The organism is Desulfovibrio faecalis, assembly GCF_053570625.1.
The window spans coordinates 3,154,537-3,269,879 of the sequence record NZ_JBRBQR010000001.1 but is presented as its reverse complement, the minus strand read 5'-3'; the positions used below and the strand labels follow the sequence as shown (position 1 = coordinate 3,269,879).

Here is a 115,343-nt window from a genome sequence, read left to right as displayed (position 1 = left end):
GGTTGATCTTCCCGGTGGCGAGCGGCTGGGCATCGTGGATGTGCCGGGGCACGAACGCTTTGTCAAAAACATGGTGGCTGGCGCGGCAGGCGTGGACTTTGTCATGCTGGTCATTGCCGCAGACGAAGGCATCATGCCCCAGACGCGGGAACATCTTGAAATCTGCTCCCTGCTGGGCATACGCACCGGCCTTGTGGCCCTCACCAAGACAGACATGGTGGACGCCGACTGGCTCGAAATGGTGCAGGAAGAAGTACACGGATTCCTGCAAGGCACTTTTCTTGAGAGTGCGCCGATCTTCCCCGTCTCTGCAACCACTGGCGAGGGCGTGGACACGCTGCGCGACCACCTTGCGCGCATGGCTGCCGAGCTGCCCGCCCAACGGCGCAGTGATATTTTTCGCCTGCCGGTGGATCGCGTATTCAGCATGAAGGGGCATGGCACCGTTGTGACAGGCACTGTCATTTCCGGCGCGTGCAACCTTGGCGATGAACTGCGCTTCATGCCGCCCGATCTGCCCACCCGCGCGCGGGGGCTGCAACGTCATGGCAAGGCCGCCGAGTCGGTGCAGCCGGGCCAGCGCTGCGCCGTCAATGTGCAGGGGCTGGATGTGGAAGAAATCGAGCGCGGCTTTGTGCTGGCCCGCCCCGGTGAACTATTCCCCTCCAACCGCTGGCTGGTCCGGCTCACCTGCCTTTCTTCCGCCCCAAGGGCCATGCGCCAAAGGGTGGAAATCCACTTCCACCACGGTACGCGCGAATGTGCAGCGCGGGTGGTCTTTCGCGACAGGGACAAGCTGGCCCCCGGCGAAACTGCTCTGGCGGAACTGCGTTTCAAGGAACCCATGGTGGGCGTATTTGGCGACCACTGTGTGTTGCGGGCCTACTCCCCCCTGCGCACGGTTGCTGGCGGCCTGCTGGTCAGCCCGCTGCCGCCCGAACTGCGGGCCAAAGACCCTGAACTGGCCGATAAAATGCGGCTGTTGCAGGAGCTGCCTGAACTGCGGGATGCGGCAGAAACCATTGGCGGGGGCAAGGCTGAAGCCAGAGCTCGCGATGAGGCCAGGGCCGCGCTTGTACGCGGAGCACTGACCCTGCGCGGCATTGAAGGTGCTGACGAAGCGCGCCTGCGCGCCCTGACGGGCCTTGCCCGATCCGCTGTGGAGGCAGCGCTGCAACTGCTTTCCACCCGTGGTGATGCCATCTGCTGGGACAAGGAAAACCGCTGCTGGATCGGCAGAATTCCCTTTGAAAAGCTGCTGGCCGCCAGCCTTGAGCGCGGTGCTGACCTGCACCGCCGCGAGCCGCTCAAACCCGGATTCACCCGTGGAGCCCTTTGCACGGGCTGGAGCCGCAACCTGCCCCCCAAGCTGGTGCAAAAAGTGCTGGATCAGGCCCTCAAGCAGGGCGATCTGGTCATCGAGGGCGAGGGGCTGCGTCTGCAATCGCATACGGTAAGCCTGGCCGCCGATCAGGCAGGCCTGCGCCAGAAGCTGCTGGACGCGCATGCCAGCGCAGGGCTGACCCCGCCCAACGCCAAGGACGTGCTTGAGGAGCTTGGCGTTTCCCCCAAGGAGGCCGCGCCGGTGCTGCGCCTGCTCTGCGAGGCTGGCGAACTGGTCAAGATCAAGGACGGCCTGTATTACCACGGACCGGCCCTGGCCGATATTCTTGAACGTGTGCGCGGCTGGTTCACGACCCATGACAATCTTGATGTGGGCGGCCTGAAAGAACTTCTGGGGCTTTCGCGCAAATATCTGATCGCCCTGCTGGAATATATGGATAATGAACGTATAACCGTGCGCGTGGGCGATCAGCGCCGTTTTCGCGGGCGTTAGGGGCTGTTTCTAAAAACAAGAATTGTCCTTGCATTCTTGCCTTGAATGCTCATATATCTCAGTAATGCTCATTTGCTCATAACTCTTCACTAAGGAGCCCAGATATGTCTGAAAAAATTCTGGTAGTTGGTGGTGTTGCCCTGGGGCCCAAGGCGGCTTGCCGCTGCAAGCGCCTCATGCCCGATGCGGAAGTGATGCTTGTGGACGAAAACGTCTTCATTTCCTACGGCGGTTGCGGCATCCCCTACTACGTGTCCGGTGAAATACAGAATCTCGACGATCTGCGCTCCACACCCTATCATACTGTGCGCGACACCGAATTTTTCCGCGATATGAAGGGCATCACCGTACGCACCCAGACGCGCGCCCTGGCCATTGACCGCGCAGCCAAAACCCTGCTCGTCAAGGACGTTGTTTCCGGCAAGGAAGAAAAACTGCCTTATGACAAGCTGGTGCTCGCTACCGGCGCAAGCCCGCGCGTTCCCCCCATTGACGGCAAGGATCTGAAAAACGTGCTTTCCCTGACCCGCCTTGAAGCCGCCGGTGCCATCCGTGCTGCTTGCCAGGAGGGCAAGGTGAGCGAGGCGGTCATTGTGGGCGGCGGCTTCATCGGCCTTGAGGCTGCCGTGGCCCTGGCCGACATGTGGGGCGTGAAAGTCAGCGTTGTGGAAATGATGGATCAGATTTTGCCCGGCGTGCTTTCCCAGCCTCTTTCGCTCATGGCCGCCAACGACTGCCTGACCCACAAGGTTGACGTGTTCACTTCTGAAAAAGTGCTGCGCCTTGAAGGCGAAAACGGCACCGTCACCAAGGTGGTCACGGACAAGCGCGAAATCCCCGCGCAACTGGTGATCTTTGCTGCGGGCTTTATCCCCAACGGGCAACTTGCCAAGGATGCCGGGCTGGAAGTGGCCCCCTTTGGCGCGGTGGTGGTGGACGAGCACATGCGCACCACCGACCCCTCCATCTATGCGGGCGGCGACTGCGTGGCCATCAAGAACATTATCACCGGCAAGGTCGGCTACCTGCCCCTGGGCAGCATGGCCAACCGTCAGGGCCGTATCATCGGCACCAACCTTGCTGGTGGCAATGCCAGATTCCCCGGCTTCGTGGGTTCCTGGGCCGTCAAACTCTTTGGTCTTTCCTTCTGCGGCGTGGGCCTAACGGTTGAACGTGCCCGCAAGGAAGGCTTTGACGCCATGAGCGTCAGCGTAGAGCAGCTCGACCACGCCCACTTCTACCCCGAAAAATCCATGATGAGCCTTGAGCTGGTTGTGGACAAGGCCACCAGCCGGGTGCTGGGCATTCAGGGCGCCTGCGCCGACCCGGATTCGCTCAAGGCCCGCATTGATGCGGTGGCTGCGGCCCTGCAATACTCCAAGCCCACGGTGGAAGACATCTCCAACCTTGAAATCGCTTACGCCCCGCCCTTTGCCTCGGCAATGGACGTGGTCAACGTGGTTGCCAACGTTGCCGACAACGCCCTCTCCGGGCGCTTCACCCCCGTGACCGCCGACCAGTTCATGGACTTGTGGAAGAAACGCAACGAAAATCATGTGTTCTTTATTGATTCCCGCCCTGCGGCGGCAGGTAAGGCCGTGCAGGAAAAGCATCCCGACTGGCACGCCATGCCGCTGGAAGAGATCGCCGCCAGAATCAGCGAAGTGCCCAAGGACCGCCCTGTTGCCATTATCTGCAATACGGGTCTGCGCGCCTATGACAGCCTGCTGGTGCTGGCCCGCAACGGCGTGACCAACGTGGTCAACTCCACAGGCGGCATGCAGGCGGTCATCAAGATGGGCCTCTCGCTGTAACATGCCCGCCAGGAAAAAACGCTTCTGAACACTTTGAGGGGGAGGAACCTTGCAAAAGGGTTTCTCCCCCGCTTCCAGCGGGCACCGGCCTTCTCCACCCTGCGGACTCTGTCAAAACCAGTTCCGGCACTGCCCGCAGGCCGATTTTCGCTGGCGGATTAACGCTGGAGGCGCAGCTAGGGGTCAGACCGCAATCACCCAAAATCTGTAACATTGAATCAGGGACAAGCCGCAGGTTTTCTGCCCTGAAACATTTGTAACATTTTTTCATTTGCTCTGCACATTCCAACGTGTTGTCATCATAGGTTTTCCCATCGGGCATGCCCCAAACCACCTTGCCAGATTTTACAATTCATCACTATTTTCCATATGTTGCGCCTGTCACATTTTTTTTTGTTGCGCCCACGATTAAACTGTTCAAACAAACAATTTTATGGTAAGCGCAAAAACGCGCATTCCGTCGGGGCAGACGAGGGTGTGCAGCAAGGCTCCAAAACAAGTGATACCAAGCTTTTTTGGTGGACGCGAAAAGGCGGATTGGGTAGGGTTTTTCTACCACGATTCCACTCCCAGCCTCAATTTTGTGTTCACTTCACGGCACTAGCCGTTGCCCGTCCCTGCCAAGTGCGGGGCCTTATCTCAGGGGCCGATCCGACCCACGCTGATTTTGTAAAAACATTGCGCGCCCGTGGGCGCCAAGGAGGAACAGATGGCTCATATGAAAACTATGGACGGCAACAACGCCACCGCGCACATTGCCTACGCTCTGTCGGAAACGGCAGCCATTTACCCCATCACCCCCTCGTCCGTCATGGGCGAAGTCATGGACCAGTTGGCGGCCAAGGGCACAAAAAACCTGCTCGGCCAGATCGTGAATGTGCGCGAAATGCAGTCCGAAGCCGGCGCCGCTGGCGCTGTGCACGGCATGCTTTCCGCCGGCGCCCTCACCTCCACCTACACGGCTTCCCAGGGCCTGCTGCTCATGATCCCCAACATGTACAAAATCGCCGGTGAACTGCTTCCCGGCGTTTTCCATGTTTCGGCTCGCGCCCTGGCCTCCCATGCCCTGTCCATCTTTGGCGACCACCAGGACGTGATGGCCGCCCGTCAGACGGGCTTCTGCTTCCTGGCTTCCTCCTCCGTGCAGGAATGCATGGACCTGGCCCTCGTTGCGCATCTTTCCGCCATCGATTCCAGCCTGCCCTTCTGCCACTTCTTTGACGGTTTCCGTACCTCCCACGAAGTGCAGAAGATCGAAACCATTGACTACGAAGACATCCGCCCCCTGGTGAACTGGGAAAAGGTGGCCGAATTCCGCGCCACCGCCATGAACCCCGAGCATCCGCACATTCGCGGCACCGCCCAGAACCCCGATATTTACTTCCAGAACCGCGAAGCTTCCAATCTCTACTACGACGCCGTGCCCGGCATCGTGCTTGAGAACATGAAGAAGGTCGAGTCCATCACTGGCCGCAAATACCGCCTCTTTGACTACGTGGGCCACCCCGAAGCCGACCGCGTGATCGTTTCCATGGGTTCTTCCTGTGAAGTCATTGAAGAAACCGTGAAGTACCTCAACGCACAGGGCCAGCGCGTGGGCCTCGTGAAGGTGCACCTGTTCCGCCCCTTCTCCACCGAGCATCTGCTGCGCGCCCTGCCTTCCAGCGTTACCTGCATCACCGTGCTTGACCGCACCAAGGAAAGCGGCGCTCTTGGCGATCCGCTGTATCAGGACGTGTGCACCGCCTTCCTCGAAAAGGGCGAAGCTCCCACCCTGGTGGGCGGCCGCTACGGTCTGGGTTCCAAGGACTTCACCCCCGGCATGGCCAAGGCCGTGTACGACAACATGTTGGCCCTTCAGCCCAAGAACCACTTCACCGTGGGCATCAACGACGACGTCACCTACACGTCGCTTGACGTGGAAGAAGAAATCGACACCGTGCCCGCTGGCACTGTGCAGTGCAAGTTCTTCGGCCTCGGCGCTGACGGCACCGTGGGCGCCAACAAGCAGGCCATCAAGATCATCGGCGACAACACCGATCTCTACGCTCAGGCCTACTTTGCTTACGACTCCAAGAAGTCCGGCGGCTTCACCGTGTCGCACCTGCGCTTCGGCAAGGAACAGATCACCTCTTCCTACCTGATCACCAAGGCCGACTACGTTGCCTGTCACAAGGCCGCCTACGTGACCCAGTACGACATTCTTGAAGGCATCAAGGAAGGCGGCACCTTCGTACTGAACTCCAACTGGTCGCTTGCCGACATGGAAAAGCACCTGCCCGCCTCCATGAAGCGCGTCATCGCCCGCAAGAAGCTGAAGTTCTACAACGTGGACGCCGTCAAGGTTGCCCAGGAAGTGGGCCTCGGCGGCCGCATCAACATGATCATGCAGACCGCCTTCTTCAAGCTTGCCAACGTGCTTGACTTTGAAAAGGCCGTGGGCCTGCTCAAGGAATCCATCAAGAAAACCTACGGCAGCAAGGGCGACAAGATCGTCAACATGAACATTGCCGCCGTGGACAAGGGCATGGACGCTCTGGAAGAAGTGAAATACCCCGCTTCCTGGGCCACTGCCACCGAAGGCGCCGCTGCCTGCCACTGCGATGACGACGAATACATCAGCGCCGTTGTGCGTCCCATTCTGGCCCAGCAGGGCGACAAGCTGCCCGTGTCCGCCATGGATCCGGCTGGCTTCATGCCCCTCGGCACCGCCGCTTGCGAAAAGCGCGGCTGCGCCATCGACGTGCCCGAATGGCAGGTTGAAAACTGCATCCAGTGCTGCCAGTGCTCCTTTGTGTGCCCCCACGCCGCCATCCGCCCGGTGCTCGCCACCGAGGAAGAACTGGCCGGCGCGCCCGCGTCCTTTGTGACCAAGGACGCCATCGGCAAAGAACTGAAGGGCATGAAGTTCCGCATCCAGGTGTACACCGAAGACTGCCTGGGCTGCGGCTCCTGCGCCGAAGTGTGCCCCGCCAAGGTCAAGGCCCTCGTCATGAAGCCCCTTGACACCCAGATGCCCACCCAGAAGGAAAATCTGGCCTTCGCCGAAGCCAACATCACGCTCAAGGACGAGCTCATGGCTCGCGACACCGTCAAGGGTTCGCAGCTCCAGCAGCCCCTGCATGAGTTCTCCGGCGCCTGCGCCGGTTGCGGCGAAACGCCTTACGTCAAGGTGCTCACCCAGATGTTCGGCGAACGCATGATCGTGGCCAACGCCACGGGCTGCTCGTCCATCTGGGGCGCTTCTTCGCCCACCACGCCTTACTGCACCAATAAGGACGGCTTCGGCCCGGCCTGGGGCAACTCCCTGTTTGAAGACGCCGCCGAATACGGCTGCGGCATGGGTATTGCCTACGAACAGCGCCGTGGTCTGCTGGCCATGAAGGTTCAGGAAGCCCTGAAGGAAGAATCCGCTTCTCCCGAACTGAAGGCCGCCCTCCAGGGCTGGCTGGACAACAAGGACGATGCCGAAGGCTCCCGCAAGTACGGCGAAATGATCATGGCCAACCTGGAAGGCTTTGACAGCCCCCTGGCCCATGAACTGTGGCACATGGACGACCTCTTCACCAAGAAGAGCGTGTGGATCTTCGGCGGCGACGGCTGGGGCTACGACATCGGTTACGGCGGCCTTGACCACGTCCTCGCCAGCGGCGACGACATCAACGTGCTGCTGATGGATACCGAAGTGTACTCCAACACCGGCGGCCAGTCCTCCAAGGCCACCCCGCTTGGCGCCGTGGCCCAGTTTGCCGCCGCAGGCAAGCGCACCGGCAAGAAAGACCTTGGCCGCATGGCCATGACCTACGGCTATGTGTACGTTGCCTCCGTGTCCATGGGCGCGGACAAGCAGCAGGTGCTCAAGGCCTTCCGCGAAGCCGAAGCCTACAAGGGACCTTCGCTCATCATCGCTTACGCTCCCTGCATCAACCAGGGCCTGCGCAAGGGCATGGGCAAGAGCCAGGAAGAAGCCAAGATGGCCGTTCTTTCCGGCTACTGGCCCCTGTACCGCTACAACCCCGAACTGGCCAAGGAAAAGAAAAATCCCTTCCAGCTCGACAGCAAGGCTCCTTCTGCTGACATTCAGGAATTCCTGGGCGGCGAAACCCGTTTTGCCTCTCTGGAAAAGATGGCTCCCGAAGTCTCCAAGAAGCTGCGCGCCGAACTGGCCGAAGCCTATACTGAACGCTACGCCATGCTCAAGCAGCTGGCTGATCTGCCCTACCCCGGCACCAGCGCCGAGTAGAGAGGTCTGACGTTATGACTACCCGCGCCCGCCAGCATCTGGCTCCTCTCCGGGGGGCAGCCTTCTGCTGCGGGCGCGGGCTACGTCACACGCTTGGGATCAAAGGTTAAAGGCCTGGGCGCGAGGAAAGCCCTCGCGCCCTTTTCGCGTTAATACCGCCAGCCTGCCGGCACAGCAGGGGAGGCACTATGCACAACGGTCTATACATCACCGCCACCGGGCCCATGACGGGCAAGAGCGCCATTGCCCTTGGGGCCATGCAGCTGCTCACCCGCAGCATGCGCAAGGTGGCTTTTTTCCGTCCCATCATCAACGAACCTCTGTGGGACGACCGCGACCCCGACATCCATTTGATGCTTGAATACTTCAAGCTCAAGATGGACTACGCCGACACTTTCGCCTACACCCAGCGCGAAGCTCGCCAGATCATCAATCAGGGTTCGCGCAACCTGCTCATCGAAAACATCATCCAGAAGTACAAAAAGCTGCTGGAAACCTATGATTTCGTTGTGTGCGTGGGCACCGACTTTCTTGCCAAAGACCCGGTTTTCGAGTTTGAACTCAATGCCGAAATCGCGGCCAACCTTGGCTGCCCGGTTCTCTTGGTCACCAGCGGCTATAATGTGAGCGCCGAAGATATTCGTGATTCGCTCCAGATCACCATGGACAGCCTTGAACCCTATGCGCTGGACGTGGTTGCCACCATTGTGAACCGCCGCAATCTCACGCAGACAGAACTGGACGAACTGCGCGCCCATTTCAGCACGCAGGAAAGCCCAGCCCTGATTTTCTCCGTTCCCAACGACCCCACCATCGGTCAGCCCACCATGGCTGATGTGAAAAAGGGCCTGGACGCGGAAGTGCTGTTTGGCGAAAAGCGCCTGGACGCGCTGGTGGGCGACTACCTTATCGCCGCCATGCATGTGGACAATGTGCTCAACTACATTGCCAAGGACCAGCTCATCGTCACCCCTGGCGACCGCGCCGACGTGCTCCTGGCAGCCATTGCCTCGCGCCTGTCGTCTTCTACTCCCGACATTGCGGGCGTGCTGCTGACCGGGGGCATCCGTCCCTCCGAAAACGTCTGCAAATTCATTGAAGGCTGGACAGGCTCGCCCCTGCCCATCCTGCTGACGCCGCACCACACCTACAAGGCCTTTATGGCCCTGCAAAGCATCATCGCCCCCATTGAACCGGGCGATCTGCGCAAGATCAACAGCGTGCTGGGCCTGTTTGAACAGTACGTCAACGGCAAGGAAATCGAAAACCGCATCGGCGGCGAGCGCAGCAGCCGCATCACGCCCATGATGTTTGAATTCGAGCTGATCCAGCGCGCCAAGGCCAACAAGATGCGCATCGTGCTGGCCGAAGGCACCGAGGAGCGCATCCTGCGCGCCACGGATATCCTTCTGCGCCGCGATGTGGCCGAAATCATCCTGCTGGGCGATGTGGAAGAAATCCGCTCCAAGGCCAGCGCCTTTGGTCTGGACATTGCCAAGGCCCGCCTCATCGACCCGGTGAAATCCGAGCTGTTTGACGACTACGCCAATACCTACTACGAACTGCGCAAAAAGAAGGGCATCACCCCTGAACAGGCGCGCGACACCATGACCGACGCCACCTACTTTGCCACCATGATGGTCAAGAAGGACGATGCCGACGGCATGGTTTCCGGTTCGGTCAACACCACTGCCCACACCATCCGCCCGGCCTTTGAATTTGTGAAGACCAAGCCCGGATTCACTGTGGTTTCCTCGGTCTTCCTCATGTGCCTCAAGGATCGCGTGCTGGCCTTTGGCGACTGCGCCGTGAACCCCAATCCCTCCGCGCAGCAACTGGCAGAAATCGCCATTGCCTCGGCCCACACGGCCAAGGTATTTGGCATTGAGCCGCGTGTTGCCATGCTTTCCTACTCCACCGGTACTTCCGGCAAGGGTGCGGACGTGGACGTTGTGGTGGAAGCCACCAAAATCGCGCAGGAAATGGCCCCCGAGCTCGCACTGGAAGGCCCCTTGCAGTACGACGCGGCCATCGACCCCTCGGTTGCCAAAACCAAGATGCCCGACAGCAAGGTTGCCGGTAAGGCCACGGTGTTCATCTTCCCTGACCTCAACACCGGCAACAATACCTACAAGGCCGTGCAGCGCGCTGCTGGCGCGGTGGCCATCGGCCCCGTGCTCCAGGGCCTGAACAAGCCTGTCAACGATCTCTCGCGCGGTTGCACCGTGCCCGACATCGTCAACACCGTGGCCATCACTGCGGTGCAGGCCGCTGCCGAAAAGGCCGCGCAGAAGTAGTCACAGAAAATCAGCCCCGGCTGACATGAGCTTTCGGCGGTTTGCCTGAGAGGGCAAGCCGCCGTGCAAAGCCTGCCGCCGCAAAAAAATTACTGACGCAAGGCATGCGCCACAGACTGCCGGCCCGCGATCAGAATAAACAAGTTCAAGAAAGGAAGAGTTATGAAAATTCTGGTGATTAACGCGGGTTCTTCGTCCTGCAAGTATCAGTTGCTGGAAATGGACACGCGCAGCGTGCTCTGCTCCGGTCTTGCCGAACGTATCGGCCAGGAAGGCGGACGCCTCACCCACAAAATCGCCCCCGATACGGACAAGGAAGAAAAGCTTGTTCGCGAGGCCTTCTTCCCCACCCATGTGGAAGCCATGGAACTGGTCATCGCTCTGCTGACCGACGCCGACAAGGGCGTTATCAAGGACAAGAGCGAAATCTACGCCATCGGCCACCGCGTGCTGCACGGCGGCGAAGCCGTGAGCGATCCTGTGCTGGTGAACGAGCGCGTGAAGCAGATTGTGGAAGAATGCGCCGTGCTTGGCCCCTTGCACAACCCCGCCAACCTCATGGGCATTGAAGTGGCTGAAAAGCTCTTCCCCGGCGTTCCCAACGTGGCCGTATTCGATACCGAATTCGGCATGGGCATGCCCAAGGAAGCCTTCATGTACGCTCTGCCCTATGAGCTGTACGAAGAACTGCGCATCCGCCGCTACGGCTTCCACGGCACCTCGCACAAGTACATTGCCAACGCCACTGCCGAGTTCCTTGGCAAGCCCCTTTCCGAGCTGCGCTCCATCACCATGCACCTCGGCAACGGCTCTTCCATGAGCTGCGTGAAAAACGGCAAGTGCTTTGACACCAGCATGGGCCTCACCCCGCTGGAAGGCCTTGTGATGGGCACCCGCTGCGGCACCATTGACCCGGCCATTGTGCCCTTTGTCATGGAAAAGAAGGGCCTCAGCCCCTCCGAAGCCGACACCCTGATGAACAAAAAGTCCGGCCTGCTTGGCCTTTGCGGCTACACCGACATGCGCGATGTGCATGCCCAGGTGGACAAAGGCAACGAACGCGCAGAGCTGGCCCTCAAGCTGCTTGTGCGCAGCATCAAAAAGACCCTTGGTTCCTACTTCTTCCTGCTTGAAGGTAACGTGGACGCCCTGGTGTTCACCGCCGGCATTGGCGAAAACGACGACATCGTCCGCGCCATGGTCTGCGAAGGCCTTGAAGCCTTCGGCATCAAGCTGAACAAGGAAGAAAACAGCACCCGCAAGCCCGGCGCGCGCATCATTACCACGCCGGACAGCAAGATCCCCGTGATCATCATCCCCACCAACGAAGAACTCCAGATCGCTCTTGCTACGGTGGAAGTGCTGAAAAAGTAAGCTCCCTTACTTTTGCCTTATTGCAAGTCAAAGGCCGCCTCCGAAAGGAGGCGGCCTTTTGTACCATTGCAAGGTTGAACAGGTGAAAAAAACGTTAGCTGTCTGTATCGACCGCATGCCGCATGGCTTGCTCAAACTGCTGAATATAGCTGTCCTGTTTCTTTTTCCGGTTGTAGTCGTTGGAGCTTTTCATGTACAGGCCGCCGCCAGCGGCTACCACCAGAGCGGCAATACCGCCGAACTTGGCGCTCATATACAGGGCCTCGGGCAGACGGCGCACAAGCTCATCCATGCTTTCCGTAAACAGGTGCATGAGAAAGCTGAAACAGACCAGCCCCACCAGAAAGACAATGACGCTGACCTTGCAGACCTTTTTCAGAGGGTAGGATTCCAGGTCATATTCGGTAACGCGGTTCACGCCGCAACGTTTCATCAAGGCTGCTGCGTCCACAAAATCATGCTTCCAGCCCGATGTTTGGTTGCTCACCGCATAGACTTCCAGAGCCGTGCCATCGCCGCCCTCTGCGACGCAGGCCGGGCCAAGGCAACCGAGCTTCAGGCAGTCGCCGGGCGCAACAGGGCAGGAATCCGGAAGGGGCAACTGCACCTCGCAGCCATTTTCAAGCCGAACCACAGCGCACTGCCACTGCTTCCGTCCACTGGGCATACGCAGAGTTGCGCCTCCGCCCAAAGCTATGTCCTGATCCGGGGCAGATGCCTGCCAGGAGGCAACTGCCAGCACATGGGCATCAATGGCGCGTGCCCGAAAAACTTTGCCTTCAACTGTAAAATCCATGAAAACCTCTCTCCCTAATGCGCCCGTGGGGCTTGCTTCCCTTTACCGGGGCAGCAGCGTTTCCTCAAGGGCAAGATCTACGGGAACCTCGCGCGAGGGCAGCGACTTGTCGATGCGCACCGTGCCCGCAGGGGCGTTGCGCATGGGTTTGACGTGACGCACCTCTGCATACTGTATGCGTGCCCGGGCGGCGTCGCGCTGCCAGCTTTTGCAGGCGGCCAGCGCCCCGGCCTCGTCAAGGGTGCGCGGCGGCACTTCCTGCCCGCCGTGGGCGCGGCGGATAATCACGTGCGAACCGGGGCCGTTTTCCGCATGCAGCCAGATATCGTGCGGGGCAGCAAGCTTGCGCGCGGCCAGATTGCCCTTGGAATCGCGCCCGCGCAGCAGCACAAACCCATCTGAACTTATGAACATCTGCACATTCTTGGGCAGGGTGGCGGCCATGCCGGCACCAGCCGCGCGCCCGGCGGAAGCCGCCTCATCGGCAGCGCCCGCAGTGGCGCCCAGCAGGCTGCCAGGCCAGCTGCCGGGTCGGGCCTGACGCAAGGAGGCCATCTCGTCTTCCAGCGCCGCACGCCGCACAGCCAGATGCTCCATGCCACGTTGCCCGCGCCGGGCCGAATGGAAAAGGCGGGCCATCTGCTCGCGCACAGAGTAGCGCAGATCCAGCGGTATTTCCCGCGCCGGACCGTGCGGGCCTTCTTCCACAGTGACGGCAGCCGCACGAAAATCCGCAGGCCAACGCCACAATTCGGCCTGAAGCGCCAGAGCGTCTGCCTGACAAGCCATCATCCTGCCAAGGCGGTTTTCTTCCTCGCGCAGTTTTTCCAGCAGCTTTGCGAGCTTGCGCGCCCGCCTGTCCAGAGGCTGGGCCGCCTCCCGCGCCTGATCCAGAGCCAGACGGGCAAGCACCATGTCCTGCCCTGCCAGTTCGGTCAGATTCAGGACATCCGGCCCGCAAAATTCAGCAATGGATGATGCCTCCGCATTCTTGCCCTGCAAGGCCCTTTGCAGTTCCGGGGGCAGAGGCCAAGCGCTTATGGCGAGCACTGGACGCAGCATGGTCGTTGCAGAGGCATTGTCGGAGGCAGGCGCGCAGGGGCCGTAGCAGAACACATCACCGCCGCCAGTCCGCAGGTCCTCCAGCAAGGCCCACTGTTCCGGTTCTTCGAGGCAAGCAAGGGTGCGGCGCAGGGCGGGGGTAAGCACAGGCCACTGCCGCCAGTTGCTCAGGGCATCTGCCAGTTGCGCAGGCTCCGGCCAGACGGCCTGCTCGTCTTCCGGCGATTCATTCTCAGCCAGAAAGCGGAGCGAAGGCCCTTCGCGCAGATCAAGCAGCAGCCAGGTCAGACGCGGAGATTGCTCCGTGCCTGCCTCACCCTGCCCCTGTTGGGACAATGGCGGCAGTTGGAGAGCCTCTGCGCCGCCGCCAAGCAGCAGCCACAAGCAGCGCTCGCTCCAACGGGCCACGCAGGCAACAATACGCCGACCAGCGGCATACTTGCGCAGTCGCATGACGGGGGCTGAAGGCGCACGGCCAACGCTGATGCGCTGTGAGGTAATAAAGCAGAACGGTTCCTTGCGCCCAAAACGCAGACAAAGCTGCCGTTTGCGCCCACCGCTGTAAACCATGAGAGCCAGCAGACCATCAGCAGGTTCCTGAATTTTTTCCACCCTTGCGCCAATGAGCAAGGGGGCCAGGTCTTCACAAAAACGGCGGAAAAGATGGGCATCCATAGAAAAAACCGGCTTAGGGGCAAGGTGAATGGCTGGGGAGTAAACAGGTGCAAGGCGGCAAAGCGCGGCAGGGGCTCGGGAGGGAAGACCTTGCCCTGTTGAAGACAAGGCCGCACAACGTCCCCAGCGCATGCGCAGATGCAGCGGCAAACGCAGTTCCAGGCGCAACCGATGGCAGACCGCAGGCTGGCATAATTGCGCAGACGGTTTGAGTAACAGCCTCGCTGGCAATCCGGTGGGCATGATACGTCCGTTGCAACCGGGCCAGAAATCTCGTAGACCCAGTTCGCCAGCCCCCCGCTGCAAAGCGGAACCACCGGGAGCCTGCCCGAAGCATGCATGCCGTCAGGCGCAAGCGGGAGTGCGCGAGCGCAGCGCCCGCCTGGCCGAAAGCAACAAAAACAGTGCCTTTAAGGCAAAGAAATGACGTTAATCGCCGCGAAGGTGTTCGTCTTCTTCCTGTTTGGCTTTGCAGTTGATGCACAAACGCGTCACAGGCCGGGCCTTGAGACGGGGAACGCTGATGTCGTCGCCGCAGTCTTCGCAAATCCCGTAGGTGCCATCGTCAATGCGGGTAAGGGCTGCCTGGATCTTGCGGATCAGGCGGCGCTCACGGTCACGGATGCGCAGGGTAAAGGCCCTGTCGGATTCTGCAGTGGCGCGGTCAGCCGGGTCGGCAAACACTTCGTTGCTATCCGTCAGTTCTTCCAGGGTGCTGTCACCCTTCTGCTTCGCTTCTTCAAGCATGTCGGAAAGAAGCTTGCGAAAGTATTCCAAATCCTTGTGATCCATTTAAATCCTCCGGCGGACGCCGCTGGGGGGCGCATGAACGGTCTACTCATAGGCCTTGCAGGAACATGCATGGCGCAAGCAATTCGCACCGCATATCCTACATTGGCCAGCCATGCGGCGGCATGGCCCGCTCAGAGCACCTCTCAATGAAAATGCTCTTTTGATGCAATGGACTCATATAGCTACATGCGCAATCTTTGTAAAGCTGTGCCCTCAAGATTACGCAAAGCATGCACTTTGGCGACTGGCGCAAACAGAAATCCCGGTGAAACCGGGGCCTAAGGCGTCATAAAAGCACAACAATAAAAAGTTATGGTGAACGTTGCGTGGCAATCAGGCACCAGTTGGATTGTCTTCCCGTCCGGCTTCAAGTCGCTCGGCCTCGTAGCGGGCTTCGCGTGCTGCAGCCTTGGCGGCATCCTGTGCGGCCTGCCGTTCGCGCGCTTCAGCGCGGATAACGCCCTTTATCTCGTCCCAGGCGGGTTCGTTCCACAGATCCTCGCAACGCTGCGTGGGAACGGATATGTCTGTGAATTCCTCGCCACGGCGGGCGCGCACAAACACATCCCCCCCAGTGGCCACGGCCTTGGGCGCGTAGGAGGCTGTCATCTGGCAGGCGGTGCGCAGCACGTCCTCGGGCCACAAGGCCCCATTGCGGGCCAGTGCCAGTGGCCCCGGCATATCACGCATGCGCAGGATCAGGTCGTCCGGCCCTGCGGCGGCGGCCAGCAGGTCGTTGTCCGCGCTGTTGCGGCCAACGCACAGCCAGTAGTGGTTCTGTCCCTCGCTGTGCCAGAACTGACGCCCAAGATTGGCAAGGGTAAAATCACTGGCGCTTGGCTCCGGCAAGCGCGTAAGCACCAGCCAGTAGCGGCGGGCGTTCTCGCGCTCGGTCAGGCGGCAGCCTCCCCCCGGAGTGGGAATTTCCTTGATGCCGTATTCCTTGGCAAGATTCAGCTGCTCGGTGCGGCCCCTGCCCCAGATGCTCAGCAGACGCGAGCGGTCCACAAGCCCGCTTTCTTCCACAGGGGTCGGCGGCAAATGCTTGGCGCACAGTGGTCGCAGCAGGATATCTGCCACGGCGGCATCGCGCATGATGACATTCAGCGTGTCGCGCCGTTGCGACATGGGGCGCTGGCCCAGAACCTCGCCCGAGGCCAGAGCCTTGGCACCCACGCTTTCCATATATTTGCGGGCCTCGCGCAGCAGCAGTATCTTGCAGTCAACGCAGGGGTTGAGCACCTTGCCAAAGCCGTGTTCCGGCCTTTGGCGCAGCATGGCGGCAAACTGGGGGCCGACATCCTGAGTAACAATATCAAGATCGTAAGTCTTGCGCCAACGTGCCGCCAGAGCTTCGCCGCCAAAGAAGGGCGAGTAAAAATGCAGGCAACGCACGGCGAGGCCCTGACGTTCAAGCAGTTTGGCTGTGAGCAGGCTGTCGAGCCCGCCGGAAAATAGTACGATGATTTGGGGAGAATCGCTCATGCCCGCGCTTGTACGACAGCATACGCCCGCACGCAAGGGGGCGATGCAAGCCTTGCACGGCTTTTGCCGCTTGCAATTCCCATTATCAGTAATTATGCTCAATTAATGACGGCACGAGCGCAGGCCCGCCGCCGATCTGGCATTTGCCTTGCTCGCCTTGGTCTGCTACACTGACGCGCTTGAAGATATTTTTACCCGGAGCAATGAGCTATGGCGAAGAAACCGGCCATGAGTCAGGAAAACGCACGCGCAGAGGCCTTGGGCACCGCACTTGCCACCATCGAACGCAAGTACGGCAAGGGCGCTGTGATGAAGCTTTCCGACGATGCCCACGTCAATATTCCCGTGATCCCCACAGGTTCCATCGGCCTTGATCTGGCCCTTGGCGTGGGGGGCATTCCGCGCGGGCGCATCAGCGAAATTTTTGGCCCGGAATCTTCGGGCAAAACCACGCTGACCCTGCACATCATCGCAGAATGCCAAAAAATGGGCGGCACCTGCGCCTTTGTGGACGCAGAACATGCCCTTGACGTTTCTTACGCCAAGCGACTCGGCGTCAACACTGACGAACTGCTCATCTCGCAGCCCGACTACGGCGAACAGGCGCTGGACATTGCCGACATGCTCGTGCGTTCCGGCGCGGTTGACCTTGTGGTGGTCGACTCTGTGGCCGCGCTTATTCCGCAGGCCGAACTGGAAGGCGACATGGGCGAATCGCAGGTAGGCGGTCACGCCCGCCTCATGTCGCATGCCATGCGCCGCCTCACTGGCACCATCCACAAATCGCGCACGTCTGTCATCTTCATCAACCAGATCCGCATGAAGATCGGCGTCACCGGCTACGGCAGCCCCGAAACCACCACTGGCGGCAACGCGCTCAAGTTCTATTCTTCCGTGCGGCTGGACATCCGCCGCATCCAGACCCTCAAGGACAAGGAAGAATCCTTCGGCTCGCGCACCAGGGTCAAGGTGGTCAAAAACAAGGTTGCCCCGCCCTTCCGCAGCGCCATTTTTGATATCCTGTATGGTCAGGGCATTTCGCGCTCCGGCGAACTGCTTGACCTCGGCATTGAAGCCAAGATCATCGACCAGAGCGGCTCGTGGTTTGCATTTGGCAGCGAAAAGCTCGGCCAGGGGCGTGAAAAAGTACGCGCGCTGCTGGACGAAAACCTTGATCTGCGCAACCAGATTGAAGCCAAGGTTGTGGAATTCCTGGGATTGAACCCCAAGGAATTCACGCCCACAGTGGAAGACCTGGACGAAGGGGAAGCCCCCGCGCCCACTTACGAATAAAGGCCATTTTTTACCTGCGACCGCGCGCCTTGGTGATGCGCGGTCGTTGTTCGCGCAGACCCCATTACGGAGCCAGTAAATGCTCACCGCCAAAGAAATCCGCAGCCGCTACCTCGAATTTTTCAAACGCCACCAGCATGAAATTGTCGAATCCGGCCCCATCATTCCGCCCAACGACCCCACCCTGCTGTTCACCAATGCTGGCATGGTGCAATTCAAAAAGCTGTTTCTTGGCGAGGAAAAGCGCGCATACAGCCGCGCCACCACCTGCCAGAAATGTCTGCGCGTTTCGGGCAAGCACAACGACCTTGAAAACGTGGGCCGCACAGCGCGCCACCACACGTTTTTTGAAATGCTGGGCAACTTTTCTTTTGGCGACTATTTCAAGCGCGAAGCCATCACCTGGGCCTGGGAATTTGTAACCAAGGAGCTTGAACTGCCCAAGGAAAAGCTCTGGGTCACAGTGTTCCGCGAAGATGACGAAGCTGCGGCCATTTGGGCCGAAGTTGCCGGGCTGCCCGCCGACCGCATCGTGCGCATGGGCGAAAAAGACAACTTCTGGACCATGGGCGATACCGGCCCCTGCGGCCCCTGTTCCGAAATTTATGTGGATCAGGGCGAAGACATGTCTTGCGGGCCGGACTGCGGCATCGGCAAGTGCGACTGCGACCGGTTCCTTGAAATCTGGAACCTCGTGTTCACCCAGTTTGACCAGTCTGCCGACGGCACCCGCGTGGCTCTTGCCAATCCCAACATTGATACGGGCATGGGGCTTGAACGCATGGCCGCCGTTGCGCAGGGCAAGCGCTCCAACTTTGACTGCGACCTGTTTCAGGAAATCATCCAGTACGCCGCATCGCTTGCCAATGTGAGCTACAGCTTCAGCGCGCCCGACACCAACGATGTGGATACGGCCCTGCGCGTCATTGCCGACCACAGCCGCTCGGCGGCCTTCCTTGTGGCTGGGGGCGTGCTGCCCTCCAACGAGGGCCGTGGCTATGTACTGCGTCGTTTGATTCGCCGCGCCCTGCGCTTTGCCACGCTCATCGGCGTGAACGAACCCTTTATGTACAAGGTGGCCCGCAAGGTTACGGAAGTGATGGGCGACGCCTATCCCGAACTGACCGAACATGCCGACTTTATCGCCCGCGCCGTGCATGAGGAAGAACAGCGTTTCTCCCTCACCCTGCAAAAGGGTCTGGAGCTTCTGGATGAAGAACTGGCGACCCTCAAGGCCGCCGGGCAGATGCAGATTCCTGGTGAGTTCTGCTTCAAGCTGTACGACACCTATGGCTTCCCGCTCGATATCGTGACTGACGTTGCCGAAAAGCGCGGCTTCACCGCTGACGCCAAGGGCTTTGAAAAGCACATGGGCGAACAGCGCAAGCGCGCCCGAGAACATCAGAAAAAAGGCGGCCTACTGGGCCAGGCTGACGGCGCAAACGTGTTCAAGCCCTTGCTGGACGCTGGCGTAACCAGTACCTTTGTGGGTTATGAACGCCTGACCGAAACCAGCCCCCTGACCCTGCTGCTCAATGCCGCTGGTGAAGAAGTGGCCGACCTTGGCGAAGGCGACACCGGCTACGCCATTACCGCTGCCACGCCTTTTTACGGCGAGGGCGGCGGCCAGGCTGGCGACATGGGCACGCTGGCAAGCACCTCCGGCGAGGCGCGGGTGCTGACCACCCACAAGCCTGCCCCCACCCTGCTGGTGCATGAAATTGAAGTGACCAAGGGTGAGCTGCACAAGGGCGGCGAGGCCACCCTCAAGGTGGACGCCGACCAGCGCAAATCCACTGCCCGCAACCACACCTGCACCCACCTGCTCCACGCCGCCCTGCGCCGCGCGCTGGGCACCCATGTGAAGCAGGCCGGTTCTCTGGTTGACCCGCACCGCCTGCGTTTTGACTTTTCACACATTGCGGCCCTCACGCCCGAAGAACTGGCGGCGGTGGAGCGCGACGTGAACCGCGCCATTATGGCCGACCTGCCTGTGGCCGCCAGGGAAATGCCCGTGGCCGAAGCCATGGCAACCGGAGCAATGGCCCTGTTTGGCGAAAAATATGGCGATATTGTGCGCGTGCTCACAGTTTCCGGCGCGGAAAAGGGCGAACCTGAATCTGTGGAACTGTGCGGCGGCACACACCTTGAACGCACCGGCGAGGCCGGGGCCTTCATGATAGTTTCCGAGAGCGGCGTGGCCGCCGGCACGCGGCGCATTGAGGCCGTAACCGGCTGGAATGCCTATGCCCAGGCTGTTGAACAGCGCGCGGAACTTGCCGCGCTTTCGGGCATACTCAAGGCGCGCCCCGGCCAGTTGGCCGAGCGCGTGACCGCCCTGCAAGGCGATGTGAAAAAGCTGCGCAAGGCCTCGGAAAAGGCCGCCGCCGCTCCTGCCACCGGGGCCGATCTGGCCGCCCGCGCGCAGGACGTCAACGGAGTGCGCATGCTGGCCGCCAAACTTGACAATGTTCCTGTGAAAGCCCTGCGCGAAGTCATGGACGATGTGCGCTCGCGCCTTGCCGACAATGCCGTTGTCTGCCTGGCAACAGCCGAAGACGGCAAGGTGGGGCTTTTGCTTTACGTTTCCAAAGACCTGCACGGAAAATTCACTGCTCCCGCGCTTATCAAGGACGTAGCCGCTCCCTGCGGCGGCTCCGGCGGCGGCAGACCCGACCTGGCCCAGGCGGGCGGCACAAAGGCCGATGGCATTGACGAGGCCTTTGCCGTGCTGAAACAACGCATCGAACAATAAGGACAAGGCCATGATAGGCATCTCCAAGCTGTATTGCGGACAGGTCGAGCCTTCCGACGCCCTGCGTTACGGACGCGAATCGGGCAAGCTGCCCTCGCACCTGTTGCAGTTCTCCAAAGATAAGAAGCCCGTTGTGGTCTGGAACATGACCCAGCGTTGCAACCTCAAATGTGTGCATTGCTACGCCCACGCCATTGAAGTTGACGGCTCGGACGATATCAATACCGAGCAGGCCAAGACCATGATCAATGATCTGGCGGCCTACGGCGCGCCGGTCATGTTGTTCTCCGGCGGCGAACCGCTGGTGCGCAAGGATCTGGTGGAGCTTGCCAGCCATGCCACCTCCAAGGGCATGCGTGCGGTTATTTCCACCAACGGCACGCTTATCACCAAGGAAAAGGCCCGCGAACTCAAGGAAGTGGGGCTTTCCTACGTTGGTATTTCGCTGGACGGCATGGAAGCCGTGCACGATAAGTTTCGCGGCGTGCCCGGTGCTTTCAAAAAAGCGCTCGAAGGCATTGCCAACTGTCAGGCCGAAGGCCTCAAGGTGGGCCTGCGCTTTACCATCAACAAGCGCAACGTGTCTGAAATTCCCGGTATCTTCCGCCTGCTCAAGGATCTGGAAGTGCCCCGCGCCTGCTTCTACCACCTGGTGTACTCTGGCCGTGGTTCCGAACTGATCAAGGAAGATCTGGATCACGCCGAAACCCGCCACGTGCTTGATCTTATCATGGACGAAACCCGCGCCCTTTTCGACGCTGGCAAGCCCAAGGAAATCCTCACTGTCGATAACCACGCCGATGGCCCCTACGTGTGGATGCGCATGAAGCGCGAAGATCCCAAGCGTGCCGAAGAAGTTTTTGAGCTTTTGCAGTACAACGAGGGCAACAGCTCTGGTCGCGGTATCGGCTGTATTTCGTGGGACGGCAAGGTTCACGCCGACCAGTTCTGGCGCGACCACACTTTTGGCAACGTGCTGGAACGCCCCTTCTCGCAGATTTGGGATGACCCGCAGATCGAACTGCTGCACAAGCTCAAGGACAAGAAAGCCCACGTCAAGGGCCGTTGCGCCAAGTGCCAGTTCCTGAACATTTGCGGCGGCAACTTCCGCGCCCGCGCCGAAGCCTATTACGGCGACGAATGGGCTCAGGATCCTGCCTGCTATCTGACGGATGAGGAAATCGGCATCAAGTAGCGCTCCGGCGCAGCCCTTTTTCCGCTGAATGTGCAAGCATGGCGGCGCGCCCCGGTCGTAGCCCGCTACGTTCCGCCCAGGCGCGCCGCTTGTTTTTTATACGGACACAAGGGCATACTGATACTGCACAAAGCACCCGGCAGCCGCTGTGCAAACAACAGTCGCGCCAGCCGCGTACTTGCCATACAGAATAACGACTGCATCACCGGCAGCATTGCCGCACAGGCTGGCCAAGCACCGACCTGCAACACGCAGAATAAAGGACAACAGCCATGACCACATTCCATAGAGGCCGCCGCCTTCGCGCCACTCCGGAACTGCGCTCCCTAGTACGCGAAACCCCGCCCCTTCTGGTTGAAGACTGCATCATGCCCTACTTCGTTGTGGAAACTGACGACAAGGGCTTTCGCAAAGAAATAGGCTCCATGCCCGGTCAGTTCCAACTCAGCCTTGCCGAACTGGAAAAACAGGTGGAAAAGGCCGTGGATACAGGCCTGAAATCCGTCATTCTTTTCGGCATTCCCGAACTCAAGGACGAATACGCCTCCGGCGCTTACGCCGAGGACGGCATCGTGCAGGAGGCCGTGCGTCTGCTCAAGCACCGCTGGCCCAAGCTTTACGTCATCACTGACGTCTGCCTGTGCGAATACATGAGTCACGGGCATTGCGGCGTACTCATGCCCTCTGGCGAAGTGAACAACGACGCCACCCTGCCCCTGCTTGCCAAAACAGCGGTGAGCCATGCGGCGGCAGGCGCGGACATGGTCGCCCCCTCCGACATGATGGATGGTCGGGTAGCCGCCATCCGCGAGGCGCTGGACGAAGGCGACCTTACGGCAACGCCTATCATGTCTTATGCCGTCAAATATGCCTCGGCCTACTACGGCCCCTTCCGCGAAGCGGCGGAAAGCGCTCCGGCCTGCGGCGACCGTAAATCCTATCAGATGGACCCGGCCAACGCCCGCGAAGCCCTGCTTGAGGCCTTTGCCGACCTAGAAGAAGGCGCGGACGCCCTGATTGTGAAGCCCGCCGGGCCCTACAGCGACATCATTCGTACTGTGCGCGACAATACCAGCGTACCCCTGTGCGCCTATCAGGTGAGCGGCGAATACTCCATGATCCGCGCGGCTGGTCTCAACGGCTGGATTGACGAACGCGCCGTCATGCTGGAATCCCTCACGGGCCTGAAACGCGCCGGGGCGGACATGATCATCACCTACTTTACAGAAACCATCCTGCGCGAAGGACTGGCACGATAATGAGCAATCATCCTCACACCATGGGACACCCGGGCGGGCATCCCGCAGGTCATCCGGGCGGGCATCCGGGCGGGCACCCCGCAGGCGCTGCGGGCAATCCTTCCGCCGGGCATCCCGACGGCATATCAGCCCCCCTGCGCACCCTTGAAGACGGCAGCCCCGCCTGTCGCCTCATCGCCTGGGAAGTGACCCGCTCCTGCAACCTGGCCTGCAAGCACTGCCGCGCCGAGGCCCACACGGAACCGTACCCCGGCGAGCTTTCTACAGAGGAAGCCAAGGCGCTCATCGATACCTTTCCGCAGGTGGGCAAACCCATCATCATCTTTACAGGCGGCGACCCCATGATGCGGGCCGACGTGTACGAGCTGGTGGCCTATGCCCACAGCAAGGGGCTGCCCTGCGCCTTTTCGCCCAACGGCACCCTCATTACCCCAGAGAACGCGCAAAAAATCAAGGATGCCGGGGTCAACCGCTGCTCCATTTCCATTGACGGGCCGGACGCCGCCAGCCACGATAGCTTCCGGGGCGTACCCGGCGCGTTTGAAGCTTCGCTGCGCGGCATCGAATACCTCAAATCCGTGGGCGTGCCCTTTCAGATCAACACCACGGTCACGCGCAACAATCTGAGCAGCTTCAAAAAGATTTTTGAGCTGTGCGAGCGCATCGGCGCTGCCGCATGGCACATCTTTTTGCTGGTGCCCATGGGCCGCGCCTCCGGCCTGGCCGATCAGGTCATCACCGCGCAGGAATACGAAGACGTGCTGCACTGGCTGTATGATTTCCGCAAAAGCACCAGCATGCACCTCAAGGCCACCTGCGCGCCGCACTACTACCGCATCATGCGCCAGCGCGCCAAGGAAGAAGGCATCAGCGTTACGCCCGAAACCTTCGGAATGGACGCCCTCACACGCGGCTGCCTTGGCGGCACGGGCTTCTGCTTTATCAGCCACGTGGGGCAGGTACAGCCCTGCGGCTACCTCGAACTGAACTGCGGCAACGTGCGCGAAACGCCCTTCCCGCAGATTTGGCGCGAGAGCAAATACTTTTTGCAGTTCCGCGACCAGTCCTGCTACACGGGCAAGTGCGGCGTGTGCGAATACCACAAGGTCTGCGGCGGCTGCCGCGCCCGCGCCCACAGCATGGACGGCGACCACATGGGTGAAGAACCCCTGTGCACCTACATTCCGGCCAAACTGCGCCGCAAGGAAAACCCCTGAGCCACACGAGGAACGCCATGACGCAGCCCACGCCCCACGCGGCCACCTCCGCCACCACCGAAACGCTGATGGACAGCGTTGACCGCCAGCTGCTGGATATCATCCAGACAGGCTTTCCCCTCACGCCGCGTCCCTATGCGGATCTGGGCCAGATGCTTGGCATCGGTGAGGAAGAAGCGCTCGAACGTGTGCGCGGCCTCAAGGCCCGCAAGATCATCCGCCGTCTGGGGGCCAACTTCCAGTCGGCCAAGCTGGGCTTTGTATCCACCCTGTGCGCCGCCAAGGTACCAGACGAAAAGATGGACGACTTTGTGGCCCGGGTAAACGCCTGCCCCGGCGTGACGCATAACTATCTGCGCGAGCATGTCTACAATATCTGGTTCACGCTTATCAGCCCCTCGCGTGAAGAAAGCCAGGCCACGCTTGATGCCCTCACCGAGGCCACCGGCATTGCCATTCTTAACCTGCCTGCCACCAAACTGTATAAAATCCGTGTGGATTTTCGCATGGATAATTGAAACAGTTCGTGATCCACGCCTGATTGTCGGGCGCATCTGTCCACTACGGATTCTTTCAGCCTAACACAGCTCCACCCAGGGTTCGCTACATGAGCGCACCCTGGGTGGAAATCTCTTGTGACCCACTGTAATTAAAATTGAATATTGATTTCAATTTAACATCTAAACTATTATCCTGCCCGCTCCGATAAGTCTTCAAGACAAGAACCAGCATAGGGGGAAAAATGAATATTTCTGTTAAATTCAAGGCACTGCTGCTTGTCAGCACAATGCTGCTGGTATCGCTTGGCGGGTATATTCTGCTGCTGCTCAATATGACGGCTATGGAGCAGGAATATAACGAGCAGACCAAAACAGCGGTTGAACAGAGCATCCGCACCGAGGCAGAAAAAATTAACACATATATGGCGCTGGTGCAGGAAGGCGCAGCCGCCATTGCCATCGCCGGACAAAATCTGCGTCATGTCCAGCAGGGGCACGAAGCGGATCTCAGCGATGACGTAGCAGCCATGCTCAAGGCGAACCTCACCCGCTACCCCGAGGCTTCGGGATGCGGCCTCTGGTTTGAGCCGGGGGCATTCCGGGCAGGTCAGCGCTATTACGGCCCCTATGCCTACTGGGACAAAGGCAAGATTGAAATGACCATGGAATACAGCACGCCTGAGTACGATTACCCCAGGCAGCCATGGTATACCCAGGCCATTCCCGAGCAATGGGACAGAAGCAAAAAACGTCAGGACAGCGTCTACTGGTCTGCCCCGTATCTGGACGAAACCTCTCACAAGCTCATGATAACCGTGGCTGGCATCATGCATGACCGCCAAGAGCGTATTGTCGGCGTGTCCACTCTCGACGTGAGCCTGGAAAACCTCCGCAAGACTGTGGATGGTATAAAAATCACTCCCAATTCCCGCGCTTTTGCTGTTGATTGCAGAAGCGGACTCATCGCCGCATTCCCCGCTGACAACGCCCTGCTCCTGCAGCCAGTGGCAAAGCTGCCCTTCAACGGGGCAAAAAACGAGCTTACCGATACAGCGCCCGGCAGCCTTGCCCAATACCCCCTTATGGTCAACGGTCAGCCCACCACGGTTTTTTACAGCGTATCACCCACAGGTATGGGCCTTGGCATAGCTATCCCTGATGCCGAACTTTTTGCAGAGGCCCGACAACTGGCTGAGAACAACAGCTATACAGCTATTGGTGCTGTGGGCATACTTCTGGTGCTGGCATGCGTGGTCATTCTGGTGCTGAACAGAACCATCATCAGCCCCATTCTTTCACTGGCCTCATTCTCCCGCTCTGTTGCGGCGGGTAACCTTGAAACGCCCATATCATCCGCCTACCAGAGCGAATTTTCCGTCTTGCGCAACGCAATGGTATCCATGCTGGAATCACTGAAAGAAAAAATGCGCGAGGCAGATAACCACACCGCCGAGGCCCGCATAAGTGCAGAAAATGCCGAGCAGGCCCAGCATGCAGCAGAAGAAGCCACCCGCAAGGCCGAAAGCGCGAGAACAGAAGGCATGCGTGATGCCGCCCAGCGCCTGAGCCAGGTTGTGGCGGCCCTCACCGCAGCCCTTGGCAGTTTGGCTGCCCGCGTGGATGAAACATCGGAAGGCGTGGAAACGCAAACACACAGGATTACGGAAACGGCTTCTGCCGTGGAAGAACTGAGCGCATCCGTGCTCGAAATAGCCAAGAACGCGGAAACCACCGCAAATCTGTCAGAAGACTCCCGCCATGCCGCCGAGCAGGGCTCGCAGCAGTTTGCAACAGTGCTGCAGGACGTAAGCGCCATTCACAAGGATTTTCAGACCGCCTGCGACTCGGTGGACGACCTGAGCAACAAGGCCGATGCCATCGGGGCCATTGCCCAGACTATTGAAGATATTGCCGACCAGACAAACCTGCTGGCCCTCAATGCGGCCATTGAGGCCGCCCGGGCGGGCGAGGCAGGACGCGGCTTTGCCGTTGTGGCCGATGAAGTGCGCAAATTGGCGGAAAAAACCATGACCGCCACGCGCGAGGTGGGGCAGTCCATTGATTCCATCCAACAGGCCGTGCGCGGAACCCTCGGCAGCATGGGCAGCACCAAGGAAGTGCTTGAAAAATCCATGCAGGAGGTCAACAAGGCAGAAAGCCTGCTTGGAAGTATTGTCAGCCTCGCCATGGAATCTTCTGATCAGGTGCGCGCCATCGCCACGGCTTCCGAGCAGCAGTCCGCCGCCACAGGCGAGATCAATGCCTCCGTGTCTGCCGTGAGCAGCATTGCAGAGGGCACCGCAACTGCAATGCAGGAGGCCGCCAAGGCAGTTGAGGCCCTTAAGCGCCAGTCTTCTGCCCTGACCGAACTTATAGCAGAGCTGGAAAAAGCCTAGGCCCAAACAAAACTCAATCACGCATAACCGCCATGCCCCGTTCTTTCATGGATTCGAGGCATGGCGGTTTTTGCGCTTTTTCGGGAGCGATATCTTTGGGGATGCCTTTCGCGAAGGCAGCCTTGCCTACCGCGCCATGAGCGCAAAAACTCCCCAGCCAAGATACTCGCGCGTATACATGGTGTAACGCCTTGGCTCACTGGTCAACTGGCTGCGAATTTCTTGGGCAAAGTCGTCATCCGGATTGGCCTCAAGCCAGCGTCGCATGGTCAGCCACTTGGCCGCTTCGTACCTGTCCCAGCCGTCCTGATTTGCCAGAACCATTTCCACAGCATCATAGCCAAGGTTGCCAAAGGATTCGATGAGCTTCGGCAAGGTGAGGAAGTCGGCAATGGCGGTTGCGCCGCAGCCTCTGGCAACGTCTTCCGTGGGCGGCATGCACAGCCAGTACGGTTCGCCGATGAGGATTGTCCCGCCGGGTCGAAGGCTTTGCGTCAAAAGCTCAATGGTGCCCGCGAGGCCGCCGCCTATCCATGTGGCCCCAACGCAAGCGGCTAGATCAACCTTTTCAGCCGCAACGTAACCTGCCGCGTCGGCATGGACAAATTCTACCATGCCTGCAATGCCCAGCTCTTGCGCGCGGAGCCGTGCCTGCCCGCAAAACAGCGGGCTCATGTCTACGCCAATGCCTGTGATGCCGTAATCCCGCGCCCATGTGCAGAGCATTTCGCCGGAGCCGCTGCCAAGGTCGATCATGCGGGTTCCGGGTTTGAGCCGCAATGCAGCGCCGAGGGTAGCAAGCTTTTCTGACGTATACGGATTATGGATGCGGTGTTCGCTTTCCGTGATGGTGAAAATGCGGGGAATGTCCAACACTGTAGCCTCCTTGTCATATTTCATGTCATTGGGATATTACGTGCGATACGCCATTCAATAGACAATTTGCATGTTACAAAAAATCAAAGATACTTCATTCCATTTTTTACTGCCACGACAGGTGCATATTCATCCATTGCACACCCTCCATACACAGGCATATTATGCAATATCTATCATAAAATCATTCCACTTCTCATTTCAGAAATGAATAATCGCAAACCTGCAATTGTTCATCGATTAGTCAAAAATCACCAGACTAAATAATGAATCGCTTGCCCCTCGATATGGCCGGCAATGGAGTGGACGTAAGAGGTACCCTAACGGACCAACGCTACATCGCGCAAAAATCGCGCAAAGTAGCAAAGCACTGCCCGCTTGCCATAACTGCCCATCTTTAGTACACAAGCATTGCGTTGTTCCATTTAGCAAATCTCTAAACTTTTTCTCATGGCTTTCCTCAACACACACGCCCGCGACCCCACGGCCCAGCCGTTGCAGCCGCGTAGCGCAGCGCACTTGAGGCTTGACGTCCAGCCAACGCATAAGGACTGTGCATGACCAGCACCCGTCGTTTTTGCCTGCCGCTCCGCACGCTCTTTGCTATCGCCGCCCTGCTTTGTGCAGCTCTTCTGTCACACCCCGGCGCTGCTGTTTCGGCCCCGGCCGTTCCGCCGCAAAGTTCCCTTGGCGTATGCTCCGCCATTTTATACGACCTTGACCGCGACGCCATACTGTTTGAGCAAAATGCTGACCAGCGCATTCCTCCGGCCTCGCTGACCAAGATCATGTCCATGTTTCTTGCCATGGATCAGATTAATTCCGGCCTGGCCCGCAGCGACAATACCACTACGATCAGCCGCAATGCGGCCCGCACCGGCGGCTCGCGCATGGGCCTCAACGAGAATGAGCAAGTTACGATCGAGCAGCTCCTCACGGGCATGGCTGTTTCTTCTGGCAACGATGCCAGCACGGCCATGGCCGAGTATGTGGGCGGCTCCGTGCCCGCGTTCATTAACATGATGAATGCCAAGGCCCGCGATCTGGGCATGCGCGACAGTTACTTTGTTAATCCGCATGGCCTCCCGGCCAAGGGGCAGTACACCACCGCTCGCGATATGCTGACCCTTGCCCGCGCCTATCTGCATGCCTACCCCGATGCGCTGCGCTTCCACAACACCCATGTTCTGAACTACCGGGGCCGTGTCACCTGGAACAAAAACCCCCTTCTTGGGCAGTACCCTGGCGCGGACGGCCTTAAAACCGGCTGGATCAACGCCTCGGGCTACAATCTGGTTTTCACGGCGCTGAAGGGCGACAAACGCCTGCTGGCCGTCATCATGGGCGCGCCCGATTCGCAGATTCGCAGCATTGAGGCCTTCCGCCTGCTGGATGCCGGTTTTGAGGTATGCAACAACGAGGCCCCCACAGTGCTGGCCGCTCTGGACACTCTGCCGCGCGAAAAGTATCACCCCGACATCCGCAAGAATGCCCGAGAGGCATACCATCAGTTTGCCGGAAACGACCGGGGCGAGGGTACCCAGACCGTGCACCGCGCCAAGGCCACCAACCACAGCAAGCAGGCCAAGGCGACCAAGACGGCCAAGAACAAAAAGAAGAACGTGGAAAAAGTCGCCCGCCAGCGCAGCAATGACAATGACGGGCAGGCCGCCCGCCGCGTTGCCAACAACGCCAGCTAAAAGAAAGGCGCTCAGCTGGAAATTTTGAAGGCCCGTGAACTACAAAGGTTCACGGGCCTTTCTTATAAAACCGCAGGAAGGAGAGACGTTCCACACTATTGCGCGGTGTAGCCACCGTCTACAGTGTAACAACCGCCTGTAATGAACGATGCATCATCCGAAAGCAAAAAAGCCGCCAGTTTGCCCACCTCTTCCGGTTCAGCCATACGCTTCATGGGGTGAGATTCCGCCATCATCTGACGAATGCTTTCCGGCAACTCCTTCATTTTGGGTGTATCAACATAGCCTGGGGCCAAAGCATTTACACGTACACCTTTTTCTGCAAATTCCAGCGCAACAGACAACGTCAGCCCCACAACGCCATGTTTTGCGCAAGTGTACGGGGCAATCCCAGGAATCCCCACCATACCGTTGACGGCGGATAGATTGACCACCGCGCCGCCACCGTTCCTGAGCATGGCTGGAATGGCATACTTCATGCCGTAAAAAACGCCGCTCAGATCCGTCTGAATAACCTCCTGCCAATCCGCCACGTCATAATCACATATGGAGACGCCATGCGGCCCAGTTATGCCCGCATTGTTCACAAGATAGTCAATTCTTCCAGATTGTTCCATGACCGAACCAATCAAGTTTTTGACGGAAACGTGGTCTTTGACATCTGCAACCATAGGAAGAACGCGCTGGCCAGACGGATCCATGTTCCGAGCCGTGGCCTCAATAGCTGCACTGTCTCTGGCAGTTATGACCACTGTAAGCCCACGGTTATAAAGCTCTTGAGCGATGGCTTCGCCAACACCGGTGGAAGCGCCTGTAACTATGGCGATACTGCCGCTGAATTTCATTGCTTATGCCTTTCCCTTACCGGACGAAGCTACGATTTTACGGCAAAGAGCCGCAAAAATTTCGCGTTCCTGTTCCGACAAGGCGGTTTCGATGGTGTCCAACAGTTCTCTTCTAAATTTTTCCGCTCTATTAAGAAAATCCCTTCCGTCGGAAGTGATTAAAATGTCGTAACTGCGCCTGTCGGTTCCGCTTTTCTTTTGCACAATATAATTTTTATCCAAAAGCCTTTTGGTTAGCTTGGACGTACCAGATTGCGAAATTCCACGCAGGGCAGCCAGCTCTGTGGTGGTTTTGCTGCCGTTCTCCACAAGGGCATCAAGGATTTCGTATTGCGCGGTGGTGATGCCTTCAACATTAAGACGGTTAAGAGTGTTAATTACCAAACATTGAAAAGGGATATACGATTTTTCCAGCATGTCGTTTTCCATACATACCTCACTTACAGAACCGAGGAAATATATTCCTTGGTTGATATATGACTATGTCATATATTAGTCAAGAACACTCCGCGCCCTTGGTGTGGCCCTGGATTGGGGCTGGCCAAGGGAGTTAGCGTTCTTAAAATGCGTGGAATATTGCTGTGCTGAAAAGAGAATCAGCCCCTGTCCAGCACACGGAGCGACACGGCTTCGGCCAGATGCCGCGTGGCGATGCTGGCGGCATCATCCAGATCGGCAATGGTGCGGGCCATGCGCAGCACTCTGGCGCATGCCCGCGCGGAAAGGGAAAGACGGTTGACCGCAGCCTCCATCAAGGCATGCCCTTCGGCATCCAGCGCGCAATGCTGATCAAGCAACGCGCCGGAAAGTTCCGCATTGCAGCGCGGCCCGTTGGTGCCGTAGCGCGCCCTCTGGGTTGCCCGGGCCTTGAGCACCCGTTCGCGCATCTGGGCTGATGAAGCACCGCTGCCGGAACCGCGAAAATCCGCATAGGCCACGGCCGGGACTTCCACATGCACGTCAATACGGTCCAGCATTGGGCCGGAAAGGCGCGACTGATAGCGCACCCGTTGTTCCTCGCGGCAAGTGCACTGGTGCGTGGGGTCGCCGTAATAGCCGCAGGGGCAGGGATTCATGGCTGCCACCAGCATGCAGGCCGCAGGAAAGCTCACACTGTGCGCGGCGCGCGCAATGGCCGCCACGCCACCTTCCAGAGGCTGGCGCAAGGCTTCAAGGGCTGTCTTGCGAAATTCGGGCAGTTCGTCCAGAAACAACACCCCTCGGTGGGCAAGACTCACCTCGCCGGGGCGCGGATAGCCCCCGCCGCCCACCAGGGCCACGTCGGATATGGTATGGTGCGGTGCGCGAAAGGGGCGCACACGCATGAGCCCCGCCTCGGGCGGCAGCTTGCCTGAAACGCTGTAAATCTTGGTGACTTCCAGGGATTCTTCAAAGTCCAGCGGCGGCAGAATGGTGGGCAGGCGCTGGGCCAACATAGTTTTACCGCTGCCGGGCGGGCCGATGAGCAACACGTTATGGCCGCCAGCCGCAGCCACTTCCAGCGCGCGCTTGGCGGCCTCCTGCCCTTTGACCTCGGCATAATCCTGCCTGTAGGCCGGCGCCTCAAGCATATCGGCCACGGGTTCGCACAGCGGCTCCAGCAGTTCAGCGCCAGCCAGAAAGGATGCGCAGCGGCCAAGGCCCTCGGGCGCAAACACCTTGAGCCCACGCACCACCGCAGCTTCCGCGCCGTTGCCTGGGGGCACCACCAAGCCTGCGGCCCCCTGCTGGCGCGCCAGAAGAGCCAGAGGCAACACGCCGCTCACTGGCCGCAGCGCGCCATTGAGCGAAAGTTCGCCCGCAAGATACATACCCTGTAATGGTTCCGCAGGGATAATGCCCGCAGCGGCCAGCAGCCCAACGGCCAGCGGCAGGTCATAACTAGCCCCGCTCTTGCGCCGCCATGCAGGGGCAAGGTTTACTGTAATCCGCGCCGGGGGCAGCTTGAAGCCGCAGGCCCGCAAGGCTGCAAAGACCCTGTCCTTGGCCTCGCGCACCGCTGTTTCCGCCAGCCCCACCATGGTGAAGCCGGGCAGGCCCTGCCGCACGAAGTCCACTTCCAGTTCCACGGGGTAGGCATCCACACCCTCAACCCCGCCGCTGTTCAAACGGACAACCATGCGTTCTCCTTGACCCTGCAAATGATAAGCGGCGCGGATGGTTGCATCTATCCGCGCCGCAAAAGTCTTGCCGTCAGGCGCACCGGGCAACCCCTGCCCGCACCCGCAAGCAGAATGTACCGCCAGATGCTATTGCACGGCCTTGCCGATGCGGTCCCAGCGGATATCGCCCAAACCGCCCCAAGACCAATAGATGCGCCAGGCTTTGGCACGTATGGCGCTGCGGTCCACAAGGCCCCAGAAGCGCGAATCCATAGAGTTGTCGCGGTTGTCGCCCATAACAAAATACTTGCCTTCAGGCACGGTAATCGGACCGAAATTGTCGCGCACCGGCTGGATGCGGTCAGGCTCGGTAAAACGGATGTAGGATTCCTTTACCGGCTCGCCGTTGCGGAACAGCTGCTTGTTGCGCACCTCAATGGTGTCGCCGGGCGTCCCGATGATGCGCTTGATGTAGTCCACGCTGGGATCATTGGGGTATTCAAAAATGATGATGTCGCCCTTGACCGGATCGCTCCCCTTGTAAATATAGGAGTGGGTAAAGGGAATCTTGATGCCGTAGGAAAACTTGCTTGCCAGCAGGTGATCGCCCACAAGCAGGGTTTTGACCATGGATTCCGAAGGAATCTTGAATGCCTGCACCACGAAGGTGCGGATGACCAGAGCCAAAATAAGCGCGACGAACAGAGCTTCGCCGTATTCCCGCCACAGGGGTTTGGGGGGGCGCTGTGATTGCAGAAGCATTGCCATGTGCGAATATTCCTCATGTGCCCTTAGGGCTGGTGAGCGTTACATTTTCGGTCGCAAAGTATGCCCTGATGCGAAAGTAAAGGCAAGGAGCAGTGCTTCTTCTCCCTGCGGTTCAGCAAAAAAACAGGCCCCAGTCCGGCATCAGCCGGAACAGGAGCCTGTTCAGCAATCACACTGCGTTGCCGCTACCTGGCCTGGAGCAGGCTACCTTGCAAGGTTCGGCTGCTCCGTAAAAGACTCTAGTGGAGGCGCAGGGCAAAGTTGACCACAAAGCACAGGGCAATGACCACCATCACCACGTTAAGATCCTTGAAACGCCCAGAAAGTACCTTGATGCCGACCCAGCTCACAAAGCCAAAGCCAAAACCCGTGGCGATGTTGAAGGTAAGCGGCATGCTGATGATGGTCAAAAAGGCGGGCAAGGCAACGGTAAAGTCCTTGAACTTGATGCGCCCCACTTCCTGCATCATCATGGCGCCCACGATGATCAGCACCGGGGCCGTGGCATAGGCCGGAGCCATGCCAATCACAGGCGCAAAAAACAGGGTGAGGAAAAAGAGCACCGCAATGGTCACAGCGGTCAGCCCGGTACGCCCGCCCTCGACCACGCCCGCCGCGCTTTCAAGATAGCTGGTAGATGTGGTCGCGCCCATGACGGCGCTGGCCATAGTGGCGATTGAGTCGGAAATCAGAGCCTTGTCCAGATTTTCAATGTGCCCGTCTTCACGAATGAACCCGGCTTTCTGCGAAAGACCGATGAGCACGCCCATGTTGTCGAACAGATCAACCATGGTCAGTGTGAAAATGATGGAGATCAGGCCGTGGTGCAGCGCGCCCTTGAGGTCCATCGCCATGAAGGTCTCAGTGGGCAGGAGCAGGGATGTGTTGATGATGCTGCCCTGCGGCATATGCGGGCCGTTCAGCACCATGTCCGCCGCCGCAATGGCCACGATGCCGATGATCATGGCTCCCGGCACGCGCAGTGCAAGCAGCGCGCTGATGAGGAAGATGCCCACCACCGAAAGCAGGGTCTTGGGGTCGCCCAGGTTGCCGAGGGTCACAAAGGTGGCAGGGCTGGCCACCACGAGGCCGCAGCTCTTCATGCCGATAAAGGCGATGAACGCGCCAATACCCACCACGATGGCGTACTTGAGATCCATGGGAACGGCGTTGATGATAAGCTGGCGCACCTTGGTGACGGTGAGCAGCAGAAAGACCACGCCAGAAATGAACACAGCGCCAAGGCCGGTCTGCCATGTATAGCCCGCAGGGCCGCAAACGTAGTAGGCAAAAAAGGCCGTGATGCCGAGGCCGGGCGCTACGCCCACGGGAAACTTGGCCCACAGGCCCATGAGCAGCGTTGCGATGACGGTAATCCAGATGGTAGCCGCCACGGCGGAATCCTTGGGCATACCGGCGTCAGCAAGCATGCTGGGAACCACAAAAATGAGGTAGCACATGGCCATAAAGCTGGTAAGGCCAGCCCGTAACTCGCGCCGAACCGTGCTGCCTCTGGCCGCAGGATTAAACATTTTTTCCAGTATGCCCATGACATCCTCCTCTTGTTGCCGCACCGCGCGCCCAAGATATCGAGTTGTTTTGCGCCGGGGCAGCAGCCCCCATGCCGTTAATCGCTTCGGTTTGCCCTTTGCAGCGCTGCCGCTTGCGGCCATCGCGCCGGGCCTCGCCCCGAGCCTGTGCCCAGATTGAACCTGAACCACAGCCAGGGCGGCCTACCCCTCTACCGCCAAATTCTGTTCATCTTATAGAAAGTACGGCGAAATCCGTATCTTTCGCCGCCTGTTCGCACTTTTGCCCGCCAGCCGTGCAGCGGGACAAATACTCTACCCTAGAAAGGCCCGTATACCGGTAAAAATCACCTGCGCCGCAATGGCTGCCAGCAAAAGTCCCGTCAGCTTGGACAGTACGGCAATGCCCGTGCGGTGCAGGGCGCGCACCACGCCATCGGCCATGCGCAACAACACAAACATGCCAAAGGCAGCGGCCAGCAGCGAAAACACGCCCACCAGCACCTGATGCATCTCTGTGGCGGACGCGCCCATGACCATTACCGCACCGATGGAGGCAGGCCCCATGCCAAGCGGTATGGCCAGCGGCACAACGCTGATGTCGCCCTCCTTGCCGGAAAGCGCATCCTTGCCGTCATCGTTCATGAGGGAAACTGCCGTAAGAAAAAGCAACACGCCTGCGCCGATACGAAAGGCGTCAAGGGTGAAGCCGAAAAGCGAAAACAGGTGTGGGCCAAACAGGAACAGCGTTACGCCGATAAGAAAGATGGCCGCAGATGTTTTGGCGGCCACCATGGATTTCTGTTTTTTATCAAAGCCCTTGGTGCCGCTGATAAAGGCGCTCAGCACGGCAGGGGGCGTCATGAGCGCATAAATTTTGATGCTCGTGCCCACAACTTCAGTAAAAAATTCCATGTTACTCCCCTTCCTGCGCCGGAAGCCTGGCGTTGGAGCAATTTGCCTGTCCTGCACGAATTGTTGCAAAAATCCGCACATGAAATGTTTGCAAGGCAATATGTCTTGTCCGCTGCCCCAATCGTTGCCCTGCAGGAAGGTACTCCTGAAGGCAGATTGGAAGCCTTGCTGGCAGGCAAACATTTCAAAATGCAAACACACCAAGGAACATGCGTCGCGAAAGGCCCAAATTTATGAAGGCGGGAGTATGTCATGCAAGGGGCCTCATGTCCATACCATCAGCCCGCCTGAACCTGAAATTTCCTGCGCTGGCGCGCCCTGCGCGGCCTGATGCCTGCACTGTTTCTGCCCCCTCTGCCAGCAGGCCTGCGGCATTGATCACTGTTTCAAAAGCAAACAATAGACCCTGCCGTTCCTGCACACCTCTGGGCGCGTAAGAACGACAGGGCTTGTCAATTTGTGGCAGGGGCACAAGCCGCGTTAATGCCCCACGCTGACGCCTGTCACCACCTGCCCCTTGGGTTGCACATTAAGACCGCAGCCTCCAAGGTTCAGCAAGGCGGCGCACAAGGCCACGCTTAGCAAGAGCAGCGCCATGCGGCGCAACAGCTTGCGACCTTTAGTCACGAGGCTTTTCCTGAGTAATACGTGCGCCAGCCTGCACATCCTGAGTAATCCACACATTACCGCCAATCACGGCCCCCTTGCCCACTGTCACGCGACCAAGAATCGTGGCTCCGGCGTAAACAGTGACGTTGTCGCACAGTATGGGGTGCCGGGGATTGCCCTTGGTGAGGGTTCCGTCCGCATTCTTGGGAAAGGAGAGCGCGCCCAGGGTCACGCCCTGATACAGGCGGCAGTTACGCCCGATGATGCAGGTTTCACCAATAACCACGCCTGTGCCGTGGTCGATGAAAAATTCCTCGCCGATGGCGGCACCGGGGTGGATGTCGATACCCGTCGTGCCGTGGGCCATTTCAGAAATGATGCGCGGAATGACCGGCACCTTGAGCTTATAGAGTTCGTGCGCAATGCGGTGGTGAAACATGGCCCGCAGCGAAGGATAGCAAAAAATGGTCTCACCGGGGCTGGTGGCCGCAGGGTCTCCCTCATAGGCGGCCTTGGCGTCGCCAGCGAGGAGGCGGCGTATTTCCGGCAGGCTGTCCATAAAAGCCAGCGCGGCCTGCTGGCCCTCTGTTTCGCACGAAGTGCAGGGGATGCCCAGTCCCTCGCAACTGAAGCAGAAGCCGCGCACGATCTGCTCACCCAGCAGGCGGTGGATGCTGTCCAGATTGGCTGCAAGGTGATAGCGCATGGATTCGCGCCGCACAGTGGCCGCGCCAAAATAGCCGGGAAAGATAGCCGCGCGCAGCCGCTCAAGTATTTCGGAAAGCACCGGCAAAGACGGCATGGGCGCGCCCTGCCCCGAGCGGTGCCACACGGTGCTGAGCGAATCTTCTCGGCAGAGGCGTTCAACAACGCTGTCTATGAGGGGCATGCCGATCGTGGTGATGTCCTGCTTTTTGTTCATGGCAAAATCCTGCGGAAATATTCGGTTGCTCTTGAAACCTCAGGCGGCACAGGCCGACTGCGGGCACCCGGTAATTCTTATTAGTCTACATGGAGTTGCCCGCTGCCGCAATGGGCAGCCAGCTCCGCTCCAGAGAATACACAATAAATCAAGCCATTCGTTAAAACTTTTAACGCAAACTGGCGTGCCTTATTTCAAACCACCCAACATCCCTTCACAAAAACGCTGTATGCAGAAGAAATATTCCACACGCTGCGCGGCCTAAAAAACACACTGGCCCGTTGTTATTCAGTAAGCACGCTCCGGGCATAAGCAAGACCGCAGCCACAGCTTAATCCACAAAACTGTTTCCAGATTTTTTCCGCCAGTCTTGCCTGCCCGCACCCAGCAAGTTGGCAGATGACAACCGTGCCGCCGCCATGCCCGCAGACTGGTGGCTGACCGCCGCACGCAAACAAAGCCATACGCAACACCTCGAAACATCATCAACTTCGCTTTCCTCCGTGTTAATTTTTACAACCAGTACGTAAGCAATATAAACAGACAATGGAGATTTTGCGCGGCAGAATTTCATAAAACATGTCTAACTATTTAAAAAATAAAATTATATCCCTTGTGGCATGATTGCTGCTTATTTCATGGGCAATTCGTAACAAGCGCCTGAATCTCCCGGTAAGTGACGGCTCAAGTTACGTCAAAACAGACAAGTTACGCGCGGAGTGTCCGCGATTTTATTGAATATGTTGTTTCCGTCTTGCTGGACGCACATACCATCGGCAGGCGTTTGGAAGGCTCAAAATTTTGCACACCGCGCCAATGCGGTTAGCGAGGAGAAAAAATGCTGACAAAAGAGGATATTCGCACACATATTGCTGCATTTATTGGCGAAAAAAACATGCTCACCAAGCAGGAAGACCTCGTTTGTTACACCTACAACGCCGGCGGGGCGGCTCCCTCGGCCTTTCTGCCCATTCTGGTTGCACTGCCCGTCACCGCCGAAGAAGTCTCCAAGATTGTCGGCTTCTGCAATGAGCATAAAATCAGTGTAGTTACGCGCTCGCAGGGAAGTGGCCTCAGCGTCAATGCCATTACTGAAAGCGACTATTCCATCATCATTTCGCTGCAACGCATGAACTCCATCATCGTGGAGCCGGAAACCCTGATGGCTGTCGTTGGCCCCGGCGCAATCACCGCCGACATCAAAAAAGCGGCTGCCGCGCACAGCCTCATGTACCCGCCGGATCCCGCCAGTTTCACGTTTTCTTCCATCGGCGGCAACGTGGCGACCGATGCGGGCGGCTTGCAGTGCGTCAAGTACGGCACCACCAAGAGCTATGTCACGGGCATGCAGGTCGTGCTGGCTTCGGGCGAAATTATCCGCGCGGGCGGCAAGTGCATCAAGGACGTGACTGGCTACAACCTCACCCAGCTGTTCACGGGTTCCGAGGGCACGCTTGGCGTCATTACAGAAATCACCCTCAAGCTCATTCCCCTGCCGCAGGCAAAGCGCGCCATGCGCGTTGCCTTCAACAACATTGAAAACGCCGCCAAGGCTGTTTCTGCAATCATGACCAGCGGCGTTGTGCCCTCCATCATGGAATTTCAGGAACAGACACTGATCCGCGCGGTTGAAGACTACACCCATGCGGGCCTGCCCGTGGATGCGGGCGCAATGCTGCTCATCGAAGTAGACGGTGATGTTTCGACCCTCAAGCCGCAGGTGGAAGTGATCCGTCGGGTGTGCGAGCAGCTGGGCATGGTCGATTTTCACGTGGCAGAAACCGCAGAAGAAGCCGAGCAGCTCTGGGTTGCGCGGCGTTCCGGCCTGCCCGCCCTTGCCCGCGTGGCAAAGGGACGTTTGGGCGGCGACCCGGCGGTGCCCATCAACAAGCTTGCCCAGGCCGTGCACATGCTTTTTGAAGTGGGCAAAAAACACGGCATCAAGGTGAGCTGTCAGGGGCATGCGGGCGACGGCAACATTCATCCGCACTTCTTCTTCAACTCGGATGAAGAAAAGAAAACAGCCGCCAAGGCCCGTTCCGAGTTCCATTACGAAATCATCAAGATGGGCGGGACAGTTTCTGCGGAACACGGCGTGGGCCGCGAAAAAGCGCCCTACATCACCAAGCAGCTGGGCGAAGCTCAGGTCGGGGCCATGCGGGCCATCAAAAAGGCTCTTGATCCCAACAATATCCTGAATCCTGGCTGCATCTTCGGAGGCCAGGCATGAGCAAGTCCCTGGACGAATTGAAAGCAGCCGCCCTCAAATGCACCCGTTGCGGGCAATGCCTCACTATCTGCCCGGTTTACGGCAAAACATACGAAGAATCCAATTCTTCACGCGGCAAGCTTTTTCTGCTGCGTTCTCTGGCGGACGGCACGGTAAAGCCCACCAAGGAGCTGATGGAACTGGCCGCCCGCTGCACCCTGTGCATGCGCTGCAAGGCCATCTGCCCTTCTGGCGTCAACACTACCGACCTGATCATGGCCTTGCGCCGCAAGATGGCGGAAGAAGGCCAGCTGCCAGCCGCAAAGAGCATAGCATTCAAAGCTGTCACCAAGGGTCGGCTGTTTGATATGGCCCTGAGCCACGCCAAACCTTTTCAGTCCATACTCTTCAAAAATACTGAAAATGGCGCGGGCAAGGTTTCACGCATTCCCATCCCCGCCGCAGGGCTGAACCTGCGCCGCGTTGTTCCGGCCCTGGCCGACAAACCGCTGCGTAAGGTCATGCCTGCCGTCAGCAGTCCCAAGGGATCCGCCCGTGCAAGGGTGGCCTTTTTCCCGGGCTGCATGCTCAACTATGTCTATGTCAATGCAGGCAAGGCCCTCATAGACGTGCTGGTTGCCAACGGCGTGGAAGTGCATTTGCTGGACAACCTCCAGTGCTGCGGCACACCGCTGTTTTCATCCGGCGATTTTGACGGCGCGGCCCTGCTGGCTGAAAACAACGCACGCATCCTTTCGCGAGGCAGCTTTGACGCCGTCATCACCGGCTGCGCCACCTGCGGCTCGGCCCTGAGCAAGGAATACGGCGAGGTGCTGCAAAACAGCGATGCACTTTCGGCCTGGGAAGGATTCAAGGACAAGGTCTTCGACTTTTCCGACTTCCTCACCAAGCTTGGCCCTGCGCCCTATGTGCAGAACGTTCCCCTCAAGGCTACCTATCACGATGCCTGCCACCTTGTGCGCGGCATGGGCGTCTCCAAGCAGCCCCGCAGCCTCATCCGCGCCATACCCGGCCTGCGCTTTGTGGAGATGAGCCGCCCCGATGTCTGCTGCGGTTGCGCGGGCACGTTCAGCGCTACCCACTATGACCTGTCCCAGCAGATCCTTGCGGATAAAACCAGCGACATCCTGTCCACAGGGGCGGATGTTGTCGCCACTGGCTGTTCTGCCTGCAAAATGCAGCTTATCGACGGTTTGAGCCACCGAGGCGCAAACATTCGCGTACTGCACACTGCCGAACTGCTTGCCAAGGCATATGGCCTGTAACAGGGCCATGCCGCGTCCCCTACGCGGCATCCCTTGCGGGCATGTTTGCTGTTTCGATCGAGCCATCTGCACAGCGAGCATGCCCGCAGGGGAAACAAGATACAAATCAACCGCAAAGTATTTATAACTACCTGTTATTTAATTTTTTTGCGGGAATACCGGATCATCCCGATACTTCGCAGCAGTCCTCAACGTTAACTTTCGCAACACAGCCGAAAACATAGTTAACCAAACAGTCCAGCCTTTAAAAAAAAGAGAAGCAATTTCAGCGAACTGCAAAACCATCATGATTGGCATAATATTTGCTGATTACAAACTGTAACTCAAGAATAATGGCAGAAAAATACTCTCCATAATGCTTGTATTTTTCATATGGAAAAAAATTTCAGCCATACAACTGCAATCAATGCCGTTACTTTTGGCAAATGAATTTGTTTTGCACAAATTAGTACAAACAAAATTGAGCAATGGCAGAATAATTACTGGTGGCACCACAACGGAAACGAGGTTTAGAAAGGCAATGAAAAAACAAAGCAAGCTCATCCAGGGTAACGCCGCCATAGCCCAAGGCGCGTTCTACGCAGGAGCGCGGTTTTATGCCGGGTATCCCATCACCCCTTCGTCCGAAATTGCTGAAATCGCCTCGCGCGAGCTCCCCAAGCTTGGGGGGATTTTCATGCAGATGGAAGACGAACTGGCGAGCATGGGCGCCATTGTGGGCGCATCACTGGCAGGCGTGAAGTCGTTCACCGCCACCAGCGGCCCCGGTTTTTCGCTTATGCAGGAAAACCTCGGCATGGCGACCATGGGCGAAGTGCCCGTGGTGGTAGTGAACGTGCAACGCTCCGGCCCATCCACAGGTCTTGCCACCAAACCGGCCCAGTCCGACATCATGCAGCTGCGCTGGGGACGGCATGGAGACCAGGAAATTATCGCGCTGACCCCGGCCTCGGTGCAGGAATGCTTTGACCTGACGGTCAAGGCCTTCAACCTGTCCGAAAAATATCGCGTGCCGGTCATCATGGCCCCGGAAGAAGTCTGCGGCCACATGCGCGAAAACGTTGTTATTCCTGACCAGGGTGAAGTGGAGGTTGTTGACCGTAGCCAGCCCACCTGCGCACCCGCAGACTACAAGCCCTTCTGCTTTGACGAAGGCGCGGTTGCGCCCCTGGCCAGATATGGCAGCGACTATGTTTTCCATGTCACCAGCTCCATGCACGGTGAAAACGGCTTTAGCTGCAATACGCCTGAAAATGCAGGACGCAGGGTCGCCCAGCTGCACACCAAGATTGCCAAGGGCCGTGATGAAATCGTCATGACGCGCTACTTCGGTAAAGAAGACTGCGACACCCTGATCATTACTTCCGGCGTGGTCACCCGCGCAGCCCGCAGCGTGGCGCAAGAGGCCAATGCCAGCGGCGGCAAGGTTGGCGTTCTCCAGCTGCAGACCCTGTGGCCCTTTGCCGATGTGGAAGTGCGGGAAGCCGCACGCAAGGCCAAGCGTATTATTGTTGCTGAAATGAACTATTCCGGTCAGCTGGCTGGAGAAGTGAAAAAGTATGTGCCGGATCCTTCGCTGGTTGTTGGGGTTAACAGCTACAACGGCAGCATCATGACCCCGGCCCAGATCGCAGCCGCCTTGAAGTAAAGGAGAAATACAATGGCACAGGCTATTTCACGCTCGCTTCTTAACAAAGAGGCACTGCCGCTCATGTGGTGTGCGGGCTGCGGCAACGGCATTGTCCTGAACGCGCTCTTGTGCGCCATGGACGAGCTGAATCTCAAAAAGGAAGACGTTCTTGTCGTCACCGGCATTGGCTGCTGGGGCAAGGCCGATGATTATATTTCCGCCAATGCCCTGCATACCACGCACGGGCGCGCCCTCACCTTCGCCACCGGCGCCAAGGCGGCCAACCCCAACCTCCACGTCATCGTTCTTATGGGCGACGGCGATGGCACCACCATTGGCGGCAACCACCTTATCCATACGGCCCGTCGCAATATGGACCTCACGGCCATCATTGTGAACAACCTGAACTACGGCATGACCGGCGGCCAGTATTCGGCGACCACGCCCAACGGGGCCATCACCAGCACGTCTGTTGGCGGCAACCCCGAGCGCGGCTTTGACGTGTGCGATCTGGTGCGCGCGGCAGGGGCCAACTTTGTCGCCCGCGAATCCGTCACCAGCGGCATGCGCCTCAAGAACCGCATTGTTGCCGGCATCCAGAAAAAAGGCTTTTCGCTTATCGAAGCCATGAGCCCCTGCTCCACCCTGTTCGGCCCCCGCAACAAGATGAAGCAGCCTGTGGATATGCTGCGCAATCTCAAGGAAAAGGCCGTTTCTCAGGCCAAGTTTGATTCCATCGAGAATGCCGCAGATCTTGGCTACTTTGTCACCGGCGTCATTGCCGACAAGGACGTTCACGATTTCAACACTCGCTACGAGGCCGAGCGCGCGGTGATCACGGCCGCCAAGGGAGGAAAGTAGCATGGCCCAGTATGAATTTATCATGGCTGGCACCGGCGGGCAGGGCCTTGTGTTTTGCGCGTCCTTCCTTGCCGAAGCCGCTATTCTGGGTGGCCGCAACGTGGTGCAGTCCCAGTCGTACGGCATCTCGCAGCGCGGCGGCTTTATCAGTGCCGAAGTGCTGATGGACGATGCGGAAATCCTTTTCCAGCAGGTCGTCAAACCCAACCTGATCATTGCGCTGAACGAGGTTGTGGGCACCCGCTACGACAATGCCGTAGCCCCTGTTGTGTACGACACCTCGCTCATGAAACCCCGCCAGCTGAGCAACTGGATCGGCATACCCATGACCGAGATCGCCCACGAACTGGGCGCGCCCAAATCGGCCAACCTTGCCGGTCTTGGGGCGGCCATGGCGCTTACCGGGGCACTGCCTCTGGAAACGTTGCTGAGCATCGCCGAGCGCAAGGGCAAACCCGAAGTGGCCAAGATTAACATGGAAGTTATCAGGCGGGGCGCTGCAGCTGCCGAAGCCGCCCGGGGGGGGAACTGATGAGCGAGGAAAAGAAAACTTTTGAAGTTTGCGTGGACGCCGTGCTCTGCAAGGGTTGCGGCTACTGCAAGGAACTCTGCCCCAAGTCTGTTTACGACTTCGGCACGGAATACAATGCGGCTGGCTACCTCTTTATGACTCCGGTCAATGCGCAGGCCTGCATAGGCTGCCGCACATGCATGATGGTCTGCCCCGACTTTGCCATTGAAGTTCTGGAAAAATAACAGGCCGGAGTCAGTCATGGTATACAAGAGCTTTGACGAGCTTGAAGCAGCAGTGATGCAAAAGGCCCACAAGTGCAAGGTGGCTGTGGTGGAAGCCGCAGACGAGCATGTGCTTGAAGCTGTGCGGCACGCTGTTGAAGTGGGCCTTGTGGAGCCGCTGCTGTTTGGCAAGCGCGAAGATATCGCAGCAAAACTCAAGGCCATAGGCCTGCCGGGCGATGCTTACCCCATTGTTGAAACTGCCACGCCGCAGGAATCAGCCACCGGGGCCGGCATGGCGGTCAAGGAAGGCCGGGCCAACTTCATTCTCAAAGGCCTGATCCAGACCGGCGTTCTTCTCAAGGGTCTGTTCAAGGAAGAAACCGGCTTCCGCACCGGGCGGCTGATCTCGCACATGAATATTGTGCAGGTTGCCACCTACCCCAAGCTTCTGGCCCTGTGCGATGCCGCCATCAACATCGCGCCTTCGCTCGAACAGAAGCGCGACATTATCCAGAACGCGGTGGATGCCCTTGCGCGCATGGGCATTGATAACCCCAAGGTTGCGGTGCTGGCCTCTGCGGAAACCGTTAATGAAAAAATGCCTGAAAGCGTTGACGCCGCCGCGCTGAAAGAAATGAACAAAAACGGCAAGATCACTGGATGCCTGATTGAAGGCCCCATATCCTACGATCTGGCAGTATGCGCTGAATCAGCCGCCACCAAGGGCTACGAAAGCCCCGTTGCAGGCGATGCCGACCTGCTGGTGTGCCCCAATATTGTCACCGCCAACGTGCTTATCAAGTGCCTGCGCCACACGGCCAACGCGCTGACCGCAGGCATAGTAGTGGGCGGCAGGGTGCCGGTGGTGCTCAATTCCCGCGCGGCAAGCGCTGAAGACAAGTTCAGAACCATGGTTCTTGCGGCCTCTGCTGCGGGGTAGCCAACTGCGGGCTGGCCCTGCCGCTTGCTCCCCTGAGCCAACCGCTCGCAAGGTTTCAGGCTGCCGCGCTGCAATGCCGCTCAGCGCATCAGGCGCGGCAGCCCATAACAGCAAGAGCATTTTACATTGTTCCACAAGGATATGACATGGCGGAAATCAACTATACCGTTCTTTCCATCAATCCCGGTTCCACCTCGACGCGGATTGCCGTTTACAAGAACCACGAACTCTTGTTCCAGAAAAAAGTGGATCATCCGGCAGAATCCCTGCGCGGTTTTGAGAGCAACGTCGCCCAGTTTTCCATCCGCCTGGATGCCATACTGAAGGCGCTGCAAGAAGAGCAGTTTGACCTGCACCAGCTCTCCGCCGTGGCCGGGCGTGGCGGCAAACTGCCCCCGCTGTTGCAGGGCGCGTATCTTGTTGATGAGGGCATGCTGGACTTTCTGCGGCACCGTCCCATTGACGACCACGCCTCCAACCTCGGGGCGCTGCTGGCGCACGAAATCGCCAAGCCGCTGAACATCCCCTCCTACATCTATGACGCCGTGGTGATGGATCAGATGGAAGACATCGCCAAGCTCTCCGGCCTGCCGGAAATTCGCCGCAAGGCCTCGTGCCATGCCCTCAACATGCGCGCCATGGCCATCAAGGCCGCCGCGAGCAAGGGCTGGAAGCTGGCGGACAAAAACATCATCGTCAGCCACATGGGTGCGGGCATCAGCGCCACGGTCATTCATGAGGGGCGCATGATTGACGTCATCACCGATGAGGAAGGCCCCTACTCGCCTGAACGCTCTGGCGGCCTGCCCAACAGGCAGCTTATCGATCTATGCTTTTCGGGCAAGTTTGACCGCCATTCAGCCACGCGCCGCACGCGCGGTCAGGGAGGCCTGATGGCCTACCTTGGCACCAACAATGCCCTTGAAGTTGAACGCCGCATTGCCGAAGGCGATGAAAAAGCCCGCCTTGTGTACGACGGCATGACCTATCAGGTTGCCAAGCACATTGCCTCGCTGGCTGCGGTCATCAACGGCAAGGTGGATGTTGTGGTGCTGACCGGCGCATTGGCCAACTCCTCGTACATCATTGACCGCGTGGTGCCCCGGATACAGTTCCTGGGCGAGGTCATGGTGCTGCCGGGAGAAAACGAGCTGGAGGCGCTGGCCTACGGAATTTTGCGCGTACTGCGCAAGGAAGAAGGTTTCCATACCTTCCACGAATAGTCAGGTGCATCCGTGTCGCGCTGCTTACCCCAATCCCTGTAGATCGAGCAGCCCCCTCAGGGGCAAGGCGGAGATCCGCCTTGCCCCTGCGAGCGACACACCGTTCCGGCCTGTCGGCGCGTTTCTGACAACGCAACATTTAACTTGCTTATCGACATTGTCAGCGCAAAAAACACTGGCGCATGGCATATTACACTTAGCTGAAAACAAACAACATTTTTTACGATCCCCTTGGCGGAAATGCGGCCCAAGCGGAATCAAAAACAAGGCGCATCAAGAGATTCTGTGGACATCTCAAACGCGTTTAACGAACTGGTTGTTTGCGCTTGGCATGCGTGCACTAGAACCCGGCAAGAGCGTTATTGAATCGTAGCTGATGTGACGCTCAACAGATGAAGCGAAACAAATTTTTACGTTGGGTTACTAGCGCCTCTTTTGCATTTTCTGTCTGCTCCGGGGTTGTCAATTTTTCGTTCATTTTTTGCCCCAGGCCGTTCCATTTTTTTACACAGAGGGAGTGTCATGGCTGAAATCGCTGCTGAAAACAAAGGGAATCTGGTCAAGAACATTCGCCTTGCGGGGTCTGTTCTTTCCATCATCCTTGGTATCTGGGTTGCCCTGCAAGCACCACCGGAAGGCCTGAACGAAAAGACCATGATTGCTCTTGGCATCACCGTGTGGGCTGTAGGCTGGTGGATCACCGAGATCGTACCCGAATTTGTCACCGGTTTGATGATGTGTATCTTGTGGTCGGCCTTCAAGTGCGTGCCCTTCAAAACAGCGTTTGCCACATTTTCCACCTCAGGCTGGTGGATCATGGTCGGTGCATTCGCCCTGGGCGCAGTGGCAGGCAAAACAGGCCTTTTAAAGCGCATCTCACTCTGGGTTCTCAAGCTGTTCCCTGCCAGTTTTGCCGGTCAGGTGTGGGGGCTGATTGGTTCGGGCACTGTGATCGGGCCGCTCATTCCCAGCATGAACGCCAAGGCCACGCTTTCTTCGCCCATCGCCATGGGCATCAGCGATGAACTTGGCATTGAACGCAAGTCAAACGCGGCCAACGGCCTGTTCGGCGCATGCTATGTGGGCTTTATCCTCATGGGGCACATGTTCATGAGCGGCTCGTTCAGCCATTACGTTCTGGTGGGCATGCTGCCCGAGGCCTATCGCGGCGTTACGTGGCTGCAGTGGCTTTTGTGGTCGTTGCCCTATGGCGTGTGCGTCTTCCTCGGCATGGGTCTTTTCATCGTGACCTGCTACAAACCCAAGGAAAAAGTCAGCCTGCCCGCAGGCTACAGCAACGCCCAGCTTGAAAAGCTCGGGCCCATGACCCGTAATGAAAAGCTGTGCATGGGCGTACTTATTGTCACCCTGCTCATGTGGATGACCGAATCGCTGCACAAGATATCTGCCGGTGAAGTTTCGCTCATGGCCATGTGCGTGCTCATGCTGCTCAAGGTTATGGACAAGAATGATTTCAAGACGGGCATCGACTGGTCGTCCGTTGTTTTCGTGGGCAGCATCCTGAACATGGCCTCGGTTATCCAGTCTCTCAAGGTTGACCGCTGGCTTGGTACGGAACTGCAGCCCCTCCTTGCCAACGTGATTTCAGAACCCGCCCTGTTCATTGTGACCCTGGTGGTTGTGGCCTCGCTCGTCAAACTGGTTATTGTGTCGCTCACGTCCGCCTCGGCCATCTTTGTGCTGATTCTTCCGCCCATCATGATCGCCCACGGCATGAACCCCTGGATCGCCTGCATGGTCACCTTTGCCGGCAGTGATATCTGGTACCTGAGCTACATGAACTCCATTTACCTTTGCGCCCATTTCGGCACGCAGGGCAAAATGGCGCGGCACGGAGCCATGATTAAACTTTCGGCTGCATATACCGCCATATGTATAGTGGCCTTCCTTATCAGCATACCCTACTGGAAAATGCTCGGCCTCATAAAGTAACGGGGTTCCGGCGTATCCGGTACGCAAGTCGGATTTGTTACGCAGTCGCGGCATGGATTTTATTGTGAAGTCCTTGCCGTGACTGCGTCGTTAAGCAGAATCTACGGGGTAATCGGAGCATAAAGGGTGCAAGGCATTCCTGGCGTGCATTGCTTGCATGGCCGAGCAAAGCGGCACTGACGCAAGACAGGTTTTGACCTGTTCTTTCTCAATACCTGCTGTATTCATTCAATATTTCATGCTGTTCATGTTTACTTTGCATACAGCGAGGTTTATGTTTTTAACACCGCCCGGCGCATACGCCATGCGCGAACCAATCAGATGACGAGGCTCCCATGCTGCCAGCCAGTTTCAAACCGCGTATTCTTTGCGTTTCCATTTATGATGAAATGGCTCAGCTTGTGCGCCACTCCGCAGGCCAGTTCGGCGTTGAGGTGGATGTATTTGATGGCGGCATTTACAACAGCGGGCACCTCCACGCGCTTGAGGTGGAAAACCGTTACGATGTCATTATCAGTCAGGCGGGAACGGCCATCGCCATCCAGCATATGGTCAAAACACCCGTGGTGCCCATCCAGATTACTGCCAACGACATCGTCACCCCTCTGCGCGAAGCGTCAGAGCGCCACCAGAACCTGCTCTGCATCACCTACGACAGCAATTTGAGCGTTGATATTGAGTCGCTGGCGGCCTTTGCGCGGCTTAAGAATTTCCGCCAGGTCATCTACCGCAACGAGCAGGACTTCAACAGTATTATTTCCCGCCTTCCTACGTTGAAAGATGTTGCCATTGTCGGATTTGGTGGATGTGTCATTGAAAAGGCGGCACAGTACGGCCTGCCCTACTATCTCATACGTTCCAGCAAGGACAGCGTGCATCAGGCGGTGCTTTCGGCCCGCAACATTGTTGACCAGCACATCAAGGAACGTACCCGCTCCCGCCGCCTGAACAATATTATCAACTATTCTCTCAGCGGCATCGTTTCCGTCAATCGCGACAAAACAATCGCCATCTGCAACCGCCCGGCAAAGCAGATGCTTGACCTGCACGGCAAAAAGCTGGTGGGCATGGATATTGATGCCCCGTCAACGCCACAGGAGCTCAAACAGATGCTCGGCAACGGTGAATACACCGTGGACAAGGTATTGCCCCTCAAGGGCAAGACCCTGGTGGTCAATCGCGTACCTATCCGCGTGCGTGAGCATGACCAGGGCACCATCATTGTTTTTCAGGAACTTTCCAAAATCCAGAAAATCGAAGCTGAGGCCCGTGTACAGCTTGCCAGCAAGGGCTTGGTGGCAAAATACAATTTTTCGGACATCATCGGTTCAAAAAACACCCTTGGCCCGGTTGTGGCCGAAGCCAAGCGCTATGCCCGCAGCAGCGCCTCCATTCTCATTGAAGGGGAAACAGGCTCTGGCAAGGAGCTTTTTGCCCAGAGTATCCACAATTTCAGCGAGCGCAAAAAAGGCCCCTTTGTGGCCCTTAACTGCGCGGCCCTGCCCGAGCACCTGCTGGAGAGCGAACTTTTCGGATATGAAGAAGGGGCCTTTACCGGCGCGCGCAAGGGCGGCAAACCGGGCATGTTTGAGCTGGCCCACCGGGGAACGCTGTTTCTGGATGAAATCAGCGAAATGAGCCTCGCAACCCAGGTGCGTCTGCTGCGCACCTTGCAGGAAAAAGAAATCTTCCGCATTGGCGGCGACCGCGTCATCAACATTGACGTACGCATTATAGCGGCTTCAAACCGCGATCTCTACGCCATGGCTCAGGAAGGTTCTTTCCGGCGCGACCTGTTTTTCAGACTCAACATCTTGCCATTGCAAATACCGCCGCTACGCAAGCGCAAGGAAGACATCCCCACGCTCATTGCCCATTTTATCAAAAAAAACCACCAGCACGTAGCCGGACGCAGCCGCCTCAAGTTTGACGATGCAACGCTTGCCGCGCTGTCAGCGCACGGCTGGCCGGGTAATGTGCGTGAACTGGAGCATATTCTGGAGCGCGTGTTTACCCTCTATGACGAGCAACAGGACTTTGACGCGCTGATTACAGACATCATGCGGCGGCACTGCCTGCGGCAGGGCATGGCTGGCCCATGCCACCCTATTGATGATGTTTTGCAGGTGCCGCGCGGCACCATGGCAGAGATGGAACGCTTCATTCTGGAGGCCTCGCTTGAAGAACACGGCGGCAACAAAAAAGCTCTCGCTGACGCTCTTGGCATCAGCCGCGTGACCGTGTGGAAAAAACTCAAGGAACTTGAAGGCGAAGAGCAGGGGCAGGATTGACCCCAGGTTGCGCGAAAATGGCCTGAAGCCAGCCGCGCATCTGCCGCTCATAATTACGGCTGGTCTTGCTTTTGCTTTTTGCCCTACAGTTTTTTGCGATTTTGCCGATCAGATGGATGCACAGGTTCGCACAAACGGCCAAGGAGCAAGCCATGGACGATGTGAAGATGGGCATGAGCGTAAGCCTGGCCAGAAGCGCCTTGAACATTCAGGCCAACATGTCTGCAGCGCTTATCAGCGGCACTATTGATAAGGGCGCGGAAATGGAGCAGAACATGCGCAGCCAAGGGCTTGCCGCCGAGGGCATTGGCGGAAAGCTGGACGTGCAGGCTTAACACGCTTTGCCGTACGAAGAGGAACAGCCGCCGGGTACAGCCCGGCGGCTGTTGCGCGTTACGAGAACATGCCAGGAATCAGGATCAGCCTGCGGCCCGGCTGCGAGCGGTCATCTTGCGCCTTCCGCTGTTGCCGTCCTTGTGCCTATTCGTTTACCCGCACGCGTTGACAAATACCCGCAGAGTAGTAAGGCTGTATGCGCCGGTTCCCGGCCCAGATTCTGCCCATATCCGCACAAGGAGTTTTTGTGAAAATTCTTGTAACACCCCGTTCTTTCGGCAAAACCAATCCCGAGCTGTTTGACCGTCTGGCCCAGGCCGGGCTGGAAGTGATACGCAACGACACGGGCGGCATTCTCTCCGCCGAGCAGATGAAGGAAAAGCTGGCCGACTGCGCTGGCGTCATTCTTGGCGTTGACCCCATGGATGCCCCTGTGCTGGCTGCTGCCCCCGCCCTCAAGGCCATTGCCAAATACGGCGTGGGGCTGGACAACATCGACCTTGCGGCCTGCAAGGAGCGCGGCATCGCGGTTTCGCGCACCGTAGGCGCCAACAGCAATGCCGTGGCCGACTACGCCCTGACCCTCATGCTCATGGTGGCGCGCAAGGCCGGGCTTATTGACCGCCGCTGCCGCCAGAAAGACTGGGGCAAGATCACCAGCATCGATTTGTACGGCAAAACCATCGGCATCATCGGCCTTGGGGCCATTGGCCGTTGCGTTGTCAAACGCGCACAGGGCTTTGGCATGAAGATTCTGGCCCACGACGTTGTGTGGGACGATGCCTGGGCCGCCAAGGAAGGCGTGGAACGCGCAGATGTTGACCGCATTTGCCGCGAGGCCGACTTCATCACCCTGCATACGGTGCTGACGGACGAAACCCGCAACCTCATTAATGCCCAGCGCCTTGCAAGCATGAAAAAGACAGCCGTGCTGATCAACACCGCGCGCGGCGGGCTTATTGACGAGGGGGCCCTGCTGGCTGCACTGAAAGAAGGCAGCATCTACGGCGCGGGCCTTGACGTATTTGAACAGGAACCCCCGGCTGATCCGGCGTGGTATGAGCTGGACAACCTTGTGATGGGTTCGCACTGCTCGTCCTCCACCGCAGGTGCCACGGAAACCATGGGCAACATGGCTGTGGACAACCTGTTGCGCGATTTGGGGCTGTAAGCAGCTCCACTGCCTGAATAGTACGCGCCTGTGGGCGCAAAATGCAGCCCGCCCGCATCCTCTGTGAGAATGCGGGCGGGCTTTTTTGTTTACGGTGCGCCATTGGCTGGCGCGCGTTCCCTTTTATGAATTCTTCAAGATGAATTCATTCTTCTCGGCTGTCATATCTGCGGTCACATTATTGACAGTGGTGATGGTAAGATCTTGCGTTACATTGCTGAAGGTATGCTCGCCTGTCTTCTCCCACTGTGTGCTGTCCAAGGATATGGAGTTGTCCGTACCCATTTTGATGCCCGCGTTGATAAGCGCATTCATGTCCGTCAGATTGGCGGTGCCGTCACCATCCTTGGCTCCATCCTGAATGAAGACGCTCACATTCTTTACCTGATTGGAATCGGCCAACAGAGAATCCAGCGTGTCGGAGCTGTGGTTGATAAACACGTTAAGCCCCGTGGTAGAACCGCCGTCAATGGTGTCGCCCGTATGGAAGACCAACACGTTGTTGCCAGCGCCGCCGTTCAGAATGTTATTTCCCGCGCCGCCGTCAAGGAAGTCGTTGCTTGCCCCGCCGTAGAGATGGTCGTTCCCATCACCGCCGTAGAGGTGGTCGCCATCATTGCCAGCATAAAGGGTATCGTTGCCGTCTCCGCCGTACAGTTGATTGTGCCCAGCGCCGCCGTAGAGGATGTCATCGCCACTACCGCCGTACAACCTGTCATCGCCTCCGCCGCCGTAGAGAATGTGATTCTGCGTCTCGCTACTCGCATCAAGGTAATCCGCGCTGTTGCTGCCAAACAACAGGTGGCTGGTTTCGCCGCCAGTGGTAATATCTACATGGTGGCCGCCGTCTTTTCCAGTAACATCAAAGGCAAGGCTTGCCTTGCCAGCAGCAGATATAAGACCGTGGGAGTCTGTGGCGGTAAACAGAAAGGAATCTGTGAAGCTTGTAGCCCACTCCCCGCTGCCGTTCAGGTGCAGTTGCAGAGCATCCAGCCCCTGTTCTGAGTGGATATTGGGGTCATAGGTGTACTGACCGTCGGCAGTTACAGTAACATGCCCATAGGCAGCTTCTGTCTGCAAGGCATAAGAAGCGATATGGTCGCCCGTATCCGGATCTGTTGCGTGCAATTGACCGTTGGCTGTGCCAAAAGTTTCACTTGTCGCCACAGGCGCGTCGTTGGTGCCGTGGATGGTGAACTTAATACTATGGTCTGTAACTTGGCCATTCTTTGCAATGACACTGATCATCACAGTATCGGAGAACGAATTTCCGTCACCAAGCGCCAACACTGCTTTGTCGTGGGCATCAACGGTGTAGGTGTACGATCCATACTTATCAATACCAAGAGTTCCGTGAGCGCCTTGAGTTTTTACGGTATATGACACCTCATGGTCTTCATAATCCGTGCCCACGACCTTCCCCTGGGCAATGTATTTGAGGCCCGCATCAGGGTTGGCCACCGCCTGCACATCAAAATCACTGCCCGTGGCATTTTCCACCACAGGACCGCTGGCACTCCCCTTGATATTGACTGTTATCAATTGCGTAACCTTGTTGTGGTTCTGATCTTCCACCACAAGAGTTGCATGGGTTTCTACAAGCTGCCCGGCCTTAAGGGCCATAACTGCCGGAGAACTGCTATCGAGCGTGAATGTGTATTCACCCGATGGCTTCACTGTAAAGGTGCCATACTCGTTGCTGATGTTGTCATGAGCCGTTTTGTCGGCAGCCTCAAAGTAAAGGTTTGGCGATTTCGCAACGTCTGCACTATCCGCATCAAATACGGTAATTTTACCACTCATGGAGTTTACAGGGCTGCCTTCTGTTACGGTCAGCACTTTCTCCACGGTCACTTCAGGCAGATCATCTGTGCCAGAAACATTCACTTTCAGCGTTACTTCGTTAGAAGCACCGTGCTTGTCCGTGGCGATAATAGTGAAAGTTTCACTGAGGTTCTTTGCTGAGGAATCCAGCCCCTGCACCTTACTGTCCGCATTGTTGAGCACATAGGAATAGCTGCCATCGGGTTTGACGACCAGCACTCCGTATTCGCCGCGTACTACCATGCCAGCAGTATTGGAACTGACACTCTTGGCGGAAAACGTAAGATTGCTATCACCCTTGTCATCTTCAAAAAATGTTTTGGCATTGCCAGTAAGGCTAGTATGCGTATCTTCGGCAACAGAAGCCTGTACGGTGTTGCCAGTATGGTCAACGCTACTGTCGAATTTGACAGTGGGAGCGTCGTTGGCGCCGGTCAGATTTACCTTGATAACCTGCTTGGTGGTTGCTCCGTGCGCGTCTGTTACCAGCACAGTGAAGCTGTCGGTTTCGGTGACGCCTTCATTCAGATTCAGGCCTTCATTGGCTTTATAACTATATTTTCCATCTGAATTGAGTGTAAAGGTGCCAAAATTTCCAGCAACTTTTCCGCTATGACCATGATCTCCGTCAATGCTGTACTTCAGTGTAGCAGATTCGCCAGCATCTGCGTCCGAGCCCACAATCCTGTATGTAGCTTGAGAGGTAAAGTGGTCTTTCTCCGCCAGATCAATATCCTTGTATGAATCAACCACAGGGGAATCATTGGTTCCGCTGATGTTGATGACAACATTTACATGGTACAGCCCAAACGCTTCCGTCCACGGCTTGCCGTTGAACATCATTGAAAATGTTTCTTTTACAGTTTCGCCTTCATGCAGCGCCTGCACATCTGGGCGGGTGTTATACAGGGTATACGTATACGCACCAGTAGCAGGGTTGACTGAAAGGTAGCCGTATTTGCCCTCCATTCCCTGCACTTGGTTCCCTTGCCCGTCATTTATACCAAACCCATAATCGGGCGCATCTACACTTATTACAGATACACCCCATATTGCATCCAGGTGGCCGGTAACAGCCACACCCTCTGGCGAGGGATGTTCCTTGCTGCCAACGTGGAGGTCAAAGCCGTCATCTTCCTTCACTGCCCGCTCAAGCTGACTGAACGTATAGGAAGGATTGCGCCAGTCACTACCGCCGGATCCGCCAGTTCCGCTAGATCCGGGGGTAATGTGGATGGTGATATCTTTTGGCTCTGAGACTGCAGAATGGGGGTCAATGATGACAACCTTGACAGAATCATCAATGCCAGCATTGCTGTGATTCAGGGCCGTGGCGAGCTTTGCGCTGTAGGTATCCAGAAAATAGGTATACTTGCCCGTGGCCGGATCAATGGAAATAGTTCCGTAGTCTGTCTTCACTTCCGTTGCGTAAGAAGTGGAGCCATCAGTGTGGGAAACAGCAAATTTGTAGACCAGGCTATTGGTCGGATCATCAACATCGGCCTTGCCAGTTACCGTGCCCACAAACACCGTACCAGGGTGAGCTGTATCCACCCAGTCGTTGGCCTGATCTTCAAAATTGCCAACTTTTGCCGCACCAGCAAAGGCCGGTGTGCTGCTGGTAAAGTATGGCCTGTCATTGGTGCCATGGATTGCTATGGAAATACTCTGGGGGACAGTGCTGCCCCCCGCAGTGGCGACAACAGTGAACGTTTCGTTCAGCGAGTTGCCCTCGTTGAGCTTCTGAATGGCCTCATTGTCATTTTCCGTCAAAAAGTACTTGTAGCTGCCATTAGGGCTGACAACCAGATAGCCATAGTTTCCCTTGGCCACAGTGGCTCCCGATATGCCATCAGCGTAAGCTTTGACCACCTGAATATCGGTGGAAGTCGAAGAATCCACTGTCCATCCGGCTTTTGCACCGTCTTTCCCAAAGTTGGCCTCGTCGCTGTCGTCCACAATCTTGCCAAGGGTAAGCTGACCCGTCGTAGTGGGATCATCGCTGTGGTCAACAGAACCAGGGTATATCGTGTGCCCTGCATCTTCCCTAATGCTGTTTCCAGAGATATTGACGATGGGTGTATCTTTATTGCCCGTTATATCTATCTGCAATGTGGCATTGGAGTACGCCCCACGCTGATCCTGAATGCGGACCGTGAACACTTCGTCCTTCAGGTGGGTATTATCGTCAAGGTGTTGCAGCAGGTCTGGCCTGGTGAGGGTATAGGTATAGCTGCCATCCGGTTTTAGCTCCAGAACGCCATACTTGCCTTCCAACACCTGTGTGGTGCCTGAACCATATACAAGGCTGTAGCGAAGCGTTGCCGGGGTATCCGCAGCATCGACGTCTGTCCCGGACAGTTGCCCGGTTGACGTGGAAAATTTGCTGTTGTCTTCCGTCAATCCTGACTTAAACGTAATTGTTCGGCTGTCAGAATTTTCCGTGTTGAAGGTAAAATCTGGTTTGTCGTTGGTTCCCTTGATATAAAGTTCCAGCTTTTGCGTTGCGGGGGGGAGGTCTTTAGGTGGTGTAAATGTATTGCCACTGGTTGTACCTTGGCGCGTATCCCAGGCGGCAAGCTCAATGTTAGTAATCTTCGTGAGATCCCCGGCATTGAGGGCCTTCACCGCTGAAGTATCCTGATCCAACTCAAACGAGAACTTGCCATAACGGTCAATGGTAAGTTTTCCGTATCCGGTATCATACGAATCTTTTATATACTTTACGATTCCACCATCAAACGTCACCTTGAACCCGTATTGCAGATTATCAGTGTTCGCATCGACCTGGATAACTTTAAACGTTCCACCTGTGGCTTGGCTGCCATCGTACTCTGTGGATTTTTCAAAACTGGCATTAGGGTCGCTGCCCACACGCGCAACACCAGATTCCCAAGCCTGGATGCTGTGCGCATCATTGCTTGTAACCCGTATGGCATCGTAACTGCCCTGAATCTGTACGTTGATTGTTCCAGATTTGTATGCACCGTGGTTGTCCACAACTACCACGGGGATATCAAGATTCTTGATATCGTTGCCAGAAAGCTTCTGCACTGCGGCGGACGACTGGTAGAGTTCAAAAGTATACTTGCCTGCATTTCCCCCAGATGATTCAATGCTGACCTTACCCCAAAAATCATCAACACTACCTTTCTTGAAGGTAGCTTCGTCAACGAGTGTTCCGTCGGCCTTGACGTACATGACCGTATTCAGCGCGGCCCCGTCTTTGACAGATGCGACAAGGTGGTAACGTAGGTTGTCACTGGTGTCAGTGTCCTTGCCTGCAATGTTCCCCGTGATGGTGGTGGCTATACTACTATCTTCGACAACGATGCCATATTCAGAGCCGCCGACGGTGGCAAGGCCAACAGAGCTCTTCCACGCGTTGCTCGTAATGGTTGGCACTTCGTTAGAGCCGTTGACGGTTACAGTAATTATGCCAGTGGTCTCGGCATAGGTTCCGCCACTGATGGTGTTCTGAGGATGCCCGTTAACAATATTGTTGCTGTCCGTGACCAGAGGCGTAAACGTGATATTTACGGACTTTCCTTCTGAAAGCCTGTTAACGGCCTCTGATTCTGTAAGGGTAAAGGTGTAGCTACCATCCTCGTGCAAAACAAGCGTGCCGCACTTTTCATAGTTCTTGATAGATACGCCTTCTGTCACTATCCGGTAGTTTGTGCTGCTCAGAGTTCCGCTCGTTGGCGCAAGAACATCCACTGTTATTTCGTGGCCAGCAGCATAGAGATTAACAACCTTGTTGCTGCCATCTCTTGCCTGAAGGCCAAATGTCAGCGTGTCTTTAGGAGAAGTTACGCTGCCATCTACTCCATCCACATCCGTGGCGTGCAGCGCCCCACTGACGACGAACTCGTGGTATGGTTTGCCTGTAGAGCCGTTTGCAGCACCCGCATTGGAATCTGTTGTCTTTTCAGTATTTTCTGCAGAAACAAGGTTTTTTCCACGGTCACCCTTAACATAGTAACCATTTTCCTTGACTGAATGATTGTAATTATTGTCAAAAGTAGGGGCATCGTTGGTACCATGCACGGCGACGGTAATCTGTTTTGAATCCCATGCGCCGTGCTCATCCCTTACATAGATGGTAAAATTCTCTTGACGCTCTTCACCAGAGTCAAGAAAATTTGCTTTGCTCTCGTCAAGGCTGTAAGTGTACTTGCCACTCGCATCAATACTAAGAGTTCCGTAGGTTCCATCTACCGTTGTATGACCGGCTCCAAGCCCACTCTGGTTCGCACTGTCCTTGTCAAAAGCAAGGTTGCGCCCGTCAATGTCAGCTACGTCTTTGTGACCAACAACAAGACCAAATGATGTTGCCGCATGAGCGTCTACGTCTGCCCCAAGCACGCTGGCAGAGACACTAGTGTGGACAACACCAGCCCCCGCTTCCACTACGGAAAGATCGCCAGAATTTACCACAACAGCATCGCCATGGCTGTCTTTTGTCACAAATTTTAGCGTGGGTTGATCATTGGTGCCGTGGATGGTGACCTCGATGGTGCTGGCTCCGGTACCATCATGGCCATCGTTTACGGTAATGCCAAAATCTAAAATTTTGGCATCGCCGGACGCCATTTTATCAACAACGCCACCCTTTGTGTCGTCAATTTTAAAAACATACTTTCCAGAGCTGCTGTTCAGATACAGCGTCCCGTAGTCGGTAGTTTTGCTATAGTCATACGTTTCGCTGCCCACTGTTGTTGCTGTGGCAAGCTTGGTGACGCCATCAATAGAATATGTGGGCGTTTTGTCATGTAAATCAGCATCATGAGAATTTACCTGCCCCACTACGGAGAGGGGAACACCAGGCTCGCTGTCATTGCCGAGATTCCGTGACCAGCCCCGTTTTTTTGTACCAGGTTAAATGTTAGTGGTAGATTCTTTGTGGTTCTGTTTCTGTCGCCTGTATAGCTGATAATTCTGGCGGAGGCGAGATTGGTCCCATTTCTCCTCTTTGGGGAGGGGTAAAAACTGTCAATGGCGCAGGAGGTCTACCGTTAAGGGAGCGATGCGGCCTACGGTGGTTGTAGTGCTGGCGCCAGTTTTCGATAACTACTTCGGCTTCCTGTAACGTCATAAACACCTCGCCGTCCAGCAGCTTGTCCCGAAGCTTGCCGTTAAAACTTTCGCAGTAACCATTTTCCCAAGGGCTGCCCGGTTCAATGTACTGCGTCTGCACAGACAGATTTGCCAACCATTCTTTTAAAGCTAACGCTACGAATTCTGGACCGTTGTCCGAGCGAATGTTATCAGGTCTGCCATGCGTCAGAAATAAATCTGCCAAAACGTGCATTACTTGCTCTGCACGAATTGTGCGGGCCACATGTAGTGCCAAGCATTCACGGCTATATTCATCAATGACTACCAGCACACGAAAAGATTTGCCATTGGCCGTGCGGCAATGCACAAAATCATAAGCCCAGACGTGATTTTTCCACTCAGGCCGGAGCCGAATGCAGGAACCATCATTCAGCCACAAGCGCTTTCTTGGGCGCTGCTTTGCTGGGACTTTTAAGCCTTCCTGTTTCCAAATCCGTTCTACGCGATTATAGCTGATACCCCACCCGTCTGTCCGCAAGAGGTCGGTCACCGCTCTGTAGCCGTACCGGCCATACTCCGAGGCATAGTTGATCACCGCCTGGCGCACGAGCACTGAAAACTCACAAACAGAGGACGTATACCGTTGAGTAGTCCGATGTTGCCCCAGAACAGCGCATACCTTGCGCTCACTGCTCCCGGTCTGCTCACGGACATACTCCGCACATTGACGACGGCGGGTGGGGCTCAGAAGTTTCCCTTTGCCGCCTCCGCAAGAATAATTTTTTCAAGGCTTAAATCAGCGACGGCTCGCCGCAGCCTAGCGTTTTCCTTTTCTAGTTCTTTCAATCGCTTGAGCTGCTCAGTACCCATGCCTCCGTATTCCTTGCGCCATCGATAATACGTCTGCTCGGTTACAGCAATTTTGCGGCAAGCCAGCGCAATGCTTTCACCTTGTCCTACAAGAACTTCAACCTCACGAAGTTTGAAAATGATTTGCTCTGGAGTGAATGCTTTGCGACCCATTTGATGCCCTCCATGGCTCCACCTTATACTAACTTTTTAGGCGGACCAGTTTTTTGGGGGCAGGTCAGTTTTTGGTCGGCAAAGAATCGAGGATTTCACATCAACATTTGCCCCCAAATATAAGCCTATCTTACGACATTATCCTGAATTAAGCATTGATCCTGATACTTCCGACAAAGAATTAGATTTAATTCTTTATCGAAAACGTTCTGAGCTTGAAGTAAATCTAATTTCTAAAGGGCACGACTTAGCAAGCCCTCTCACAGATGAAACATTTGAAGATTATGAAATTAGATTGCAACATTACCTTTCAATGGCAAGTGACATCAAGATGTCTGATCTGGCAAGCTATGTCTCACATAGAAAAGTTGTCTTAGATTTTTTTGAGCGTGCTATTGAAAGACATCGGGATGGCAAATATTCGCAAGAAAACATTGTTCATCAACTTATTATGCCAATGCAGGTTGAATCAGATGAAATAAAAGTTGAGGATGCAAATCTTTGGCTAATTGATGAACGCCTAGCTTTTCATCGTTATCTCGGATCTGACAAGACCTTGCTATCAATGCCTGTCACAGGAGCAAATGAGACACTAGAACCAGATATTACATGCCTAAACATATATGACAATCCAATTCTCGTTAATGAGGGCCAACAATTACCATTGGCCAGCATAACTGTTGTGGAAATAAAAAGACCGATGCGCAACGATTTCAAAGAAGGGGAAAAGGATAACCCCATCGAACAAGCTCTTCTTTATATTCAAAAAATCCGGGATGGTAAGATCAAAACGTCTGGAGGTAGAAATATACCCCAATCGGATGCCACTCCAGCATTTTGCTATATACTTGCCGACTTAACCCCCACAATGATTAATAGAGCAAAGCTTGCGGGCCTAAAACCGACCCACGACTACATGGGATATTTTGGATTTAATGATAGCTATAAGGCGTATATTGAAGTTATCGGATTCGACCAACTAATTAAGTCAGCTAAAGAACGCAATAGAGCCTTTTTTGATAGACTAGGGCTACCTTCAAAATAGCGCAAATCCTGCGTGAACAATTTATTTGCTCTTAAACTGGGGTAAAATCCACGCAAAAACGGCCTGTCCGCTGCTGCGGGCAGGCCGTTCACATAAGGCGTTGTCAGCGTGTTAGTAGGGCAAGCCAAGGCCTGTAGCGGTGTGGATGGTATCCTTGAAAAAGACGATGCGGCTGAGCAGCACGGCGCAGAACACCAGCAGGCCAAGCGCGCAGGCGCGTTGCCGCGCCGCGTAGGTCAACCCAAAGGCCGCGCCCAGCAGCGCCAGTCCGCCCCAGAACAAGGGCGAAGCCAGCCACGCACGGGCCGTGGCCTGCATGATCGTACCGCCGGAGGCCCACACGCAGGGCACAATCAGCAGCACCGCCATGAGCATTCCCAGAAACACCCGCAGCACCCCAACCCGGTTTTGCGCAAAGGCCGCGCCCAGCGAAAGGCTGGTAAGGGCGAAGAGCAGCATGGGTACGCCGTTGCTGATGGCAGGCATGGAGATGACGGCATAGGTCATGCCCTGCATGATGATACCCGCAAGCCCCGCCAAGGCAGTGAGTACGCACAGCAGGCGCGAAGGCTTGAAGCAGCAAAGGCAGGCCAGCGCGGCGAACAGGCCGAATACCAGCCCTTCCCTGCTGAGCCAGGAACCGCCCATATTGGTAAGCGCCGTTGCGGCGCGCCAGGGCTGGGCAAGATGCAGCATGGAAGCCGCCAGCCCGAGCAGGGCGGCCCCGGCCACAACGTACCATTCCTTGCCGCCAAGGTGGCTAAGCCCTACGGCCTGTCTGGAGGCCGAGGTTACGGCCCCGGCAGCCGGGCGCAGCATTCCAAAAGCCGCAAATACGGCCATGCCCACGGCAAGCTGGGTAAGCACCGTAAAGAAGACAAGAGGGAATTCGTAATGCATGGTTTTACCCCCTGACCTGACGCGGCATCCTGGGCAGGATAAACCGGGTGGAAGGATTAAGGCGCGGCATGGCGGGATAGCCAGCCGGATTCTGCACGGCGTTGGTATCGTCAAACTGCTCCAGATCCACAAGCTCCAGCGCGCCAGTGGGGCAACCCTGCACGCAGGCGGGCAACAGGCCGGCATCGAGGCGCTCATGGCACATGCTGCATTTTTCCGCATGCTTTTCCGCCTTGTTGAAGCGCGGCGCGCCATAAGGGCAGGAACGGATGCAGTTGGTGCAGCCGATGCAGGTTTCCTTGTGGTGCACGACCACGCCGTCAGGCCGCTTTTCGTACGAAGACGTCGGGCAGGCATCCATACAGGCGGGATGCTCGCAATGGTTGCACGCCAGCGAAAGAAAGGCCCTGTCGTGGTGCGGATAAATGGCCTCGTCCAGCGGATACACCTGCCGCCAGACCATGTCCGGCTCCAGCTGGTTGAAGTTTTTGCAGGCCATGGCGCAAGAGCGGCAGCCAATACACTTATCCATATCCATCAAGAACGCGCGTCTTTTACTCATGCCAAGCCTCCGCTCACCGCAATCACGTCTGCAAACTGATCGTGGATTGCAACACCCGGCGAACCGGTTTTCATGGCCCCCATGTCTGACGAGCAATCGTCCACAAGGTTCTGCACGTTAAAGTCGAGCTTGCGGAACCATGCCTCGTACATGACCAGACAATCCGTAGCCACGTTGGTGCTGAGCCGCGCCCGCAGGCGCACCTCGCCGATGCCGTTGAACACCTTGACCATGGCCATATCCCTGATGCCGCGCTCCTGCGCCGCCTTGGGGTGGATGTAGACATATGGCTCGGGATAGAAATTTTCCATCCAGTCCAGGTTGATAAACTGGGAGTGCAGGCCAAACTGCACATGCGGAGTCAGCAGCCGAAACGGCCCAGAGGCCTTGCGCCCTTCCACAAATTCGGGCAGGGCCTTGAAGCCGTTTTTGGCGCAGAGGTCGGACTTGAACTCGTACTTGCCCGAGGGCGTTTTGAAGGTGCCTTCCGGCCATGCGGCAGAGGATTTGCGCTTGGCCTTGACCGGCCCCTGACGCAGCGCCTCCCAGCTGGGGATGCCAAACAGGTCGTAAATGCCCTTGTTGCATTCCTTCGCCATCCATTCCTTGCCGTCCACTTCCTGCGGGAAGGTACACGACCCGGATTCCTTGCGGTTCATGGCGCGGGAGAGGGCCGCCGCGATTTCGATGTTCGAGCGCGCCTCGTGCATGGGCTTGATGGCCTGTTCGTTAAGCGAAAGCCAGTAGTGCCAGTACGATACGTTGATCGTCCATTCCTCAAAAAGTGTTGTCACCGGCAGCACGATGTCGGAATGACGCACGGTTTCCGTAAAGAACTGCTCTACGGAGACAACCATATCCAGCTTTTTGAAGGCCCGCTCCAGCTTGTTGCGGTCGAAATCCTGCGCAAAGGGATTTTTGCAGGATATCCAGAGCATTTTCAGCTCAGGATCCTTGGCATCCAGAATTTCCTGGGCAATCCTGTTGATGTTCAGGGAGCGGTCGGTGTAGGCGGTCTTTTCCCCGCCGCCAAAGTCAAACTCGCCCTTGGGGCCGCCGCCGCCCACAAAACCCCTGGAGCCTGCGGGGCGCTGCTGCGTCATGGCGTGGTAGTTGAACCCCCAGGTTTGCAGATGCCCGTAGCGAGCGCCGCCGCCCTCAACACCCACGTTGCCTGTCATGGCCACAAAGGCGTCCACGGCGCGCACCATGGCCCCGCCGTTGGTGTGGCGCTGCATACCGTAGCCAATCCACACTGTCGCGGGGTGGGCCGAAGCAAATTCTTCCGTCACTGCGCGGATTTCATGGGCGGGCACGCCAGAAACCTGCGCCGCCCACTCCACGGTGACATTGGCCCGCAGGTAGGCCGCAAATTCGTCAAAGCCCACGGCCCGGTTTTTGACAAAATCCAGATCTACAAGACCAGAATCCAGCAGATGCCGGGCCATGCCGAGCGCAAGCGCCCCATCGCCGCCAGCGCGCACCTGCCAGTACACATCCCCCTTGGCCGCAGTCTGGGTAAAGATGGGGTCAATAACCACCACCTTGGCGCCCTTCTGCCGGGCCTCGTAGATGTACTTCATGGAGTGCATGGAACACCATGCCGGATTTGCGCCCCACACGATGATGTACTTGGCCTTGACCATGTCTTCCGGGTCGTTGCACCACATATCGCCGAAGTCGTAGTTCTGGGCGTCAATGCCCGCAGGCCAGCAGGGCGTGCCCACAAAACGGCTGGTGTAGCCGAGGGAAGACATCATGCCTTCCACACCGTAGTTGGTGATGCCGAAGTTGCCGGAATATTTGGTAAGGCCCAGCCCCAGCAGGTTGCCGTCCTTTTTTTTCAGCTCCAGAATCTTGTCCGAAATCCGGTCCATGGCTTCATCCCAGCTGATTCTGCGCCAGTTGCCCGAGCCACGGCCCTCCTGAATCATGGGATATTTGATGCGGTCAGGGCTGTAGACCCGCCGGGGATAGGAATAGCCCTTTACGCACAAGGCCCCCTGAGTGAAGGAGGATTCCGGCGCGCCCTCCACAAACTGCACGATGCCGTCCTTGACGTAGGTCTTAATGCTGCATGTATCGTAGCAGTTGCGGGGACAGGCGTTGCGAAACACCTGATAGGCCGAGGGGTCAAAGGGTTTTGCCTCGCTGCGCGCAGGCAGGAGCAGCGAACCGGATACGCCGCCAAGCGCGCCCGCAGCCCCGGTCGCCAGCAATCCTTTAAGGAAGCCGCGCCTTTCTTTTGAGCAATCAGATTTATGCATACATACTCCTTTGCGTACAATGACACAGCCAATATTCAAGACAGCGCAGGGCCGCCTGTATTGCGGGCGTGGGCGCGTCCGTCTTGCGTGCCCTTTCCACAAAAGCGGGAAGCCACCGCGCCATGTGCTCATCCACAAGCCAGGCAAGGGCTTCGCGGGCATGGGCGCGCAGGGGGGCGCCACACTCGGGGCGCAACAGCAATGTCAGCATGCCCCAGGCTTCCAGCTCGCAGGCGATGAAGTCGTCCGGCTGACCATCAGGCGCGGCAAGGCCAAGGGCTTGCAATATTTCGCGCATATCTGTTGCGGCATTACCCATAAGCCGGGGTTCCGCCTCCAGATACACCGAGGCATAAGGCGGCGCAGGCACGGCCTGCGGCCCCACAAACAGCCGGTTAAAGGCGTATTCCTCCGCCTGCCAGTTTATGCTGTCGGGCAGGATTTCCACGGGAGCAAAACGCGTGCCCGCCGCAGCCAGCGCGTCAGCATTTGTGCTGCTGAAAAAGTCGCGCAGGGCCTGAGCCAGAGCCTGCATTTCTGATAATGATGGGGACATTCAAGCCTCCGGCAGGATGCCCCAAGCGAGGCATCACGAGCATTTTGATACGTTAGTAAAATGCCCGCTCTGTGTGCAGTGCGCCAGAGTGAATGTTTGGTGAGAGATCGGGTATACAGCTATACCCGATTAATCGGGATTGGGTAGAAAGGGAAAAGCGAAGGAGTGAAGTGAAGAAGCGCCGGGCTACGGATGCAATCCGGCAGAGCCTCAGGCCTGACTGGTAATCAGGTACATGGCAAGCTGTGTATCGTGCCCGCGCACGCCAAGCTTGCGGCGGATGTTTCTGCGGTGGGTCTGCACTGTCTCCGGCGAAATGCGCAGGATGGCGGCAATCTCCTTGGTCGTGCGCCCGGTCTGGATCCACTGGCAGATTTTGAGCTCGGCGAGGGTCAGTTTGCTCAGCCCCTTGTCCTTAACCATCTGCTCCTGCGCGGAGCCTGTGCCGCCAACGATGCGCTCAAGCTGCTCGCGCGCAAGCTCTATTCCCTGTTTACGGGCCGCAGCATCCTGCTCCCTGCCCAGTTCCGCCAGGGCGGGCCACAGGAAGTTGCGCACGTTTTCGGCCAGTTCATCGCTTTGTTGGCAGCGTTCTTCTTCAACATGCCGCAGTACGTTGCGCAGGGTGATGTTCAGCTCTTCAAGACGCTGCTTTTCCTGCTGAAGATCCTGCGTTTGCCGCTGTACGGCGTCCTCGAGCATTTCCCTGTGCAGCACGTGCGGCGTTATGTTGGTCAGCAGGAGCAAAAAGTCGCCGGAGCTTGCCATGCTGAGGTCGCCCAGCGAAGCCATGGAAAGCCGGAACACCAAGCCATTGCCGAAGGGAGATATCTCGACAGTTTGCCCCACCTTGTAGCGGGCGAAGAATGTCTTGGCGTCTGCTTCTTCCAGGCCGAGCGCATCCCAGATGTATTTGCCTTCAAGGTTCTCGCCCGCGTACTGCCGCAAGGAGCGGTTGGCGGTGACTATGCGGCAGGCGGAATCCATGACCAGCACGCCGTCGGACGTGGCGTTGAATATATTTTCAAAACGGCATTTTTCAACGGTCAGCAGGCGGAACAGATCATCCTGATCAAAGGTGCGGGCGCTCTGGGCGGCCTGCATGCAGGTTTCCATCCACACGATTTCAAAAGCCTGGCTGTAAATCTCCACCAGCCGGGCGGCCAGAGCCGCTGCCCGTTCCGTGGCCTCTGGCGAAAGGCGCGGCAAGGCCTCAAGGGCATCCTGCACCGACAGGGTAAACGTCTTGTAGCAGCCCAGAAACATGCTGCCGGTGATGCCCCGCCGCAGATGGCGCAGACCCGAACTTTTCAGCGCATCGGCCCAGCCGTCGGCATTGGTGCGCAGCATCTCGAAGGTGGGCGGGGTGTTGCGGTCGGCATGCCCTTTCACTGCGTCCAGCAGCCCGTCGCAGGAGGTCATGCAGTCTTCCCGCCGGGCAGTGGTAAAGGACAGGTAGCCCGCAGCCTTCATACGTAGTGTCCACTGCCCGAGAAAAACCTCGGCGCAATCGTCAAAGTGGTTTACCGCTCCAAGCGCGCACCGCCACTCCTCGCTGCTCAGGTCAAAAAGACCGGAAGACGGGCTCTGCTCCGCAGGGCGGGATGTATGACTTTGGGAAATCGCTTTTGACATGGCCGCCTTAACGCGCATGGATGCTTGCAAAAGTGCTACGCGGGATTCAGGGCAAAGACAGGTTGTGGGCGTGGAACAGATCGCGGGCATGGGACGGGTGCGGTATGCGCAACGAATAACGGGAACGGCACACTTACAAAAATGTGACGCACAATCACTCTTTCTGTCAAGAGCGTGAAAGGCCAGTGCCCGCGTGACAGATAAAAGGCTTGCAATAAAAGCAGTTATGGGCGCTCCCGCCCGAATGCATGGCAGGAAGGAATGGACATAAGGGCTGCAAATTACACTTACGTGAAATCCGCACCCACAAAGTAGGGAGAGGTTAGGGAGAAAAACAGCCAAGAAACAGAAAAAGGACTCACGCTTGTACTGCGTAAGTCCTTGAAATCTATATGGTGCCGAGGGACAGAATTGAACTGCCGACACGGGGATTTTCAGTCCCCATATGAAACGTCCCTGTCTTTACCGGCTTATACCTAACTATTGATAATTCAGTGAAATAAATTATCGTATTCTTACCACGCTATACTCTTCCCCCCCGCCGCTTACCCTCACAGCGCGGGATAAAGGCGGGATAAAAATAGGCAGGTGTCCTATGGCTGTTATATGGGTTCAGACAAAATTCCCAGGTGTCCGATATCGTGAACACGCTACCCGAAAGCACGGTATCCGTAAAGATCGCTGTTTCACTATCCGATTTAAACAGAAAGGGAAGGAACGTGAAGAAGTAGTCGGATGGAGTTCTGAAGGCGTGACCGAGGAGAGTGCCTATGCACAATTAGCAGAACTGAAACAAAACGCGCGAACAGGCGCTGGCCCAACATCCCTTGCAGAGAAACGTGAATTTGAAAGGTTGGAACGAGAAAAAAAGCTACGGCAAGCAGCGCATGAAGAGCGCACCGCGCTTAACTTATCAGCCTATTGGAAACAATATTACGCTCCTCACGCCAAATTAGAAAAGGCTGCCGAGACATGGAGGCGCGAAGAATCCATGTATAAAACATGGCTCTTGCCATTTTTGGACAAATTCCCCATGAGAGAATTAACTCCTCATGATTTTGACAAAATTCTGGTCAAAATGCGCGAGCAAGGAAGAGCGCCCCGGAGCATACAACTTGTCTTCGCGACCATGCGGGCGGTATGGAACCATGCTTTTGAACGAGGCTTTGTCCAACAAGAATGTCCTGTTCACTCGGTAAAAATTGGCCGCATAAATAATGCACGTACCAGAATATTGTCTCCAGAAGAGGCTACAGCTCTTCTGGAGACAATAAGACGGCTTGATAACAATGCATGGGAGTTTACTCTCGCTTGCCTGCATACGGGCGGTCGACTTGGCGAAGTTGCGCGGCTGACATGGGGAAATATCGATATGGCGAAAGGCTTTCTCACACTCATGCACACTAAATCAGGTAAACCACGCTCAATACCCCTGACAAAAACATTAAAACTTGTGCTAGACAATAAAACCAAAGGCAAATTAGACGAATTAGTTTTCACAAATGCCAATGGTGACCAGTGGAGATCCATGCCTGCAAATTTCCGCAAAGCCATAAAACAACAAGCCTTAAACGAAGGGAGAAACGACAGGCGTGACCTTTTGGTCTTCCATTCTCTGCGCCATAGCGCAGCATCCATGCTGCTGGAGGCCGGAGAACATATTCGAACAATTCAAGAAATTTTTGGATGGTCAACCTTGGCCATGGCACAGCGGTATTTACATCCAACGGATGAAGGCAAAGTCCGTGCTTTAAAAAATCTTGGGCTCTTCCGGGTTTTCCGTGGGTAGCTGATCTGCTAATGTCCTTCCCGGAGGGCACCAATGAAGGATACGGACCTATATTTTCGGATTCTCGGGCTGACCGAGCCCTGGTTTGTTGAGGCTGTTGAACTGGACACGGCGGAAGGTCGGGTAGACATCCGCGTGGAGCATGGTCCTGGTGTTCGCTGGTTTTGCCCTACTTGTGGTCGAGAGCTGGCTTGCCGCGACCATGCCGAGCCTCGTGTCTGGCGCCATCTGGACACGTGCCAGTTCAAGACGTTCCTGCATGCTCGGATTCCCCGAGTGGACTGCCCCGAGCATGGCGTCCTTCAGGTCAACGTGCCTTGGGCCGAGTCCAAGGCACGTTTCACCATATTGATGGAGCGATTGATCATCGACGTGCTGACCGAGTGCGCCACCGTAACAGGAGCGCGGCGCATCCTGCGCATCACCTGGGACGAAGCATGGGGTGTCATGGAAAGGGCGGTGCGCCGGGGCCGGGAGCGCAAGCAATCGAATCCCTCGCGGTATCTTGGCGTTGACGAGAAGGCATTCCGCAAGGGGCACGACTATGTGACCGTGGTTTGTGATCTGATCGGCAGCACGGTGGAGTATGTGGCCGACGAGCGTAAGGCCGAAAGCCTTGAGGGGTACTACCTTCAGTTCACCAAGGCGCAGTTGGAGCGGATCAAGGCCGTGGCCATGGACATGTGGGAGCCCTATTTTAAAGCTACGCTCAAACATGTGCCGGACGCGGCGGGGAAAATCGTTCACGATCGGTTCCACGTCATGAAACACGTAGGCGAGGCTGTGGACCGGGTACGCAAGCAAGAGCACCGCGAACTCACAAGTCAGGATGACCATCGACTCAAGGGCACGAAATTCCTCTGGCTATACCGGGAGGAGAATCTGCCGGACAAACACCGGCCAGCCCTGGAGGCCTTGAAGACAGCGAACCTCAAGGTGGCCAAGGCCTGGGCCATGAAGGAAAGCCTGAACGACGTCTGGAAGTACCTGAGCACGGGATGGGCCAGACGTTTTGTGAAGCGATGGCTGGTCTGGGTGAACAGGTCAGATCTTGCCCCAATGCGCAAAGTGGGCGGACTGATTCAGAGACATCTTGAGAACATCCTGACCTTCTGCCGCCACAGGATCACCAACGGCGTGGCCGAGGGCCTCAACAGCAAGATCATGGCCATCAAGAGGAAGGCTTGCGGTTATAGGAACCGGGAGCATTTCAAGACAGCCATCTACTTCTTCTGTGGCGGTCTAAACCTCTACCCGGCCAGTTCCTGACAGGGGTTACCCACGGAAAACCCGGAAGAACCAAATCTTGAAACAGTCCTAACCAATCCCACAAATTGATGAAATTGGGCCCGTAGAGACTGAACATATCAGCAACTGTCTGATCTAAAAAGTAATTTCAAATTTGATCAATGCAAAATGAGGAATACGCTATGTGCGAGCCAACATCGAAGGCTGACGACTCAACCAAACTGGTGGAAGGCAAATCTGTAGAAGAAAATGTTGAGTATAATGGTTCTTCGTCGTTTGATGTGGAATTGACCGACCTCAATCAGTTTGGATAGCCCTCCTTTAGGAGGACTGCCATGCAAGCTGAAGAAATCTTTGCCTTGGGCCTCGGCCTCACGCCGCCCTGGAAAGTTATGAGCCAACGTCTTGATACCGACCATACGCCAACCAAGCTCCACCTGGAGATCGGTGCCGACCGCGGAGCGCTGTATCCGTGTCCCGAGTGCGGAGCCGCGTGCAAGGCTCACGACTTCAAGGAATTCACGTGGCGGCATCTCAACTTCTTCCAGCATCACTGTTACCTCACAGCCCGACTGCCGAGGATCAATTGCCCGGAACATGGAATCCGACGCGTCGAAGCCCCATGGGCCAGGGAAGGCAGCCGGTTTACCCTGCTTTTTGAGCAGGTTGTCATGAGCCTCGTTCGAGAGATGCCGGTCAATGCCGTAGCGCGTCATGTCGAGGTCACGGATACCCGCCTGTGGCGCATCGTCCATCACTATGTGGCCAAAGCCATCAATGCGCTGAACTTGAAAGACATCAAGGCCATCGGTCTGGATGAGACCGCGTCCAAGCGTGGGCACAATTACATCACCGTCTTCATTGACCTGGATCGTTCCGACAGGCCCGTGATCTTCGCGACTCCAGGTAAGGGCAAGGAATGCCTGACTCAGTTCTGCGCGTTCATTGAAGCCCATGAAGGCTGTCCTGAAAACATCGTCGAGGTAGTTTGCGACATGTCGCCTGCGTTCCTCTCCGCCGTCGAACAGAAGTTCAAGTCTGCCTCGGTGACAGTCGACTGGTTTCATGTCGTCCAACTCTTCACCAAGGCCGTCGATGACGTCAGAAAGCTTGAGGCCAGGCAGTCAAAGCTGCCGGACCACACCCGTTGGGCCGTACTCAAGGGCGCCGAGACAATACGCACGCAGAATCAGGAGAGTGCTCTCCTGGAACTCGTCGAGCAGGGCTTCGCTACCGCCAAGGCCTACCGTGTCAAAGAACTTCTGCGCTGGGTTCGACGGGCCGAATCGAAGCAGGCCGCCAAGTGGCGCATAACCCATTTTCTCAAGCATGCCGCCGAGTACGCGGCCGACTGCCCGCTATTGGAACCCGTGCGCGGAGCATTGGCCAGCTTTGAGAGGCATTTGCCGCGAATCCTTCATCGTTGGCATTCCTTGCACACCAATGCGAGGCTCGAAGGCTTCAATGGCCTGTTCCAGGCGGCAAGGGCCAGGGCCCGAGGATACCGGAACGTGGAGAACTTCATCACCATGGTCTACCTGATTGCGGCCCCGATTCAGGTCGTAGTGGCTTCATGAATTCCACATCAAACGACGAAGAACCAATTTGTTCAACTGCCTTGAGGACTGGCGTGTTGAAATGAAGCTATCAAGTATTTTCCCAGGTTGCCGGAGAAACTTGAACTGGCTGATACGACGATTCTTTGTAGATCAAGCACAGCCAAGGGCCGGGGACGATTCCCCGGCCCTTGCTGTTTTGGACTATGTGCTGTTGACGGTGCGGGCCTGGGATGTGGATGAGGTGACCCCGGCACGCCAACACGCGGCAAGCATCGTGGAGCAGCACTTCCCCGACTTGATAGGGGCTCTGGATGCCATTTTAGTCAAGGTTTACATCCATTGCCCGGATACTGCGGCAGCAGTCGAATATGCTCGACAAATTGCCATATGCGTCAGGCAGTGGGAACCACCTCAGCCAACTGCAACCAGCGAAGGCACGAATAAAAAGGGTCAGGGAGCCACACCAAGGGCGGCAGGGGAAGCTAACGATTCTGCCACACAAATTGACCAGCAATCTGAACCGGTCCAACTGTCGAGTGCTTTACCGCTCAAGGCCTTGTTTCATGCAGAGGCGCAGGATCTCCCCAAGCAACTAGGCGAAATCATGTCGATTGAGCTTGCCAATAGCAGCGCAGAATCCGCTGGTGACGCACTGACCGTGGCTGTGGAAGGCACCCGACATGCAACCCCCTTGCCAGCAGAGCAGAAGCTGCAAGCCCTTCAGGCCAGCATTGCGCTGCGTACTCGCCTTCAGGGCTTTCTGCAGGCGCAAACGCAAAGGCGTTGGAGCATCGGGCGTAGAGGGGATCTGCATGCCAATTCGCTACACCGTCTGCAGGTTGGCAATGCTCGTGTTTTCCAAAAAGAGTCGGTGCAACTGGGCCTCAATACGGCTGTCCATATCATGCTGGACGTAAGCGGCAGCATGGCTGGCGCACCAATTAACCTTGCCAAACGAGCCTGCTTTGCCGTGGCAACTGCCCTGAGCCATATTCGTGGCGTGAACCCAGCGGTTACGGTTTTCCCCGCTACGACGGTCACAAACTCTGTATTCCCAATAATGCGGCATGGGCAGCCGTTGCCTGATAGGTTCGACATTCTGGCTTCTGGCGGAACCCCCTTGGCTGGGGCTTTGTGGTGGGTGCTGCAAAACATGCTGCCTCTCAAAGAACAACGCAAGATGATCTTGGTAATCACTGACGGCATGCCGGACAACCCGCTCGCTGCAAACAATGCCATAGGGGTGGCTCAACAACTCGGTTTTGAAGTTTATGGCCTTGGCATCAGAGATGAGCACATCACGCACCTGCTGCCGCACTCCAGCCGGGTGGTCAACGACTTGCCTGACCTGGTGCCTGCCATGTTTGCCATGCTGCAGGCTGCGTTGCTTAAAGGCGGTGCTGCATGATGGTGCCGCTTGATTTCAGACCTTGGAGCCGAACGGGAATATTTCATTTCTTCTTACTTAACAAAAAACGGCGCATCCAGCGCTGCTAAATGAAAGGAGGGTAAATGAATTATCTTAGCTGGATACCAGTTGTTATAGCTGTGCTTCAAGCCATAAAGGACAATTGGGATGATTAGCTTGTACACGCAAGCAAGAAGGAGCAAGGATATGAGCAGTAAATGGGCATTTATAGGCGGCATAATGGCGGGGATCGCAGGAGTTTTCACAGCGGCAGCGGTGTCGGTGGAATTGGAAAATCGGAGAGACGGCAGATGCAATGCTGAAGAAGAACCGAAAAGGCTGGCCTTGCCTGAAAGCGAAGGCAGGTAAGAATCCGTGTTGATTCTTGGGCAGGGAAACGGGGACTTCCCGCTTCCTTGCCCTTGCTATACTTTTATTTTTTGATTGAAGTATAGGTCAAGTCGCAACATATGCATTCCACAAACGAATTGCAGCAGACTCGCTGACAGACCACTGGAGTGGGCAGTTGCCACATTCACAAGCATAGCGGTAAATATCGTGGGTTCTACCATCCGGCCTTGATGTTTCACGTTGAGGCATTTTGCCGCATTTGATACACGGCCTGAGTGGAGGAAGGTATTCCTTGCTTGTGCTCATGCTGGGAAGATAGCGATTGTCTTGCTTGAACGCAAACCTTGGGGTACTGGCGAAATTTAATAAGAGTTCTTGCCGACTCTAGCGCTTAGATTCTTACCAAACAATACCTCAAATAACCGCTTCATACTCGACGATCGCGGGATAAGAGCGGGATAAAATTTCGGAAATACAAAAAAAGGACCTATGCAGAAAGCATAAGTCCTTGTATTTACTGGTGCCGAGGGACAGAATTGAACTGCCGACACGGGGATTTTCAGTCCCCTGCTCTACCAACTGAGCTACCTCGGCCCATTAGGGCTTGCCGCCAGAGCGTTTGCTCTTTCACAGCGGCTGGAAAAGTCTTCTATCTACTTGCGCTGACTTTGGCAAGCTTTTTTTTAAGAATTTTGTACAACGGCTTGAAATATGGCTTTCTTCCGGCCATACTTTCCCCCGTCAACAGATCAAATCAAGGATTTATCGTGCCTTTTCACAGCCCCATCCCCCCAACCTTGCGGGATCTCGATGCCCTGCGCAACATTGGCGTCAGGCGCGTCATCATGCAGGCCCTTGTTACCGGCGGCGTCACTGGCGCTGTTATCGGCCTGTTTCGCCTTGCTTACGACCACATCAACGCCGCGCTTGTGCACACCATACGCCAGCACGACCTTTATGACCCGGTTACGGCAGCATGGATTTTCGGCGGCCTGGCGATCTTGGCTCTGCTGGCACTGCTGGCCCTGCGCCTTGAACCCCTTGTGAGCGGGAGTGGCATTCCGCAGGTGGAGCTGATGGTGCGCGGGCAGATGCGCATGAACTGGCTGCGCGTGCTGCTGTGCAAGTTTGCCGGAACCCTCGTTTCCCTCAGTGGCGGCCTGTCTGTGGGTCGCGAGGGGCCTTCCATCATGATGGGCGCAGCCGTGGGGGCTGGCGTGGGGCACCTGTGGGGCGAGCGCAGTGGGCAGAGCCTGCCGCGTTACCTTGTGGGGGGCAGCGTTGCCGGGCTTGCCGCCGCCTTTGGTGCGCCAATGGCGGGCATGTTCTTTGCGTTTGAAGAAATGAAAACCATCCTCAGCGCTCCCATGCTGCTGTTTACGGGCGTGTGCGCCCTTGCCGCGTGGTTTGTGGTGCAGGTTTTGCTTGGATTCGGCCTGGTGTTCCCCTTTGCGCAACAGCCCTTTATCCACTGGACGCAGTGGTGGGTCATCCCCTTTGTCGGCATTGCAATGGGCGTTCTGGGCGCTTTTTATAATCTGGTACTGCTGCGGCTCACCCATTGGGCCGATCACACCCCCCTGATGCCCCGCCCCTTGCGCGTGCTCCTGCCCTTCATGCTGGCTGGCGCGCTGCTTTACCTCTGCCCGCAGGTGCTTGTGGGCATTGGCTTCAGCACCTTACAGCTTGAGAGCCTGCCCCTGCCCCTGCTGGGCCTGTTTGGCCTACTGGCGGTAAAGATGGCTTTTTCATGGATAAGCTTTGCCTCCGGCGTTTCCGGCGGCCTGCTGATGCCCGTGCTGCTCATGGGTTCCATTGGCGGGGCATGCATGGCCTCGGGCCTGCAATCTGCCGGAGTTATTAGCCCGGAGCAGACCGCCACTGTGCTGACCCTTGGCATGACAGGCCTTTTTGCCGGTTCTGTGCGCGCGCCGCTGACCGGCGCATTTTTGCTGCTTGAAATGACAGGATCGTTCCATAACATTCCCACGGTGGTGCTCACGGCTTATATTGCCGCCTTCACCGCCAATGCCTTGCGCTCCGAGCCTGTGTACGACAGCCTGCGCGCCCGCTGCCTTGATCTGGCTGGCGCGGCAGCCCCAAGCGACAAAAATGGCAATGATACCGATGCGTCAGGCAGCGCAACACAACTGCAAAAATGAAAGGTCGTGCAAAAGGCGCACGATGCCGCAAAATTTTATCCATATAACTATTCGTTATATTTGAATTTTTAAAAAAATGCTTGCGTTTTGGAATTGGAGTGTCTATGTTCACCAATTGCAAAACCAACCGCGCCCCATGGAGTAGGTATGACCCGTAAAGACCGCACAGAAGGCATATACAGCCGCCGAGAAGTACTGGACGAAAGTGAGCGTCGTCAGTACTGCCTTATTCAGCTCAAAGATTTGCTCTCCTACGCATACCGCTATTCAGAAGACGTTAAAAAACGCTTCGACCGTGCGCAGTTCAATGTGGAGAAATTCAAAACACTTACCGATATAAAGCACATTCCCATCCTGAAGAAGAAAGAACTTATCTTCCTTCAGTCCATGGGGCCGCGCCTGGGCGGTCTGCTGACCAAGGATATCGGCGAGCTCAAGCGCATCTTTTTGTCGCCTGGGCCCATCTTCGATCCCGAAGACCGTGGAGAAGACTACTGGGGTTACACCGAAGCCTTCTATTCCGTTGGCTTCCGCCCCGGCGACGCCGTGCAGAACACGTTCAACTACCAGTTGACGCCCGCTGGCCTCATGTTTGAAGAGCCGCTGCGCAATCTGGGCTGCGCGGTTATTCCCGCCGGCCCCACAGACGCCGCCACCCAGCTCGACATCATGCAGAAGCTCCGCGTCTCCGGCTATGTGGGCACGCCCAGCTTTCTCATGCACCTTGCGCAAAAAGCCGAAGAAAAAGGCCTCAACCTGCGCAAGGATCTTTTCCTCGAAGTGGCCTTTGTCACCGGCGAGCGCCTGTCTGAAAAGATGCGCTCCCAGATGGAAAAGAAGTACGACCTCGTCATGCGTCAGGGCTACGGCACGGCCGACGTGGGCTGCATCGGCTACGAATGCTTCCACAAAACCGGCCTGCACATTGCCAACCGCTGCTACGTGGAAATCTGCCATCCTGACACGGGCATCCCGCTGAAGGACGGCGAAGTGGGCGAAATCGTGGTGACGGCCTTCAACAAGACCTACCCGCTCATCCGCCTTGCCACGGGCGACCTTTCGTACATCGACCGCAGCCCCTGCGCCTGCGGCCGCACCAGCCCGCGCCTTGGCAGCATTGTGGGCCGCGTGGACACCACCGCCCGCATCATGGGCATGTTTGTGTACCCGCATCAGGTTGAACAGGTCATGAGCCGCTTTGAAGAAATCAAACGTTGGCAGATCGAAGTCACCAACCCCGGCGGCATCGACGAAATGACCCTGTTTGTGGAAACCAGCGGCTTCAAGCGCGAAGAAGAGCTGCTGCACCAGTTCCGCGAAAAGATCAAACTGCGCCCCGAACTGCGCGTGCTGGCTCCCGGCAGCCTGCCCCCGCAGATCAGACCCATCGAAGACAAGCGTCACTGGGATTAACCCGCAGATATACGCAACAAGCCCGGCCAAGAGCCGGGCTTGTTTTTTGCAATTCTAAAAGAACCGCAAGCGGCGTGGAAAAGAAGCAAACCACTTTTTCCACACTGCAATTTTTACAGTTTACTTTACGTATCAAGCCCAAGCGTCATATCAAACCACTGCGCTCCGCCATGACTTGATTTCGAAATTCCATCATTCACATAACCAAAGCATTCATAGTAGCGAATCAGTTGCTCTTTGCACGTCAGTATGACTTTCTTTTTGCCTAACTTTTTAGCTGTTTGCACAAAGTGCTTCATTAGCTGGGAGGCAATGCCTTGCTTCCGAAATTCTGGAATCACAGCCAGCCCGAAAACAGTTAGGTTTTCACCAGTCTTATTGTGGTGAGACGTGCTATAAAAAAGTTCATCGTATATGACGGGGCTATCGGTAGCGCATCCATTAATATATCCAACCAGTTTACCGCCGACTTCAGCCACAAGAAAAGACTCAGGAAAAGCCGCAATCCTTTCCTTAAAGGAGGCCCGTGAGGCGGCCTCAGCCGCAGGAAAGCACACGGATTCTATTTCAGCTATACTCTCCAAATCATCCTGACGAACACGTCTAACTGTGAATTCTTGCATGCAATTTACTCTTTACTGGTGATTTTGCTGGCTTGCCCCTGTCTCTAGTCGATCATGCTTTGTACCAAGTTGATTTCAGCCTGAGAGCACATGGCACAACCGACCAAAATGCTACGAATTAATACGCCTCACCGCGACGGTTACGCCCAAGAATCTCTTCTACCTTGCTGATGCACATACCACCCTTCCTTGTTTCTACATATACCACAACACTGGGCACGTATTCTTTTCTAAAACTCGTGCTCATAGATACAAGGCTAAGGTTATTATTTACGACAATAGATTTATCAACTACAAGATTTTCCAATAATTTTTCGTCAACATCCTGACCCTTGAAGTAATAATCCACATCTGCAACCGATCTTTCATAATCAATCCGCACCCTTTTTACAGTATCCCTGCACACGTATTTGAATATGGCATCATCAAAAACAGGATGCTTACGCACAGACAGTGATTCTCTAAGATACCATTTATAAAAGTTACGCACAAAGGACTTTACATCTTGCGCTTGGGCAGATTGAGGGATTGTTTGAAACAAGCTCGCAACCAGAAGCATGCAGACAAGAAAAATCTTTTTCATATTGGTATTCCCGCCAGTTAGTATGGATATGCGTCTGATACGGAATGAATTTTAAATATTCCGTCCTTTTTATGTACGTAGACGATCACAATTTTTTCTATTGATTCTTTTGTAATTGTAGCAGGCACGACAAATACATCGTCTGTCATAGGCAGCACATCACCAACCCGAACTTTTGCATTTTTAAAGCGGATAAAAAAGGGACCCATTTGCGTAAAATAGCTCATCTCATGACATTTTTCTTCTTGTCGGAGTTCTGCAATCAGCTCTTCATCAACATACTCAGCTAGTTTATCTTGTTTTAGGGCATCCGAGAGATCATAATCTTTTATAAGATACCATTCATAAAATTCCTTAACAAATTCGGTTCTTCCGGGTTTTCCGTGGGTAACCCCTGTCAGGAACTGGCCGGGTAGAGGTTTAGACCGCCACAGAAGAAGTAGATGGCTGTCTTGAAATGCTCCCGGTTCCTATAACCGCAAGCCTTCCTCTTGATGGCCATGATCTTGCTGTTGAGGCCCTCGGCCACGCCGTTGGTGATCCTGTGGCGGCAGAAGGTCAGGATGTTCTCAAGATGTCTCTGAATCAGTCCGCCCACTTTGCGCATTGGGGCAAGATCTGACCTGTTCACCCAGACCAGCCATCGCTTCACAAAACGTCTGGCCCATCCCGTGCTCAGGTACTTCCAGACGTCGTTCAGGCTTTCCTTCATGGCCCAGGCCTTGGCCACCTTGAGGTTCGCTGTCTTCAAGGCCTCCAGGGCTGGCCGGTGTTTGTCCGGCAGATTCTCCTCCCGGTATAGCCAGAGGAATTTCGTGCCCTTGAGTCGATGGTCATCCTGACTTGTGAGTTCGCGGTGCTCTTGCTTGCGTACCCGGTCCACAGCCTCGCCTACGTGTTTCATGACGTGGAACCGATCGTGAACGATTTTCCCCGCCGCGTCCGGCACATGTTTGAGCGTAGCTTTAAAATAGGGCTCCCACATGTCCATGGCCACGGCCTTGATCCGCTCCAACTGCGCCTTGGTGAACTGAAGGTAGTACCCCTCAAGGCTTTCGGCCTTACGCTCGTCGGCCACATACTCCACCGTGCTGCCGATCAGATCACAAACCACGGTCACATAGTCGTGCCCCTTGCGGAATGCCTTCTCGTCAACGCCAAGATACCGCGAGGGATTCGATTGCTTGCGCTCCCGGCCCCGGCGCACCGCCCTTTCCATGACACCCCATGCTTCGTCCCAGGTGATGCGCAGGATGCGCCGCGCTCCTGTTACGGTGGCGCACTCGGTCAGCACGTCGATGATCAATCGCTCCATCAATATGGTGAAACGTGCCTTGGACTCGGCCCAAGGCACGTTGACCTGAAGGACGCCATGCTCGGGGCAGTCCACTCGGGGAATCCGAGCATGCAGGAACGTCTTGAACTGGCACGTGTCCAGATGGCGCCAGACACGAGGCTCGGCATGGTCGCGGCAAGCCAGCTCTCGACCACAAGTAGGGCAAAACCAGCGAACACCAGGACCATGCTCCACGCGGATGTCTACCCGACCTTCCGCCGTGTCCAGTTCAACAGCCTCAACAAACCAGGGCTCGGTCAGCCCGAGAATCCGAAAATATAGGTCCGTATCCTTCATTGGTGCCCTCCGGGAAGGACATTAGCAGATCAGCTACCCACGGAAAACCCGGAAGAGCCAAATATTTGTCTTGTGCGGAAAGCTTCCCCCTATTCACAGAGAAATAAAAAAGGCTGCCCAAGGGCAGCCCGAAATAGTCGATTAAGCTCAAAACTGTGAGGCTTAGTCGTCCTTGGCGGCTTTGTCGCGGCAATCCTTGCAGATGCCGTAGAGGTTATGGACATGGCCACGCAGTTTGAAGCCGTATTTTTCGGCCATTTCGCGCTGGAGTTTTTCAATGCGCGGATCGCAGATTTCCACAATCTTGCCGCAGTCAAGGCAGACAAGGTGGTCGTGATGGCTGTCCGGCTTGGCGATTTCGTAGCGGGTGATGCCGTCGCTGAAGTGGATTTCCATGGCCAGGCCCGCATCGCAAAGCAGCTTGAGCGTGCGGTATACGGTGGTCTGGCCGATGCCGGAATCACGCTTAATCACGTGCTGATAAAATTCTTCAAGCGAGTGGTGCCCAGGCAATTCAAAAAAAGCCTCAGCTATGATGCGGCGCTGGGATGTGGTGTTCAGGCCTTTGCGGCTCATGAAATCCAGAAATTCCGAAAGACCGGCATTGTTTTGTTGCGTTGTCATATATATGCCCACCCCCGAATAACAAGTGTGCGTTTGTTAAAACTGTCGATGCGGCCAGGGCTTGCAGTCGCCAGCATGTAGGGTACCTTTTGGCCTAAAAAATGGCAAAAAGCAATGCAGCGCCTGAAAGGCGGTTGTCTGCTGTTTTGCTGCCCTTCAAGCTATGGTATGGTTGTGGCGCGTGGAGAGCAAGGGCGTGTGCGAAAAAAAAGAGATTTTTCAGCCGTAATTTCTTGACAGACTAAATAGGATTGAATACTGTTTTCAAAACGAAGTTGCAGCAACCTCTGCCGGAGCGTCACGCTTCGCCATAAGGATACAATCATGGGGAATCTCATCAATAAAGCGGTTGAACCTTTCAACGTGAAGGCCTTTCACGGTGGCGAGCTGAAAACGGTTACCGAAGCAGATATCAAGGGTCACTGGTCCATATTCTTTTTCTATCCCGCAGACTTTACCTTTGTGTGCCCCACGGAGCTGGAAGACCTGGCAGACAATTACGAGCAGTTCAAAAAGCTCAATTGCGAAGTCTATTCCGTTTCCACCGACAGTGCCTTTGTGCACAAAGCCTGGGCCGATGCCTCGCCAAGTATCGCCAAGATTCGCTACCCCATGCTGGCAGACTGCGCCGGAGCCCTCTCCAACGCGTTCGGCGTGATGATTGAAGGCGCGGGGCAGGCCTTGCGCGGCAGTTTTCTGGTAAATCCCGATGGCGTCATCAAGGCCTATGAAATCCACGATACGCCCATTGGCCGCAATGTTGAAGAATTGCTGCGCAAACTGGAAGCCGCGCAGTTTGTGGCCGAGCACGGCGATCAGGTTTGCCCTGCCCGCTGGAAGCCCGGAAGCGCCACCCTTAAGCCCGGTCTTGATCTTGTAGGCAAGATTTAGGCAGATATTTTCCACACGCAGACGCAACGCCTTTCCCTTCCTCCAATGCCCTCCTCAGGCAATCCCGCTAAAAGAGGCCAGCACGCAAGTGTTGGCCTCTTTTGACGTGTGGGCTTTGCCGCGCGGCGGCGTGGAGAAAAGAAAGGCAGGACTGTTTGGGCGCGGGGTGGGTGAGCCTGTCAGGCTGATTTACGCAAACCCGTCTTTTCTGGCCTGACGGCGTTAAAATCCTGTTTTTGATGCTCACGTACTTGAGTACGCTGCGCTCAAAAGCAGGATTTTTCCTTGTCAGGCCAGAAAAATGCGTATTTTGCAAATTCGCCCAACACCAGCCATCGCCTTCGCTTCGCTCTGGCGAGTATAAGGAAGGCAACTTCACGACCAGCTCCTGGTGGTGAATATATTTTTTGACTCGCAAATTTCCTGTCTGGTCATGGCTGAACGGGAATTGGTGTCGTTACAAGTAACTTGTGGTGATTTTAGAATGTTTAGTGTTACTGAGAAAAGTACAAATGCAAACCCGAAACGAGCAATTTAACCAGTGGTACTTGGCTGAATGCGGATATTGATCGAAGCGAAAGCGTCCTATGGCATTAACGCGGCGCGGAGGGAGATCACCTGAGCGAGCGTAGCGAGCGAGGGAAACTCCCGCAGCTATGGCCGCGTTGCCCTCGCCACGTTAAGGAAGTTGAAAGCCCTTCTTATGGGGGTGCTTCGGGGGGATGCAAGGGGGGCCGAGAAGGGGGCGTAGCCCCATAACCGGCCCCACCTTGCCGCGCGCCGCGCAGGCGTCCCAAACACCGCCGGACGGCGGGATATCGTGCCCGAAGGGCAGCAAACTGTTTAAGTCTCACGTCGGGGCGCGAAACCGCACGACCGCGCAGGCACCCCAAAAAAGAGGCCAGCGCTCACGCGCTGACCTCTTTCAATTGCAACGCAATAGGCGTTGGCAATGGCGATCCTTTTTAAGCCATGGGCTTGAGAGAATTGTTATAGATGCGCGCCACGCGCTCCCTCGTGCCTTCCACTGGCGCAACGGAAATCAGCAGGCCCAGCGAAGGAGTCTGCTCCACCAGATCACAGAACTTGTCTACGTCAGCGGCGGTCACGCCGATGTCTTCAAGCTTCTGCGGCACGCCCACACTGGCAAGCCACTGCTCCACAGCCTTGGCGGCCTGCGGGGCTTCTTCCGGCAGACCCTTGAGGCCGGGGGCCAGGGGCGCGAGAATGTGCGCCAGCACATCGGGCCTGGCGGGGTAGCATTCCAGAATGACTGCGGGCAGCAGAACGGCAAGGCCAAGGCCGTGCGACAGGTCGGGGCTGACGGCGCTCAGTGGGTGCTCAAGCGCATGCGTGAAGTGCAGCAGACCGTTATCAAAAGCCACGCCTGCCTGCATGGCGGCGTAGCACAGCTGGTAGCGGGCCTTGAGGTCGCCGGGGTCGGCAAGGGCGGCGGGCAGCCACTGGTGGACAAGCCGGATGGTCTCTGCCGCAAGCGAAATGGCAAAGGGGTTGGTGACAGTGGTGGTGGCGGCTTCCACCACATGATTGACGGCGTCAATGGACACATAACGCGTCTGGTCGGGCGAAAGCCCGGTCATGAGCGCGGGGTCGTCAATGGCAAAGCGGGGGTATATGCAATCGTAAGCAATGGCGGGCTTGTAGTTCAGCTTGGTCACAGTTGCAACGGCAAAGCGGTTCACTTCGCTGCCGGTGCCGTGGGTGAGGTTGATGGCGATGATGGGCAGTGCCACTTGCGGCGTAAAGCGGTAGCAGTACAGATCATCGCCCGTCTTGCCGGGGTTTGCCAGCAGGATGGCGGCGCTCTTGCCGCAGTCGATGGGGCTGCCGCCGCCTATGGCCAGCACTGCGCCCGCATTGACAGAACGGCCCAGGGCTGCGGCTTCGTCCACGCTGTCAGTGGTGGGGTTGGGGGTGACGCGGTTGTAGAGCGCCAGCGTGACGCCGTGCTTTTGGGCTGCGGCTTCAACTTTGTCCCAAGCGCCGGTGATTTTGTATGAACGCCCGCCGCAAACGCAGAGTATGGACGTGATGCCCTCGCTCTTAAGCTGTGCGAGGATATCGTCTATTTTATCAATAGCTCCAACGCCCAGATAGGTAGTTGTCTTGACCCGAATTTCCCGCACATTTTTGTAATCGGCAGCTTGATCCCACATATGATCCTCCAGAGTGCTATGGCACGTATCCGCCGCGAAGGCGGGTTGATTGAAATTTTGTTATTTTTTTCACATAAAGTGTTTATAAAAACTTTCAGGCAGATAGTAAAGCTCTTTGAGCGCACAAACATTTTTTCACGCAAATTTGACAAGCGGGAGAAATAGATGGCGGCATGCAGGGCAAACGCTGCACAACGTGCTCAGTACTTTGAGGGAGGGAGCATTCCACTGTATGCGGAGCCTCCATCAGGATTTATGGCATGTAGCCACATGCGGCACACGGAGGCAAAAAAGTAGGCTCCCTTGCGGGAGCCTACTTACCGTAACTCAGGGAACCTGCTTGGCAATGATTTTTTGAAAATCTTTGCCGCGAAATGCGCGCAGACAGGCTTTTGCCCGCCATCAGCGAGCGTTTCAGGTCGTTATTGCTTAATGCCCGCGCAGCATCTTGACGGAGCAGAACTTGCCGCACATGGCGCAGACTTCTTCTGTCTTGTGGTCTTCGCGGCGTTTTTCGAGCATCTGTGGGTCAAGAGCTGCCTTGGACATGGCTTCCCAATCCAGAGCCTTGCGGGCGGCGTTCATGGCAGCCTCGCGGGCAACGGCGGCGGGGCGGCCAAGAGCCACTTCGCCCACATGGGCGGCCACGCGTGAGGCCATCACACCTGCGCGCACGTCCGCCTCGTCAGGCAGGGTGAGGTGTTCGGCAGGGGTGAGGTAGCACAGAAAGTCCACGCCAGCCTCGACGCCCATGGCGCCGCCGATGGCTCCGGCAATGTGGTCATAACCGGGGGCGCTGTCGCAGCACAGGGGGCCGAGCACGTACAGGGGGGCATTGTTGGTCAGGCGCTTGATGCCCTGAATCTGGGTGCGCACCTGATTGAGCGGCACGTGGCCAGGGCCTTCGATCATGCATTGCACGCCGCGTTCAAGGGCGTATTTGGCAAGTTGGCCCAGGTTGATGACTTCTTCCCACTGGGCGGCATCGCCCGCGTCCACGCCCGCGCCGGGGCGCAGGCCGTCGCCCAGCGAAAGGGTGACGTTGTAGGGGCGGCAGATGTCCAGCAGGCGGTCATAGTATTCCAGCAGCGGATTTTCACGGTTGTTCTCAAGCATCCAGCGGGCGAGCATGGAGCCGCCACGCGAAACAATGCCCAGCACTCGGTTGTTCTTGACGGCCATTTCAGCGCCGCGCTTGGAAAGGCCGCAGTGCACGGTGATGAAGTCCACACCCTGCTCGGCCTGCTTGGCGATTTCGGCAAACAGCGCATCGGGCTGCATGGTGGCGATATCCAGCTCCGCGTCCAGAATCTGCTGGCCCACGGCATAGAGCGGCACGGTGCCGAGCGGCAGGGGGCAGGCCTTGAGCATGCCAAGGCGCAGGGCGTCAAGGTCGCCCGCGATGGAAAGATCCATCACGGTGTCGGCTCCGGCATCAAGGGCAGCCTTGATTTTGCGTTCTTCCGTAGCGGGGCAGTTGCACAAGGGCGAAGTGCCGATGTTGGCGTTCACCTTGATGCGCGAGGGCTGGCCCACAAGAATGGGCTTGAGGTTGGGATGCGCGGGGTTGCCCAGCAGCACCATTGTACCCGCCTCGATGGCTTCAACAATGGATTCCGGGGCGAGTTGTTCTTCCTCGGCCAGAGTGGTGAGGTGTTTGTCCAGCAGGCCGCTCAGAGCGGAATTCTGCGAACGAAAAGATGCAGACATGGTTGTGCCTCGCGGGTTGCGACGCAGGGCGCAAAAAAAGCCACAAGCAGCGGAACAGCGTCGTGGCCGCGGCTTCCCTACGGCAGTGCGAACTGCGTCAGGTTCATAGGGTCTGGGTTTATCCCACTCTCAGCCGCCAAACCTTGCGATCCGCGGCTCCCCTAGCACTGGTTATATGAATACTCTGTATGTCACCCGCTGTAAAGCCCGCCCTGCAATGCCTTGCATTTACCTGCTCCGGCTGGCATAGACGAGTTATGGCAAGAAAACGTTTTTTGAGTCCCTTCACCTGGCCGGTGTTGTCATTCCTTGCGGTTATCCTTGCGGGGTCAGTACTGCTCGGCCTGCCTGCAAGCTGGGCCAAGGGCCAGAGCATCAGCCCCATAGACGCCTGTTTTCTCGCAACTTCGGCTGTCTGCGTTACCGGCCTTTCGCCGCTGGACATAAGCGAGGTGCTCAGTCCTTTCGGTAAGGGGGTGCTGCTGTGCCTCATCCAGACCGGCGGGCTGGGGGTCATGACCTACACAAGCATCATCTTTCTGTTGTGGCGCAATAACGTACCCTTCAACAGCCGCGAGGCCGTGAGTCAGGCCTTATTGTGGGGAGATTTCAGCCTTGCCGCCTTTTTGCGGCAGGTGCTAGGGCTGGTTTTTGGCATTGAGGCTGTGGCCGCCTTGCTGCTCTGGCTGCACGACCCTGTATTTTTCTATCCATTCAGTGCCGTGTTTCATGCTGTTTCAGCCTTCTGCAATGCAGGCTTTGCCTTGAGCACAACCAACCTGGCTCTTTTTCGGGACGACGTGGTCGTTAATGCCGTTATTGCGTCCAGTGTTATTCTGGGCGGCATAGGATTTGGCGTGCTGCGGGAATTCCTGGGCATCTGCACAGGAGGTCGCATGGGCGCGCCTGTGCGCCGTCTCAGCCGTTTCAGCCGTCTGGTGGTCAAAACAAGCCTCTTGATTATTGTTCTCGGCTGGGTGGTCATGTTCGCCATCGAGTTCTGGCGGGGAAGCGTGCCGAGAACCGTGGATGGATGCGCCGACCTTGCCATCACCATGTTCTTTCACTCGGTGGTGGCGCGTACCGCAGGCTTCAGCTCCATTGATCTCGCCGTGCTGGGCGATGCCACCCTGCTGGTGTTGATAGCCCTGATGTTTATCGGCGGCGGCCCAGGGTCGTGTGCAGGCGGCATCAAGGTTGTGACCTTTCGCGTGCTTGCGGGCTACATTGCCGCCCAGTTCAGGGGCGACAGCCAGATTGTGCTGGAAGGGCGGGGTGTGGCGGCAGAGAACGTCAGTCGGGCGCTGACCCTGTTTTTTGCCTACTCCATGTTGGTGGGGATTTCTGTCTTTCTGCTTGCCATCACGGAAGGCGACGTTATTGCCGGAGCAGGCACGCAGGCCGCGCCCTTTTTGCGCTTGCTGTTTGAAGAAGTTTCGGCGCTTGGCACCGTGGGGCTTTCCGTCAATCTGACGCAGGATTTAAGTTCTGCGGGCAAGGGAATCATAATTTTCAGCATGTTTGCGGGCCGGGTGGGCATTTTGAGCCTGCTCATGGCGGTGCAGAGCTTGCGGTCAAAAAAGGCCTACAGCGTGGCAGAAGCCCAGCTTCCCATAGGGTAGGCGGGCTTGTCCGGTCATGGCCTGACGGTCAGAGAGGTAATTATGGCGGAAAAGAAACTGGAAATCGGCGTTATCGGCCTAGGCAAGTTTGGCCTGCGCATGGCGTCCACCCTTGTGTCGCTGGGGCATACGGTGCTTGGCATTGATATGTCCGAGGCCAGGGTGCAAAGGGCGGAAGAAGCGCTGGATACCGTATATAAGGCCGACGCTACCAATATTGCCGTGTTGCGGTCGCTGCACGTGCAGGATCTGGACTGGGTGGTGATCAGCGTTGGGGAAAGCGTGGAGCAGTCGCTGAGCATCACCCTCAACGTGCAGGAGTTGAACGGCCCCAAGATATGGGTCAAAGCTTCCAACGAAGAACACAAAAAAATTCTGCAACGCCTGCACGTCACCCGCGCCATGGTGCCAGAAACTGAAGCTGCCGTCATGGCGGCCCACCAGTTGACCCACCCCGGCATGCTCGACCTTATCCCCAAGTACGGCGGCATTGCCATTCAGGAGCTGCGCGTGGATGCGTGGGACGGGAAAACCCTTATTGAATTGAATTTGATACAGCAGTTCAATGTCATGGTCATGGGCATACGTCCTGCGGGAAAAAACGCCTTTGTCTTTGTGCCGCCCGCCACAACAGTTCTGCACAAGGGCGACTCTCTTGTGGTGGCCGGCCGGGCTGATTCCATGCGCATGCTCAAGCCCTGAGGCTGACCAGATTCGGCAGAAACAAAAAAGGCCTTCCCCTGAACCGGAGAAGGCCTTTTTTACGCTACCCCTGGCGGGAGGGGCGTGGTTTGCCCACATAGAAAATGAACGCGCCCAGCATGACAATGACAGCGCCGGACAGGGCGCTTTTTTCAGCGCCGGAAAAGGCGATGAGGCAGAACATGCATGCGCCGAGCGATGCCGCCACCTTGAGCCATGCGGCCCGGTTGCGCAGGCCATACCGTTTGAGCAGCGCCAGAGCAGAGTAATAATAGGCCGGGAGCGTCAGCAGTACAGCCACGCTGGTAATGCTGTTGAACAGATCCTGAGTGTCGCCGGAGCGGCTGACAACCATCATCAAGAGCAGCATGGCGCTCATCATGCAGGCTGAAAGAACAAGCCCAGCCACGAGCTGACCCTTGGCGTTTTTTCTGCCAAAAATGGGCGGCAGGGTGCCGTCCTGCGCGGCGCGGCAGCCAGCGTTGGAAACAAGCATTATCCATGATCCCAGTGAGGCCAGGCAGGCAAAGGCGGTCACTGCCGAAACCATGTCCGGCACCAGGTGGGCCAGGGGTAGCCCTGCGCAGATATGGCCCATGGCCAGCGAAAAGGGCGCACCGGATTCCGCCATCTGTTTTGCGGGAAACATGCCCGATATGGCCGTGCAGGAAAGTATGTAGACAAACCCGGCCAGAGCCGTGCCAATGAGGGTGGAAAGCGGAATGTTGCGCTTGGGGTTTTCTACCACCGCAGTATTCACCGAGGCGCTCTCAACCCCTATGAAGCTCCAGATGCAAAGCACAACGGCGCTCATGACGGAACTGCCTGCAGGTTTGCCCCCGGCAAGCCAATTGGCGGAAAACACCGCAGGGTCAAAATACAGCCAGCCCACGGTGCCCGTAATGAATACGGGGATCAGCAGCAGAACGACCCCGATGGAAACAAGCCTGCCTATCCAGGCCGCGCCAAGAATGTTCACGCCTGTGAATATCCAGATAAGGGCCAGCGATGCGAAGCCTGCCCACAAGGGATGCTCCAGCGCGGGAAAGAAAACCGAAAGATAGTCCACGCCGGTTATGGCTACGGCCAGATTGCCTATCCAGTTGGCGTGGTAATAGAGCAGGCCTGTCTGATAGCCCAGCTCTGGCCCGATTTCGTTGGCATAGGCAAGGGGGCCGCCCTCCTGCGGGTCTTCCATGCCCAGCCGGGCAAACACATAGGCCAGACCCATGGCTCCCAGAATGGCCACAAGCCAGCCGATGACAGATATGCTGCCGATGCCCGCCAGGTTCGCGGGCAAAAGAGCAATGCCAGACCCCATCATATTGCCCGCCACTACAGTGGTGCAGGCGAAAAGTCCAAGTTTTTTTGTGCCGGGCGTGGTCATGGCTGCCGTCCTTTTTGGTGCGGTTAAAAAACTCTCCCCGGCCTTTCGGGGCAAAAATCAGCGGGCGTGGCTACTTTTTTATGCACAATACGCTGAAGTATTTTTTGCCGTCGCGTTCTATGCGTTCTACGCCGTGGATGTCGCTTTCATAGCCGGGAAAGGCATTTTCAAAGTTCTGGCGCGCCTCAAGATAGGCAAATATGGGTTCCGCCGCCTCGTTCATCACCTCGCCGCCCATCATGACGGGGATGCCTGGCGGGTAGGGTACAATCATGACAGCCGGAACGCGTCCGCGCAGATCGGCCAGTTCCACATATTCCACATTGCGGCGCACCACTTCATGGTAGGCCTCCGCAGGCCGCATGACCTGATCGGGAATACCCTGAAAGGCTGCCTGCATCTTGTCCAGCAGCTTGTGCTCGCGGAAGTGACGGTGAATTGCGTTGCTGTGATCTCTGAGGCCAACGCCCTTGTATGTCTCAGGAAAGGCGGCGTAGAGATCAGGCAGGGCAACGCTCAGCGGAGCATTGGCGTCATAGAGCTGCTTGAATTTGAGCAGGCCCGAGATGAGCGCCCCTTCCTTGGCCTTGGTGGTGCCGATGGAGTTGAGCAGCAAGGCTCTTCCGGGTTTTCCGTGGGTAGCTGATCTGCTAATGTCCTTCCCGGAGGGCACCAATGAAGGATACGGACCTATATTTTCGGATTCTCGGGCTGACCGAGCCCTGGTTTGTTGAGGCTGTTGAACTGGACACGGCGGAAGGTCGGGTAGACATCCGCGTGGAGCATGGTCCTGGTGTTCGCTGGTTTTGCCCTACTTGTGGTCGAGAGCTGGCTTGCCGCGACCATGCCGAGCCTCGTGTCTGGCGCCATCTGGACACGTGCCAGTTCAAGACGTTCCTGCATGCTCGGATTCCCCGAGTGGACTGCCCCGAGCATGGCGTCCTTCAGGTCAACGTGCCTTGGGCCGAGTCCAAGGCACGTTTCACCATATTGATGGAGCGATTGATCATCGACGTGCTGACCGAGTGCGCCACCGTAACAGGAGCGCGGCGCATCCTGCGCATCACCTGGGACGAAGCATGGGGTGTCATGGAAAGGGCGGTGCGCCGGGGCCGGGAGCGCAAGCAATCGAATCCCTCGCGGTATCTTGGCGTTGACGAGAAGGCATTCCGCAAGGGGCACGACTATGTGACCGTGGTTTGTGATCTGATCGGCAGCACGGTGGAGTATGTGGCCGACGAGCGTAAGGCCGAAAGCCTTGAGGGGTACTACCTTCAGTTCACCAAGGCGCAGTTGGAGCGGATCAAGGCCGTGGCCATGGACATGTGGGAGCCCTATTTTAAAGCTACGCTCAAACATGTGCCGGACGCGGCGGGGAAAATCGTTCACGATCGGTTCCACGTCATGAAACACGTAGGCGAGGCTGTGGACCGGGTACGCAAGCAAGAGCACCGCGAACTCACAAGTCAGGATGACCATCGACTCAAGGGCACGAAATTCCTCTGGCTATACCGGGAGGAGAATCTGCCGGACAAACACCGGCCAGCCCTGGAGGCCTTGAAGACAGCGAACCTCAAGGTGGCCAAGGCCTGGGCCATGAAGGAAAGCCTGAACGACGTCTGGAAGTACCTGAGCACGGGATGGGCCAGACGTTTTGTGAAGCGATGGCTGGTCTGGGTGAACAGGTCAGATCTTGCCCCAATGCGCAAAGTGGGCGGACTGATTCAGAGACATCTTGAGAACATCCTGACCTTCTGCCGCCACAGGATCACCAACGGCGTGGCCGAGGGCCTCAACAGCAAGATCATGGCCATCAAGAGGAAGGCTTGCGGTTATAGGAACCGGGAGCATTTCAAGACAGCCATCTACTTCTTCTGTGGCGGTCTAAACCTCTACCCGGCCAGTTCCTGACAGGGGTTACCCACGGAAAACCCGGAAGAACCAGCAGCAAAAAGGAATAATAGTCGGTTTTTTCGCACACCACGCGGTGCCGGATCAGGTAGTTGGTGACAATGGCAGCCGGAATGCCCGTATCCGCCATTGTGCCGTCTTCCGCAAGGCCGGGCGTGATAAAGGTCAGCTTGATGGGGTCAAGCATGACGTAATCCGGCTCAATATCGTCAAAGCCGTGCCAGTTGTTGGCGCTGTCCAGTACCCAGGGGAGCTGGCTTTCTGCCAGATATTCGGCGGGCACTTCCAGAAAGTCATGCATGCCCTTCTGGTAAGGAACCCTTCTGGGCTGCCACATGCTGAAGAACCAGTCGCCCCTGGCGGTCATTTCCCGCTCCATGAGGGTGATCTTGCGGCGGATGCGAACTGCCTCGGCAATGGTGTCGTGCAGCAGCACCTCGCCGTCGTCGTCCATCATCTTGGTGGCAACATCAAGCGAGGCGATCATGTTGTATTGTGGCGAGGTGGAGCCGTGCATCATGTAGGATTCGTTAAGTTCATCGCGGTTGATCCGTACATGTGTGCCGTGCTTTACGTGCAGCATGGAGGCCTGTGAAAAGGCCGTGAGCAGCTTGTGTGTGGATTGTGAACAGAAAATGGGCGGATGATCGGCCACATTGTCGGCATCCGTCATGCCATAGTGGTTCTCGTACATGGGACTGAAACGGGCGTAGGCGTACCAGGCCTCGTCAAAGTGCAGGTTGTCCACGCTCTTGCGAAGCTGCTTCTTGATGTTGGTCACATTGTAGCACAGCCCGTCATAGGTAGAATTGGTAAGGGCGGACATCTTGACCCGGGAGCTTTTCAGCTCGTCAGGAATGAGCTTGTTGGCTGCGATTTTTTTGTGGATGCTTTTTTCTGAAAATTCCGAAAGCCTGCACGGCCCGATGATGCCGCGCCGGTTGCGCCGTGGCGTCATATACACGGGATAGGCCTCGGTAATGACCATGGCGTAGTTGAGCGATTTGTGACAGTTGCGGTCAACAAAGGCTATGTCGTCGCGCAGCACCTGGCTGCGCCAGATGATCTGGTTGACGTTGGAGGTGCCATTGAGCACATAAAAAGTTATGTCCGCCCCAAAGACTCTGGCGGAATTTTCTTCCGCATCGCCAACCGGGCCGTTGTGGTCAAGCAGGGAGCCAAGCTCGGGCACGGAAATGGAAAGGTCGGCGCGAAAGACGTTTTCGCCAAAAAACTTGTGCATGGCCACCCCTGCGGGGCTTTTGAGAAAACCCTCGCCGCCCATGTGGCCGGGCGTGTGCCATGCGTATTTGTATTCATTGGCGTAGCGGGCCATGCCGCCGAAAAAGGCCGGATACACCGTTTGCAGGTAATCGCTGACCAGGACCTCGATGCGCCCTGCCAGAAAATCCACGGTATCTGTTATCTTCCAGATGCAGTCGTCTACTTTGGAAAGGACATCCGTGGGCAGATTCTCCAGCTCGGAATGGTCAGTGAGCAGCACAACCGGGATGGTTTTATTGCGCTGACGGATGCCCTCAAGCAACTCTGTTGCCGTTGCCTGCTCGCCGGGGTCCTCACACTGTATGTCCCAGTCTATTATGACAGTTCCAAGGTCTGCGCGGGATGCAAAAATATTTATTGCGTCTTCATATCGCAAGGATATGAGAACAGAGCAGCCTTTGTTTTCCACAAGCTGTTTCTTCAGCTCGCGCAGTCTGCAACCTTCATCTGTTGCCGCATCAAATTCACCAGAAACAATCAATACAGGCCATTCATGCTTGTCTATGGGCATTGGCGCGCTCCTTACCATTACAGCGGCAAGTAGAGGGTGTGCGCAGCAGGGAATGCCTGCGCATGATGAAGCTGTGCTGTGCAGATTGAATGCCTATCTATCCTTTTGTCTTTTATCGCTCAAAGTATAAACTTTGTCCATTTGTGTTTGGCCGAGGTTCACTGAAAATTGTGCATTTTCAGTGAAGGCTTGTGCAATGCTCTGGCGTGATCTTGCAGCAATCTTTGAATATTCTTTATGTAATGCAACGATTGCGCAGTGGCGGCTGGCGCAATATCTGGCGAGATGGGCGGGTAAGATGGCCGGTCTGTAGGCAGGATTGCGCGCGGGGCGAGGATGGCTGGGGAAAATCAGCGACTGGGGGAGGCGTCCTCGCCGGGGAGCGCCCACCAGGGTAAGCCCCGCCATGCGGCGTTGAGCGCCTTTTCATGCGCGGGCCATTGGGGCGAAAAGCGGGCAAGCTCCTCCCTGTAGGCCGGGGAATGATCCATATGGCGCAGGTGGCACAGCTCGTGCCAGCACAAGTGCTCCAGCAACGGGGCAGGCAGAAGCAAAGCGCGCCAGTTGAGGCTGATGCGCCCCTCGGGGCATGCAGGCGCGAGGGCTGCGCCGCCTTGGGCAAAGGATGGGGCCGCTTCATATGTGGCGGGCAGGGGCGGAGTGGAAAAAAAGTTGCGGATGCGCGTGGTGAGCTGCTCCAGCGATCTGGTGCGGCCGAAAGCCCCTTGCGGCAGTTGTGACCGTTGCGTCGCGGGCTGCGGAGTGTGCCCCCGGCGCAGGCGGGAACAACTGCCCCAGCGCCCGCTCTGGTCCCGCACGCTTACACCCGCAAGGGCAAATCCTTCCGTTGTCGCAAGCTGTTCCAGATACGGCGGCAGCAGGCGGGCTGCTTTTTTTCGACACCACTGGCGCAGGGCCTGCGCGCATAAGGATATGTCATCTACGGCGCCGTACAGGCGCACCTGAGCCATACTTTCCACCAGCAACAAGCGTCGTGCGCCGTTGGCAACTTGCACAGTAGCGGTTTTGCCGGTTTGCGCAGTGGCGGCTTTGCGGCCTGCTGCCATGTCGCCACAGGGCGTGACGGCAAAAATTTCGCCCGTTAGCGGCAGAGTGATACTGGAAGGCAACTGGGGGGCGGGTACCCTTCGCAGCAGGGTTGTGCGGGCGCGCTCCAGCCAGGGCAAAAAGAGCGGCAGGCTTGATTGAAGCTGCGTTGGCCCCATGGTCAGCGGGATAGTCAACACAAGGTCGCCCCGAGGCGTGAGCGACAGTTTTGCCCTGCGAGCACGGGGTGAAAGGCGCACTGAAGCCGTCAGGCGCGTACCATCGGCCAAGGTAAATTCTACCGTGGCGGGCAGATCGTGCAAGGGGGTGGCAGGGGCTTTGCGGGCAGGCATGCGGCAACGCTGCCATAGGCGGCCAAGGCTGTAAAGACTGCCTGCGGCATGGTTGTTGCTGTACTACCTGCGGAAAGGTGCATCCGGCAGGTTTTGCCGGGTGCAAACCCGTTGGGCAGCCGCACCCATGGGTTCCGTGGGGGAGCCACTATTAAAATGATGCGGTATTTCGTAGCGATGATTACTGCGGGGGGCGTCATATGAGTACAACAGGGATTGGCAATCTGTTGGGTTCCAGCAGCGCAGAGGCAGTTTACAAGGTCGGTCTGGGGTCGAATACCATACGCACACGCAGCGATTCGTCAGATTCTGGTGACACTGTGGATATTTCTGATGAAGCCAAGAAGCTTTTTTCTGAAAAGATCCACATGTACGACAAGGGTTCGTCCACGGCTGCGACATCGCAATCTGCGGGAACTAAGGGTGACACTTCTGCTGAAACTGCCAATGGCGAAACCGATGAAACCAGCGAATCCGGTGGCGGCGGTTCGACCAAGGCCGGTGGCGCCGGCGGTGGTGGCGGTGGCGGTAACGACAGCTCTTCCAATGCTGTCGAGAATATCAAGAAGCAGATTGCGGCCTTAAAGAGCCAGCTTTCCAGCTTGGCCAGCCACGCTGGCAGCGGCAACAGTACGGCTGTGGAAAGCAAAATCCAGTCGCTCGAGTCGCAGATTGCGGCTCTCGAAGCACAGCTTGCCGAGGCAGAGTCGACTTCTGCTTGACATAGGAATGATTCCTAATTAGAGTGGTTAAACAAGAGGGGCACTTTTGCCCGTGCCCTTTTTTGCCGTTGCGCCAATAGGCGCGCAGCCACCAATCATTCCAAGGAGAAGACGCTATGAAATCGCTGAAAGGCAGCCAGACGGAAAAAAATATTCTTACAGCCTTTGCTGGTGAATCTCAGGCGCGTAACCGCTATGACTACTTTGCCGGGCGGGCCAAGAATGACGGTTTTGTGCTGGTGCAGGAAATTTTTGTAGAAACCGCCTTGCAGGAAAAAGAACACGCCAAGCGCCTGTTCAAGTTTCTTGAAGGCGGAGATGTTGAAATTACGGCGGCGTACCCTGCCGGGGTCATAGCTGACAGCGAAGCCAACCTTATCGCAGCCGCCAGTGGCGAAAACCACGAGCACACCGTCATGTATCCTGAATTTGCGGCTACGGCTGACAAAGAAGGTTTTTCCGAAGTTGCTGCCGTCATGCGCCAGATTGCCGTTGCCGAGGCCTACCATGAAAAGCGTTTTCTTACGCTTGCCAAAGATATCAAGGAAGGGCGCATGTTCATGCGTACCAAGCCCACAATATGGCGTTGCCTGAACTGTGGCTGTCTTGTGGAGGGCGACCACGCTCCCGAGATGTGCCCCGCCTGTGCGCATCCCAAGGCCTACTTTGCAGAGCTTAACTACACGTTCTAAGCGGCATCAACACTGGAAAGTTGCCCGTTTTTACAACGCGGCAGACGCCGGGATGAGTGCCAGAGGCTTTCGCAGGATGACATGATGTCTTTCACATACCTACCCTGAATTATTGTCTACAGATAGCAGTCGAACTGCGTTGACCGCAAGCGCCAGACCTTTTGGGTCTGGCGCTTTTTTTGCGAAGCGGCATGTGCCTGACGCAGAGCCGTCACCGTTGCGGGGCAGCATGGCTGCTGCGTGTTCAGTCAGATTTGAAAAGCAATCAAATATCTACTATGCAATGTTATTGCGAGTAAGTATAGTTCTGGTAGTTGCCTTTTGCAGTTTCCGGCCATTTGAAAGGTATCTAAATATCTTGCAGGACTGGGACTAAGTGGTTACAGCTAATAAAAGGCATGTCGTTATATGGGTGGGGAAGGGACTCTGCCATCTGTGTAATGTGGTCCATACTGGTCGATATGCCACAAGCGGGAGAATGCGGACGGTGCATTCTTCAAGCTGAGGAGTCAACCGTGAAACAGATTATCTGGGGAGCACTTTTTTCCCTGCTTTTGGCAACGGCGGCCACTGCGGCTGAAACCGGTTATCCCCCGCCCCCGCCAGCGGGGAAGCCGCTTTCGGTCGAGGACTCCATCTATGGAGTGTTGCGTAATCATCACAATCTGCGGGGCATGATTGAAAACCGCGAGGTGCTGGATCATGAGGTGAGGCGCGCTCAGGCTGGCTTTGGCCCCCGTGTTGACGTTACAGGGCAGGCTGGTGGCAGCGTCTTAAGCGATTCAAGCACCCGCAGCCAGAACCTTGATTCGCAGATGTGGGGCAAGGTGGGCTATAGCGCCCAGCTTGTGCAACCCATATGGGATGGTTTTGCCACCCGTTCGCGCGTTCGCACTGCCAAATCCACTCTTGAATCCCAGAAATACCGTGTATTCGATACGGCGACATCGCTTTCTCTTGATGCGATTATCGCCCATATAGATTTGCTACGCCGCAGAAAAATCTACGAGCTTTCCGAAGAAAACGTGGCTCATCACAAGTCTCTTGTGGGGCAGGCCCAGGATCGCGCCAGCCTTGGCGCGGACACTGCCGCAGACGTAACCCAGGCGCAGTCGCGCTTGCAACGGGCGCTTTCAAGCCTTTCTGAAGCCAAGGCATCCCTGCTTGTGGCCGAGGAAACCTATACCCGGCTTACCGGGTTGCCAGCGGCCAGCCGTTTGCAGGCCGTGACCATGCCGCCCCAGCTTTACACCGCATCGCAGGCTGTTCTGGAAAAGGCCAAAAAAAGCAATCCCAAACTCGCCGCCTACTTGCAGGATATCCGTGCTTCGCGCGCCGAGCGCGAACTTGCGGATTCGGCTTTTTCTCCCGCCCTCAATCTCGAAGCAGGCCCCAACTATACCAACCTTGGCGGCACAAGTGATCGTTGGGTCTACAGTTTTGACGTCATGGGCGTAGTGCGCTGGAATATTTTCAACAGCGGGGCAGACGTGGCTGAACGCCGCGCTGCTTCAGCCCGCATGCGTCAGTCGCGTCAGGTGATGTACAACTTTATTGATGATCTCAAGCTGGATGTGGACAGCACCTGGATCAACTATCTTGCTGCCCAGGAACAGTACAATCATTATTCCAAAGCCATAGAGTACAACAAGTACACGCGCACCGCCTATATCGAACAGTTCCAGATTGGCAAGCGCAGTATTCTGGATGTGCTGGATACAGAAAGTGAGCTGTACAATTCTGCAACCCAGGCGGAAACAGCCCGTGGCAATATTCTTGTGGGCGCGTACAGGCTGTCGGCGCTCACGGGCAATATGCTGCCAGAAATGTCCATTAATACAGGACCGCTTGGACAGAGCGCGCCCAAAGAGCCGGAAGATCCTCGCGAGGAGTTCGCTCCTGGCTGGTTCAACTGATAAACCCTTCTGCATGCCCCGGTTAAGCCGGGGCATGCGGCGCTTTTTTAAGGGCGCAAATCCTTCTTTACCAGGCCGGGATAATTGGCTGACCCATGCGGCGCGCCTTGCGACTCTGGGCTGTCGAGTGAATTCCCTCAAGGTAGGGGCTTTGCCGCTCTGCGCGCTGATAACGAAAAGATGATGCCGAGTTATCCCCATCAGCATCAATGGAATATGCATGGATACAATTTCTGCGGATTCAGAAGAAAAGGCACGGCCCACATCACCTGAACAGGAATCCGGCGACAGCCGGGCTCCCCAAAAGACAGCAGACATGACACCGGGGCAAGCCTCCGGCGTTGCAGAACACGGCACAACCCAAGCGCCGCGCACCGCGCCGGGCATGGGCCCGTTGCGCCCTTCAGACGTGGACTTCATGCCCGGCTTGTTGCGCAGTCTTTCGGTCCTGATGCGCCTGCGCGGGCGGGCAGTGTCGCCGCATGTGCTCATGGCCGGGCTTTCGGGCAGCAAGGTAACGCCTCAGGCCTGCCTGCGGGCGGCCCGCAAGGCGGGACTGGCCGGGCGTATCGCCTATCGGCCTGATATCGCAGATATTCCAGGCCTTGTGCTGCCGTGCATTCTGTTGCTCTCCCACGACCGCTCGTGCGTGCTCACCGCCCTTGACGGCGACATGGCCGAGGTGGTTTTTCCCGAAACAAGCGAAAGTTCCCAGTTGGTGCCAGTAGAGGCCTTGACGGACGAATACTCCGGCTATGCGCTCTTTGCCGCAGTGGAAGCAGCGCCGGATGACCGCTCCGAACGCCTCAGCATCGCTCGTGGCAAGCGCTGGTTCTGGGATGTGCTGCGGTATTACGCGCCCATCTACAGACACGTGGCCCTGGCCAGCGTGGTCATCAATCTCATTGCCGTGGGCAGCCCGCTGTTTGTGATGAATGTCTATGACCGCGTGGTTCCCAATAATGCCATAGAAACATTGTGGGTGCTGGCAAGCGGCATCTGCATCATCTATCTTTTCAATTTTCTGCTTTCGGCTCTGCGTACACATTTTGTTGATGTGGCTGGCCGCAATGCGGATATCGTTCTCTCCAGTTCGCTGGTGGAAAAGGTGCTTTCCATGCGGCTGGACGCAAAGCCCGAATCCACGGGCGCGCTGGTCAACAACCTGCGCGAATTTGAGCAGCTGCGCGAATTTTTCAGTTCCTCAAGCCTGCTTGCCTGCATTGATCTGCCTTTTCTTGTTATTTTTTTACTACTTACGGCATTCATTGGTGGGCCTATGGTGCTGCTGTCCATTGGGGCCATGCCCATCATGATCGGCATTGGCCTGCTGCTCCAGCACCGTTCGCGCATGAGCGCCGAGGCCAGCTACAAGCAGAACATGCAAAAAAACGCACTGCTGGTGGAAATAGTGGGCGGGCTGGAAACGCTCAAGTCCTGCATGGCCGAAAGCCGCATGCAGAAGCTGTGGGAATCTGTGGTGGGCCTTTCGGCCCGCTCCAACAGTGAATCCCGCAAATATAACAACCTTGCGGTCACATCTTCCATGCTCATTACCCAGCTGGTTACTGTGGCCATGGTGGTGTGGGGCGTGTACCGCATATCTGATGGCCTCATGACCATGGGCGCGCTTATCGGCTGCAATATTTTGGTGGGGCGCACCATGGCCCCGCTGCTCCAGATGGCCTCCCTGCTCACCCGTTTGCAAAATTCGCATGTGGCCCTCAAGGCACTGGACATGCTGATGATGCTGCCTTCTGAAAATCAGATGGAAAAAACCTGCATGGATTTTGGCATGCTGCGGCCTTCGTTCGCTCTTGAAGGGGTTTCTTTTGCCTATCCCCGGCAGGAACGTCTGGCTCTGGAGCATGTTTCACTGCGCATTGAGCCGGGTGAACGCGTGGGCATTATCGGGCCCATGGGATCGGGCAAAAGCACCCTGTCAAAGCTCCTTATTGGTCTCTATCAGCCCAAGGAAGGGGCGGTGAAATTTGGCGATGTGGACATCAGGCAGATTCCCAGCATGGAACTGCGTGGCCGCGTGGGCGTGCTGCCGCAGGATGTGGTGCTGTTTTACGGCAGCATTCGCGACAATATTGCCCTTGGGGACCCCACCATCAACGATCACCTCATTCTGCGCGCCGCCTCCCTGGCTGGCGTCACAGACTTTTTGCGCAATAATCCCGCTGGCTTTGCCGCGCAGGTGGGCGAGCAGGGCAAGGCGCTTTCTGGCGGGCAGCGTCAGGCAGTGGCCCTGGCGCGCGCTCTGGTGCGCGACCCTGAGGTGCTCATTCTTGACGAACCCACCAGCAATATGGACACGGATTCAGAAATGCTGCTGCAAAAAAGACTGCAATCGGTCATTAGCGGGCGCACCCTTGTTCTTGTGACCCACCGGCTCTCCATGCTGCGTATAGTGGATCGGCTCATTGTTATGGAAGGCGGACAGATCAAACTGGACGGCCCTCGCGACGCAGTGTTGCAAAGTCTGCGCGACCGCTCGAAAAAGAACGTGACCAATGTGCAGCAGGCCGCACCGCAGGAAAAATCTGCTGATGCCGCAACGGACTGAAGTTTTTGACTTTGCTGAAAAGTTTTGGCTTTTTGTTTTGAAATGACCGCCCAGCGGTTTTTGGAGAAGGGCGCATGCAGTTGCCACAGAAAACTATGGATATGACCGGGGCTGAAAATCAGCCAGAACAGAAAGCAGGGGCGCAATGCGGCACGTCAAAGCCCGATGTGCTCCTGCCCCGAGGTGTGGAGCCTTCGGTCTTTCCGCAGCCGGGCGGCATGCCGGGTATGCCCTTTGGCTCGCATTTTTCACGGCCCAATGTTGACGTGCCGCTGCCAGCCATGCCCGGCAGCGAGAACGTGCATGAATCTGCTGCTGATTCTGGCGCAACCGCCTCGTTTGGGTCAGGTTTGGATGCGGGCGCTGGACGTTTGCCTGATCTGGACACGTTGATGGCCGATCTGGGTCAGAGTGCCAGCGACATGCAGCCCCTGGGGCTGGATGCTGCCGCCGCCAAAAAGAAAGAACCGAGTAATCTCGAGCTTTTTTTGCGTCAGTTGCTGATGGGCGGGGAGCACGAACAACGCCCGGATAAAAGCTTGCGGCAGTCGTTGCATGAAACTGTAGAAAGAATTTTGGGCAAGGGCGGTCAGCAGGGAGCTGGCGCCATGACGGGCGGGCAGCAGCAGGGCAATCCTGGCCTGTTCGCAGCCATGGACGCGCCCCTGCGCGGCCTGACGCCCGATGATATCCTTTTTGCCAACGAGGTGGACGCGGCCCTCGCCCGGCGGCCCAAGTTCGGCGTGCGCGCGCTGTCCATCAGCGTGGGCGCGTTTTTTCTATGTCTGATCATCTGGGCGGCCGTTGCCAGCGTAGATGAAGTGACCCATGCGGAAGGTTCGGTTGTAGGTTCACAGCGCACCCAGACCATCCAGAACCTTGAGGGCGGCATCCTGCGCGCAGTGCTTGTGCATGAGGGGCAGATTGTGGACAAGGGGGCGGTGCTGGCGCAACTGGACAATGAGATGGCCGAAAGCGCCTACCGCGACGCTGTAAACAAGGCCATGGAAAACAGCCTCGCCATCATCCGCCTTGAAGCTGAGATCAAGGGGGACAAGCCTGTTTTTCCAGAAAATTTTGACATGTGGGCAGAAAAAGTCATTGGCCGCAGGGTGGAAGCCGGCATGCTGGGGCGCATCCACCAGATCATTCAGGATCAGGAAAATGCCTGGCACAGCCGCCGCGAGCAGCTCAACGCGGAAATTGATGTCCTACAGTCCCAGTATGTGCAGCGTCTGCATGATGTGGAAGAACTGACTGCCCGCAAGGTGCAGCTTGACCGCAGCCTTGAGCTTTCCATTGAGCAAAAGAATACGGCCTACGCCCTTGTGCAGCGCAACAATTTTTCCAAGCTGGAATACCTCGGCATGCAGCAAAAGGTTGTGGAATTGCAGGGTCAGATAGATTCCCTTGCCGCCACAATACCCAAGGCCAAGGCCGCAGCGGACGAATCCAAGCAGCGCATAGCATCCCGCAGGGCCGAGCAGGTCGCTGCTGTTACTGACGAAATCAACAAGCGCAGGCAGGAACTCAATTCCCTGCGCGAAAATCTTTCGGCAGGGCGCGACCGCGTAACCCGTACAGAACTGCGCGCTCCTGTGCGCAGCACTGTCAAGCAGATATACATTTCCACAGTGGGCGGCGTGGTCAAACCCGGCGAACCCATCATGGATCTTGTGCCGCTTGACGACACTCTGGTGGTGGAGGCCAAGGTCAAACCGCAGGATGTTGCCTTCCTGCGTCCGGGACAGAATGTCATGGTCAAGGTTTCAGCCTATGATTTCTCCATTTACGGCGGGATTGAAGGCAAGCTTGAATCCATCAGCGCCGATACCATTGAAGATAAAAGAGGCGAGCACTTTTATCTTGTAAAGATCCGCACCCAGAAAAATGCCATTGTCTACCACAACGAGTCTCTTCCCATCATGCCGGGCATGGTGGTGACGGCAGACATTATGATTGGCAAAAAAACCGTGCTGGATTATCTGCTCAAGCCCATTCTCAAGGCTAAGCAGAACGCCCTGCGCGAGCGCTAGGGCGAAAATGCGCTGACAGGCTTTGGCCTTCCGTAAACCAGTATTTCAAAGGTTAATGATCCGCTGCAGATTTGTTGAGACGCTCCGCCAGATGAAGGAAAATATATGGCACCCCAAGAACTGACTCTCCCAGGCGTAGCCCAGCGCAACCGCAAGGCGGCGCTGACCATGTCGGCACTGTTTGTGCTGGCGCTCTGCCTGATTTTTATTTTTGCACGTTGGTATCTGCATGATTCGCGTGCCCACCTGCTGCGTGAAATGGGGCAGGACATGAACTCGCAGGCCTCGGGCAAGGTGGCCTTGCTCACCGTGTGGTCTGGCACCCTTGCCGGTCAGGTAAATATTTTTGTCACGCAGGATATGCTGCGGCTGTTCGCCGCAGAGGTTGCAAGTGCGGGCGTGTCCGCCACGGATATGTTGCAGATGGCCCGGCAAAGCCAGAATGGGGCCGAAGCGGATACGGCGCCCCTGGCGAGCACTGCCAGCAACAGTGACCCTCTGAAAAAAATTGCCCCGCGTCTTCCGTTGATGGTCAACTATCTCAGAGACTTCATGGAGAAAAACAGTTTCAGCGGCGCGAGCCTGGTTAATACAGACATGCAGATGTACCTCGCCCCTGAGGGCGTGCAGCCGCCAGATGAGGAACAGCGGCCCTATTTGCAGCAGGCCCTGAACAGCAAACAGCCCGTTCTTATGCCTGTGCGGCGCGAAAATGGCAGACTTGTCATGGATATGGCCTTTCCCATTTTTGCGCCCCTGTATGTGGATTCAACAGGGGGCAGGGTGGTTTCCCTGCTGCTGGCCACCTACAGCGTCCTGCCTGTAACTGCTGCGGCCACTGGCGAAGCGGGCAATGGCACCCAGTACAATACATTTATTCTTCAATCTTTTGGTGAAAAGCTGCAACGCATAGCACCTAACGAAGTGTCGGGCGTGTCGGATTTGCCCGGCTGGTCGCTGCATGATGAAAAACTGCCGCTCGGCACACGTATTGATCCCGGCCTGCCGGAAGGCGAGCGCGAGATATACGGGCTTGCCCTGCCCGTGCCCAACCTGCCCTGGCTTGTGGAGCAAACCTTGCCCGTGCGGCGTATTGATGAACGATTTTCCAGCATAAAGCAGAATGTTGTTGTGGCTTCACTGATCATGGCTGCGCTGGTTGGCGGCCTGCTGGCCGCCCTGTGGTGGAGCCTTGTGAGCCGTAACGAGCGCGCCGTGGCGGAGCAGATGCACAAGCTCTATCTGGTGGTCAACCAGCAAAAGCAGATCATGGACGGCGTAAATTCCGCCCTGTCGGCAGGCATTGTGCTCAACGACCTGAACGGCGTCATCCACTACGCCAACCAGAGCTTTGCCCGTTTGTGCGGCAGGGGAAAAGCCACGGAGCTGCGCGGGCTGAAATATTCCGAGCTGGATATGGAACTTGCCCGCAGCCTTGTAACCCATACGCTGGCCGTACACCGGGCGGGTGAACCCTTCAGCTTTGCCGAAGCCCTGCTGGTGGATGGCAAGCTGCGCTATTATCTTACCTCCTGCACTCCGTTTCGGGATGAAAACGGGCGGCTTTCAGGCATGGTCTCCGTATACAGTGACATGACGGATATTGCCGTGGCGCAGCAGCGTTCGCAGCAAATGGTGGCCCAGACCGTCAACGCTTTCGTCAAGGCCATCGAGGCCGTGGATACCTATCTGCGCGGGCAGTCGGCCTTTACCGCGCAGTTGGCGGTTTCTCTGGCCTGCGGGCTTGGCCGCAGCGATGCGGAAACCCTTGCCACCCTGCGCACGGCAGCCAACCTTTCGCATGTGGGCATGATCCAGTTGCCCAAGGATCTGCTCACCAAGACAGGCGCGCTCTCGGCGCAGGAACGGGAATTGCTGCAACAGCATGTGGAATTTGCCCGCGAGGCCCTGGCAGACATAGACTTTGGCCTGCCGGTGCTGGAGGCCATCACCCAGATGTACGAGCGCCTGGACGGCAGCGGTTATCCCCTTGCCCTGAATGATGGGGCCATCTGTCTGAACGCCCGGATTCTGGCGGTTGCCAATACCTTCTGCGCGCTTATGCGACCACGCTCCTACCGTGAGGCGCACAGTACGGAAGATGCCCTGAATATCCTGTCCGAAACTCCGCCCAAGTATGACGCCTCGGTTGTGGGCTCTTTACGGGCTTTTCTGGAGACAGAGCAGGGTATGGCCTTTCTGGAGCATTTGCTTGGCGATCCTCAGCCAAACAGCGCCTAATAGGTACAGGGGTTAACAATGCGCATTCTTTTTTTGAATTCTGTTTTTCCTGGCCGCTTTCGTTCTCTTGCTCAGGCCTTTGGCGCATCCCAGAACAATACCGTGCTGTTTCTTGCAGAAACCGGGCAAAAACTTGCCATTCCCGGTGTGCGGCGGCTGCGTTTGGCGCCGCCTGCGCCCTATGAAAGCGACGACCCGGCAGAAAAGGAAATCGTGACGCGCCTGCGGCGTGGCGCGCGGGCGGGCAATGCCCTGCTGTCGTTGCGGAGAAACGGTTTTGTCCCAGATATCATCTGCGCTGCGGCAAGCATGGGCGGCAGTTTTTACGTGCGCGACATCTTCCCCAAGGCTTTTTATGTGGCTCAGGGCGACTGGTTTTACAACAATGGCGAGAGTCACTGCTTTTTTACGCGTGGCACCCCCCGCCCCCCGGCGGACTTTGCCCCCCTGCGGGTGTGCAATCTGTGGGAATACAACGCGTTGGGCGAATGCCAGCTTGCCGTTACCTCCTCCCTCTGGCAACGCGCCCAGTACCCCCCCCCGCTGCAACGCGACATAAAGGTTGTGCCCAGCGGCATCAACACGCGCTTTTTTATGCCCGGCGAGGAAAAAAAGGATGGCGATGCCGCAGGCGACGGCGTTGCTGATTCCTGGGGATGCGCAAGCAATGAGCTGGTGACCTTTTGCGGCCCCATGCACGACCCCGCGCGCGGCTTTGACCAGTTCCGCAAGTGCCTGCCGCGCCTGCTTGAATTGCGTCCTAACTGCCTTGTGGTGCTGGCCTGGCTTGATATTGCCCAGACCGGGCGCAAACAGGGTGGCGGCTCAGATACGCCAGCCGAATGCACCGAGACCGGCAAGGCCATGCGCCGTGCGGTAGATATTCTGGGCATAGATCAGAGCTTCCGGGCGCGTGTGCACCTGCTTGGCGCGCGTTCGCTCAAGGAATATCGGGCCATGCTGCAACATTCCACCGCTCATGTGTATCTGGCCGCGCCGCATGTGTTTTCCACCGGTTTGCTTGAGGCCATGGCCTGCGGTTCACTGGTTGTGGCATCGGACACGCCGCCTGTGCGCGAAGTGGTACAGGACGGTGTAAACGGCTTTTTGTGCGACTTCTGGGATCATGAAAACATGGCGCAAAAACTGGCTGATGTGCTGGCGCGGGCTCCGCAACTGGGGCATGTACGGCGTAATGCACGGCAAACGGTGCTGCGTTCGTATGATGCGGATGTGCAGACGCGCAGATTTATGGATCTCATCAGCGCAAGCATGAAGGGCAGTGCAGAAGGCTGACATCGGGCCAGCCGGGACGACTTTGCTGCACCGGGCAGTATGCTGCGCGGGTTTGACCGGCAATAGCCTGGCTTATAAGCCCTGCATGGCGAGCCTTGCTTCAAATTCGTGCGAAGGCTCGGGCTTGGCGTAAAAAAAGCCCTGCGCCGTATAGCAGCCCAGCTTCATGATGATGGCAGACTGTTCTGCTGTTTCCACACCTTCGCTAATGACATTCATGCCAAGATCCGAAGCCAGGCGAATGATATTGCCAAGCACGATCTGCGCCCTTTGGCCCGGCAGGTCGCGCTGGATGAAGCTACGGTCAATCTTGAGGCAGTCCGCGTCAAGCATCTGCACAATACCGAGGGACGAATAGCCCGCGCCAAAATCGTCGATGGCCGTTTTGAAGCCCATTTCCTTCAGTTGAACGATCTGTAGCCAGACAGCTTCAGGGTTGTTCATGATGGCGCTTTCGGTGATTTCCACTTCCAGCAGGTGGCGCGGCACGGAATAGCGGTCGGCAATATCCGCAAGCCGCTGGGTAAAGTGGGGGCGGTCAAAATGCAGCCGCGAAAAATTGCAGGAAACCGTATGCAGCGGAAGGTTGCGCGTCTTCCAGCTACGCAGGTTGCGGCAGACCTGCTCAAATACAAAAAAGTCAATGGACGTTACAAGGCCGTTGCGTTCAAACATGGGGATAAAACTGCCCGGCAGCAGCATTCCCCGTGAGGGATGATTCCACCGCACCAGCGCCTCGCTGCCGGTAATGGCCCCCGTGCGCATGTCTACCTTGGCCTGATACCACACCTGCATTTCACCGTTGGTCAGGGCGTCTTCCAGCTTGCCGTTCAGTTCATGGCTCAGCAGGGCCTCCTGCCGCATATGCTCATTGTAGAGCACCATGGGAATGCCGGACGAGCGCTTGGCTTCCAGCCGCGCATAGTTGGCCAGATCCAGCATGAGCTGCATGTCCCTTTCCTGCTCCCTGGGTACGCAGTAGGCCCCGTAGACGGTGCGCACCGTGTAGGGCAGTGCCTGACTTCGCCGCCATTCGTCCAGTTCCTTGTCCATTTCGCGGACTCTGCCCGATAGCTGCTCCCATGTATCAAACCGCAGGAGCATGACAAAGAGATCAGAGGATATTCTGGCGCAACACTCTTCTGGCAGAATGTTACGCTGCAAAATTGCCGCATATGCCTGCAACAGGCTGTCGCCCATGCCAAAACCGAACTGGTCGTTGATTGTCTTGAACTGGCAGATATCGCCGGAAAGCAGCATGTAGTCAGAGGTGACCTGGGTTGTTATGAGGCTGTCGCAGAGCACCTTGAATTTTTCCAGGTTGGGCAGGCCGGTCAGTTCATCCTTGTTCATCTGGGCTTCCATGCGGCAGATGCGGCTGCACTTGCAGCCCAGGCAGTAGAGCAGAAAAAGGATGACGCTCAGGAAAAAGGCAATGAGGCCGCCAACAACCTTGAAGGGACGTTTTTGAATTGAGCAGTTTATGCTCCGGTCAATGCGGGCTGCAAAGGAGTGCTCTTCTTCCGGCGGGTACACCGGCAAGCCTGCCTGATCGTTGAATGGAGAGGACGGTGGAGAGGCTGGTGCATTTGCCGAGGGCCTGTTCTGCGCGGTTGTGGCATCAGCGGCTGTCTGCGTTGGCATCAGGCCCGCAAAAAGGCAGCAGAGCAGAAGGATCAGCAGGGAAAGGCGGAGGCGAAGTGTCTTCATGTGACGTTTTCCCCGGTCTTCCTGGCGTGGGAGTGCTGCCAAAGGTTGTGAATGTCTCCATGGTGGAATGGTTGCGGTCATGCACAAACCGGAACCAAGAGCGCCCTTTGCATCCTGCGTCAAAGGAAGCCAACGTAATCAATATAGGGTGCTGCTCGGGAAAAAGTCAAACGCTGCCCGGAAGGGCGGAGTTGTCGCCAAGGCGGAGCCAGAGGCTTCGGGAGATGAAGGACGCTCTGCGCGTTTTGCCCCCCGGCTGGCAACCTGGACGCAATCGGGGCGCAGGTCTGGGCCGGGGGGCAGGGAAGTTAACGTGCTACAGGCAGGCGGCTACCGCCGCCACAAGACGGTCAATGGGCTCTTCGCGCGCGCCTTCGCCCATGACGCCAACGCGCAGCACCTTGCCAGCAAGGGCGCCAAGGCCGCCAGCCACTTCAATCTTGTGATCCTTGCGCAGGCTGGCGCGCAGGGCATTGGCGTCCACGCCTTCGGGCGGCACAAACAGGTTGACCTGGGGCGCGGCCCCCTCGGTCACATAGGGCTTGAAGCCAAGCTTGCCCATGCCCTGCTTGAGCCTTTCGTGCATGGCCTGATGCCGCGCAAACGAGGGCTCCAGGCCTTCGGCCAGCAGATTGTCCAGGGCCTGATGCAGGCCATAGTACATATTGATGGGGGCAGTATGGTGATAGGTACGGGGCGTGCCTTCCCAGTATTTGCGGATAAGCGGCACATCCAGATACCAGTTGGGTATCTTGGTCTTGCGGCGGGCCATGGCCTCCATGGCAGCCTCGGAAAACGAAGCAGGCGCAAGACCGGGAGGGGTGGAAAGGCATTTTTGCGAACCGCTGTAAAAAGCGTCGATGCCCCATTCGTCCACGCGCACATCCACGCCGCCCAGACCGGCCACACTGTCCACCAAAAAGAGTGTATCGCTGTTTTTGACCAGCGCGCCGAGTTCAGCCACAGGGTTGTTCACGCCAGTGGATGTTTCGGCATGCACCACAGCAAGAATCTTGTAATTCTTCTGCGCCAGCTGTTTTTTCACCGCGTCCACAGAGATGGGCGCGCCCCACGGGCATTCCACAGTGTCTACCAGCGCGCCAAGGCGCGAGGCCACTTCAACCATACGCGAGCAGAACAGGCCGTTGTTGACAATAAGCACGTTGTCTCCGTGCTCCACCAGGTTGACAAAGCAGGCTTCCATGCCTGCGGAACCTGTACCTGAAATGGGAAACGTCACGGCATTGCGTGTTTTGCACACAGCGCGAAGCTGTTCTTGCAGGGCGTCCATAACCTTGATGCAGTCCGGGTCAAGATGCCCAAGGGTGGGCAGGCTCATGGCCTCAAGCACGTTGACCGCAACCGGGCTAGGGCCGGGGGCCATCAGAAGCACATGGTCCAGTGTTCCAAAAACCGTGGTCATGACAATCTCCTGGTTTGTGTGTGGCCTGCGCAGGCAGGTCCATGCCGGGCACTTGCTGCGACGGCGGATAGGGAACGCTACCACGCATGGAAATGTTTCGGAACCGTCTTGCAGAGAGCTTGCCCGATACTGGACTGACAGAAGAGCCATCAGGATAAAAACGCATTGTCTTCATCGCTTGCATTGGCTACCTTTGAGAAAAATTCCGGCAGTATGGAACATTCAGCCGGAACGTGCCCGGTTTTCAGAGAACATTAAAAAGGAGCGAATGACAGATGAAACGGATCAGCATTCTTTTTTTTGCTGCCGTCTTTTTGGCGGGTTCGGCGTTTTCGGCTTTTGCCGCCGAAAAACTGGTGGTCTACACCTCCATGAAGGAATCTATTATTGGTTCGCTCAAAGAGGCTTTTGTTAAAAAATATCCTGATATTGCTATGGATTATCAGTCTGCTGGCGCGGGCAAGCTCATGGCGAAAATCGCCACCGAGCGCCAGTCGGGCAAGATCATGGCCGACATTATCTGGACTAGCGAAGTGCCTGACTTCTTTAACATGAAGTCCGAGGGCATTCTGGAAAAATACGAATCACCAGAGCTGAAGAACGTCATCAATCCTTTCCCGGATTTTGACGGCTCGTTCACGGCAATTCGCCTGGGTACGCTTGGCATCGCCTACAACAAACGCCATGTGAAGGAAGCTCCCGCCCAGTGGAGCGACATGATGAAGCCCGAATTCAAAAAGGCCTTTGGCATTGCCAATCCGGCGCTTTCCGGCACGTCCTACATGAGCATTCAGTTGCTGGTGGACAAGTTCGGCTGGGAATACATAGAAAATGTTCATAAAAATGGGGCGCGCATGGGCAAGGGGTCCGGTCAGGTCATTGACGACACTGCTTCCGGCGATCTTCTGGCCTGCATCGGCGTAGATTATATCGTGAACGACAAAATCAAGAAGGGCGCAGACCTTGCTCTGGTCTATCCGCCTGAAATGCTGGTGATCCCCAGCCCCGCAGCCATATTCAAGGGTACCCCCAACCTGGAAGCGGCCAAGAAGTTTGTGGACTTTTTGCTTTCAGAAGAAGGACAGAAGATTCTGGCCGATCAGGGAACCCTGCCCGTGCGCAAAGGCATTGTGCCCCCGGCGGAATTTGGCCTGCCCACCAGTGAAAAGGCCTTTGAACGCGGTATAAAAATTGATTACCAGCATATTTTGAGTGAAAAGGAAGCCACTGTTAAAAAATTTACAGATATTATGATGTCGAAATAGTGACGTAAACGTTACAATTTTGCGTCCTGCTCCCGCGCGGTTACGCCGCGCGGGAGGTCTGAATCAGCCACGGGCGAGCCTGCCGGAGAGAAACCGGCAGGCGCTGTCCGACAGCGCGCACAGCGCAAGCGGGAATTTTCATGGCAGAAATACTTCTTGAAAACATATCAAAATCCTTTGGCGACCATACGGTTCTTAAGGATTTGTCTCTTGCGGTGCGGGACGGCGAATGCTTCACCCTCATCGGGCCTTCCGGCTGCGGCAAAACCGTGTTGCTGCGCATCATGGCTGGTTTTGAAACACTGGATGCCGGGCGCATGAGCATTGGCGGCGAAGTGGTGGCGGATGCCGAGAGCGGCACTGCCCTACCGCCCGAGCAGCGCAGCCTTGGCGTTGTGTTTCAGGACTATGCCGTGTGGCCGCACATGACGGTGCGCCAGAACGTGGGCTATCCCCTCAAGATCGCCCGGCGTGATACCGCAGAGGCTGCGGCTCTGGTGCAAAAAAGCATTGACGATGTGAACCTCACCGGCATGGAAGATCGCCTTCCCTCCCAGCTTTCGGGCGGGCAGCAGCAGCGGGTGGCCCTGGCCCGCGCCCTGGTGGCCCAGCCCAGCCTCTTGCTGCTGGATGAGCCGCTGAACAACCTTGATGCCAACCTGCGTGAAGAAATGCGCTTTGAAATCAAAGCGCTACAAAAAAATCTGGGCGTGACCATCCTGTATGTCACCCACGATCAGGAAATCGCGCTGGCCATCTCTGACCGCATGGCCCTGCTGGACGAGCAGGGGACCATCCGCCAGATAGGTACGCCGGAAGATCTCTTTGCCACCCCGGCAGACGAATTTGTTTTTTCCTTTCTGGGCATGAGCAATTTTTTGCGGGCAACCGTGGACGGCGGGGTCGCGACCATTGACGGGCATGTTTTTCCCCTTGCCCCGCAGGCTGGTCTTGCTGGTGAAGTGCGGGTGGGATTCCGTCCGTCAGATGTGCAACTGGGCCGTCAGGGCCAGGGGTTGCGGGCAACGGTGCGCCGCGCCAGCTTTTTGGGCGCGTTCACCGATTATCAGCTTGACGTGTGCGGCCAGCAGGTGCGCACGGCGGTGGATACCCACGAGGCCCTGGCCCGCGACCTCTTGCTGCACGAAGGGGACGAATGCGTCATTAACCTTCGTGGAGCGCATTGGTTCAGCTAGGTTGGATTTTGCAGCAGCGCGCCGCGCAGCGTGCCGGACAATCCGGCTGGCAGGATAAGGGGCGCAGGATTACTCCAAATTTGGCGGTCAGGTATGCAAGCAGTCAGACAACAGCGTTCGTGGGGCGTGGCAGAGGTGATTCTGCTCCTCTCCATTGCTATTTTGGTTATCGTGGTCGTGGTGCCGGTGGCGCTCATCTTTTTCAACGCCTTTTTTGTAAACGGGCAGTTCAACGCGGCGGATCTGGTAAAAAACCTCAGCGAGGGCGAAACCTATCAGGCATTGATGAACTCGCTGTTTATCGCCAGCGGCGTAACCCTCTGCGCCACCACCGTGGGGACGTTCTTTGCATGGCTGGTGACGCGCACGGACATTCCTTACAAGGGCTTTATGAAGAGCATGTTTCTTGTGCCCTTCATGCTGCCCTCGTTCATCGGCGCACTGGCCTGGAAGATGCTGCTCTCGCCCCGCGCGGGCTACATCAACAGGCTCTGGCGCGATGTCACAGGTGCGGAAGACGCCCTGTTCAACATCTTTTCTTACGCGGGCATCATTTCCATTGAAACCATGTATCTTTTCCCCTTTGTGTTCATTCAGGTGTGCGGCGCGCTTGAGCGCATGGATCCCACCCTGGAGGAATCGGCCCGGATTTCGGGCGCGGGTCTGTTCACCATCACCCGCAAGATAACCCTGCCTCTGGTGCTGCCCAGCATCCTTTCGGGCGCGTTGCTCATCATGCTGTACTCCATGGCGCACTTTGGCACCGTGGCAGTGCTTGGCATCGAGGTGGGCATCTACAATATCCCCACGCTGATTTACGAGCGCATCCATGAGAGCGCGGGCAGTTTTGCCTCCATCCGCACCGGCACGGTGCTGGCCTCGGTGCTGGTTGTTACGGCAGGTCTGATTATCTGGCTGCAACGCAAGGTGCTGGGGTCTGGCAAATACCAGATCATCGGGGGCAAGAGCTTCCGGCCCATGGAACTCAAGTTGCGCGGTCTGCGCACGCCTCTGTTTGTGTTCTGCCTGCTGTACATAGCCATCACCATTGTGCTGCCCACTGTGACCATCTTTCTTGTGGGCGGGCTTAAAACCTACGGCGTGCCCATCACCTGGGAAAATCTGTCGCTCGACAACTACAAGTACGTGCTTTTTGAGTGGGATCAGACCCAGCAGGCCATCAAGAACAGTATCGGCCTCGGCCTGGCTGCCGCCACCATCACCATGTTTGCGGGCGTCATGATTTCTTACGTCATTGTAAAGATGCAGGTGCGGGGCAAGGGCTTTCTGGAGTTTCTGGGCATGTTGCCTTTTTCCGTGCCCGGCTCGGTCATCGCCCTTGGCGTGATACTGGCCTGGAGCGGACGCTTTGGCGTGAATCTTTACAACACCATCTGGATTATCCTTATCGCCTATATTGCGCGGTATATGGCCTTTTCGCTCAAGGCCAACTCGGCGGCGCTGGAACAGGTGCATGATTCACTGGTGGAAGCGGCCCGCGCCTGCGGCGCAAGCATGTGGCAGGCCCTGCGCGATGTGGTGCTGCCCCTGGTGCGGCCCGGCATGGTTGCGGCTTTCTTTCTGATCTTCTTGCCTGCGCTGCGCGAACTGACGGTTTCGGTCATGCTGTACGGCACAACCAGCCGCACCATCGGCGTGGCCATCTACACCCTCAATGAAGACGGCGAAACCGTGACCTCGGCGGCTCTGGCCGGCATTGCCCTCATTCTTATCGTGACGGGGCAGAGCATTATCAACCATTTCGCCAAGTCCAGGCAGGCCTGATTATGTCCATTACACTCAGCAATGTTAGCAAGTATTTTGGCAAGGTTAAGGCTGTTTCTTCCCTGAATCTCGAGATCGGAGATGGCGAATGTTTCTCCATGCTCGGGCCTTCGGGCTGCGGCAAAACCACGACCCTGCGCATGGTGGCGGGCTTTGAGGATCTGGACGAGGGCGAAATCAGCGTGAACGGCAAGCTGCTTTCGTCCGGCGCCAAAAAATACTATCTGCCGCCTGAAAAACGAGATTTCGGCATGGTGTTTCAGGCCTTTGCCGTGTGGCCGCACATGAGCGTGTATGAAAACGTGGCCTTTCCGCTGCGCATCAAAAAGATCGGCTCGGCGGAGCTGCACAAACGCACCACCGATGCCTTGCGGCATACCAACCTGCTGGATGTTGCGCAAAAAAGCCCTGCGGATCTTTCCGGCGGTGGCAAGCAGCGCGTGGCTCTTGCCCGGGCGCTGGCCATCAATCCTTCAGTCATGTTGCTGGACGAACCGCTTTCAAGCCTCGATCCTCATCTGCGTGAAGAAATGCGCTTTGAAATCAAGGAGCTGCAAAAGATTTACGGTTTCTCCATCATGTATGTGACTCACGATCAGTCGGAGGCCATGGCGCTTTCTGACCGCATCCTGGTGATGAAAAACGGCGTGGTGCAGCAGGTGGCCTCGCCTCTGGAGGTCTACACCCGGCCCGCCAACCGTTTTGTGTTCAGCTTTATAGGCTTGTCCAACTTTACGGAAATGGCGGTAACGGCAAGCCATATGCAGCTTGACGGCGTGAGTGCCGACTTCCCGGCGGGGTGCGTTCCTGATGCCGCCATTGTGCAGGCCGGGCGCGGCGTGGTTGCCAGCCGCCCCAATGAAATTGATTTCGTGGATGAAGGCGGCGTACCTGGCATTGTGGAACGGCGTACATTCTTGGGCGAACAGCTCGACTATCAGGTGCGTGTGGGCGAGCAGTGCGTGCGGGTGCAGAAAGGGCGGTACGCCCGAGGCCCGCATGAAGGAGAAAACTGCCGCCTGCACTTTTTGAAACCCCTGTGGTTCCCCCTGGATGCTGCCACCTAGCAGTGTGGTTCGCCGATACACCAGATCTATTTGCCTCTGATTATGGCCATGCGTTTTTGAGAAGATGCGCATGGCCGTTTTGCATTCTGGAAACGGTGGCTGGCAGGGAAAGTCCAGATTTGCATTTGCGGCGGCAGAGAAAAGGACGGTGAAAAATTTTTTAACCGACATCCCTTTGACAGATTGTAAGCCAGCAGCGCGGAAATTTGGATGCGTTCCGCAAAAAATGACACTGTGACAGGTATGTGTCAGAACTTTTTTTTATATCTAGATTTTATTTAACCTGCTTAAATATAGATAGATATGCAATGTTGAACCAAAGTTGCTCTTTTTTGGTAAAAATTTTTGCACGATAGGGCTTGCAAAGTGTTTAGCCCTTCCATATATTCACACCGAAGCGGGAAACCGCTCCATAGGCGTTTGTATGAAACCATAGTCCCAAGCGGGGCAAAAGAAAGGAAGGATAACCATGAAAAAGATCGCTACTCTTCTGTTGGCGGCCGGCCTTGTGTTCGGCGTTGCCACGGGCGCCAGCGCCATCGACTTCAAGGCCAAGGGCCAGTGGATCATGAGCTTTGACTACGGCCAGAACGGCAGCTTCACCGGCGGTAACGGCCGCACTGGTTACAACACGAGCCAGGATGAATTCGAATCCAGCCAGCGTGTGCGCCTGCAGTTGGACGCCGTGGCTTCTGAAGCCCTGTCCGGCACCGTGTTCTTCGAAATTGGCCAGCAGTACTGGGGCACCAGCGACTCCGGTCGCGGTAACGGCAACAACGGCGGCGCTCTTGGCGCTGATGGCAACGGTGCCATCAAGGTCAAGAATGCCTACATTGACTGGCTCGTTCCCCAGACCGATCTGAAGGTCCGCATGGGCATTCAGGGCATGGCCCTGCCCAGCTTCACCACCAATTCCAACTCCGTCCTCAATGATGACGTGGCTGGTATCACCGCTTCTTACCAGTTCAACGACAACGTTGGCGTGAGCGCCTTCTGGGCCCGTCTGTACAACGACAACTACAGCAACCTCAACGACCACAGCGGCAACCATAACAACTATATGGACAACTTTGACGCCTTTGGTCTGCTGGTTCCCCTGACCTTTGACGGCGTGAAAGTGACCCCCTGGGCCATGTACGCCTCTGTTGGTCCCAACACCTTCCGTAACGGCGATGGTTCATTTGACCGTTTGGCCAATACCAACTTTGCTCAGGCTTCCCGTGGTAACGTCCGTGCTGGTATGGTGCCTGCTTACGGTGCCATGTATAAGAGCGGCGCCACCTACGGCAAGAAGCTGAACGAATACGGCAATGCCTTCTGGGCTGGCCTGACCGGCGAAGTGACCACGTTTGATCCCTTCCGCATCGCGTGGGATTTCAACTACGGTTCCGTGTCTTATGACGACGGCCACTTCAACCGCGCTGGCTGGTTGGGTTCTTTGCTGTTCGAATACAAGCTTGATTGGGCTACCCCCGGCTTGTATGGTTGGTACGCTTCTGGCGATGACGACAACCCGGCCAATGGTTCCGAGCGCATGCCCACCATCAGCGCCACGGGCAACAACGAATTCTCCAACTATGCTTTCAGCGGCAACCCCTATATTGCCCGTGAAAACACCCTCAGCTCTACCATGACTGGTACCTGGGGTATCGGTGCCCGCTTGAAGG

At 56.8% G+C, this 115,343-nt stretch carries 81 protein-coding genes, 1 tRNA gene and 1 riboswitch (2 of these 83 only partly in view); of the genes, 49 read left to right on the top strand and 33 right to left on the bottom strand.

Annotated elements, in window-relative coordinates:
- The 5 genes from selB to ACUZ79_RS14330 all read left to right on the top strand — a co-directional run.
- Positions 1-1,837: the 3' portion of a selenocysteine-specific translation elongation factor gene (gene selB / locus ACUZ79_RS14350; RefSeq protein ID WP_449251997.1), read on the top strand. Its footprint begins 137 nt before the window's first position; the window shows 1,837 of its 1,974 coding nt (coding positions 138-1,974); its start codon lies beyond the left edge, outside the window; the stop codon is at positions 1,835-1,837.
- A 104-nt stretch (positions 1,838-1,941) separates the two neighbouring features.
- Positions 1,942-3,651 carry an FAD-dependent oxidoreductase gene (locus tag ACUZ79_RS14345; RefSeq protein ID WP_449251996.1) on the top strand — a complete coding sequence of 570 codons (1,710 nt, stop codon included), beginning with the start codon at positions 1,942-1,944 and terminating at the stop codon, positions 3,649-3,651.
- Between the two features lie 709 nt (positions 3,652-4,360).
- Positions 4,361-7,894 (top strand): pyruvate:ferredoxin (flavodoxin) oxidoreductase, encoded by a 3,534-nt coding sequence (nifJ, locus tag ACUZ79_RS14340; RefSeq protein WP_449251995.1) that lies wholly within the window; start codon positions 4,361-4,363, stop codon positions 7,892-7,894.
- 188 nt (positions 7,895-8,082) lie between these two features.
- Complete coding sequence (gene pta / locus ACUZ79_RS14335) at positions 8,083-10,191, top strand: phosphate acetyltransferase (RefSeq protein ID WP_449251994.1); 2,109 nt, start codon at positions 8,083-8,085, stop codon at positions 10,189-10,191.
- Positions 10,192-10,353: 162 nt separating this feature from the next.
- On the top strand, positions 10,354-11,565 hold the full coding sequence (locus ACUZ79_RS14330; protein WP_192112697.1) for an acetate kinase: 1,212 nt from the start codon (positions 10,354-10,356) through the stop codon (positions 11,563-11,565).
- Between the two features lie 94 nt (positions 11,566-11,659).
- Here the strand turns inward: ACUZ79_RS14330 and ACUZ79_RS14325 are convergent, their stop codons facing one another.
- The 4 genes from ACUZ79_RS14325 to ACUZ79_RS14310 form a co-directional block, all read right to left on the bottom strand.
- Positions 11,660-12,361 carry a hypothetical protein gene (locus ACUZ79_RS14325; RefSeq protein ID WP_449251993.1) on the bottom strand — a complete coding sequence of 234 codons (702 nt, stop codon included), beginning with the start codon at positions 12,359-12,361 and terminating at the stop codon, positions 11,660-11,662.
- A gap of 42 nt (positions 12,362-12,403) precedes the next feature.
- Positions 12,404-14,098: an NFACT RNA binding domain-containing protein gene (locus tag ACUZ79_RS14320; RefSeq protein ID WP_449251992.1), complete on the bottom strand. Its 1,695-nt coding sequence runs from the start codon at positions 14,096-14,098 to the stop codon at positions 12,404-12,406.
- Between the two features lie 429 nt (positions 14,099-14,527).
- Positions 14,528-14,890: an RNA polymerase-binding protein DksA gene (gene dksA / locus ACUZ79_RS14315; protein ID WP_022659715.1), complete on the bottom strand. Its 363-nt coding sequence runs from the start codon at positions 14,888-14,890 to the stop codon at positions 14,528-14,530.
- A gap of 333 nt (positions 14,891-15,223) precedes the next feature.
- Positions 15,224-16,375, bottom strand: a complete 1,152-nt coding sequence (locus ACUZ79_RS14310; protein ID WP_449251991.1) for a tRNA(5-methylaminomethyl-2-thiouridylate) methyltransferase — start codon at positions 16,373-16,375, stop codon at positions 15,224-15,226.
- A gap of 210 nt (positions 16,376-16,585) precedes the next feature.
- Between ACUZ79_RS14310 and recA the strand changes: the two genes are divergently transcribed.
- The 7 genes from recA to ACUZ79_RS14275 all read left to right on the top strand — a co-directional run bounded on the left by recA (position 16,586) and on the right by ACUZ79_RS14275 (position 26,990).
- On the top strand, positions 16,586-17,668 hold the full coding sequence (recA, locus tag ACUZ79_RS14305; RefSeq protein WP_215648310.1) for a recombinase RecA: 1,083 nt from the start codon (positions 16,586-16,588) through the stop codon (positions 17,666-17,668).
- 79 nt (positions 17,669-17,747) lie between these two features.
- Positions 17,748-20,423: an alanine--tRNA ligase gene (gene alaS, locus ACUZ79_RS14300; protein WP_240825387.1), complete on the top strand. Its 2,676-nt coding sequence runs from the start codon at positions 17,748-17,750 to the stop codon at positions 20,421-20,423.
- A gap of 10 nt (positions 20,424-20,433) precedes the next feature.
- Positions 20,434-21,618: a 12,18-didecarboxysiroheme deacetylase gene (gene ahbC / locus ACUZ79_RS14295; protein ID WP_240825386.1), complete on the top strand. Its 1,185-nt coding sequence runs from the start codon at positions 20,434-20,436 to the stop codon at positions 21,616-21,618.
- A 272-nt stretch (positions 21,619-21,890) separates the two neighbouring features.
- On the top strand, positions 21,891-22,877 hold the full coding sequence (gene hemB / locus ACUZ79_RS14290; protein ID WP_240825384.1) for a porphobilinogen synthase: 987 nt from the start codon (positions 21,891-21,893) through the stop codon (positions 22,875-22,877).
- Entirely contained in the window at positions 22,877-24,094 is a 1,218-nt protein-coding gene (gene ahbD / locus ACUZ79_RS14285; protein ID WP_449251990.1) for a heme b synthase, read from the top strand. Before hemB ends, ahbD begins: the two co-directional genes overlap by 1 nt.
- A gap of 17 nt (positions 24,095-24,111) precedes the next feature.
- Positions 24,112-24,612 carry a siroheme decarboxylase subunit alpha gene (gene ahbA / locus ACUZ79_RS14280; RefSeq protein WP_449251989.1) on the top strand — a complete coding sequence of 167 codons (501 nt, stop codon included), beginning with the start codon at positions 24,112-24,114 and terminating at the stop codon, positions 24,610-24,612.
- 224 nt (positions 24,613-24,836) lie between these two features.
- Positions 24,837-26,990, top strand: a complete 2,154-nt coding sequence (locus ACUZ79_RS14275) for a methyl-accepting chemotaxis protein (RefSeq protein WP_449251988.1) — start codon at positions 24,837-24,839, stop codon at positions 26,988-26,990.
- Between the two features lie 126 nt (positions 26,991-27,116).
- Here the strand turns inward: ACUZ79_RS14275 and ACUZ79_RS14270 are convergent, their stop codons facing one another.
- Positions 27,117-27,863 carry an SAM-dependent methyltransferase gene (locus ACUZ79_RS14270; protein ID WP_449252182.1) on the bottom strand — a complete coding sequence of 249 codons (747 nt, stop codon included), beginning with the start codon at positions 27,861-27,863 and terminating at the stop codon, positions 27,117-27,119.
- Between the two features lie 560 nt (positions 27,864-28,423).
- Between ACUZ79_RS14270 and ACUZ79_RS14265 the strand changes: the two genes are divergently transcribed.
- On the top strand, positions 28,424-29,566 hold the full coding sequence (locus ACUZ79_RS14265; RefSeq protein WP_449251987.1) for a D-alanyl-D-alanine carboxypeptidase family protein: 1,143 nt from the start codon (positions 28,424-28,426) through the stop codon (positions 29,564-29,566).
- 95 nt (positions 29,567-29,661) lie between these two features.
- Here ACUZ79_RS14265 and ACUZ79_RS14260 read toward each other — a convergent pair whose 3' ends face one another.
- From ACUZ79_RS14260 to epsC, 8 genes are all read right to left on the bottom strand, one after another.
- Complete coding sequence (locus ACUZ79_RS14260) at positions 29,662-30,411, bottom strand: SDR family NAD(P)-dependent oxidoreductase (protein ID WP_449251986.1); 750 nt, start codon at positions 30,409-30,411, stop codon at positions 29,662-29,664.
- Between the two features lie 3 nt (positions 30,412-30,414).
- Entirely contained in the window at positions 30,415-30,840 is a 426-nt protein-coding gene (locus ACUZ79_RS14255) for a MarR family winged helix-turn-helix transcriptional regulator (protein WP_449251985.1), read from the bottom strand.
- A gap of 167 nt (positions 30,841-31,007) precedes the next feature.
- Complete coding sequence (locus tag ACUZ79_RS14250; RefSeq protein ID WP_449251984.1) at positions 31,008-32,531, bottom strand: YifB family Mg chelatase-like AAA ATPase; 1,524 nt, start codon at positions 32,529-32,531, stop codon at positions 31,008-31,010.
- 129 nt (positions 32,532-32,660) lie between these two features.
- Positions 32,661-33,281 (bottom strand): signal peptidase I, encoded by a 621-nt coding sequence (lepB, locus tag ACUZ79_RS14245; RefSeq protein WP_240825378.1) that lies wholly within the window; start codon positions 33,279-33,281, stop codon positions 32,661-32,663.
- 239 nt (positions 33,282-33,520) lie between these two features.
- Entirely contained in the window at positions 33,521-34,831 is a 1,311-nt protein-coding gene (locus tag ACUZ79_RS14240) for an NCS2 family permease (RefSeq protein WP_240825207.1), read from the bottom strand.
- 294 nt (positions 34,832-35,125) lie between these two features.
- Positions 35,126-35,725, bottom strand: coding sequence for a MarC family protein (locus tag ACUZ79_RS14235; RefSeq protein WP_240825209.1), 600 nt, complete (start codon positions 35,723-35,725; stop codon positions 35,126-35,128).
- A gap of 480 nt (positions 35,726-36,205) precedes the next feature.
- Positions 36,206-36,352, bottom strand: coding sequence for a hypothetical protein (locus tag ACUZ79_RS14230; RefSeq protein ID WP_449251983.1), 147 nt, complete (start codon positions 36,350-36,352; stop codon positions 36,206-36,208).
- On the bottom strand, positions 36,345-37,256 hold the full coding sequence (gene epsC, locus ACUZ79_RS14225) for a serine O-acetyltransferase EpsC (RefSeq protein ID WP_291445279.1): 912 nt from the start codon (positions 37,254-37,256) through the stop codon (positions 36,345-36,347). The genes ACUZ79_RS14230 and epsC overlap by 8 nt, the downstream gene beginning before the upstream one ends.
- Before the next feature lie 838 nt (positions 37,257-38,094).
- Between epsC and ACUZ79_RS14220 the strand changes: the two genes are divergently transcribed.
- From ACUZ79_RS14220 to ACUZ79_RS14165, 12 genes are all read left to right on the top strand, one after another.
- On the top strand, positions 38,095-39,486 hold the full coding sequence (locus ACUZ79_RS14220) for an FAD-binding oxidoreductase (protein ID WP_240825212.1): 1,392 nt from the start codon (positions 38,095-38,097) through the stop codon (positions 39,484-39,486).
- Complete coding sequence (locus tag ACUZ79_RS14215) at positions 39,483-40,751, top strand: (Fe-S)-binding protein (protein WP_240825213.1); 1,269 nt, start codon at positions 39,483-39,485, stop codon at positions 40,749-40,751. Before ACUZ79_RS14220 ends, ACUZ79_RS14215 begins: the two co-directional genes overlap by 4 nt.
- 520 nt (positions 40,752-41,271) lie before the next feature.
- Complete coding sequence (locus ACUZ79_RS14210; protein ID WP_449251982.1) at positions 41,272-42,399, top strand: 2-oxoacid:acceptor oxidoreductase subunit alpha; 1,128 nt, start codon at positions 41,272-41,274, stop codon at positions 42,397-42,399.
- 12 nt (positions 42,400-42,411) lie between these two features.
- The gene (locus ACUZ79_RS14205) at positions 42,412-43,242 is read left to right on the top strand and encodes a thiamine pyrophosphate-dependent enzyme (RefSeq protein WP_022659691.1); all 831 of its coding nucleotides are present in this window, start codon (positions 42,412-42,414) and stop codon (positions 43,240-43,242) included.
- Position 43,243: 1 nt separating this feature from the next.
- Positions 43,244-43,774 carry a 2-oxoacid:acceptor oxidoreductase family protein gene (locus ACUZ79_RS14200; RefSeq protein WP_240825215.1) on the top strand — a complete coding sequence of 177 codons (531 nt, stop codon included), beginning with the start codon at positions 43,244-43,246 and terminating at the stop codon, positions 43,772-43,774.
- On the top strand, positions 43,774-43,998 hold the full coding sequence (locus ACUZ79_RS14195) for a 4Fe-4S dicluster domain-containing protein (RefSeq protein ID WP_022659689.1): 225 nt from the start codon (positions 43,774-43,776) through the stop codon (positions 43,996-43,998). The genes ACUZ79_RS14200 and ACUZ79_RS14195 overlap by 1 nt, the downstream gene beginning before the upstream one ends.
- Before the next feature lie 16 nt (positions 43,999-44,014).
- Complete coding sequence (locus tag ACUZ79_RS14190; protein WP_449251981.1) at positions 44,015-44,920, top strand: phosphate acyltransferase; 906 nt, start codon at positions 44,015-44,017, stop codon at positions 44,918-44,920.
- A gap of 146 nt (positions 44,921-45,066) precedes the next feature.
- A complete protein-coding gene (gene buk, locus ACUZ79_RS14185; RefSeq protein WP_449251980.1) occupies positions 45,067-46,143 on the top strand; it encodes a butyrate kinase in 1,077 nt (358 codons plus the stop codon).
- 522 nt (positions 46,144-46,665) lie between these two features.
- Positions 46,666-48,096 carry an SLC13 family permease gene (locus tag ACUZ79_RS14180; RefSeq protein WP_240825219.1) on the top strand — a complete coding sequence of 477 codons (1,431 nt, stop codon included), beginning with the start codon at positions 46,666-46,668 and terminating at the stop codon, positions 48,094-48,096.
- A gap of 335 nt (positions 48,097-48,431) precedes the next feature.
- On the top strand, positions 48,432-50,387 hold the full coding sequence (locus ACUZ79_RS14175; RefSeq protein ID WP_449251979.1) for a sigma 54-interacting transcriptional regulator: 1,956 nt from the start codon (positions 48,432-48,434) through the stop codon (positions 50,385-50,387).
- A gap of 152 nt (positions 50,388-50,539) precedes the next feature.
- On the top strand, positions 50,540-50,722 hold the full coding sequence (locus ACUZ79_RS14170; protein WP_022659683.1) for a hypothetical protein: 183 nt from the start codon (positions 50,540-50,542) through the stop codon (positions 50,720-50,722).
- Positions 50,723-50,970: 248 nt separating this feature from the next.
- On the top strand, positions 50,971-51,894 hold the full coding sequence (locus tag ACUZ79_RS14165) for a phosphoglycerate dehydrogenase (RefSeq protein WP_240825223.1): 924 nt from the start codon (positions 50,971-50,973) through the stop codon (positions 51,892-51,894).
- 123 nt (positions 51,895-52,017) lie between these two features.
- Here the strand turns inward: ACUZ79_RS14165 and ACUZ79_RS14160 are convergent, their stop codons facing one another.
- Positions 52,018-58,527: a VCBS domain-containing protein gene (locus tag ACUZ79_RS14160; RefSeq protein WP_449251978.1), complete on the bottom strand. Its 6,510-nt coding sequence runs from the start codon at positions 58,525-58,527 to the stop codon at positions 52,018-52,020.
- A gap of 79 nt (positions 58,528-58,606) precedes the next feature.
- Positions 58,607-59,802, bottom strand: a protein-coding gene (locus ACUZ79_RS14155; RefSeq protein ID WP_428993646.1) for an IS3 family transposase whose coding sequence is annotated in 2 segments (ribosomal slippage) — positions 58,607-59,532 and positions 59,532-59,802 — 1,197 coding nt in all. Because the reading frame shifts where the segments join, the coding sequence is not laid out codon by codon here.
- Positions 59,803-60,133: 331 nt separating this feature from the next.
- On the opposite strand from ACUZ79_RS14155, the gene ACUZ79_RS14150 reads away from it, so the two are divergent.
- The gene (locus tag ACUZ79_RS14150) at positions 60,134-60,847 is read left to right on the top strand and encodes a hypothetical protein (protein ID WP_449251977.1); all 714 of its coding nucleotides are present in this window, start codon (positions 60,134-60,136) and stop codon (positions 60,845-60,847) included.
- Positions 60,848-60,958: 111 nt separating this feature from the next.
- Here ACUZ79_RS14150 and ACUZ79_RS14145 read toward each other — a convergent pair whose 3' ends face one another.
- The 5 genes from ACUZ79_RS14145 to ACUZ79_RS14125 all read right to left on the bottom strand — a co-directional run bounded on the left by ACUZ79_RS14145 (position 60,959) and on the right by ACUZ79_RS14125 (position 66,767).
- Positions 60,959-61,747 carry a DmsC/YnfH family molybdoenzyme membrane anchor subunit gene (locus tag ACUZ79_RS14145; protein WP_449251976.1) on the bottom strand — a complete coding sequence of 263 codons (789 nt, stop codon included), beginning with the start codon at positions 61,745-61,747 and terminating at the stop codon, positions 60,959-60,961.
- 4 nt (positions 61,748-61,751) lie between these two features.
- Positions 61,752-62,309 carry a 4Fe-4S dicluster domain-containing protein gene (locus ACUZ79_RS14140; protein ID WP_022659675.1) on the bottom strand — a complete coding sequence of 186 codons (558 nt, stop codon included), beginning with the start codon at positions 62,307-62,309 and terminating at the stop codon, positions 61,752-61,754.
- The gene (locus ACUZ79_RS14135; RefSeq protein ID WP_240825232.1) at positions 62,306-64,576 is read right to left on the bottom strand and encodes a molybdopterin-dependent oxidoreductase; all 2,271 of its coding nucleotides are present in this window, start codon (positions 64,574-64,576) and stop codon (positions 62,306-62,308) included. The genes ACUZ79_RS14140 and ACUZ79_RS14135 overlap by 4 nt, the downstream gene beginning before the upstream one ends.
- A complete protein-coding gene (locus ACUZ79_RS14130; RefSeq protein WP_449251975.1) occupies positions 64,569-65,132 on the bottom strand; it encodes a TorD/DmsD family molecular chaperone in 564 nt (187 codons plus the stop codon). Before ACUZ79_RS14130 ends, ACUZ79_RS14135 begins: the two co-directional genes overlap by 8 nt.
- Positions 65,133-65,342: 210 nt before the next feature.
- Positions 65,343-66,767, bottom strand: a complete 1,425-nt coding sequence (locus tag ACUZ79_RS14125; RefSeq protein ID WP_449251974.1) for a LuxR C-terminal-related transcriptional regulator — start codon at positions 66,765-66,767, stop codon at positions 65,343-65,345.
- Between the two features lie 595 nt (positions 66,768-67,362).
- On the opposite strand from ACUZ79_RS14125, the gene ACUZ79_RS14120 reads away from it, so the two are divergent.
- The 5 genes from ACUZ79_RS14120 (at position 67,363) to ACUZ79_RS14100 (ending at position 73,140) form a co-directional block, all read left to right on the top strand.
- Positions 67,363-68,556, top strand: a complete 1,194-nt coding sequence (locus tag ACUZ79_RS14120; RefSeq protein WP_449251973.1) for a tyrosine-type recombinase/integrase — start codon at positions 67,363-67,365, stop codon at positions 68,554-68,556.
- Between the two features lie 33 nt (positions 68,557-68,589).
- The gene (locus tag ACUZ79_RS14115; protein WP_096152604.1) at positions 68,590-69,825 is read left to right on the top strand and encodes an ISL3 family transposase; all 1,236 of its coding nucleotides are present in this window, start codon (positions 68,590-68,592) and stop codon (positions 69,823-69,825) included.
- Positions 69,826-70,139: 314 nt separating this feature from the next.
- Positions 70,140-71,381: an ISL3 family transposase gene (locus ACUZ79_RS14110; RefSeq protein ID WP_449250523.1), complete on the top strand. Its 1,242-nt coding sequence runs from the start codon at positions 70,140-70,142 to the stop codon at positions 71,379-71,381.
- Between the two features lie 100 nt (positions 71,382-71,481).
- Positions 71,482-72,771, top strand: a complete 1,290-nt coding sequence (locus tag ACUZ79_RS14105; protein ID WP_449251972.1) for a cobaltochelatase CobT-related protein — start codon at positions 71,482-71,484, stop codon at positions 72,769-72,771.
- Between the two features lie 207 nt (positions 72,772-72,978).
- A complete protein-coding gene (locus tag ACUZ79_RS14100; protein ID WP_296966746.1) occupies positions 72,979-73,140 on the top strand; it encodes a hypothetical protein in 162 nt (53 codons plus the stop codon).
- A 500-nt stretch (positions 73,141-73,640) separates the two neighbouring features.
- Here ACUZ79_RS14100 and ACUZ79_RS14095 read toward each other — a convergent pair.
- A tRNA-Phe gene (locus tag ACUZ79_RS14095) sits at positions 73,641-73,716 on the bottom strand.
- Between the two features lie 173 nt (positions 73,717-73,889).
- Between ACUZ79_RS14095 and ACUZ79_RS14090 the strand changes: the two genes are divergently transcribed.
- Both ACUZ79_RS14090 and ACUZ79_RS14085 read left to right on the top strand, forming a co-directional pair.
- Positions 73,890-75,284 carry a ClC family H(+)/Cl(-) exchange transporter gene (locus ACUZ79_RS14090; RefSeq protein ID WP_449251971.1) on the top strand — a complete coding sequence of 465 codons (1,395 nt, stop codon included), beginning with the start codon at positions 73,890-73,892 and terminating at the stop codon, positions 75,282-75,284.
- 147 nt (positions 75,285-75,431) lie between these two features.
- A complete protein-coding gene (locus tag ACUZ79_RS14085; protein ID WP_022659670.1) occupies positions 75,432-76,697 on the top strand; it encodes a phenylacetate--CoA ligase family protein in 1,266 nt (421 codons plus the stop codon).
- A 125-nt stretch (positions 76,698-76,822) separates the two neighbouring features.
- On the opposite strand, the gene ACUZ79_RS14080 is transcribed toward ACUZ79_RS14085, so the two are convergent.
- The 4 genes from ACUZ79_RS14080 to ACUZ79_RS14065 form a co-directional block, all read right to left on the bottom strand.
- Positions 76,823-77,320: a GNAT family N-acetyltransferase gene (locus ACUZ79_RS14080; RefSeq protein WP_240825237.1), complete on the bottom strand. Its 498-nt coding sequence runs from the start codon at positions 77,318-77,320 to the stop codon at positions 76,823-76,825.
- Positions 77,321-77,438: 118 nt separating this feature from the next.
- Positions 77,439-77,903: a hypothetical protein gene (locus ACUZ79_RS14075; protein WP_449251970.1), complete on the bottom strand. Its 465-nt coding sequence runs from the start codon at positions 77,901-77,903 to the stop codon at positions 77,439-77,441.
- Between the two features lie 397 nt (positions 77,904-78,300).
- Complete coding sequence (locus ACUZ79_RS14070; RefSeq protein ID WP_096152604.1) at positions 78,301-79,536, bottom strand: ISL3 family transposase; 1,236 nt, start codon at positions 79,534-79,536, stop codon at positions 78,301-78,303.
- 162 nt (positions 79,537-79,698) lie between these two features.
- A complete protein-coding gene (locus ACUZ79_RS14065) occupies positions 79,699-80,160 on the bottom strand; it encodes a Fur family transcriptional regulator (protein WP_022659501.1) in 462 nt (153 codons plus the stop codon).
- Between the two features lie 324 nt (positions 80,161-80,484).
- On the opposite strand from ACUZ79_RS14065, the gene ahpC reads away from it, so the two are divergent.
- Positions 80,485-81,051, top strand: coding sequence for an alkyl hydroperoxide reductase subunit C (ahpC, locus tag ACUZ79_RS14060; protein WP_192113303.1), 567 nt, complete (start codon positions 80,485-80,487; stop codon positions 81,049-81,051).
- A 965-nt stretch (positions 81,052-82,016) separates the two neighbouring features.
- On the opposite strand, the gene ACUZ79_RS14055 is transcribed toward ahpC, so the two are convergent.
- Both ACUZ79_RS14055 and thiC read right to left on the bottom strand, forming a co-directional pair.
- Complete coding sequence (locus tag ACUZ79_RS14055) at positions 82,017-83,228, bottom strand: iron-containing alcohol dehydrogenase (RefSeq protein WP_449251969.1); 1,212 nt, start codon at positions 83,226-83,228, stop codon at positions 82,017-82,019.
- Between the two features lie 429 nt (positions 83,229-83,657).
- Positions 83,658-84,938: a phosphomethylpyrimidine synthase ThiC gene (gene thiC, locus ACUZ79_RS14050; protein WP_240826077.1), complete on the bottom strand. Its 1,281-nt coding sequence runs from the start codon at positions 84,936-84,938 to the stop codon at positions 83,658-83,660.
- A gap of 57 nt (positions 84,939-84,995) precedes the next feature.
- Positions 84,996-85,111, bottom strand: a riboswitch (TPP riboswitch).
- Between the two features lie 84 nt (positions 85,112-85,195).
- On the opposite strand from thiC, the gene ACUZ79_RS14045 reads away from it, so the two are divergent.
- Positions 85,196-86,560, top strand: a complete 1,365-nt coding sequence (locus ACUZ79_RS14045; RefSeq protein WP_240826076.1) for a TrkH family potassium uptake protein — start codon at positions 85,196-85,198, stop codon at positions 86,558-86,560.
- A gap of 42 nt (positions 86,561-86,602) precedes the next feature.
- On the top strand, positions 86,603-87,262 hold the full coding sequence (locus ACUZ79_RS14040; protein WP_240826075.1) for a potassium channel family protein: 660 nt from the start codon (positions 86,603-86,605) through the stop codon (positions 87,260-87,262).
- Between the two features lie 64 nt (positions 87,263-87,326).
- Here the strand turns inward: ACUZ79_RS14040 and ACUZ79_RS14035 are convergent, their stop codons facing one another.
- Entirely contained in the window at positions 87,327-88,649 is a 1,323-nt protein-coding gene (locus ACUZ79_RS14035; protein ID WP_449251968.1) for an amino acid permease, read from the bottom strand.
- Between the two features lie 70 nt (positions 88,650-88,719).
- Positions 88,720-89,265: an Orn/Lys/Arg family decarboxylase gene (locus ACUZ79_RS14030; RefSeq protein WP_449251967.1), complete on the bottom strand. Its 546-nt coding sequence runs from the start codon at positions 89,263-89,265 to the stop codon at positions 88,720-88,722.
- 59 nt (positions 89,266-89,324) lie between these two features.
- On the opposite strand from ACUZ79_RS14030, the gene ACUZ79_RS14025 reads away from it, so the two are divergent.
- Positions 89,325-90,560 carry an ISL3 family transposase gene (locus ACUZ79_RS14025; RefSeq protein WP_096152604.1) on the top strand — a complete coding sequence of 412 codons (1,236 nt, stop codon included), beginning with the start codon at positions 89,325-89,327 and terminating at the stop codon, positions 90,558-90,560.
- Here the strand turns inward: ACUZ79_RS14025 and ACUZ79_RS14020 are convergent.
- Both ACUZ79_RS14020 and ACUZ79_RS14015 read right to left on the bottom strand, forming a co-directional pair.
- Complete coding sequence (locus ACUZ79_RS14020; RefSeq protein WP_449251966.1) at positions 90,502-92,355, bottom strand: Orn/Lys/Arg decarboxylase N-terminal domain-containing protein; 1,854 nt, start codon at positions 92,353-92,355, stop codon at positions 90,502-90,504. The two genes, ACUZ79_RS14025 and ACUZ79_RS14020, sit on opposite strands and share 59 nt — an antisense overlap.
- A 350-nt stretch (positions 92,356-92,705) precedes the next feature.
- Positions 92,706-93,755, bottom strand: a complete 1,050-nt coding sequence (locus tag ACUZ79_RS14015; RefSeq protein WP_449251965.1) for a M48 family metallopeptidase — start codon at positions 93,753-93,755, stop codon at positions 92,706-92,708.
- A 200-nt stretch (positions 93,756-93,955) separates the two neighbouring features.
- Here ACUZ79_RS14015 and ACUZ79_RS14010 point away from each other — a divergent pair, with 200 nt between their 5' ends.
- The 7 genes from ACUZ79_RS14010 (at position 93,956) to ACUZ79_RS13980 (ending at position 105,230) form a co-directional block, all read left to right on the top strand.
- Positions 93,956-94,477, top strand: coding sequence for a FlxA-like family protein (locus ACUZ79_RS14010; protein ID WP_449251964.1), 522 nt, complete (start codon positions 93,956-93,958; stop codon positions 94,475-94,477).
- Positions 94,478-94,593: 116 nt separating this feature from the next.
- Positions 94,594-95,169 (top strand): rubrerythrin, encoded by a 576-nt coding sequence (gene rbr / locus ACUZ79_RS14005; protein WP_240826070.1) that lies wholly within the window; start codon positions 94,594-94,596, stop codon positions 95,167-95,169.
- A 515-nt stretch (positions 95,170-95,684) separates the two neighbouring features.
- Entirely contained in the window at positions 95,685-97,085 is a 1,401-nt protein-coding gene (locus ACUZ79_RS14000) for a TolC family protein (protein WP_449251963.1), read from the top strand.
- Positions 97,086-97,305: 220 nt separating this feature from the next.
- A complete protein-coding gene (locus tag ACUZ79_RS13995) occupies positions 97,306-99,657 on the top strand; it encodes a type I secretion system permease/ATPase (RefSeq protein ID WP_449251962.1) in 2,352 nt (783 codons plus the stop codon).
- Positions 99,658-99,731: 74 nt separating this feature from the next.
- Complete coding sequence (locus ACUZ79_RS13990) at positions 99,732-101,693, top strand: HlyD family type I secretion periplasmic adaptor subunit (protein ID WP_240824829.1); 1,962 nt, start codon at positions 99,732-99,734, stop codon at positions 101,691-101,693.
- A gap of 105 nt (positions 101,694-101,798) precedes the next feature.
- Positions 101,799-103,934, top strand: coding sequence for an HD domain-containing phosphohydrolase (locus ACUZ79_RS13985; RefSeq protein ID WP_449251961.1), 2,136 nt, complete (start codon positions 101,799-101,801; stop codon positions 103,932-103,934).
- Between the two features lie 18 nt (positions 103,935-103,952).
- Entirely contained in the window at positions 103,953-105,230 is a 1,278-nt protein-coding gene (locus ACUZ79_RS13980; protein WP_449251960.1) for a glycosyltransferase, read from the top strand.
- Between the two features lie 72 nt (positions 105,231-105,302).
- On the opposite strand, the gene ACUZ79_RS13975 is transcribed toward ACUZ79_RS13980, so the two are convergent.
- Both ACUZ79_RS13975 and ACUZ79_RS13970 read right to left on the bottom strand, forming a co-directional pair.
- Positions 105,303-106,940, bottom strand: coding sequence for a putative bifunctional diguanylate cyclase/phosphodiesterase (locus ACUZ79_RS13975; RefSeq protein ID WP_449251959.1), 1,638 nt, complete (start codon positions 106,938-106,940; stop codon positions 105,303-105,305).
- 316 nt (positions 106,941-107,256) lie between these two features.
- A complete protein-coding gene (locus ACUZ79_RS13970; protein WP_449251958.1) occupies positions 107,257-108,363 on the bottom strand; it encodes a pyridoxal-phosphate-dependent aminotransferase family protein in 1,107 nt (368 codons plus the stop codon).
- A 275-nt stretch (positions 108,364-108,638) separates the two neighbouring features.
- Here ACUZ79_RS13970 and ACUZ79_RS13965 point away from each other — a divergent pair, with 275 nt between their 5' ends.
- The 5 genes from ACUZ79_RS13965 to ACUZ79_RS13945 all read left to right on the top strand — a co-directional run.
- Positions 108,639-109,628 (top strand): ABC transporter substrate-binding protein, encoded by a 990-nt coding sequence (locus ACUZ79_RS13965; protein WP_449251957.1) that lies wholly within the window; start codon positions 108,639-108,641, stop codon positions 109,626-109,628.
- Between the two features lie 140 nt (positions 109,629-109,768).
- On the top strand, positions 109,769-110,824 hold the full coding sequence (locus tag ACUZ79_RS13960; protein ID WP_449251956.1) for an ABC transporter ATP-binding protein: 1,056 nt from the start codon (positions 109,769-109,771) through the stop codon (positions 110,822-110,824).
- Positions 110,825-110,917: 93 nt separating this feature from the next.
- Positions 110,918-112,609, top strand: a complete 1,692-nt coding sequence (locus ACUZ79_RS13955) for an ABC transporter permease (RefSeq protein WP_449251955.1) — start codon at positions 110,918-110,920, stop codon at positions 112,607-112,609.
- Positions 112,610-112,611: 2 nt separating this feature from the next.
- The gene (locus ACUZ79_RS13950; protein ID WP_449251954.1) at positions 112,612-113,676 is read left to right on the top strand and encodes an ABC transporter ATP-binding protein; all 1,065 of its coding nucleotides are present in this window, start codon (positions 112,612-112,614) and stop codon (positions 113,674-113,676) included.
- Between the two features lie 469 nt (positions 113,677-114,145).
- Positions 114,146-115,343: the 5' portion of an outer membrane homotrimeric porin gene (locus ACUZ79_RS13945; RefSeq protein ID WP_449251953.1), read on the top strand. Its footprint extends 347 nt past the window's final position; only the first 1,198 of its 1,545 coding nucleotides appear in the window; it begins with the start codon at positions 114,146-114,148; its stop codon lies off the right edge, out of view.

What these genes read in the sequence shown, in the direction of transcription:
- ACUZ79_RS14345 (WP_449251996.1), top strand. Translation starts at nt 1,942, where the DNA reads ATGTCTGAAAAAATTCTGGTAGTTGGTGGTGTTGCCCTGGGGCCCAAG.
- nifJ (WP_449251995.1), top strand. Translation starts at nt 4,361, where the DNA reads ATGGCTCATATGAAAACTATGGACGGCAACAACGCCACCGCGCACATT.
- pta (WP_449251994.1), top strand. Translation starts at nt 8,083, where the DNA reads ATGCACAACGGTCTATACATCACCGCCACCGGGCCCATGACGGGCAAG.
- ACUZ79_RS14330 (WP_192112697.1), top strand. Translation starts at nt 10,354, where the DNA reads ATGAAAATTCTGGTGATTAACGCGGGTTCTTCGTCCTGCAAGTATCAG.
- ACUZ79_RS14325 (WP_449251993.1), bottom strand. Translation starts at nt 12,361, where the DNA reads ATGGATTTTACAGTTGAAGGCAAAGTTTTTCGGGCACGCGCCATTGAT.
- ACUZ79_RS14320 (WP_449251992.1), bottom strand. Translation starts at nt 14,098, where the DNA reads ATGGATGCCCATCTTTTCCGCCGTTTTTGTGAAGACCTGGCCCCCTTG.
- dksA (WP_022659715.1), bottom strand. Translation starts at nt 14,890, where the DNA reads ATGGATCACAAGGATTTGGAATACTTTCGCAAGCTTCTTTCCGACATG.
- ACUZ79_RS14310 (WP_449251991.1), bottom strand. Translation starts at nt 16,375, where the DNA reads ATGAGCGATTCTCCCCAAATCATCGTACTATTTTCCGGCGGGCTCGAC.
- recA (WP_215648310.1), top strand. Translation starts at nt 16,586, where the DNA reads ATGGCGAAGAAACCGGCCATGAGTCAGGAAAACGCACGCGCAGAGGCC.
- alaS (WP_240825387.1), top strand. Translation starts at nt 17,748, where the DNA reads ATGCTCACCGCCAAAGAAATCCGCAGCCGCTACCTCGAATTTTTCAAA.
- ahbC (WP_240825386.1), top strand. Translation starts at nt 20,434, where the DNA reads ATGATAGGCATCTCCAAGCTGTATTGCGGACAGGTCGAGCCTTCCGAC.
- hemB (WP_240825384.1), top strand. Translation starts at nt 21,891, where the DNA reads ATGACCACATTCCATAGAGGCCGCCGCCTTCGCGCCACTCCGGAACTG.
- ahbD (WP_449251990.1), top strand. Translation starts at nt 22,877, where the DNA reads ATGAGCAATCATCCTCACACCATGGGACACCCGGGCGGGCATCCCGCA.
- ahbA (WP_449251989.1), top strand. Translation starts at nt 24,112, where the DNA reads ATGACGCAGCCCACGCCCCACGCGGCCACCTCCGCCACCACCGAAACG.
- ACUZ79_RS14275 (WP_449251988.1), top strand. Translation starts at nt 24,837, where the DNA reads ATGAATATTTCTGTTAAATTCAAGGCACTGCTGCTTGTCAGCACAATG.
- ACUZ79_RS14265 (WP_449251987.1), top strand. Translation starts at nt 28,424, where the DNA reads ATGACCAGCACCCGTCGTTTTTGCCTGCCGCTCCGCACGCTCTTTGCT.
- ACUZ79_RS14260 (WP_449251986.1), bottom strand. Translation starts at nt 30,411, where the DNA reads ATGAAATTCAGCGGCAGTATCGCCATAGTTACAGGCGCTTCCACCGGT.
- ACUZ79_RS14255 (WP_449251985.1), bottom strand. Translation starts at nt 30,840, where the DNA reads ATGGAAAACGACATGCTGGAAAAATCGTATATCCCTTTTCAATGTTTG.
- ACUZ79_RS14250 (WP_449251984.1), bottom strand. Translation starts at nt 32,531, where the DNA reads ATGGTTGTCCGTTTGAACAGCGGCGGGGTTGAGGGTGTGGATGCCTAC.
- lepB (WP_240825378.1), bottom strand. Translation starts at nt 33,281, where the DNA reads ATGGCAATGCTTCTGCAATCACAGCGCCCCCCCAAACCCCTGTGGCGG.
- ACUZ79_RS14240 (WP_240825207.1), bottom strand. Translation starts at nt 34,831, where the DNA reads ATGGGCATACTGGAAAAAATGTTTAATCCTGCGGCCAGAGGCAGCACG.
- ACUZ79_RS14235 (WP_240825209.1), bottom strand. Translation starts at nt 35,725, where the DNA reads ATGGAATTTTTTACTGAAGTTGTGGGCACGAGCATCAAAATTTATGCG.
- epsC (WP_291445279.1), bottom strand. Translation starts at nt 37,256, where the DNA reads ATGAACAAAAAGCAGGACATCACCACGATCGGCATGCCCCTCATAGAC.
- ACUZ79_RS14220 (WP_240825212.1), top strand. Translation starts at nt 38,095, where the DNA reads ATGCTGACAAAAGAGGATATTCGCACACATATTGCTGCATTTATTGGC.
- ACUZ79_RS14215 (WP_240825213.1), top strand. Translation starts at nt 39,483, where the DNA reads ATGAGCAAGTCCCTGGACGAATTGAAAGCAGCCGCCCTCAAATGCACC.
- ACUZ79_RS14210 (WP_449251982.1), top strand. Translation starts at nt 41,272, where the DNA reads ATGAAAAAACAAAGCAAGCTCATCCAGGGTAACGCCGCCATAGCCCAA.
- ACUZ79_RS14205 (WP_022659691.1), top strand. Translation starts at nt 42,412, where the DNA reads ATGGCACAGGCTATTTCACGCTCGCTTCTTAACAAAGAGGCACTGCCG.
- ACUZ79_RS14200 (WP_240825215.1), top strand. Translation starts at nt 43,244, where the DNA reads ATGGCCCAGTATGAATTTATCATGGCTGGCACCGGCGGGCAGGGCCTT.
- ACUZ79_RS14195 (WP_022659689.1), top strand. Translation starts at nt 43,774, where the DNA reads ATGAGCGAGGAAAAGAAAACTTTTGAAGTTTGCGTGGACGCCGTGCTC.
- ACUZ79_RS14190 (WP_449251981.1), top strand. Translation starts at nt 44,015, where the DNA reads ATGGTATACAAGAGCTTTGACGAGCTTGAAGCAGCAGTGATGCAAAAG.
- buk (WP_449251980.1), top strand. Translation starts at nt 45,067, where the DNA reads ATGGCGGAAATCAACTATACCGTTCTTTCCATCAATCCCGGTTCCACC.
- ACUZ79_RS14180 (WP_240825219.1), top strand. Translation starts at nt 46,666, where the DNA reads ATGGCTGAAATCGCTGCTGAAAACAAAGGGAATCTGGTCAAGAACATT.
- ACUZ79_RS14175 (WP_449251979.1), top strand. Translation starts at nt 48,432, where the DNA reads ATGCTGCCAGCCAGTTTCAAACCGCGTATTCTTTGCGTTTCCATTTAT.
- ACUZ79_RS14170 (WP_022659683.1), top strand. Translation starts at nt 50,540, where the DNA reads ATGGACGATGTGAAGATGGGCATGAGCGTAAGCCTGGCCAGAAGCGCC.
- ACUZ79_RS14150 (WP_449251977.1), top strand. Translation starts at nt 60,134, where the DNA reads ATGTCTGATCTGGCAAGCTATGTCTCACATAGAAAAGTTGTCTTAGAT.
- ACUZ79_RS14145 (WP_449251976.1), bottom strand. Translation starts at nt 61,747, where the DNA reads ATGCATTACGAATTCCCTCTTGTCTTCTTTACGGTGCTTACCCAGCTT.
- ACUZ79_RS14140 (WP_022659675.1), bottom strand. Translation starts at nt 62,309, where the DNA reads ATGAGTAAAAGACGCGCGTTCTTGATGGATATGGATAAGTGTATTGGC.
- ACUZ79_RS14135 (WP_240825232.1), bottom strand. Translation starts at nt 64,576, where the DNA reads ATGCATAAATCTGATTGCTCAAAAGAAAGGCGCGGCTTCCTTAAAGGA.
- ACUZ79_RS14130 (WP_449251975.1), bottom strand. Translation starts at nt 65,132, where the DNA reads ATGTCCCCATCATTATCAGAAATGCAGGCTCTGGCTCAGGCCCTGCGC.
- ACUZ79_RS14125 (WP_449251974.1), bottom strand. Translation starts at nt 66,767, where the DNA reads ATGTCAAAAGCGATTTCCCAAAGTCATACATCCCGCCCTGCGGAGCAG.
- ACUZ79_RS14120 (WP_449251973.1), top strand. Translation starts at nt 67,363, where the DNA reads ATGGCTGTTATATGGGTTCAGACAAAATTCCCAGGTGTCCGATATCGT.
- ACUZ79_RS14115 (WP_096152604.1), top strand. Translation starts at nt 68,590, where the DNA reads ATGAAGGATACGGACCTATATTTTCGGATTCTCGGGCTGACCGAGCCC.
- ACUZ79_RS14110 (WP_449250523.1), top strand. Translation starts at nt 70,140, where the DNA reads ATGCAAGCTGAAGAAATCTTTGCCTTGGGCCTCGGCCTCACGCCGCCC.
- ACUZ79_RS14100 (WP_296966746.1), top strand. Translation starts at nt 72,979, where the DNA reads ATGAGCAGTAAATGGGCATTTATAGGCGGCATAATGGCGGGGATCGCA.
- ACUZ79_RS14085 (WP_022659670.1), top strand. Translation starts at nt 75,432, where the DNA reads ATGACCCGTAAAGACCGCACAGAAGGCATATACAGCCGCCGAGAAGTA.
- ACUZ79_RS14080 (WP_240825237.1), bottom strand. Translation starts at nt 77,320, where the DNA reads ATGCAAGAATTCACAGTTAGACGTGTTCGTCAGGATGATTTGGAGAGT.
- ACUZ79_RS14075 (WP_449251970.1), bottom strand. Translation starts at nt 77,903, where the DNA reads ATGAAAAAGATTTTTCTTGTCTGCATGCTTCTGGTTGCGAGCTTGTTT.
- ACUZ79_RS14070 (WP_096152604.1), bottom strand. Translation starts at nt 79,536, where the DNA reads ATGAAGGATACGGACCTATATTTTCGGATTCTCGGGCTGACCGAGCCC.
- ACUZ79_RS14065 (WP_022659501.1), bottom strand. Translation starts at nt 80,160, where the DNA reads ATGACAACGCAACAAAACAATGCCGGTCTTTCGGAATTTCTGGATTTC.
- ahpC (WP_192113303.1), top strand. Translation starts at nt 80,485, where the DNA reads ATGGGGAATCTCATCAATAAAGCGGTTGAACCTTTCAACGTGAAGGCC.
- ACUZ79_RS14055 (WP_449251969.1), bottom strand. Translation starts at nt 83,228, where the DNA reads ATGTGGGATCAAGCTGCCGATTACAAAAATGTGCGGGAAATTCGGGTC.
- thiC (WP_240826077.1), bottom strand. Translation starts at nt 84,938, where the DNA reads ATGTCTGCATCTTTTCGTTCGCAGAATTCCGCTCTGAGCGGCCTGCTG.
- ACUZ79_RS14045 (WP_240826076.1), top strand. Translation starts at nt 85,196, where the DNA reads ATGGCAAGAAAACGTTTTTTGAGTCCCTTCACCTGGCCGGTGTTGTCA.
- ACUZ79_RS14040 (WP_240826075.1), top strand. Translation starts at nt 86,603, where the DNA reads ATGGCGGAAAAGAAACTGGAAATCGGCGTTATCGGCCTAGGCAAGTTT.
- ACUZ79_RS14035 (WP_449251968.1), bottom strand. Translation starts at nt 88,649, where the DNA reads ATGACCACGCCCGGCACAAAAAAACTTGGACTTTTCGCCTGCACCACT.
- ACUZ79_RS14025 (WP_096152604.1), top strand. Translation starts at nt 89,325, where the DNA reads ATGAAGGATACGGACCTATATTTTCGGATTCTCGGGCTGACCGAGCCC.
- ACUZ79_RS14020 (WP_449251966.1), bottom strand. Translation starts at nt 92,355, where the DNA reads ATGCCCATAGACAAGCATGAATGGCCTGTATTGATTGTTTCTGGTGAA.
- ACUZ79_RS14015 (WP_449251965.1), bottom strand. Translation starts at nt 93,755, where the DNA reads ATGCCTGCCCGCAAAGCCCCTGCCACCCCCTTGCACGATCTGCCCGCC.
- ACUZ79_RS14010 (WP_449251964.1), top strand. Translation starts at nt 93,956, where the DNA reads ATGAGTACAACAGGGATTGGCAATCTGTTGGGTTCCAGCAGCGCAGAG.
- rbr (WP_240826070.1), top strand. Translation starts at nt 94,594, where the DNA reads ATGAAATCGCTGAAAGGCAGCCAGACGGAAAAAAATATTCTTACAGCC.
- ACUZ79_RS13995 (WP_449251962.1), top strand. Translation starts at nt 97,306, where the DNA reads ATGGATACAATTTCTGCGGATTCAGAAGAAAAGGCACGGCCCACATCA.
- ACUZ79_RS13990 (WP_240824829.1), top strand. Translation starts at nt 99,732, where the DNA reads ATGCAGTTGCCACAGAAAACTATGGATATGACCGGGGCTGAAAATCAG.
- ACUZ79_RS13985 (WP_449251961.1), top strand. Translation starts at nt 101,799, where the DNA reads ATGGCACCCCAAGAACTGACTCTCCCAGGCGTAGCCCAGCGCAACCGC.
- ACUZ79_RS13980 (WP_449251960.1), top strand. Translation starts at nt 103,953, where the DNA reads ATGCGCATTCTTTTTTTGAATTCTGTTTTTCCTGGCCGCTTTCGTTCT.
- ACUZ79_RS13975 (WP_449251959.1), bottom strand. Translation starts at nt 106,940, where the DNA reads ATGAAGACACTTCGCCTCCGCCTTTCCCTGCTGATCCTTCTGCTCTGC.
- ACUZ79_RS13970 (WP_449251958.1), bottom strand. Translation starts at nt 108,363, where the DNA reads ATGACCACGGTTTTTGGAACACTGGACCATGTGCTTCTGATGGCCCCC.
- ACUZ79_RS13965 (WP_449251957.1), top strand. Translation starts at nt 108,639, where the DNA reads ATGAAACGGATCAGCATTCTTTTTTTTGCTGCCGTCTTTTTGGCGGGT.
- ACUZ79_RS13960 (WP_449251956.1), top strand. Translation starts at nt 109,769, where the DNA reads ATGGCAGAAATACTTCTTGAAAACATATCAAAATCCTTTGGCGACCAT.
- ACUZ79_RS13955 (WP_449251955.1), top strand. Translation starts at nt 110,918, where the DNA reads ATGCAAGCAGTCAGACAACAGCGTTCGTGGGGCGTGGCAGAGGTGATT.
- ACUZ79_RS13950 (WP_449251954.1), top strand. Translation starts at nt 112,612, where the DNA reads ATGTCCATTACACTCAGCAATGTTAGCAAGTATTTTGGCAAGGTTAAG.